This is a genomic window from Comamonas suwonensis (genome assembly GCF_012844455.2).
Taxonomy (GTDB): domain Bacteria; phylum Pseudomonadota; class Gammaproteobacteria; order Burkholderiales; family Burkholderiaceae_C; genus Comamonas; species Comamonas suwonensis.
The window spans coordinates 56,870-172,212 of the sequence record NZ_JABBCQ020000006.1; the positions used below are offsets into that span (position 1 = coordinate 56,870).

Annotated in this window: 94 protein-coding genes and 7 tRNA genes (2 of these 101 running past the window's edge); 40 read left to right on the plus strand and 61 right to left on the minus strand. The window is 58.7% G+C overall.

Annotated elements, in window-relative coordinates; translation table 11 throughout:
* Positions 1 to 34, plus strand: the end of a protein-coding gene (locus HF327_RS08410) for a ChbG/HpnK family deacetylase (RefSeq protein ID WP_169107820.1). Its footprint begins 797 nt before the window's first position; only the last 34 of its 831 coding nucleotides appear in the window; the start codon falls outside the window, past its left edge; it ends in the stop codon at positions 32 to 34.
* A 7-nt stretch (positions 35 to 41) separates the two neighbouring features.
* Here HF327_RS08410 and HF327_RS08415 read toward each other — a convergent pair whose 3' ends face one another.
* Positions 42 to 1,508 (minus strand): aminotransferase-like domain-containing protein, encoded by a 1,467-nt coding sequence (locus HF327_RS08415; RefSeq protein WP_169107821.1) that lies wholly within the window; start codon positions 1,506 to 1,508, stop codon positions 42 to 44.
* Positions 1,509 to 1,865: 357 nt separating this feature from the next.
* On the opposite strand from HF327_RS08415, the gene HF327_RS08420 reads away from it, so the two are divergent.
* On the plus strand, positions 1,866 to 3,044 hold the full coding sequence (locus HF327_RS08420; protein ID WP_169107822.1) for an aminotransferase-like domain-containing protein: 1,179 nt from the start codon (positions 1,866 to 1,868) through the stop codon (positions 3,042 to 3,044).
* Between the two features lie 87 nt (positions 3,045 to 3,131).
* On the opposite strand, the gene HF327_RS08425 is transcribed toward HF327_RS08420, so the two are convergent.
* On the minus strand, positions 3,132 to 4,274 hold the full coding sequence (locus tag HF327_RS08425) for a hypothetical protein (RefSeq protein WP_169107823.1): 1,143 nt from the start codon (positions 4,272 to 4,274) through the stop codon (positions 3,132 to 3,134).
* 40 nt (positions 4,275 to 4,314) lie between these two features.
* On the opposite strand from HF327_RS08425, the gene HF327_RS08430 reads away from it, so the two are divergent.
* Positions 4,315 to 5,241, plus strand: coding sequence for a PhzF family phenazine biosynthesis protein (locus HF327_RS08430; protein WP_198460450.1), 927 nt, complete (start codon positions 4,315 to 4,317; stop codon positions 5,239 to 5,241).
* A 70-nt stretch (positions 5,242 to 5,311) separates the two neighbouring features.
* Here HF327_RS08430 and HF327_RS08435 read toward each other — a convergent pair whose 3' ends face one another.
* From HF327_RS08435 to HF327_RS08450, 4 genes are all read right to left on the minus strand, one after another.
* Positions 5,312 to 6,412: a branched-chain amino acid aminotransferase gene (locus tag HF327_RS08435; protein WP_328701766.1), complete on the minus strand. Its 1,101-nt coding sequence runs from the start codon at positions 6,410 to 6,412 to the stop codon at positions 5,312 to 5,314.
* A 217-nt stretch (positions 6,413 to 6,629) separates the two neighbouring features.
* Positions 6,630 to 7,292, minus strand: coding sequence for an ABC transporter ATP-binding protein (locus HF327_RS08440; RefSeq protein ID WP_169107826.1), 663 nt, complete (start codon positions 7,290 to 7,292; stop codon positions 6,630 to 6,632).
* A gap of 68 nt (positions 7,293 to 7,360) precedes the next feature.
* Positions 7,361 to 9,013 carry an ABC transporter permease gene (locus HF327_RS08445; protein WP_169107827.1) on the minus strand — a complete coding sequence of 551 codons (1,653 nt, stop codon included), beginning with the start codon at positions 9,011 to 9,013 and terminating at the stop codon, positions 7,361 to 7,363.
* A gap of 149 nt (positions 9,014 to 9,162) precedes the next feature.
* On the minus strand, positions 9,163 to 10,191 hold the full coding sequence (locus tag HF327_RS08450) for an extracellular solute-binding protein (protein ID WP_169107828.1): 1,029 nt from the start codon (positions 10,189 to 10,191) through the stop codon (positions 9,163 to 9,165).
* A 300-nt stretch (positions 10,192 to 10,491) separates the two neighbouring features.
* Here HF327_RS08450 and HF327_RS08455 point away from each other — a divergent pair, with 300 nt between their 5' ends.
* The 3 genes from HF327_RS08455 (at position 10,492) to HF327_RS08465 (ending at position 12,752) form a co-directional block, all read left to right on the plus strand.
* Positions 10,492 to 11,166: a histidine phosphatase family protein gene (locus HF327_RS08455; protein WP_169107829.1), complete on the plus strand. Its 675-nt coding sequence runs from the start codon at positions 10,492 to 10,494 to the stop codon at positions 11,164 to 11,166.
* A 48-nt stretch (positions 11,167 to 11,214) separates the two neighbouring features.
* Positions 11,215 to 11,676, plus strand: coding sequence for a hypothetical protein (locus HF327_RS08460; protein ID WP_169107830.1), 462 nt, complete (start codon positions 11,215 to 11,217; stop codon positions 11,674 to 11,676).
* An 89-nt stretch (positions 11,677 to 11,765) separates the two neighbouring features.
* Positions 11,766 to 12,752: a Bug family tripartite tricarboxylate transporter substrate binding protein gene (locus HF327_RS08465; protein WP_169107831.1), complete on the plus strand. Its 987-nt coding sequence runs from the start codon at positions 11,766 to 11,768 to the stop codon at positions 12,750 to 12,752.
* 105 nt (positions 12,753 to 12,857) lie between these two features.
* Here the strand turns inward: HF327_RS08465 and HF327_RS08470 are convergent, their stop codons facing one another.
* Positions 12,858 to 13,721 carry a creatininase family protein gene (locus tag HF327_RS08470; RefSeq protein WP_169107832.1) on the minus strand — a complete coding sequence of 288 codons (864 nt, stop codon included), beginning with the start codon at positions 13,719 to 13,721 and terminating at the stop codon, positions 12,858 to 12,860.
* 88 nt (positions 13,722 to 13,809) lie between these two features.
* On the opposite strand from HF327_RS08470, the gene HF327_RS08475 reads away from it, so the two are divergent.
* Together HF327_RS08475 and HF327_RS08480 are read left to right on the plus strand one after the other, a co-directional pair.
* Complete coding sequence (locus HF327_RS08475; RefSeq protein WP_169107833.1) at positions 13,810 to 15,405, plus strand: MATE family efflux transporter; 1,596 nt, start codon at positions 13,810 to 13,812, stop codon at positions 15,403 to 15,405.
* Positions 15,406 to 15,600: 195 nt separating this feature from the next.
* The gene (locus HF327_RS08480) at positions 15,601 to 17,907 is read left to right on the plus strand and encodes a protein-disulfide reductase DsbD family protein (RefSeq protein WP_169107834.1); all 2,307 of its coding nucleotides are present in this window, start codon (positions 15,601 to 15,603) and stop codon (positions 17,905 to 17,907) included.
* Positions 17,908 to 17,920: 13 nt separating this feature from the next.
* Here HF327_RS08480 and HF327_RS08485 read toward each other — a convergent pair whose 3' ends face one another.
* Complete coding sequence (locus HF327_RS08485) at positions 17,921 to 18,307, minus strand: VOC family protein (RefSeq protein ID WP_169107835.1); 387 nt, start codon at positions 18,305 to 18,307, stop codon at positions 17,921 to 17,923.
* Positions 18,308 to 18,610: 303 nt separating this feature from the next.
* Here HF327_RS08485 and HF327_RS08490 point away from each other — a divergent pair, with 303 nt between their 5' ends.
* Positions 18,611 to 19,126 (plus strand): hypothetical protein, encoded by a 516-nt coding sequence (locus tag HF327_RS08490; protein ID WP_169107836.1) that lies wholly within the window; start codon positions 18,611 to 18,613, stop codon positions 19,124 to 19,126.
* A 66-nt stretch (positions 19,127 to 19,192) separates the two neighbouring features.
* Here HF327_RS08490 and HF327_RS08495 read toward each other — a convergent pair whose 3' ends face one another.
* Positions 19,193 to 20,047 carry a GNAT family N-acetyltransferase gene (locus tag HF327_RS08495; RefSeq protein ID WP_169107837.1) on the minus strand — a complete coding sequence of 285 codons (855 nt, stop codon included), beginning with the start codon at positions 20,045 to 20,047 and terminating at the stop codon, positions 19,193 to 19,195.
* 297 nt (positions 20,048 to 20,344) lie between these two features.
* Between HF327_RS08495 and hemE the strand changes: the two genes are divergently transcribed.
* The 3 genes from hemE (at position 20,345) to HF327_RS08510 (ending at position 25,646) form a co-directional block, all read left to right on the plus strand.
* Positions 20,345 to 21,460 carry a uroporphyrinogen decarboxylase gene (hemE, locus tag HF327_RS08500; protein ID WP_169107838.1) on the plus strand — a complete coding sequence of 372 codons (1,116 nt, stop codon included), beginning with the start codon at positions 20,345 to 20,347 and terminating at the stop codon, positions 21,458 to 21,460.
* A gap of 692 nt (positions 21,461 to 22,152) precedes the next feature.
* Positions 22,153 to 24,330, plus strand: a complete 2,178-nt coding sequence (priA, locus tag HF327_RS08505; RefSeq protein ID WP_169107839.1) for a replication restart helicase PriA — start codon at positions 22,153 to 22,155, stop codon at positions 24,328 to 24,330.
* 194 nt (positions 24,331 to 24,524) lie between these two features.
* On the plus strand, positions 24,525 to 25,646 hold the full coding sequence (locus HF327_RS08510; RefSeq protein WP_169107840.1) for a type II asparaginase: 1,122 nt from the start codon (positions 24,525 to 24,527) through the stop codon (positions 25,644 to 25,646).
* Between the two features lie 167 nt (positions 25,647 to 25,813).
* On the opposite strand, the gene HF327_RS08515 is transcribed toward HF327_RS08510, so the two are convergent.
* The 5 genes from HF327_RS08515 to HF327_RS08535 form a co-directional block, all read right to left on the minus strand.
* Positions 25,814 to 26,764, minus strand: a complete 951-nt coding sequence (locus HF327_RS08515; protein ID WP_169107841.1) for an AEC family transporter — start codon at positions 26,762 to 26,764, stop codon at positions 25,814 to 25,816.
* Positions 26,765 to 26,890: 126 nt separating this feature from the next.
* Positions 26,891 to 27,250, minus strand: a complete 360-nt coding sequence (locus HF327_RS08520; RefSeq protein ID WP_099739966.1) for a hypothetical protein — start codon at positions 27,248 to 27,250, stop codon at positions 26,891 to 26,893.
* Between the two features lie 85 nt (positions 27,251 to 27,335).
* A complete protein-coding gene (locus HF327_RS08525; protein ID WP_169107842.1) occupies positions 27,336 to 27,734 on the minus strand; it encodes a roadblock/LC7 domain-containing protein in 399 nt (132 codons plus the stop codon).
* Positions 27,731 to 28,294, minus strand: a complete 564-nt coding sequence (locus HF327_RS08530; protein ID WP_169107843.1) for a GTP-binding protein — start codon at positions 28,292 to 28,294, stop codon at positions 27,731 to 27,733. Before HF327_RS08530 ends, HF327_RS08525 begins: the two co-directional genes overlap by 4 nt.
* Entirely contained in the window at positions 28,291 to 29,028 is a 738-nt protein-coding gene (locus HF327_RS08535) for a hypothetical protein (RefSeq protein WP_169107844.1), read from the minus strand. The genes HF327_RS08530 and HF327_RS08535 overlap by 4 nt, the downstream gene beginning before the upstream one ends.
* 282 nt (positions 29,029 to 29,310) lie before the next feature.
* Between HF327_RS08535 and HF327_RS08540 the strand changes: the two genes are divergently transcribed.
* From HF327_RS08540 to HF327_RS08550, 3 genes are all read left to right on the plus strand, one after another.
* Complete coding sequence (locus HF327_RS08540; protein WP_169107845.1) at positions 29,311 to 31,383, plus strand: ATP-dependent helicase; 2,073 nt, start codon at positions 29,311 to 29,313, stop codon at positions 31,381 to 31,383.
* A 113-nt stretch (positions 31,384 to 31,496) separates the two neighbouring features.
* Positions 31,497 to 31,820: a hypothetical protein gene (locus HF327_RS08545; protein WP_236024103.1), complete on the plus strand. Its 324-nt coding sequence runs from the start codon at positions 31,497 to 31,499 to the stop codon at positions 31,818 to 31,820.
* A 50-nt stretch (positions 31,821 to 31,870) separates the two neighbouring features.
* Positions 31,871 to 33,055, plus strand: a complete 1,185-nt coding sequence (locus HF327_RS08550) for a phospholipase A (protein WP_169107847.1) — start codon at positions 31,871 to 31,873, stop codon at positions 33,053 to 33,055.
* Between the two features lie 16 nt (positions 33,056 to 33,071).
* On the opposite strand, the gene HF327_RS08555 is transcribed toward HF327_RS08550, so the two are convergent.
* From HF327_RS08555 to HF327_RS08590, 8 genes are all read right to left on the minus strand, one after another.
* Complete coding sequence (locus HF327_RS08555) at positions 33,072 to 33,743, minus strand: GDSL-type esterase/lipase family protein (protein WP_169107848.1); 672 nt, start codon at positions 33,741 to 33,743, stop codon at positions 33,072 to 33,074.
* A 177-nt stretch (positions 33,744 to 33,920) separates the two neighbouring features.
* Positions 33,921 to 34,313 (minus strand): RidA family protein, encoded by a 393-nt coding sequence (locus HF327_RS08560; RefSeq protein ID WP_169107849.1) that lies wholly within the window; start codon positions 34,311 to 34,313, stop codon positions 33,921 to 33,923.
* Between the two features lie 2 nt (positions 34,314 to 34,315).
* On the minus strand, positions 34,316 to 34,777 hold the full coding sequence (locus tag HF327_RS08565) for an acyl-CoA thioesterase (protein ID WP_169107850.1): 462 nt from the start codon (positions 34,775 to 34,777) through the stop codon (positions 34,316 to 34,318).
* Positions 34,778 to 34,853: 76 nt separating this feature from the next.
* Entirely contained in the window at positions 34,854 to 36,476 is a 1,623-nt protein-coding gene (locus HF327_RS08570) for a benzoate-CoA ligase family protein (protein ID WP_206764377.1), read from the minus strand.
* A gap of 53 nt (positions 36,477 to 36,529) precedes the next feature.
* Complete coding sequence (locus HF327_RS08575) at positions 36,530 to 37,693, minus strand: acyl-CoA dehydrogenase family protein (protein ID WP_169107851.1); 1,164 nt, start codon at positions 37,691 to 37,693, stop codon at positions 36,530 to 36,532.
* Position 37,694: 1 nt separating this feature from the next.
* Positions 37,695 to 38,549 carry an enoyl-CoA hydratase family protein gene (locus HF327_RS08580; RefSeq protein WP_169107852.1) on the minus strand — a complete coding sequence of 285 codons (855 nt, stop codon included), beginning with the start codon at positions 38,547 to 38,549 and terminating at the stop codon, positions 37,695 to 37,697.
* Between the two features lie 141 nt (positions 38,550 to 38,690).
* Positions 38,691 to 39,461: an SDR family NAD(P)-dependent oxidoreductase gene (locus tag HF327_RS08585; RefSeq protein WP_169107853.1), complete on the minus strand. Its 771-nt coding sequence runs from the start codon at positions 39,459 to 39,461 to the stop codon at positions 38,691 to 38,693.
* Positions 39,458 to 41,770 carry a bifunctional salicylyl-CoA 5-hydroxylase/oxidoreductase gene (locus tag HF327_RS08590; RefSeq protein ID WP_169107854.1) on the minus strand — a complete coding sequence of 771 codons (2,313 nt, stop codon included), beginning with the start codon at positions 41,768 to 41,770 and terminating at the stop codon, positions 39,458 to 39,460. The genes HF327_RS08585 and HF327_RS08590 overlap by 4 nt, the downstream gene beginning before the upstream one ends.
* Positions 41,771 to 41,878: 108 nt before the next feature.
* Between HF327_RS08590 and HF327_RS08595 the strand changes: the two genes are divergently transcribed.
* Together HF327_RS08595 and HF327_RS08600 are read left to right on the plus strand one after the other, a co-directional pair.
* The gene (locus HF327_RS08595; protein ID WP_169107855.1) at positions 41,879 to 42,412 is read left to right on the plus strand and encodes a MarR family winged helix-turn-helix transcriptional regulator; all 534 of its coding nucleotides are present in this window, start codon (positions 41,879 to 41,881) and stop codon (positions 42,410 to 42,412) included.
* 105 nt (positions 42,413 to 42,517) lie between these two features.
* The gene (locus HF327_RS08600; RefSeq protein ID WP_236024112.1) at positions 42,518 to 42,940 is read left to right on the plus strand and encodes a hypothetical protein; all 423 of its coding nucleotides are present in this window, start codon (positions 42,518 to 42,520) and stop codon (positions 42,938 to 42,940) included.
* Positions 42,941 to 43,003: 63 nt separating this feature from the next.
* On the opposite strand, the gene HF327_RS08605 is transcribed toward HF327_RS08600, so the two are convergent.
* Positions 43,004 to 43,468: a universal stress protein gene (locus HF327_RS08605; protein WP_169107857.1), complete on the minus strand. Its 465-nt coding sequence runs from the start codon at positions 43,466 to 43,468 to the stop codon at positions 43,004 to 43,006.
* 121 nt (positions 43,469 to 43,589) lie between these two features.
* On the opposite strand from HF327_RS08605, the gene tgt reads away from it, so the two are divergent.
* Both tgt and HF327_RS22340 read left to right on the plus strand, forming a co-directional pair.
* Entirely contained in the window at positions 43,590 to 44,762 is a 1,173-nt protein-coding gene (gene tgt / locus HF327_RS08610; RefSeq protein ID WP_169107858.1) for a tRNA guanosine(34) transglycosylase Tgt, read from the plus strand.
* A gap of 355 nt (positions 44,763 to 45,117) precedes the next feature.
* The gene (locus tag HF327_RS22340) at positions 45,118 to 46,479 is read left to right on the plus strand and encodes a GGDEF domain-containing protein (RefSeq protein WP_328701767.1); all 1,362 of its coding nucleotides are present in this window, start codon (positions 45,118 to 45,120) and stop codon (positions 46,477 to 46,479) included.
* Positions 46,480 to 46,500: 21 nt separating this feature from the next.
* Here HF327_RS22340 and HF327_RS08620 read toward each other — a convergent pair whose 3' ends face one another.
* The 3 genes from HF327_RS08620 to HF327_RS08630 all read right to left on the minus strand — a co-directional run bounded on the left by HF327_RS08620 (position 46,501) and on the right by HF327_RS08630 (position 49,042).
* Complete coding sequence (locus HF327_RS08620; RefSeq protein WP_236024104.1) at positions 46,501 to 47,625, minus strand: zinc ribbon domain-containing protein; 1,125 nt, start codon at positions 47,623 to 47,625, stop codon at positions 46,501 to 46,503.
* A 72-nt stretch (positions 47,626 to 47,697) separates the two neighbouring features.
* On the minus strand, positions 47,698 to 48,513 hold the full coding sequence (locus HF327_RS08625; RefSeq protein WP_407927032.1) for a DUF2145 domain-containing protein: 816 nt from the start codon (positions 48,511 to 48,513) through the stop codon (positions 47,698 to 47,700).
* A gap of 64 nt (positions 48,514 to 48,577) precedes the next feature.
* Positions 48,578 to 49,042, minus strand: a complete 465-nt coding sequence (locus tag HF327_RS08630) for a hypothetical protein (RefSeq protein WP_169107860.1) — start codon at positions 49,040 to 49,042, stop codon at positions 48,578 to 48,580.
* Positions 49,043 to 49,271: 229 nt separating this feature from the next.
* Between HF327_RS08630 and HF327_RS08635 the strand changes: the two genes are divergently transcribed.
* A complete protein-coding gene (locus HF327_RS08635) occupies positions 49,272 to 50,042 on the plus strand; it encodes a DUF3047 domain-containing protein (RefSeq protein ID WP_169107861.1) in 771 nt (256 codons plus the stop codon).
* Positions 50,043 to 50,054: 12 nt separating this feature from the next.
* On the opposite strand, the gene HF327_RS08640 is transcribed toward HF327_RS08635, so the two are convergent.
* Positions 50,055 to 52,022: an MFS transporter gene (locus tag HF327_RS08640; RefSeq protein ID WP_169107862.1), complete on the minus strand. Its 1,968-nt coding sequence runs from the start codon at positions 52,020 to 52,022 to the stop codon at positions 50,055 to 50,057.
* Between the two features lie 113 nt (positions 52,023 to 52,135).
* Positions 52,136 to 52,942 (minus strand): hypothetical protein, encoded by an 807-nt coding sequence (locus HF327_RS08645; RefSeq protein ID WP_169107863.1) that lies wholly within the window; start codon positions 52,940 to 52,942, stop codon positions 52,136 to 52,138.
* 117 nt (positions 52,943 to 53,059) lie between these two features.
* Here HF327_RS08645 and HF327_RS08650 point away from each other — a divergent pair, with 117 nt between their 5' ends.
* From HF327_RS08650 to HF327_RS08670, 5 genes are all read left to right on the plus strand, one after another.
* The gene (locus HF327_RS08650) at positions 53,060 to 53,791 is read left to right on the plus strand and encodes a helix-turn-helix domain-containing protein (RefSeq protein WP_169107864.1); all 732 of its coding nucleotides are present in this window, start codon (positions 53,060 to 53,062) and stop codon (positions 53,789 to 53,791) included.
* 206 nt (positions 53,792 to 53,997) lie between these two features.
* A complete protein-coding gene (locus HF327_RS08655) occupies positions 53,998 to 54,402 on the plus strand; it encodes a YXWGXW repeat-containing protein (protein WP_169107865.1) in 405 nt (134 codons plus the stop codon).
* Between the two features lie 198 nt (positions 54,403 to 54,600).
* Complete coding sequence (locus HF327_RS08660; RefSeq protein ID WP_169107866.1) at positions 54,601 to 55,617, plus strand: Bug family tripartite tricarboxylate transporter substrate binding protein; 1,017 nt, start codon at positions 54,601 to 54,603, stop codon at positions 55,615 to 55,617.
* A gap of 201 nt (positions 55,618 to 55,818) precedes the next feature.
* Complete coding sequence (locus HF327_RS08665) at positions 55,819 to 57,282, plus strand: NAD(P)-binding domain-containing protein (protein ID WP_169107867.1); 1,464 nt, start codon at positions 55,819 to 55,821, stop codon at positions 57,280 to 57,282.
* Between the two features lie 14 nt (positions 57,283 to 57,296).
* On the plus strand, positions 57,297 to 58,463 hold the full coding sequence (locus HF327_RS08670; protein ID WP_169107868.1) for a CMD domain-containing protein: 1,167 nt from the start codon (positions 57,297 to 57,299) through the stop codon (positions 58,461 to 58,463).
* Positions 58,464 to 58,684: 221 nt separating this feature from the next.
* Here HF327_RS08670 and HF327_RS08675 read toward each other — a convergent pair whose 3' ends face one another.
* From HF327_RS08675 to HF327_RS08690, 4 genes are all read right to left on the minus strand, one after another.
* Complete coding sequence (locus HF327_RS08675; protein ID WP_169107869.1) at positions 58,685 to 59,953, minus strand: FIST signal transduction protein; 1,269 nt, start codon at positions 59,951 to 59,953, stop codon at positions 58,685 to 58,687.
* 70 nt (positions 59,954 to 60,023) lie between these two features.
* Positions 60,024 to 60,956 carry a PhaM family polyhydroxyalkanoate granule multifunctional regulatory protein gene (locus HF327_RS08680; RefSeq protein WP_169107870.1) on the minus strand — a complete coding sequence of 311 codons (933 nt, stop codon included), beginning with the start codon at positions 60,954 to 60,956 and terminating at the stop codon, positions 60,024 to 60,026.
* A 125-nt stretch (positions 60,957 to 61,081) separates the two neighbouring features.
* On the minus strand, positions 61,082 to 61,591 hold the full coding sequence (locus HF327_RS08685) for a copper chaperone PCu(A)C (RefSeq protein ID WP_169107871.1): 510 nt from the start codon (positions 61,589 to 61,591) through the stop codon (positions 61,082 to 61,084).
* 51 nt (positions 61,592 to 61,642) lie between these two features.
* The gene (locus HF327_RS08690) at positions 61,643 to 62,047 is read right to left on the minus strand and encodes a hypothetical protein (protein ID WP_236024105.1); all 405 of its coding nucleotides are present in this window, start codon (positions 62,045 to 62,047) and stop codon (positions 61,643 to 61,645) included.
* A gap of 102 nt (positions 62,048 to 62,149) precedes the next feature.
* Between HF327_RS08690 and HF327_RS08695 the strand changes: the two genes are divergently transcribed.
* The 3 genes from HF327_RS08695 to HF327_RS08705 are packed head-to-tail and all read left to right on the plus strand — an operon-like array spanning position 62,150 to position 63,542.
* The gene (locus tag HF327_RS08695) at positions 62,150 to 62,809 is read left to right on the plus strand and encodes a glutathione S-transferase (protein ID WP_169107872.1); all 660 of its coding nucleotides are present in this window, start codon (positions 62,150 to 62,152) and stop codon (positions 62,807 to 62,809) included.
* Positions 62,810 to 62,852: 43 nt separating this feature from the next.
* On the plus strand, positions 62,853 to 63,266 hold the full coding sequence (locus HF327_RS08700; protein WP_169107873.1) for a VOC family protein: 414 nt from the start codon (positions 62,853 to 62,855) through the stop codon (positions 63,264 to 63,266).
* 42 nt (positions 63,267 to 63,308) lie between these two features.
* Positions 63,309 to 63,542 (plus strand): ATP-binding protein, encoded by a 234-nt coding sequence (locus HF327_RS08705; RefSeq protein ID WP_169107874.1) that lies wholly within the window; start codon positions 63,309 to 63,311, stop codon positions 63,540 to 63,542.
* Positions 63,543 to 63,582: 40 nt separating this feature from the next.
* Here the strand turns inward: HF327_RS08705 and recD are convergent, their stop codons facing one another.
* Genes recD through recC form a run of 3 tightly spaced genes read right to left on the minus strand, consistent with a single transcriptional unit; the run spans position 63,583 to position 73,021 of the window.
* Positions 63,583 to 65,679 carry an exodeoxyribonuclease V subunit alpha gene (gene recD / locus HF327_RS08710; protein WP_169107875.1) on the minus strand — a complete coding sequence of 699 codons (2,097 nt, stop codon included), beginning with the start codon at positions 65,677 to 65,679 and terminating at the stop codon, positions 63,583 to 63,585.
* Complete coding sequence (gene recB, locus HF327_RS08715; protein ID WP_169107876.1) at positions 65,676 to 69,461, minus strand: exodeoxyribonuclease V subunit beta; 3,786 nt, start codon at positions 69,459 to 69,461, stop codon at positions 65,676 to 65,678. Before recB ends, recD begins: the two co-directional genes overlap by 4 nt.
* The gene (gene recC, locus HF327_RS08720; protein ID WP_169107877.1) at positions 69,458 to 73,021 is read right to left on the minus strand and encodes an exodeoxyribonuclease V subunit gamma; all 3,564 of its coding nucleotides are present in this window, start codon (positions 73,019 to 73,021) and stop codon (positions 69,458 to 69,460) included. The genes recB and recC overlap by 4 nt, the downstream gene beginning before the upstream one ends.
* A 989-nt stretch (positions 73,022 to 74,010) precedes the next feature.
* On the opposite strand from recC, the gene HF327_RS08725 reads away from it, so the two are divergent.
* From HF327_RS08725 to HF327_RS08750, 6 genes are all read left to right on the plus strand, one after another.
* Positions 74,011 to 74,730 carry a hypothetical protein gene (locus HF327_RS08725; protein ID WP_144445482.1) on the plus strand — a complete coding sequence of 240 codons (720 nt, stop codon included), beginning with the start codon at positions 74,011 to 74,013 and terminating at the stop codon, positions 74,728 to 74,730.
* Positions 74,731 to 76,062, plus strand: a complete 1,332-nt coding sequence (locus tag HF327_RS08730; RefSeq protein WP_169107878.1) for a caspase family protein — start codon at positions 74,731 to 74,733, stop codon at positions 76,060 to 76,062.
* Between the two features lie 14 nt (positions 76,063 to 76,076).
* Positions 76,077 to 77,033 carry a DUF4384 domain-containing protein gene (locus HF327_RS08735; RefSeq protein WP_099739931.1) on the plus strand — a complete coding sequence of 319 codons (957 nt, stop codon included), beginning with the start codon at positions 76,077 to 76,079 and terminating at the stop codon, positions 77,031 to 77,033.
* A 66-nt stretch (positions 77,034 to 77,099) separates the two neighbouring features.
* Positions 77,100 to 80,114 (plus strand): tubulin-like doman-containing protein, encoded by a 3,015-nt coding sequence (locus HF327_RS08740; RefSeq protein WP_099739930.1) that lies wholly within the window; start codon positions 77,100 to 77,102, stop codon positions 80,112 to 80,114.
* Positions 80,115 to 80,343: 229 nt separating this feature from the next.
* Complete coding sequence (locus tag HF327_RS22345) at positions 80,344 to 80,883, plus strand: tetratricopeptide repeat protein (RefSeq protein ID WP_158235250.1); 540 nt, start codon at positions 80,344 to 80,346, stop codon at positions 80,881 to 80,883.
* Positions 80,883 to 81,602: a hypothetical protein gene (locus HF327_RS08750; RefSeq protein ID WP_099739928.1), complete on the plus strand. Its 720-nt coding sequence runs from the start codon at positions 80,883 to 80,885 to the stop codon at positions 81,600 to 81,602. The genes HF327_RS22345 and HF327_RS08750 overlap by 1 nt, the downstream gene beginning before the upstream one ends.
* Before the next feature lie 198 nt (positions 81,603 to 81,800).
* On the opposite strand, the gene HF327_RS08755 is transcribed toward HF327_RS08750, so the two are convergent.
* The 5 genes from HF327_RS08755 to HF327_RS08775 form a co-directional block, all read right to left on the minus strand.
* Entirely contained in the window at positions 81,801 to 82,187 is a 387-nt protein-coding gene (locus HF327_RS08755; RefSeq protein ID WP_169107879.1) for a hypothetical protein, read from the minus strand.
* A gap of 1 nt (position 82,188) precedes the next feature.
* Positions 82,189 to 83,430: a DNA polymerase gene (locus HF327_RS08760; protein ID WP_169107880.1), complete on the minus strand. Its 1,242-nt coding sequence runs from the start codon at positions 83,428 to 83,430 to the stop codon at positions 82,189 to 82,191.
* Complete coding sequence (locus tag HF327_RS08765) at positions 83,421 to 83,945, minus strand: hypothetical protein (RefSeq protein ID WP_169107881.1); 525 nt, start codon at positions 83,943 to 83,945, stop codon at positions 83,421 to 83,423. Before HF327_RS08765 ends, HF327_RS08760 begins: the two co-directional genes overlap by 10 nt.
* A 1-nt stretch (position 83,946) precedes the next feature.
* Complete coding sequence (locus HF327_RS08770) at positions 83,947 to 84,633, minus strand: hypothetical protein (RefSeq protein WP_169107882.1); 687 nt, start codon at positions 84,631 to 84,633, stop codon at positions 83,947 to 83,949.
* A 111-nt stretch (positions 84,634 to 84,744) separates the two neighbouring features.
* Positions 84,745 to 85,662 carry a hypothetical protein gene (locus HF327_RS08775; RefSeq protein WP_169107883.1) on the minus strand — a complete coding sequence of 306 codons (918 nt, stop codon included), beginning with the start codon at positions 85,660 to 85,662 and terminating at the stop codon, positions 84,745 to 84,747.
* Positions 85,663 to 86,106: 444 nt separating this feature from the next.
* On the opposite strand from HF327_RS08775, the gene HF327_RS08780 reads away from it, so the two are divergent.
* The 4 genes from HF327_RS08780 (at position 86,107) to HF327_RS08795 (ending at position 89,120) form a co-directional block, all read left to right on the plus strand.
* Positions 86,107 to 86,724, plus strand: a complete 618-nt coding sequence (locus HF327_RS08780; RefSeq protein ID WP_169107884.1) for a hypothetical protein — start codon at positions 86,107 to 86,109, stop codon at positions 86,722 to 86,724.
* A complete protein-coding gene (locus HF327_RS08785) occupies positions 86,708 to 87,082 on the plus strand; it encodes a hypothetical protein (protein ID WP_198460448.1) in 375 nt (124 codons plus the stop codon). Before HF327_RS08780 ends, HF327_RS08785 begins: the two co-directional genes overlap by 17 nt.
* A 259-nt stretch (positions 87,083 to 87,341) precedes the next feature.
* A complete protein-coding gene (locus HF327_RS08790) occupies positions 87,342 to 87,500 on the plus strand; it encodes a hypothetical protein (protein WP_198460449.1) in 159 nt (52 codons plus the stop codon).
* Between the two features lie 426 nt (positions 87,501 to 87,926).
* Positions 87,927 to 89,120, plus strand: a complete 1,194-nt coding sequence (locus HF327_RS08795; RefSeq protein WP_169107886.1) for a tyrosine-type recombinase/integrase — start codon at positions 87,927 to 87,929, stop codon at positions 89,118 to 89,120.
* A gap of 274 nt (positions 89,121 to 89,394) precedes the next feature.
* Here HF327_RS08795 and HF327_RS08800 read toward each other — a convergent pair whose 3' ends face one another.
* Positions 89,395 to 92,394: a KAP family NTPase gene (locus tag HF327_RS08800; RefSeq protein ID WP_169107887.1), complete on the minus strand. Its 3,000-nt coding sequence runs from the start codon at positions 92,392 to 92,394 to the stop codon at positions 89,395 to 89,397.
* 468 nt (positions 92,395 to 92,862) lie between these two features.
* Here HF327_RS08800 and HF327_RS08805 point away from each other — a divergent pair, with 468 nt between their 5' ends.
* Together HF327_RS08805 and HF327_RS08810 are read left to right on the plus strand one after the other, a co-directional pair.
* A complete protein-coding gene (locus tag HF327_RS08805) occupies positions 92,863 to 94,821 on the plus strand; it encodes an ATP-binding protein (RefSeq protein ID WP_169107888.1) in 1,959 nt (652 codons plus the stop codon).
* Positions 94,818 to 95,567 (plus strand): hypothetical protein, encoded by a 750-nt coding sequence (locus HF327_RS08810; protein ID WP_169107889.1) that lies wholly within the window; start codon positions 94,818 to 94,820, stop codon positions 95,565 to 95,567. The genes HF327_RS08805 and HF327_RS08810 overlap by 4 nt, the downstream gene beginning before the upstream one ends.
* A 196-nt stretch (positions 95,568 to 95,763) precedes the next feature.
* Here HF327_RS08810 and HF327_RS08815 read toward each other — a convergent pair.
* The 20 genes from HF327_RS08815 to HF327_RS08910 form a co-directional block, all read right to left on the minus strand.
* Positions 95,764 to 95,839: transfer RNA gene (locus HF327_RS08815), tRNA-Phe, on the minus strand.
* Positions 95,840 to 96,005: 166 nt separating this feature from the next.
* Positions 96,006 to 96,081, minus strand: a tRNA-Phe gene (locus HF327_RS08820).
* Positions 96,082 to 96,165: 84 nt separating this feature from the next.
* A complete protein-coding gene (locus HF327_RS08825; RefSeq protein WP_169107890.1) occupies positions 96,166 to 96,831 on the minus strand; it encodes a response regulator in 666 nt (221 codons plus the stop codon).
* 40 nt (positions 96,832 to 96,871) lie between these two features.
* The gene (locus HF327_RS08830; protein WP_169107891.1) at positions 96,872 to 99,196 is read right to left on the minus strand and encodes a sensor histidine kinase; all 2,325 of its coding nucleotides are present in this window, start codon (positions 99,194 to 99,196) and stop codon (positions 96,872 to 96,874) included.
* Entirely contained in the window at positions 99,196 to 99,780 is a 585-nt protein-coding gene (locus tag HF327_RS08835) for a DUF4390 domain-containing protein (protein ID WP_169107892.1), read from the minus strand. The genes HF327_RS08830 and HF327_RS08835 overlap by 1 nt, the downstream gene beginning before the upstream one ends.
* A 25-nt stretch (positions 99,781 to 99,805) precedes the next feature.
* Complete coding sequence (gene rsmB, locus HF327_RS08840) at positions 99,806 to 101,191, minus strand: 16S rRNA (cytosine(967)-C(5))-methyltransferase RsmB (RefSeq protein ID WP_169107893.1); 1,386 nt, start codon at positions 101,189 to 101,191, stop codon at positions 99,806 to 99,808.
* 121 nt (positions 101,192 to 101,312) lie between these two features.
* Entirely contained in the window at positions 101,313 to 105,539 is a 4,227-nt protein-coding gene (rpoC, locus tag HF327_RS08845; RefSeq protein WP_169107894.1) for a DNA-directed RNA polymerase subunit beta', read from the minus strand.
* Between the two features lie 122 nt (positions 105,540 to 105,661).
* The gene (rpoB, locus tag HF327_RS08850; RefSeq protein WP_169107895.1) at positions 105,662 to 109,774 is read right to left on the minus strand and encodes a DNA-directed RNA polymerase subunit beta; all 4,113 of its coding nucleotides are present in this window, start codon (positions 109,772 to 109,774) and stop codon (positions 105,662 to 105,664) included.
* Positions 109,775 to 110,050: 276 nt separating this feature from the next.
* Positions 110,051 to 110,428, minus strand: coding sequence for a 50S ribosomal protein L7/L12 (gene rplL / locus HF327_RS08855; protein WP_099739923.1), 378 nt, complete (start codon positions 110,426 to 110,428; stop codon positions 110,051 to 110,053).
* A gap of 38 nt (positions 110,429 to 110,466) precedes the next feature.
* A complete protein-coding gene (rplJ, locus tag HF327_RS08860) occupies positions 110,467 to 110,991 on the minus strand; it encodes a 50S ribosomal protein L10 (RefSeq protein WP_099739922.1) in 525 nt (174 codons plus the stop codon).
* A 226-nt stretch (positions 110,992 to 111,217) separates the two neighbouring features.
* Complete coding sequence (gene rplA / locus HF327_RS08865; protein ID WP_099739921.1) at positions 111,218 to 111,913, minus strand: 50S ribosomal protein L1; 696 nt, start codon at positions 111,911 to 111,913, stop codon at positions 111,218 to 111,220.
* Positions 111,914 to 112,345, minus strand: a complete 432-nt coding sequence (gene rplK / locus HF327_RS08870) for a 50S ribosomal protein L11 (protein WP_012202438.1) — start codon at positions 112,343 to 112,345, stop codon at positions 111,914 to 111,916.
* A gap of 125 nt (positions 112,346 to 112,470) precedes the next feature.
* Positions 112,471 to 113,058 (minus strand): transcription termination/antitermination protein NusG, encoded by a 588-nt coding sequence (gene nusG, locus HF327_RS08875; protein ID WP_099739920.1) that lies wholly within the window; start codon positions 113,056 to 113,058, stop codon positions 112,471 to 112,473.
* The gene (gene secE / locus HF327_RS08880; protein WP_099739919.1) at positions 113,058 to 113,441 is read right to left on the minus strand and encodes a preprotein translocase subunit SecE; all 384 of its coding nucleotides are present in this window, start codon (positions 113,439 to 113,441) and stop codon (positions 113,058 to 113,060) included. Before secE ends, nusG begins: the two co-directional genes overlap by 1 nt.
* A gap of 88 nt (positions 113,442 to 113,529) precedes the next feature.
* Positions 113,530 to 113,605: transfer RNA gene (locus HF327_RS08885), tRNA-Trp, on the minus strand.
* Between the two features lie 9 nt (positions 113,606 to 113,614).
* Positions 113,615 to 114,805, minus strand: a complete 1,191-nt coding sequence (gene tuf / locus HF327_RS08890) for an elongation factor Tu (protein WP_169107896.1) — start codon at positions 114,803 to 114,805, stop codon at positions 113,615 to 113,617.
* Between the two features lie 75 nt (positions 114,806 to 114,880).
* Positions 114,881 to 114,955: transfer RNA gene (locus HF327_RS08895), tRNA-Thr, on the minus strand.
* A gap of 44 nt (positions 114,956 to 114,999) precedes the next feature.
* A tRNA-Gly gene (locus HF327_RS08900) sits at positions 115,000 to 115,073 on the minus strand.
* A gap of 58 nt (positions 115,074 to 115,131) precedes the next feature.
* Positions 115,132 to 115,217: transfer RNA gene (locus tag HF327_RS08905), tRNA-Tyr, on the minus strand.
* Positions 115,218 to 115,295: 78 nt separating this feature from the next.
* Positions 115,296 to 115,343, minus strand: a tRNA-Arg gene (locus HF327_RS08910) (it continues 28 nt past the right edge of the window).

The window sequence follows — 115,343 nt, forward strand, 5'->3', positions numbered from 1 at the left end:
CCGTATTCACCAAGGTCCAATGAAAGCGCTTTAAAAGCGTTTTACGCCTGCATGCGCATCCTTGCCACCACTCTCTCAAACACCCGCCAGAAGGCGGCGTCCTGCGTGGTCGCAAAATTGATGCGCATGCAGGTGCTTGACCGTCGGCTGGCATGGAACATGGCGCCCGGCGCAATCATGTATCCCTCATCCAGCAGGTGCTGGGTCAGCACTTCCGTGTCCACACCGGTATCGACCCAGCCAAACATGCCAGCGGGCTCGGCCACAAAGCGGCAGCCTGCGGCTTGGGCCAGCGCTACGCTGCGGGTGCGGGCCTTGGCCAGATGCTGGCGCAGCCGCTCGGCATGGCGGCGCAGCTGGCCTTGCTCCATGCACAGGGCCAGTGCTTGCTCCATGGGGGTAGGAGTCGATAAGGTGGAGAGCAGCTTGGTATCCAGCAACCGCTCCACCAGATCAGGCGGCGCAGCCAGATAGCCCAGACGCCAGTTGGGAACCAGCACCTTGGCAAAACCGCTGATGTAGATGCTGCGCTGCAGGCGGTCCAGCACCGTCACACGCGGGGCGTGATCTGGGGCAATGTGGCAGTAGCTATCGTCTTCCACCACATAAAAACCGTAGCGCTGGGCCATCTGCAGCACCTCATGGGCGCTGGCAGCGCTCAGGCTGTAGCCCGTGGGGTTGTGCAGCACGCTGACGCTGACATAGAGCTTGGGGGCCATGGTTTCGCAATAACGCTGCATCACCGCCATATCCGGCCCCTCCGGGCCACGCGGCACGGGAAGCACGCGCATGCCCATGGCCGCCAGTCGCGCATATTCCACCGCCCAACCGGGTTCTTCCACCATCACCGGGTCGCCCGGCTGCAGCAGGGCACGGCTGACAATATCAAGCGCCTGGGTCGCCCCCATGGTGGTGATGATCTGACTGGGCACCGCCGCAATGCCGATGCGCTGCAGGCGGCGCGCCAGCGCTTCGCGCAGACTGCTGTCACCCATAGGCTCACCGTAGCGCACCAGCGATTCGCGCAGCGCTTGTCCGCTGGTGACTTTGCGCATGGCGGCCACCAGAAAGCCCGCGTCCAGCCATTCGGCCGGCAGCACGCCTGCACCGGGCTGGGGTTTGCCGGCCACGCTTTCCACAAACATGCCGCGTATCAGCATGGATGCATTGATGCGCGAGCCCGGTGCCAGCCCCTGCGGCGCCTCTTGCGTACTATCAACTTTGATAGCTGCTTGCGCTTTCTTTTCCTGCGCTGGAAGCGGATTCTGCACAAAATCACGCACAAAGAATCCACGCTGCGGCCTAGCCTCCACCAGCCCTTGCGCCTGCAGCAGGTCATAAGCCGCAACCACGGTATAGGGGCTCACACCCTGCTGGCGCGCGCACTCGCGCACCGATGGCAGGCGGGCACCCGCAGGCAGCAGCCGGGTGTGTATGCGCTCGGCCAGACGCTCGGCCAGTTGCTGGGTCAGCGTCAGTGCCGCTTGGCGGGACAGGGAAATGGACATGGTTTTTGAGGCAGCAGACTGTATTGATGCAGACACCAATACAGAAGCCAAAATTGTAAGACTGTCTGTATAGGCTCTGTAATGGTCTCAGGCGTATATTGATTTCATCCCTCCTTGCTTGGCCACCCACCACACAGGGCCATGGCCAGCTTGTCGCAATTGCCCGCCACGCCCACACAGGCAAACGAAGCGCGACACAATAAGACCATCTGCTGGAGCGCAGTGACCGTGCTATCCGCACCGCCGCTGTTGCGCAAAAAGCAATGCACTTTTGCCAGCGCATGCCCTACAACGGCGTGAGACCGCACATTGGCCAGCCCCGTCGGGACTGGCGACGTAGAGATCGAGACCTGTTTTATGACAACCTGGAAACTGGCAGAGCGTGCTGCCAAGATGAATTCCTCCGCCATCCGCGAAATCCTCAAGCTGACCGACCGCCCCGGCATCATCAGCATGGCTGGCGGACTGCCCTCCCCCAAGGCTTTCCCTCTGGATGCATTCAGCGAAGCCTGCCAGACCGTGATGCAGCGTGACGGAGCTGCGGCTTTGCAGTACTCCACCACCGAAGGCTTTGCCCCGCTGCGTCAGGCGATTGCCGACTTCCTGCCCTGGAATGTGGACCCCGAGCAAGTACTGATCACCACTGGCAGCCAGCAGGCGCTGGACCTGATCGGCAAGGTTTTTCTGGACAAGGGCAGCCGTCTGCTGGTCGAAAAGCCCACCTATCTGGGCGCGCTGCAGGCCTTCACCCCCATGGAACCCGTGGCCGTGGGCGTGGACAGCGACGACGAAGGCATGCTGATTGCCGATTTCGAAAAGCAAGTGGGCACCGGCGCCGACAAGGCCCGCCTGGCCTATGTGCTGCCCAACTTCCAGAACCCCACCGGCCGAACCATGAGCGATGCGCGCCGCCAGGCCCTGGTGGAAACGGCCAGGGAGCTGGACATTCCGCTGATCGAGGACAACCCCTACGGCGACCTCTGGTACGAGCAAGAGCCGCACCTGCCGCTGGCGGCGCGCAACCCCGAGGGCGTGATCTATATGGGCTCGTTCTCCAAGGTGCTGGCACCCGGCCTGCGCATTGGTTTCATCGTGGCTCCCAAGTCGGTGTACGGCAAGCTGACCCAGGCCAAGCAGGCCGCCGATCTGCACACTCCCAGCTTCAACCAACGCGTGGTGGCCGAAGTCATCAAGGACGGCTTCCTGGACCGCCATGTTCCCACCATTCGCGCCATGTACAAGGTTCAGCGCGATGTGATGCTGATGGCGCTGGAGCGCGAGATGGCCGGTCTGGATGTGCAATGGACGCGCCCCGTCGGCGGTATGTTCCTGTGGGTCAAGCTGCCCGAGGGCATGGACGCCCAGGCCCTGCTAGCCAAGGCCGTGGAGCGCAATATGGCGTTTGTGCCCGGCGCACCTTTCTATGCGGGCGAACCACAGAACAATACGCTGCGCCTGTCGTATGTGACCGTGTCTGCCGAACAGATCAATATTGGCATTGCGGCTCTGGCTGACGCCATCAAGGCCAGCCTGTAATCAACCCGGAGGCGCTGATGCGCCTCCCTTCTATGCCGGGCGCAGCAGTCATAGAAAAATTCACACCCCTGGCTGACCCAAGAGTGCTCAGGGTCGCCCCCAATCGATGCCTTCGATTTCGAGTTTCTTTTCTTCGACGTGATTGAAGATAAAAGTAATTGCCTCCGAAATATCGTCGCTTTGCACAGCGATATAGATATGGGCACAACCGTCAACGACGTATGGAGCCATCGCATACGCAGTCTCCATGGGGGTTTCTGAATATGAAGTCATCTCTTCATACTCCGCTTTCATGTCCTGCAATGACAAGTCTGATTTGAATGAAGCGCCAAAGCGTTTCCTGGCTTCTTCGTAATGGCCATCCACGATCAGATACGCAGTCTCCACGCCGAACTGGGCAATCTTCAATTGCTGATCCAGAGGCAGAAATGGGCCTGCCTCTACGACCTCATCATCGACAGCCTCTTCGAAACGCTCCTGCAACAGGTCATTGGCACGAGCCATGGTTTGAAGCTCTTCATCACTGATGTCCATGCCGGTGATCGCCTTGACGCTGGCACGGATGGAATTGAGCAAAGCATCGGCGTCCTGCCCAGATTCATTCTTGCTCGTACTGGGCTGCGCCGCGCTCAAGGACTGCATCTGAAACACCTGATAGATGTCTTTGCCACCGGAGATTTCACTCGCTTTGCCAAATGAATCCGCTGCAGCCTGATGATCGCCAAGCTCATTCAAGAGAAGGCCACGCCAGTGCATCCAGGTCTGGTTCTCGTTGATGTCATTGGCATACTCAAATAGCCGTGCCGCCAAGACCAGGCCATTGCGATAGTCCGGATCAGCACCACCAAGACCGCGATAGTGATCCTGGTAAATCTCAGCTTTAGACGCGATGGCATCCGCCATATGACTCTTGCAAAGTGGTGTCAGATCAGCAAACGCGGTTTCGGGATGAATAGAAAGCCTTTCATTGACGATGCCGAGTCCTGCCACCAACTCGTCAAGCTTTGCTTTTTTATCTGCTGACACGCCCCTTTTTTGCCGCTCAGTGTGAAGCAGTAACAGGTTCTGGATCGTGCCCGCAGCAACTGCAGCAGCAGAAATATGAGATTCAGGTTTTGTCATTGAAACGCAATCAAAACAAAGGGGCAGAGTTGATGCCATTTTGAAGATTGTCAGCTCGATCAACCAGCTCTGCGCCGGTTTTTCTTTTTGCCGACAATCGCTGTCCATGTCTGCCACTGCTTCCCACACCGCTTATTCCTGTCCCTATATGACTGTGGACGTGTTCACGCAAACCGCGCTGCTCGGCAACCCTGTGGCCGTGGTGCTGAATGCCGATGGACTGAGCGATGCGCAGATGCAGGCTTTTGCACGCTGGACCAACCTGTCGGAAACCACATTTGTCATGCAGCCCAGTGCCGAGGGCGAGGCCGCAGGTGCCGACTATCTGCTGCGCATCTTCACGCCAGCGGGAGAACTAGCCTTTGCTGGCCACCCCACGCTGGGCAGCTGCCACGCCTGGCTGGCCCAGGGCGGGCAGCCACACAACCCAGACCAAGTGCTGCAGGAATGCAAAAAAGGCCTTGTACCGATTACTGCAAAAGGACATGGCTCTCTGTTTTTTGAAGCACCGTCACTGGAATCAAACGAAGTCTCTGAAGCCGAGATTGCACCCGTGCTGCAAGCGCTAGGCCTTGAGCGCGAGCAGTTGCTGATGATCCGCAGCCTCTATAACGGCTCACCCTGGCTGGGTCTGCTGCTAGACCACCCTGATACGGTGCTGGGCGCGGAGCCTGACTTTGCCGCGCTCAAAAAACTGGGGGCCAAAGCCGGTCTGGCCGCGATCTACGAAGCGGAAGACGATGCTCCGCTGATTGGCCGCTCCAGCCGCGAAGCCCGCGCCTTTGCCAAGCAGGCCGAAGAAGCTACTCAAGAGAAAGTAACTTCTACGCAGCCACGTCTTGAAGTGCGTGCCCTGGTCGGCGAAACCAGCAGTGAAGATCCTGTCACTGGCAGCTTGAACGCCGCGCTGGCCCAGTGGCTCACGGGCGAAGGCCTGCTGCAAGCGCCCTATATCGCCGCCCAGGGCGTGTGCGTGGGGCGCGATGGGCAAGTTCATATACAGACCGGCAGCAACGGCAAGCTCTGGGTGGGCGGCCACACCGTCACCGTGGTCAGCGGCTCGGTGCTGCTCTGAGATCAGCACTCGTCAAAGAAAAAGGCCAGACACCTATTCGGGTGCCTGGCCTTTTTGAATCCGAACCCTATCAGGCGTCCAGGCGCACCAGCCAGCCGTGGCGGTCTGCGGCGCGGCCGTACTGGATGTCGGTCAGTTCCTTGCGCAGCGCCAGGGTGACTTCGCCAGCAGGCGCATTCAGGTCACCCACGGAGAAATCCTTGCCCTTGAGCTGGCCGATGGGAGTGATGACGGCAGCCGTGCCGCAGGCAAACACTTCGGTGATGTCGCCGCTGGCCACGCCTTGCTTCCACTCATCGGCAGACACCTTGCGCTCTTCCACAGTCATGCCACGGTCGCGTGCCAGTTGCAGGATGGAGTCACGTGTGATGCCCTCCAGAATGCTGCCCGACAGCGCGGGGGTCACCAGCTTGTTTTCCTTGCCGTAGACCAGGAACACATTCATGCCGCCCAGCTCTTCCAGGTACTTGCCTTCGGCAGGATCCAGGAACAGCACCTGCGAGCAGCCGTTTTCATAGGCTTGCTCCTGGGGCAGCAAGGAAGCGGCATAGTTGCCACCGCACTTGGCTGCGCCTGTGCCGCCCTTGGCAGCACGGGCAAAGTCGGTCGACAACCAGATCGCCACGGGAGCCACGCCCTTGGCAAAGTAGGGACCTGCAGGGCTGGCGATCACGTAGTAGCTGGCCTTGTGCGCGCTGCGTACGCCCAGAAAGACTTCGTCGCCAATAATGAAGGGGCGCAGGTACAGGCTGGCTTCTTCACCGCCGGGCACCCAGTCCTTATCCACCGCAATGATTTGCTTGAGCGATTCCACAAAGATGTCAACCGGCAGCTCGGGCAAGGCCAGGCGCTTGGCAGAGCGCTGCATGCGCTGGGCATTGGCCGTGGGGCGGAAGGTCCAGATCGAGCCGTCGGAGTGGCGGTATGCCTTGATGCCTTCAAAAATTTCCTGGCCGTAGTGCAGCACGGCAGCGGCGGGGTCCAGCGAGATGGGGCCATAGGGCATCACTTCGGCGTCATGCCAGCCGGCTTCCTTTTCCCATCGCACCGCAACCATGTGGTCGGTAAAGTGCAGGCCAAAACCCGGCTTCTCAAGAATCTTGTCGCGCGCTTCGGCGCTGCGTGGGTGGCTCGAAGCAGTCAGCTTGAACTTGGTGGCAGAGGTAGACACGGGACGATTCCTTCCAGAAGGCATGAGGGCAATGCACCGGCACCGGCAGGGCGCCATGGCAGTTTGTAAGGGCACCGCACAGCGAAGCCGCGCAGCAAGGCCGACAGCGTAGCATGGCATTTTTTGGTTCTTTACAGAATCGCGTGGATACCGGAGCAAGTGTGGCGAACTTTCCCCCAGTGCAGCCCAGTACGTGTCCACTCAGCAGAAGTATTTGCTAACTTTTCGCAAACGGCGTCATGTGACAAATCTGATCGGCCATGGTTTCGGCCTCTTGCGCGTTGTGCGTGACCAGAATGGCGGTCTGGCCTGCGGCACGCAGAATGTCGCGCACTTCCAGCGTCAGACGCTCGCGCGTGGCGGCATCCAGATTGGAGAACGGCTCATCGAGCAGCAGCAAGGCGGGGGACGGAGCCAGCGCCCGCGCCAGCGCAATGCGCTGCTGCTGCCCGCCGGACAACTCATGCGGGAACTTGGCCCCGGCATCGCCCAGCCCCACCACGGCCAGAAGCTCATTCACACGCTTTTCGCGCTCGGCCTTGCTGCTGTGGCGCAGGCCAAAACCCACGTTCTGCACGGCGCTCAAGTGAGGGAACAGGCCGTACTCCTGAAACATCATGCCCACATGGCGCTGCTCGGGCGGCAGATGGGTTCCGGGGCCTGACAGCAGCCGCTCGCCCAAATGGATGCTGCCCGCACGCACGGGTTCAAACCCCGCAATGGCGCGTAGAACCGATGTCTTGCCACAGCCCGAGGGGCCAAGCAGGCTGGCAATATGGCCGGCAGGCACCTGCAGGTCAAAGCCCTGCAGCACGGTGTGCAGACCCTTAGGGGCGGCATAGCCCAGATGCAGCTGTGCAATATGTAGTGAGGCGGTCATGCTGTTACTTCAATTTCAATAGCTGTTTGCACAATACCAATAAGCGCTTGACGCCAATTTCATGCAAATCATTGCTGAGCATTCGACAGTTGCGAGCGGGCCAGCAGCATGACGGGGATCAGCCCCGCCACCACGATACACAGCGCAGCAATCGCACCCTCTTCATAGGTGCCGCGTGCGGCCTCGGCATACAGCCAGGTGGCCAGGGTGTCAAAGTCCGCCGGGCGCAGCAGCAATGTGGCGGGCAGCTCTTTCATGGCATCGACAAACACCAGCATGGCGCTGGTGGCCACGGCCGGGCGCAGCAGCGGCAGGTGGACGCGGCGCAGTGTGGCCAGCCGCCCTTCGCCCAGCAGGCGCGAGGCTTGCTCCAGCGTGGGCGGTATGCGGGCCAGCCCGGCCTCAATGCCGCCTACCGGCATGACCAGAAAGCGAATCACGCAGGCCACCACCAGCACCACGCCCAGCCCCATCAGAGGCAGGCCTTCTGCACCAAACAGACTGGCCAGCCCTGCATCCAGCGCCAGCGCGGGCGTCAGCAGGCCAATGGCCAGCACGGTGCCCGGCACGGCATAGCCCAGAGCCGCCACCTGCGCCGGCCAGCGCGATGGCGCCCGGGTGCTGATGCCGGTGCGTGTGGACCATGCCACCACCAGGCCCGCAGCCACGGCAATCACGGTCACGCCCGCTGCCAGCCCCAGCGTATTGAACAGGCTTGACACCAGCCCCTCAGAAATACCGGTGCCCTGCGCAAAGCGCTTGCCGCTTTCCCATGCCAGATAGGCGGCAGGGGCGACAAAGCCAATCAGCACAGGCGCGCTGCAAAGCAGCGTGGCCAGCCATGCGCTGTAGCCGGGCAGGCGATGCGATTCAATGCCGCGCATGCGCTGGGCAGAGCCAAAGCGCTGGCGGCTGCGGCCTCTGCGCTCCAGCCAGACCAGGGCCACCACGGCCAGCAGCATGGAGCAGGCAATCTGCGCTGCGCCGGCCAGGTCCGAGCGCGTAATCCAGGTCGTATACACCGACACGGTCAGCGTGTGCACGCCCAGAAATTCCGATGCGCCAATGTCGTTCAGCGTCTCCAGCAGCGCCAGACTCAGGCCCACGGCCAGCGCCGGCCGCGCCATGGGCAGGGCTACGCGCCAGAAAGCGCCCCAGCGCGTTTCACCCAGCGAACGCGCGGCTTCCATCAAATGCGCGGGCTGGGTCATGAACATGGCCCGCGCCGTCATATACACATAGGGGTAGAGCGTGAAACCCAGCACAAAGATCGCGCCACCCATGGAGCGCAGATCCGGCAAACGCCACTGGCGCGGGCTGTCATACCCCAGCACCCAGCGCAGCGCGCCCTGCACCGGACCAATGGGATGTAGCAAATCAAGATACGAAAAAGCGACGATATAAGCCGGCATCGCCAGCGGCAGCAGCAGTGCCCAGTGCAGCCAGCGCCGCCCCGGAAAATCATAGGCCGTCACCAGCCATGCGCAGCCCGTTCCCACCAGCAGCACCAGCAGGCCCACCCCCGTCAGCAGCAAGGCCGTGTTGATGGCGGCATCGGGCAGCACATAACGCAGCAGGTTCTGCCAGTGCGCAAAATCGGCCCCCAGTGCCAGCCACGCCAGCGAAGCAATGGGCGCGAACACCCCCAGCGCAATCAACCAGCTTGCGCCCTGCCACACCGGCCCGACGGGCCGCAGCCCTGAACGAAGAAAAGAAAACATCAAAAAATTAGAAATGGAAACGGCCCTTGAACAGGCATGCTCCATCAAAGGAACACCGAGCAAGAGCCGCCTCGCAGCGAAGGTGTTGCCTCCTCCCGCATTGCGAAGCAAGAGCGAGAGAGGGGAAGCGGCAAGCCGCTCAGGGGTGCTTATTTGTCAAAGCCGACCTTGTCGACCAGCAAGCTAGCCGCCTTGCGGTGCTTGGCAATCTCAGCCAGTGGCAGCGGGTCAATCTTGATTTCGCCAATGTTCTGGGCCACGACGGGGTCCAGCGCCACGCCCTTGCGCACGGGGTGCTCGTAGTTAGCCTGTGCGTACATGTTCTGGGCCGGTTCGGACACCAGGAACTCCAGCAGCTTCACCGCATTGGCGCGGTTAGGCGCGTGCTTGGCCACCGATGCACCGCTGATATTAATGTGCGTGCCGCTCTTGGGGTCGTTGAAAGTAGGCTTGATGACCTTGATGGAATCGCCCCACTTGCGTGCATCCGAACCTTCCTTCGCCGCCTTCATATGGCCAACGTAGTAGGTGTTGCCCAGACCTACATCACAGATGCCGCCCAGAATGTCACGGGCAATGTCGCGGTCCCCGCCGGTGGCCTTGCGGGCCAGGTTGGCCTTGACGCCCTTGAGCCACTGCTCGGTCTGTGCTTCGCCATCATGGGCAATCATGGCCGCAATCAGCGCCGTGCTGTAGGGGTGCTGACCAGCGCGCGAGCAGACCTTGCCCTTGAACTGAGGCTTGGCCAGGTCTTCATAGCGGAAGCTGCCGATCTTCATGTCTTTATCGGCATACAGCACGCGGGCACGCATGGACAGCGCAAACCACTGATTGCCCGCATCGCGCAACTGAGCGGGAATGGCCGACTCCAGCGCCGCCGACTTGACGGGCTGGGTCACGCCGCCATCGACCAGATCCAGCAGATTGCCAATGTCCACTGTCATCAACACATCGGCGGGCGAACGCTCGCCTTCGGCCTTGACGCGCTCCAGCAAGCCATCTTTGATGAAAACAGTCTTCACGCCCACCTTGGTCTGGGTTGTGAAGGCAGCCAGCAGCGGCTGAATCAGCGCGGGCTCGCGCGTGGTGTAGAGGGTGATGTCCTCAGCGTGAGCGGACAGCGCAGGAGCGCACAAGCTGGCAACGGCGGCCAGTGCAAACAGGGGACGTCGAAACATGGAAGGCTCCAGAGGGTGAAAGCAGCAGACACAAAAAAACACGCTCCGCTTCAGAACCCCAAAGGCCTCCTTCCAGCTAAGTGCAAGAGGGCCATGAGTTAGTACCGAAAGCGGAGCGTGTTTTTATGCTTTTGAGAATCGCTCGCATCCATCTTAACCGAACGATGGGGTCCCCCTTGGCACCCAACCCGGATGGCGGATACGGTAATGCGAACCAGTCCACATGCACGCTGTCACCCAAGCGCCAGCAGGTCGCAGGCATGACAGCGCCGCCAGCGGCAAAGGCCCAACATCCGCCCCATGGGAACCCTCTACCTTGTGCGCCACGGCCAGGCCTCGTTTGGCGCGGATGATTACGACCAGCTCAGCCCACGCGGCCAGGACCAGTCCGTGCGCCTGGGCGCGTACTGGCGCGAACGGGGTCTAACGTTTGACGCCGTCTATGCCGGCACGCTCAAGCGCCACCAGCAAACGCTGGCCGGCATTGTTCAAGGCCTGGAAGGATCCATGCCGGCGACACAGAGCAGACCCGGCCTCAATGAATACGACAGCGAGGCACTGCTGCGCGCCATTCACCCCGCACCGCTGCCAAAGCCCGATACCCCCGAGCTGTACCGCCATCACTTTCGACTGCTGTGCGACGCACTGGCGCAGTGGATGGGCGGCACCATCAGCCCCGAAAGCATGCCGGACTGGAACGGCTTTTCAGACGGAGTGCATCAGGTGCTGGAAGAAATACGCCACGAGCACAGCGGCCAGAACGTGCTGCTGATCAGCAGCGGCGGCCCCATCTCTACGGCCGTGGGTCAGGTGCTTGGCACATCGCCCGAGGTGACGATTGCCCTCAATATGCGGCTGCGCAATATTGCGGTGACGGAGTTCACCATCAGCCCCAAGCGCCTGATGCTCCAAGCCTTCAACACGCTCAATCACCTGGACAGCCAGGAGCACCGCGCCTGGATTACCAACGCCTGATCGCCCTCAAGCCTAGAGCAGACAAGCGCAAAGTGCTACAAGTCCTGCATGGACTCCCTCTTTCTCACACTCGGTGATACGGCGCTGACCCTGGGTATCGGTTCTCGGCAACACCCTCTACCCATAGGCATTGCCACCTTGGTCAAGGCCTTCCGTCAGCGCATGCCCAGCGCGCTGGCACTGGAAAATGCGATCGCCGATGTGGAGGATGCCGTGATGCCTGCAGGACAATGGCTGCCCGCTGGCGCCAGCCTTCTGCAAACAGCAGATCCGTTGCTGCTTCAACTCATCCACAGTGCTACTGGCAACCCTCAAGCCACACAGGCATCGCGCGAGGCGATCGAGAATCTGTTTGAGGTGCTGGCCCGCCAGTCCCTGCAACCCGGCCATGTCGATGCGCAGTTGCCGCAAAGTCCGGAATTTGCCGCCGCCCTGCTGATACTGCGTGAAGCCATGCATCACTGGGGAATGAGCACCCTGCAAGCACGCAGTAACCAGCCATTCCCTTGAGGCATAGCAGTCAGAACGCTTTACGGCTGCCTCGCGGCATTTTTCGGCGGCACACTGTCTGCATAAAAGTTTCAGACAGAAGGACAAGCATGAAACGCCGCAGTTTTACCCATTCCCTGATCAGTGCCGCAGCGGGGGCTGCCCTGCTGACCGGGTTTGTCACCAGCGCGCAGGCCGAAGGCCTCTCCAACCGCCCCATTCGCATCGTCGTGCCTTTTGGCGCAGGCGGTGTGGCCGATGTGACGGCTCGCGTGGTCGCGCAGCAGCTCTCTACGCAGCTGGGCCAGCCCGTGGTGATTGACAACAAGCCCAGCGCGGGCGGCATTGTGGCCGCGGATACCGTGGCCAAGTCCGCGCCAGACGGCCACACCCTGTTCCTCATGTCCAACGGCAGCGCCGTGACGGTCAATCTGTTCAACAACTTGCCCTTCGACATGGTCAAGGACTTTACGCCCGTGTCCACACTGGGCTACTTTGACATTGGTGTGATTACCGATGCCAAGTCGCCCTTCAAAAACCTGGGCGAGCTGGTGAGCTACGCCAAGGCCAACCCCGGCAAGCTGAACCTGGGCAGCATCAATGTGGGCAGCACCCAGCACCTGGCGGCCGAGCTGTTCAAAACCACCGCCGGTATCGACGCGCAGATCGTGCCCTTCAACGGCACACCCGCCGTGGTGACCGCCCTGCGCGGCAAGCAGGTGGATGCGGCGGTGGAAATTCTTACGCCCATCATGGGCCAGATCAACGCCAAGGCCGTGAACCTGCTGGCGGTGACAGGCGAGAAGCGCTCGCCCCTGCTCCCCGCTGTGCCTACAGCGCAAGAATCTGGCGTCAAAGGCTTTGTGGCTTCTTCATGGAATGCGCTGGCCGCGCCATCCAAGACTCCAGCCGCTGTGATTGCGCGCCTGAACAAAGAAATCACCGCCGCGATGAACAGCCCCGAAGTGACCAAAAAGCTGCGCGAGCTGAATGTGCAGGCGCAGGCCAGCACGCCCGAGCAGACCGCCAAACTGCTGCAATCCGAAATCAAACGCTGGGGCGATGTCATCACCACAGCCAAGATTCCAAAGCAGTGATGCCAACCACTATGCTTTTTGTAGCGTGTAGCGCTTGAAAAAATTGAACTTCAATACAAAACAGCCTGCAAATGCAGGCTGTTATTGCGTGAGCCACTCCTGAATTCAAAGCGGCTGGGGTTTTTTCTCCACTGTGCTCAAGGGCAGATCGTGAATCTCGCCCAGCAACTTGACCAATCCCTCAGCCGATGACTGCACCATGGCCGCGCCGCGCTCTACCGTTGCGGCAATAGCGTTGCCTGCGGCACCGGCGGGGTTGTAATCCTCCATCGCCCAGCCCAGCTTGGCGCTGCGGCCATTGCCGATCAAGTGATATTTGCCGGCCCGCACTTCAGAGGTGGATGCGAAATTCTGCGCCCTCTCCATGTGCACGGTCTCGGGCGCGAGGTGCAGCATCATCGAGGTCTCCACCTCGCCGCCATGCACGCCAAAACGGTGCTCATGCGCGCAGAACTGCTGGTTGGCGGCATCGTCCACCAGCCCGAACCAGCTGGCGCTGTAGACCAGCAGGCCGTGCTTAATGCGCAGCTCGCGTGCCACCACATCCATCACGCTGACCTGACCGCCATGGCCGTTGAGCAGCAACAGCTTTCTGACCCCGGCACGTGCCACGCAAGCGCCTAGCTCCGTCCACAGCGCAATCAGCGTGGTGGGCTGCAAAGTCAAAGTGCCTGCGTAATTGGTGTGTTCGACGGAAAAACCTATGTTCTGCGGCGGCAAGAACAGCACGGGCAAGTCTGCAGGCAACAACGGAAGTGCTTGGGCAATCACGCCATCAATCAGGCTGGCATCCACCGACAGCGGCAGGTGCGGGCCATGCTGCTCCACCGCGCCCACGGGCAGCACGGCCACCGTGTCTGCGGCCAGCCCGCTGGTCTGTGCCTGGGCAAAGTCGTAGGCAGAGGCCTGCGCCCAAAAGCGCGAGGGCCAGCGTGCAGAAGAAGACGGGATATTGCTCATACCCCGCATCGTAGCTGCGCCAGCCGCTCACGGCGAGGTCAGGGCTCAGGCATCAGTCCGGCAAGCACGGCGGCGCGACCTCCTTCACAATCATCCGATGCCTGAAGCCACAACCAGCGCGCAGCGCCAGAACACATCCACAGACACATCCCGGGCAGCGGCCAGGCCGCAAACCCGTGATCTAACCCAGGGTCCCATTGCCAGCACCTTGCTGGTCTTTGCCCTGCCCATACTCGCGGGCAATGTGCTGCAGTCGCTCAATGGCTCGGTCAATGCCATCTGGGTCGGCGGCCACCTGGGCGAAGCCGCCCTGACGGCCACCGCCAATGCCAACAATGTGATGTTCGCGCTGATCGGTGCGGTGTTCGGCATCAGCATGGCGACCAACATCCTGATCGCCCAGAGCATGGGAGCCCACAACATCGGCCAGGCCAAGCGCGTGCTGGGCACCAGCGCCACGTTTTTTGGCGTGGTTTCGCTGCTGATCGCCTTATTGGGCTGGCCGCTATCGCGCCATCTCATGCAGTGGATGAGCACGCCCGAGGCCGCCCTGCCGCTGGCCGAGGCCTATCTGCAGGTCATCTTTCTGGCGATTCCCCTGCTGTTCATGTTCAGCTTTGTGACGGCCGCCTTGCGCGGTGCCGGGGACACCAGGACGCCGTTCTGGTTTTTGCTCATCGTCGTGGCGCTGGACATGGCGCTCAACCCCTTGCTGATCTTTGGCTGGGGGCCCGTTCCGCGCATGGGCATCCAGGGCTCGGCGGTGGCCACGCTGATTGCCAACGGGGTGAGCTTTTTTGCCCTGCTGGGCTGGCTGCGCTTTCGCCGTCACCCGCTGTGGATAGGCCGCCGACAGCTGGGCCTGTTCAAGCCCGATCTGACCATCGTGCGCACCCTGGTCGTCAAGGGCCTGCCCATGGGCGTGCAGATTGTGATGATCTCGCTGGCCATGATCGCCATGATTTCCATGGTCAACGAGCATGGCGTGCAGACGGCATCGGCCTACAGCGCCGCGTTGCAGCTGTGGACCTATGTGCAAATGCCGGCCATGGCCATTGGTGCCGCCTGCTCCTCCATGGCCGCGCAGAACGTGGGTGCGGGCCTGTGGAAGCGCGTGGATGCCACGGCCCGCGCAGGCATGCTGACCAATATTCTGCTGACGGGCGGGCTCATCGTCCTTATCGTGCTGCTGGATCGCTATGTACTGGGCTGGTTTCTGCCCACCGGCAGCGCATCGCTGGAGGTGGCTCGCCACCTCAACCACATTGCGATTGGCTCCTTCCTGTTCTTTGGCGTGACCTTTGTGCTGTCTGGCGTGGTGCGTGCCACGGGTGCGGTGCTGGCCCCCATGCTGATTCTGGGCATCGCCATGTGGGGCATTCGCGTGCCAGCGGCCCGGTTTCTGCAGCCAGTGCTGGGTGTGGACGCCCTATGGTGGAGCTTCCCCATCAGCTCGGCCGCTTCGGTGGTCATGATTCTGGCCTATTACCGCTGGGGCAACTGGCGCAAGGCCGAGATGCTGCCCCGTGCGGCAACGGTGGCCACGGAACCCCCAACCACTCAACCAGATGCAACCCATTCTTTGAACTGCGATGCGCTGCTGGCGCAGTCTCCCGCCAGCGACAGCGTGGCCATTCCTGCCGAGGTAGCTGGCCAGCCGCCCGGGCCGGTGGCCAATCAGGCGAAGTCTTAGAGCGACTAACACTACCCAGGGTTGCATTTGAGACGAGGCGCGAAGCCGCAGGCGGTACAGAAGTACAACAAGGCGAAGCAACGGCTGATCAAGGGTTGTGTTCGCCGCTCTTAATCTGCTCATACAGCCTTCACCTTGGCGGCGCATACTGCCTGACTGGAACCAAATAGCGCAACCCAGCTCCAAACACAGGTCATGCCGTCTCTTCCAATCCTCCCTCGCCTCAATCTCAGCCCCAGACTCAGCCCGTTCGTTCTGTGGTTTTTTGCATTGATTTTGATAGCTACCAGCGCTTTACCTATAAGCGCCAGAGCACAAATCAACCTGGGTTTATCCAGCAGCAAAACCAGCACCTCGGCCGCCGTGGTGCAGACACCACGCGTGCGCGCCGAATTGGTGGCGCAAGCGCCCGATGGGATTGCCGCAGGCCAGACCTTCTGGCTGGGCCTCAAGCTGGCCCATGAGCCCGACTGGCACACCTACTGGAAGAACGCCGGCGACTCCGGCTTGCCCACCGAACTGCAGTGGCAGCTTCCCGCCGGTCTGAGCGCTGGAGCCATTGACTGGCCCACGCCCCACGCCCTGCGCGTAGGCCCGCTGGTCAATTACGGCTACGAAAACACCGTGCTGCTGCCCATTCCGGTCAAGGTTGCCAGCGACTTCAAGGCGCCTGAATCCGGCATGGTGGAGGTACGCCTGTCGGCCAGCTGGCTGATCTGCCGCGTGGAATGCATTCCCGAAAGCGGAGAGTTCGCGCTGCAGATTCCCGTGGGCGGCAGCACCGCCACCCATAGCGAAGACTTCTTCAAGGCGCAAGCCCAGCTGCCTGCAGCGCTGAGCGATAACGGCAAGGCCAGCATTCAAGCCGATGCCAATGCAGCCAAGGGCACGGTGCTGGATGACCGCATCAGCCTGCGCGTCACAGGCCTGCCAGCCGCCCTTCAGGGCAAGACGCTGGAGTTCTACCCCGAAAACGCCGAAACCTTCAGGCATGCCGCCGAGTCCGGCAAGGACTGGCAGCAGCGCTGGGAGGGCAATGTGTGGGTGGCTGAGGGCATCCCGCTGTCTGACATGCGTGGCGAAACGCCCAAGCAACTGGCCATCGTCATCGCGCTCGCCAACAAGGACCGCATCGCAGCGATGGGCAAGGGCGAGCCCATTGCCTGGCGCAGCACGCTGGATGTATCGGGGCAATGGACGCCTGCCATGATGGCCAGCGTCTCCCCCGCTCTGGCCGCTGCGCTTGAAGCCAACAAAAATACGGCGGCTGCACCGGCCCCCACCAGCGCCAGCAACACCGGTATCTGGGCCGCACTGCTGGGCGGATTGATTGGCGGGCTGATTCTCAACCTCATGCCCTGCGTGTTTCCCGTGCTGGCCATCAAGGTGCTGGGCTTTGCGGGTCATGGCCAGAATCGTCGTGCTCAAAAAATAAGCGGTCTGGCCTATACCGCTGGTGTGGTGCTGTCATTTGTAGCGCTGGGCGCGCTGCTGCTGGGCCTGCGCGCTGCGGGCCAGCAGCTGGGCTGGGGCTTTCAGCTGCAGTCACCCATTGTCGTGTCACTGCTGGCGACGCTGTTCACCGTGCTGGGGCTGAATCTGGCAGGGCTGTTTGAGTTTGGCAGCCTGCTGCCCAGCCATATCGCCAGTGCACAGGCGCGCAACCCGGTGCTGGACTCCTTCCTCTCCGGCGTGCTGGCCGTGGCCATTGCATCGCCCTGCACGGCCCCGTTCATGGGCGCCTCTCTGGGTTTTGCGATTGACATGCCCTCCGCACAGGCGCTGACGGTGTTTGCCGCCCTGGGCGTTGGCATGGTTCTGCCTTATCTGCTGGCCAGTTTTGTGCCCGCCGTAGTCAGCTGGCTGCCCCGCCCCGGCGCGTGGATGGAGACCTTCCGCCGCGCCATGGCCTTCCCCATGTTTGCGACCGTGGTCTGGCTGGTGTGGGTGCTGGGCCACCAGAGCGGCATGGACGCAGCAGCTGCCCTGCTGGCCCTGCTGCTGGTACTGGCCGCGCTGATCTGGGCACTGGGCCTGAGCGGCAAAAGCCGTCTGGCACTCAGCGCCATCGCTGTGCTGCTGGTGGCGGGTGTAGGCTATTACGCCGCCCCTCTGATCACCGCGCCGCCGGCAGAGCCGGCACAGGCGCAGAACGGCGAAGGCCAACTATGGCAGCCGTGGACGGCTGACAAGGTTCAGTCTCTGCAAGCGGCCAATCAGCCCGTGTTTGTGGACTTTACCGCCGCATGGTGCGTGACCTGTCAGGTCAACAAGCGCACCACGCTCAGCCATGCGGATGTACTGGCCGCTTTTGAGCAGCACAAAGTGCAACTGCTGCGCGCCGACTGGACAAGGCAGGATCCGGCCATTACCCAGGCCCTGCATGCGCTGGGCCGTAGCGGCGTACCGGTCTATGTGCTGTATGTGCCAGGCAAACCGCCCGTGGTGATGAGCGAGCTTCTGTCCAAGAGCGAGGTACTGGACGCACTGCAGAAAATTTAGCTAGCCGGCCTTCTCAGACCTGCGCCAGTTCCTCGTGCAGGCAGAGATAGTTGCCCTCCGTGTCCTTGAACCAGGCGGCCTTTTCGGAACCCAGCACACAGACATGGTTGACGGTCTTGAAGTCCGGGAAGTCGTAGTCCTCAAACACCACGCCCCGGCTTTTCAGCGCCTCAATGCTCGCCACGATATCGGGCACTTGGAAGCTGATGGCCGTGTGCTCGGCCTTGGTCCCGCCCGGCTTAGGGAACAAGGCCAGAGCACTGCCGCCAACCTGGTAGACAAACTTCCCGTCGGGTCGCAGCGCCCCCGGTTGCAGCCCCAGACACTCTTCGTAAAAAGCGCGGGCACGCACCATATCGATGACCGGCAGCATCGTCGTCACAGCGGAATGGCTCAGCATAGAAGCTCCTTTGCTCGGCGCTGCGGGAGCATGGCCCTGAGTCGAGCAAGCCAAGCTTAGCCCCGGCTTTGCGCAGGAGCCAGAGCGATACCGGCGAATGAACTGGGTGCAATCAACTTTACGACTGTGCACATCGGCCGCATGCGGCAGGCAGCATCAGGCGCAGCAGCCCTATGGCACAAACAGGGTAAACGTTCTAGACTGGAGTTGCCCACAAGCCAGGCTCCACCGCAGTTTCCAGCCTCTGCCAGCCATGCATGCTCTGTCCACTGCGGCCCGCCTGAACAGCACAGGAGGTCAGCCATGCATATCAGTCTGCTCCATTCGTCGCCCCATCAACGCCATTGCCTGCTGCGTGCGCTGGCACTGGCCAGTCTGGCCATTGCAGGCATCGCCTTGCCGTTTGTCTGGGACTTTCTTGCCGCGATCAACAGCATGCCCAAGATGCACTGGCTGCAGCAAATGCTGGAGCAAATGCCTGCCGCCAGCTGGCTGATGATGTTTGTCTGGGGCGGAGCCATTCCTCTGGTCTTGCTACACAGCCTGCAGCAGACGCCTAGCCACAAGCTGCGCACTGTAGTGCTGATGATGGTACTGATGTGGATTGCCGTCACCTGGTACGTACACATGCCCGCCAGCAACCAGTGCACCATGCTGTACGAGTCATGGGAATGGGCCTGCTCCGTTCTGCAATGGGGCTTCAGCATGAGCCTGCTGCTGGCGATTGCGGCCTATGCCTTCCTGATGCTGGGACTGGTGATCAGCTCACTGGGCCAGCTGTCAGAAGGCATGGAGGATGAAAAAAGCCACGCAGCCTGAAATCCGCTGCGCCTGAACCCACAAGCCTGCGGTGATTGCCGCAGGCTTTTTTGATTCAAACTGCACTCAGTTCTTGATACGGCCAAACAGGCGGCGATAGCGCGATGGCAAATCCTGCATTCGCATCATGATGGGCAGGTCTGCCGTGTTGAAGTCGCAATCCCAGGCCGGAGCCCCCAGCACCTTGGCGCCAGCGCGCAGATAGCCCTGAATCAGCGCGGGCGGCTCAACTTGCAAAGCATCGACCGACACATCACTGATGTGCGCCAACTCTTCAGGCAGGGCCACACGCGGGCGAACCTGCAGCCCAGCCTCGGCCAGGTGGGTTTGGCGCAGTTGCTGCCAGATGCGCGCCGGGCCTTCACCATGGGCCAGACCTGGATACTGCATGGGAATACTGGCACAGCCCACCATGGCTTCGAGCTGGTTACGCTGCATGAACTCTGCCAGAGCGCCCCACAGCGCCAGAATCACGCCGCCCTGACGGTGCTCTGCATGTACGCAGCTACGGCCCAGCTCCACCATTTGGTCACGCCAGCCGTTGATGGGGGTCAGATCGAATTCCTGATCACTGTACAGACCTCCGGCACGACGGGCCTGTGCGGGCGTCAGCAGCCGGTAAGTGCCAATCACCTTGTTCTGCACTTCATCGCAGATCATCAGATGCTCGCAAAAGTCGTCGAAAAAGTCGATATCGTGGCCGGCCACAGGCGTCTGCAGCACAGCGCCCATTTCCTCGGCAAAGACCTGGTAGCGCAGGCGCTGAGCCTGCCTCACTTCATCCAGATGTCTAGCCCAGCGCACCTGCAAGCGCAAAGCGGGCGCTGCCGCATGCGCGGGACTAGGGAGAGAAGCAAGCGGCGATCTCGATGCCGAAGCCTGGGATGTGGTAATCGCCTCAAGTATCTCGGGATGCCTCATGCCTGCTTACCTCTCGATGTTGGACGCAGTCGGCGGCCTGCCTGTGCCACACAGTATGTCTGCGTGCCCTCATTGTGAAAAATGCAAATGAAGCCTGCATGGCAGTTGCATGACGTTTGCGTGACGCCCCTCCCTGAAAGCCGCGAAGCCGCAAACAGTGCGAAAGTACTGGCAAGCGACACAACGACATATCAAGGCTTGTATTCGCGGGTCTAAAAAAGCCACATCACCCAGAGGTGTGGATTGCTGCTCGGGAATGTGGTGAATAGAAAAGCCAGAGTGGGCGACAATCAAGCCATGAGCTTCGCCCCCCTGACCAATGACACCTTCCTGCGCGCATGCCGTCGCCAGGCTACTGACTACACGCCCCTGTGGCTGATGCGCCAGGCGGGACGTTACCTGCCTGAATACAAAGCTACCCGCGCCAAGGCAGGGAGCTTCATGGGCCTGGCCACCAATGTGGACTACGCCACCGAAGTGACGCTGCAGCCGCTGGAGCGCTTCCCGCTTGATGCAGCCATTCTGTTCAGCGACATCCTCACCGTGCCTGACGCCATGGGCCTGGGCCTGACGTTTGCCGAAGGCGAAGGTCCACGCTTTGCCAATGTCGTACGCGACGAGGCCGCAGTGGCTGCGCTGGCTGTGCCCGATATGGACAAGCTGCGCTATGTGTTTGATGCCGTCACCAGCATCCGCAAGGCGCTGAATGGCCGCGTGCCACTGATCGGTTTTTCGGGCAGCCCCTGGACGCTGGCCTGCTACATGACCGAAGGCAAAGGCAGCGACGACTACCGCACTGTCAAGTCCATGATGTACTCGCGCCCCGACCTGATGCACCGTATTCTGGAAGTCAACGCCGACAGCGTGGCCCAGTACCTGAATGCCCAGATCGACGCAGGTGCTCAGGCCGTGATGATTTTTGACAGCTGGGGGGGCGTGCTGGCCGACGGTGCTTTCCAGGAATTCAGCCTGACCTATACCAAGCGCGTGCTGGCCCAGCTCAAGCGCACCGGTGTGGACGGCACCGATGTGCCCCGTCTGGTCTTCACCAAGGGCGGCGGCATCTGGCTGGATGACATGAAGGATCTGGACTGCGAAGTGCTGGGTCTGGACTGGACTGCCAATCTGGGCAAGGCTCGCGCCATTGTCGGCGGCCAGGTCGGTGGTCCCGGCAAGGCACTGCAAGGCAATATCGATCCCAACGTGCTGTTTGCAGCCCCAGAGCAAGTCGCCGCACAGGCCCGCGCCGTGCTGGATAGCTTTGGCAAGCCCCACACAGACCGCAGTACCACCGGCCCCACCCACATCTTCAATCTGGGTCACGGCATCAGCCAGTTCACCCCGCCTGAGCATGTGGCCGCGCTGGTCGAGGCGGTGCACAGCCACTCGCGCCTGCTGCGCACACAGGGCTAAACCGAACCAGCAACAAGTGCCTACGCGCATCGCGAAATGGCACTTGCTGCTCACTTTCTGAGCTTTGAGCCCGGTTTCCCCGGGCTAACGACTCAGTCAGCCAAAAGGTTATTGCGCGACAATCGCTTGCTCCTAGCGCAACAAAATCAAAGCAAGCCTTTGATTTAAAAGAATTAAATTTCAGACCCCGAGAAATGAAGCGCCAACGAGGTTTGGCGCTTTTTTATTTTTTCTTGTGGCTCTCGCTTGATAGATAAAAGTTATCCACACGCATCGCTTTAAAAGCCGCACAGTCCCTTGCAAGTGCTTGGATTAATGCTATTTATTAAGGAGTTGCAGACTTTGCGCAGGAGTTTGCACGCATTTAGGTTTAGGGAGCTTCTCGGTTGACAGCAGCGCCCCGCCTGATTTATGCACAGATGTGGCAAAGCAGACTTCTTGTAAGCGCTTGACCTAGCAAAGTTTCCAAAGACACGGAAATCAAATATAAGTATTTGTTTTATATATATTTTTTAGTCCACCAGATCTGTTGCAGATTGACTAACTTCAGACTTAAAAGTTGAGAGCGTCACCTTCGGCCTATTTTTCCTCACAAAGTTATCCACAGACCGCAAAGCCTTTGCAGGCCTCAAAATCTGCTATAGCTCTGAGAACATCGGCCAGACCGATGACTCCAACCCTTCTTCCCGCACATGTCCCACATCGTTCACGTTGCCGTCCAGACCCCTGCCCACAGTGCCGTTGGCGATCTGCTCAGCTACCGCAGCGATGAGGAACTGGCACCGGGCACGCTGGTGCGTGTGCCGCTGGGCAAACGGGAGATGCTGGGCGTGGTCTGGGATCCGCCCGCTAGCGCAGAGCCCATTCCCGAAGGCATTGAGCTGCGCGGCATTGCCGGGGTACTGAAAGGCATTGCACCACTGAGCCAGGAGTGGCGGCGGCTGGTGGCCTTTGCGGCCCACTACTACCAGCGCAGCGTGGGCGAGATTGCCGTATCAGCCCTGCCGCCCCATTTGCGCGATATGACGCCCGAGCAGCTGGCGCGGCGCCTAGCCCCGCCCAAGGCCGCCAAACCCAAACGCCGCAGCAAAAAAGCACAGGCCGAAGCCATAGAAGAAACCGCCGAGCCCGTTGTCGAAGTCACCGCCACGCCGACCACTATCCCTTTGCTAGCACTTAGCGCAGAGCAGGCTTTGGTCTTTGAGCAAATTGAGCAGCAATCTGGCCCATTTTTGCTCTACGGCAGCACCGGCAGCGGCAAGACCGAGGTCTATCTGCGCGCCGTGCAGGCCGTGTTGGATGCCAACCCCGAAGCACAGGCGCTAGTGATGGTGCCCGAGATCAATCTCACGCCCCAGCTGGAAGAGCGCTTTGTCGCCCGCTTCACACCGCAATACGGCACGGATGCCGTGGTCAGCATGCACAGCGGCATGACCAACCCGCAGCGCCTGAGAAGCTGGCTGGCCGCCCACACCGGCCGCGCGCGCATTGTGCTGGGCACACGCATGGCAATTTTTGCCAGCGTACCGCAGCTGGCATTGATCGTCGTCGATGAAGAGCATGACGCCAGCTACAAGCAGCAAGAAGGCGCGCGTTACTCCGCGCGCGACTTGGCCCTATGGCGGGGGCGAGCCACACACTCCAAGGTCATTCTGGGCAGCGCCACGCCATCGCTGGAGAGCTGGCATGCCAGCACGCCCGCGGATAGTGGAGGCCCGGGCCGCTACCTGCGCCTGAACATGCCTAGCCGCATTGGCTCGGCCAGCCTGCCCAAGGTGCGCTTGGTGGATATGACCCAGCAGCCGCGCAAGGCCGTGTTTTCGCCGCCGCTGCTGGACGCGATTACCGAGCGCGTCCAGCGTGGCGAGCAAAGCCTGATTCTGCTCAACCGCCGTGGCTTTGCGCCCGTGCTGTTTTGCGCCGACTGCAGCTGGAAGAGCGACTGCCCGCATTGCAGCGCCCACCAGGTTTTTCACAAAGGCGACCGCACTTTGCGCTGCCACCACTGCGGCTTTACGCAGCGCGTACCCTTTGTCTGCCCCAGCTGCGGCAACCCAGACATCATGCCGCTGGGCAAGGGCACGGAACAGTTGCAGGAAGAGCTGGAGCGCCTGCTGCGCAATGTGCAGCGCCCCGACGGCAATCCGGCCCGTGTGGGCCGCATTGATGCCGACACGACCAAGGCCAAGGGCAGCCTGGAAGAGCAACTGGCCCAGGTACATGCAGGCGACGTCGATGTGCTGGTCGGCACGCAGATGGTGGCCAAGGGCCATGACTTCAGGCGCATCACACTGGTCGCCGCCGTACAGCCGGACAGCGCCCTGTACTCCAGCGACTACCGCGCGCCAGAGCGGCTGTTTTGCCTGCTCATGCAAGCGGCCGGCCGCGCCGGGCGCGATGCGCAATATGTGACGGCGCAGGACAGCCACCCCGAGATGTGGATTCAAAGCCACGACGCGCAAAACGCCGTCTACGCTGCGCTGCGCAGGCACGACTACCCGGCCTTTGCCAAGCAGCAGCTCCAAGAGCGGCTGGACGCAGGCATGCCACCCTACGCCTTTCAAGCCATCGTGCGTGCCGATGCCCGAACGCAGGAAGCTGCGCAGGCCTTTCTGCTGGCCGCCACGCAGGTGGCACGCGATGCCAACCTGCCCTATCTGGACGAAGTTTTCCTCTACCCCCCCATCCCCATGGCGGTGCAGCGCGTGGCCAATGTGGAGCGCGCCCAGATGTTGCTGGAAGCCACCAACCGCAGCGCCCTGCTGCGTTTTCTGAACGCATGGCAGCAATATCTGCACTGGCTGCGCGGACTGCCAGAGCACAGGCCGCTGGTGCGCTGGCTGGTGGATGTGGATCCGCTCAGCATTTGAGACCTCTGACTTCAAGACTTTTCAGCCTCTAGCGCTTGATAAACAAGCGCAGTGCGCTATGAAATTTAAAGAACCCCGTGATGCTTGGCAAATCCATCGGGATTTGCGCGAATGGGCATTCCGGCATGGCTATTGCATGGTGTGAGGCTCGGCTCCACAAGAGGCCGATCCATCACATCACGGAGCACTACTTCATGCAAAAGCAAGCCTTCCGCCAGACACTGCTGGCCGCCACCATTGCCGTTCTCGGCGTTCTGTCTGCACCCGGCGCAGCGCTGGCGCAGGATGCCTCTCCTGCAGCCATGCAGGCGGCCAAAGCCCAGACCGCCAAGCCCAATGTGGTGGTGCTGGCCACAGGCGGCACCATTGCCGGTACAGGTGCCTCCACCGTCAACAGCGCCACCTATACCGCTGCCAAGGTGCCTGTGGACAAGTTGCTGGCCGGACTGCCAGAGCTGGCGCAAGTGGCCAATGTGCGCGGTGAGCAGGTCTTCCAGATTGCCTCTGAAAGCTTTACCAACGACAACCTGCTGACACTGGCCAAGCGCGTCTCGCAGCTTTCCAAGCAGGCCGATGTAGACGGCATCGTCATCACCCACGGCACAGACACGCTGGCCGAGACCGCCTACTTCCTGAGCCTGACCGTGCACACCGACAAGCCCATCGCCGTGGTCGGCAGCATGCGCCCCGGCACGGCCTTGTCTGCCGATGGTGCGCTGAACCTGCTCAATGCCGTCAGCGTGGCGGGCTCCAAGGATGCCAAGGGCAAAGGCGTCTTCGTCACCATGAATGACGAGATCAATACCGCCCGCGATGTGAACAAGGACATCAACATTCAGACGGGTGCTTTCAAGAGCCAGTGGGGCCCGCTGGGCATGGTGGTCGAGGGCAAGAACTACTGGTTCCGCGCCCCCGTCAAGCGCCACACCAATAACTCCGAGTTCAACATCGACAACATCGACAAGCTGCCACAGGTGGACATCGTCTACGCCTACGGCAGCGTGCAGCCCACGGCCGTGAATGCGCTGGTGGCGGCCGGCTCCAAGGCCATCGTCCATGCCGGCACCGGCAATGGTTCGGTCGCCGACCGCATGGTCAAGCCGCTGCAGGATGCGCGCACCAAGGGCACGCTGATCGTGCGTTCATCGCGCGTGCCTTATGGCTTTGTGCTGCGCAACGCCGAGCAGCCTGATGACAAGTACGACTGGGTCGTCGCCCACGACATGCGCCCCGAAAAGGCCCGCCTGCTGACCATGCTGGCACTGACCAAGGGCGCGAGCACTGCAGAGCTGCAGCGCATGTTCTGGGAGTATTAAGCCCTCCTACTGAGCCGCTGATGCGGCTTCCCCTCAAGGGGACGGCAGCCTTTGCCGCGAGACGGCTCTTGCTGGCTGCCTCTTTGCGGGTCCATGCTTGATTTCAGCTTAGAGGTCAAAACAGCGGCTTGTGCAGGTGGTACTTGCACAAGCCGCTATTGTTTTTGCTAGACCATCAAAGCCACGGCAGCGGAAAAGGTCAGAAACGCCAAACTGGTCGAGACCAAGATGATGCGTGCCACACGGCCACTGTGAGCAGCGTAGCGGTCGGTCAGCAGCGAGACATTGCTGGCGGATGGCAGTGCAGCCAGCAGCACCAGCACAACCAGTGTTTCGTGGCTCAGCGAGAGGCCCATGGCCATGGCGCTCATACCCACAGCCCAGACCAGCAGCGGGTGAATGATGAGTTTGGCCAGTGCAATCGGCACATAGTCACGCGCGGCCACGCGCTCGTGGCTATTCATTTGAGAGCGGGCCAGCACCGCGCCAATGGTGAACAGCGCGACGGGAGAGGCGGCCCCGGCCAGCATGGCCACGGTTTTATCCACCGGGCCGGGCAGCACCCAGCCCATGGCCGATGCCAGACCGCCCAGCAAGATGGACCACGGCATGGGGTTGGCAGCCATGCCCTTGAGCGAGCTGCGCACCGCAGTCCAGACACCTTGCCCACCCGCCAGATCCAGCCTCGACAGCGCGATGCAGGCGGAGGTGGTGATGACCATGTCGATGGCCATGGTGACAATGATCGGCCCCGTACTTTGTGCTCCCAGCAGGGCTGCCAGCATGGGCACCCCCATGAAGCCGGTATTGGGAAAGGCGGCGACCAGTGCGCCAAAGGCTGCATCGTTCCAGCCCATGCGCCTGCGGGTCAGCAACACCGTGGCGCCCACCATCGCAGCGGCGCACAGCAGGTAGACCAGGGTGACGTTGATATCCAACAGCTGATGAATGGGCGTCTGCGCGCCAAAGCGATACAGCATGCAGGGCAGCGCAAAGAACAGCACAAAGGCGTTCAGGCCGGGAATCGCCGCCTGCGGCAGTACGCCGCGCCAGGTGGCAATAAATCCGCAGGCCACCAAGGCAAAGAAGGGGAAGGTGATAAGTAGTACGGACAGCACGCACAAATTGTGACAGCGCTCAGGTTTCGCTCTTACTCCTGCGCCATGAAAAAAATTCAGCCGGAGGCATACCCAAAAACAAAGCCTGCACAAGGCAGGCTTTTCCAGGCGGCAGAACTGAGCACCTCAGATCTTGAGCTCTTTCTCCACTTCAGCCACTTTGCGGCGAGCCAGAGCCAGGTTGGCACGGGACTTGTCCAGCACCAGATAAAAGAACACACCGTCGTTGGCAGACACGGGACGGATGATGTGGTACTGCTTTCCCAGCGTAATCAGGATGTCGTCGATCTGATCGTTCAGGTTCAGCATGCGCATGGTCTTGAGCTTGGCACGCACCACTTCGGTGTTACCAGCAGCGGCCAGCTCCATGTCCACTCCACCTCCGACGCTCCCCATCAGCATGCCGCTAGTACTGTCGACCAGTGCACCACAAATGGAGCCGTCAGATGTCATCAGAGCGTTCAGAGAATCTTGAATAGAGGGCATAAATCCACCTTATAAAAAAGCAAGACAAGGAACCCACGCAACCACTGCGCATACTTTCAAACACAGAACCCCGGTGCGCCTGTTTTCAGGGCAGGAACCCGGTTGAAACCTCACCCGCCGCCCAGAGTGCACGGCCTAGCAAGGCGTTCTGATCGACAACCAGACAGAGAACGGCCGGGAATGACCCGTTCACCGCCTGGAAAACCACCGTGCCCGACTCCGTCTCAAACGTCAGGCGCCGGCAATCCTTGTGACTGATTTCATTGGCCACGGCCTTGGCCATGGCCATCAGCGACCCGGCCATGGCGGACAGTCGCTCGGTAGGCAATTCACTGCGAATGCGCAACGCCGTAATCTCGAACCCGTCAGGGGTGCAGAGCAACGCAATGTGCACGCCAGATACAGGGGCCACCACACGCGACAGAATTTCTTGGCCGGCCTCAATGACATGAGTCGGGATCACAAAAGGAGTATGGTTTTTCATAGGGTCTGACTTTGCAGGGACAGCAGCGATGCCAGCACACCGAGGGCGTCCAGCATCTGCTGGCGATCACGGGGATCGGCTTCGACAATGGGCACAACGTCATGGCCCTTGGCCATCAGGGCCGCACTGAAAGCTTCCAGCTGCGCCCCGTTGGCGGTGCGGCAGCTGAGGAGAATCATCAAAGGCGCAGCGTCCAGCTCCGCCGCACCGGTCAGCATCTCGGAGGCGTATTCCACGGCATCCGCATCATTGACATCAACCATCAGCAGTGCGCCCACCGAGGCAGACAGCACCCAGCGTCGCACAAAGTCAAAACGGTCCTGACCAGGGCTGCCTACGAGCTGCAGACGTTCACCAGAGCCCAGATCAATTTCGCCAAACTCGGCACCAACAGTCGTGAACTCTTTGGCGTGTGCGCCTTTGTCCAGATTACGAACATCACTGCCCGCCATGAGTTCTCCGCAAAGACTGCGCAAAGCCGTGGTCTTGCCTATGCCCATAGGCCCTAAAAGGCTCACCCGCATCAGGCCTTGGCCAGGCTGGGGCATAAAAGGTGTCATGAACGTCCTCCGCGCGTAATCCAGCCCGTCAACTTGCTCACCCATTGGCGCGTGACCGACGTAGCTGGCTGCGTTTTTGTTGATATGGGCGCTGCAGACGTCTCCTGAGAGCTACGCAAACTGCAGCGCAATACGGCCTGAACCTGAGGTCGAGACAACAGGGTCAACAATTGAGACATTTCAATGCCCGAATGATCGCTGATGGACTTGGCATCAATCGGCCCGCGTGACAACAGCGCCAGCACCCGCATATTCTGTGCGGTGTTCGCACTGCCAGGCAATGCGACCCACGAGCGCAGCTGAAAGCGGTGCATGCAGTCAAAGCCTTGCTGCTGAAGATCATCCAGAGCCCGCTGCAAAGTCAGCGTGACGCTGACTTTTTGGCGAGCCCTCCAGTCCATGAGAAAGACTGCCGCACGATCGAGCATGTCAATCAGATCGGACAGCGTGAAGTCCACATCCAGGTGAGCGGCCCAACCTTGCGAAGAGCGACCCAGCGGCTGCATCGCTGCCTCTCCACCCACGTAAACCACACAGGGAGCCTTTGTCTCGTCTTTCGACACCTGAGGCGCAAAGCCTTCAAGTACCAGTACTTCTGCCGAATGCCTGGGCACCTGGCGCCAACCAGACAGTGACTTGCGTGCAGCCACAGCAAACAGAGACTCAAAGCGCTGCTGTACAGCAGGCGTCCAGAGCTCTGCAGCCAAGCTTACTTCACCAATGGTTCTCGCCATGCAGAGCACCCTAACTGTGATAGAAAAAATAAATAGCCCATATCAAACCATAGCAAATTCACTTGATACTCGGCATATTCAGTCAGACATTACACAATCTTTCACACTACAAAACTAACACCTTATTACAACTAATTATTAGAGCTACGCGCACTCACCAATGTAGGTAAAACGCTCACTGTGTCCCTTCTTTTTGTCAGTTGTGAGAAGCGCGATCAGAGCTGTTCTCAGTGAGGCGGTATGCTGCCAGTCCTTGTTTTTGATGATGGGTCACTCTGCGTCATGTCCGTTGGTCTCAATCTCGCTCAGCTTCAGGCCGTGCATTACACCGAAGGTCCCTGCCTTGTTCTGGCCGGTGCCGGCTCGGGCAAGACCCGTGTGATTACGCACAAGATCGGCCGCCTGATCGAGACCGGTCTGGCACCCCGCCGCATTGCGGCCATTACCTTTACCAACAAGGCTGCGGCTGAAATGCGCGAACGCGCTGCCGGGCTGATTGGCCGGCAGGCCAAGGAAGTGCTGATCTGCACCTTCCACTCACTGGGCGTGCGCATGGTACGCGAGGATGGCCATATCCTCGGCCTCAAGCCCAAGTTCAGCATTCTGGATACCGACGATGTGACCGGCATTCTGAAAGACTGCGCCGGGGTCACCACCGATGTGGCTACTGCTCGTCAGTGGCAGTGGACTATCAGCGGCTGGAAAAACAACGGCTGGGACAGCCGCAAGGCGCTGGCCATGGCCCAGGACGACAACGAGCGCAGCACCGCCCTCATCATGCAGCGCTACGAAGAGCGCCTGACCGCTTACCAGAGCGTGGACTTTGACGACCTGATCGGCATGCCCATGCGCCTGCTCAAAGGCCACCCAGAAGTACGTGAGAAATGGCAGCGTCTGCTGGGCCATGTGCTGGTCGATGAATATCAAGACACCAACGCCACGCAATACGATTTACTGAAGATGCTGGTGGGCGAGCGCGGCCACTTCACGGCCGTGGGTGACGATGACCAGAGCATCTACGGCTGGCGCGGTGCCACGCTGGACAATCTGAAGAAGCTGCCGGTCGATTTTCCGCAGCTCAAGATCATCAAGCTGGAGCAGAACTATCGCTCCACCAGTGCTATTTTGCGGGCAGCCAACAATGTGATCGGCCCCAACCCCAAGCTGTTTCCCAAGACGCTGTTCTCTGAACTGGGTGAGGGCGAGCCCGTGCGCATCGTCGACTGCGACACCGAAGAGCATGAAGCCGAGCGCGCAGTGGCCCGTATTCAGGGGCTGCGAGCCAGCATGAACCCGCAGCCGGCGTGGAAGGATTTCGCCATCCTCTACCGAGCCAACCACCAGGCCAAACCGTTTGAAAAGGCGCTGCGCAAGGCCAGCATTCCGTACAAGGTCTCAGGCGGCACCAGCTTCTTTGACCGGGCGGAAATCAAGGACCTGTGCGCCTGGTTCCGCCTCTGGATCAACAACGACGATGACCCGGCGTTTCTGCGCTCCATCGGCACACCCAAACGTGGCATTGGCCACACCACGTTAGGCAAGCTGGGCGAATTCTCAGGCGCACACAAACTGAGCATGTTTGGCGCGCTGTTCAACGCCATGCTGGAAGACGCCTTGCCCAAGAAGGCCTTCGAGAGCCTGCTGGAGTTTGGACGTTACATCAACGACCTGGAGTATCGCGCTCGCCATACCTTGGGAGTCGATGCTTCTCGTGCCTTTTTGATGGACTGGCTCAAGGAAATTGGCTACGAACAGTATCTGTACGACAGCGAAGACAGTGAGTCCGTAGCCGCTGCTCGCTGGAGCAATGTGCTGGAGTTCTGCGACTGGATGGCACAGCGCGCTGGCGGCAAGATTGAAGATGCCGCAGGCACGACCACAGAGACCGAAGTCAAGAGCCTGTTGGAGGTCTCACAGAACATCGCCTTGCTTTCGACTATCAGCGAACGGGAAAAAGAGCAGGACATGGTCGTGCTCTCCACCCTGCACGCCTCCAAAGGTCTGGAGTGGCCGCATGTCATGCAGGTCGGCGTAACCGAGGGAATGCTGCCTTTCAAGCTCGACGATGACAACGGCAAGCAGCAAAAGGTCAGCGATGAAACAGCGGCCCGCCTGCAGGAAGAGCGCCGCCTGATGTACGTGGGCATCACCCGCGCCCAGCGCACGCTGGCCGTCAGCTGGACCAAACGCCGTAAGAAGGGCCGCGAAATGGTGGCCTGCATGCCAAGCCGCTTTATCAAAGAGATGGGACTGGACGCGGCCACCGCCAAGGAAGACCCGCGCGAAAAGCTGCGCAAACTGCGCGAAGAATTTGCCGCACGCAAAAGCCCTGCCGTACCGGGCGCGGCCAACTGATACCGAACATGACTCTGAAAACTCTGCTTTTCATAGCTGCAAGCGCTTGTGCAACGGGCGCTTGGGCGCAATTTGATGCAAGTATCACCAGCGCTTGCCCGCAAGACTGGCAGATGTCCGACAAGCAACTGCAAGGCGAATGGCTAGGCTCAATCAAAGGCAGTGACGAAAGCATTCTTATCGTCCTGGGGCCGCACCCTGAGTGGGAGGGCAATGTCAAAGGCCGCATCAGCCGCCCCGGCAGCAACCACCCCATGGTGGGCGATGTGAACCAAGGCTCTGTTACGCTGGAAGAAAGCGCAGATGGCTCACGCATCACCGGCACCTGGCTCGGCGAGGTCACGGAAGGCAGCTGCGGCACAGAAATTCACGGCAGTTACCTAGAGGGAGAAGATGCTCCACCTCATGCGTTCATCATGCGCAAGGCCAAGCCTTGAACAGCTCCTGATGCAGTCCTTGGCAACCCGCCCGAAACCCCTTTGACCCCATGAGCCAACGTCCCCTCGCACTGCACCCATTGACCCTGAGCATCAGCCTGGCGCTGATGACCGGCCTGACTCCATCCATAGCCAGCAGCGCTGAAACACCGCCCCCAGAAAACTGGCAGCAATGCGCCGCCACCACCAGCAATACCGATCGCCTGGCCTGCTTTGATGCCTGGGCACTCAAGCAAAATCCGCAAATCCCCCCACCGGCAACCACCTGGGTCGCGCCTCTAGCCAGCGCACAGGAACCCGTTGCGCTGGCTCCCGTCAGCAATGCCGCACCCGTGATCGCCGTGACCGAAACCGGCCTGGCCCTGACGCCCACCAACGGCGGCTGCCGCGACCCGCGCTACAGCGAAATGTCGCGCTACTTTGAGCTGGAGCCTGGCTCTGACTGCGGCACTTTCAACTTCCGCGGCTACCGGCCCATGTCCGTCTCCGTGGTCGTCGGCGATGAGGTCAACCAACAGCCCTACTCGCCAAGCCGTGGCTTGGCCACTGAGCAGCCGTATCAGAAGCATGAAATGCGACTGCAGCTCTCGGCACGTACCAAGATTGCCTCTGGGCTGCTGACCGGTCCCACATCGCCCGGCAAGGACTCGCTGTGGTTTGGCTATTCTCAGCAGTCTTACTGGCAGCTGTTCAACAGCGACATCTCGCGCCCATTCCGCACCACGGACCATGAGCCCGAAGTCTTCTACGTCTACCCCACAGACGCCAAGTTGCCCTTTGGCTGGCGCTGGCGCTATTCCGGCATCGGACTCGTGCACCAGTCCAACGGCCAGAGCAACCCGCTCTCACGCAGCTGGAACCGCTGGTACCTGATGACAGGGGCAGAGCTGGACAACCGCTGGCAGGTCAACGCCAAGATCTGGAAGCGCATGAAAGAAAGCGCGCTGGAAGACGACAACCCCTACATTCAGGACTACATCGGCCGTGGCGAAATCAAGCTGGGCTGGAACGTCAACCAGCAAAACTACCTGAGTCTGACCGCACGCGGCTCGTTGGGCCAGGGCAAGGGCTCGGGTCGCGTTGAGTGGCTGCGCACACTGGGCGAAGGCTGGAACGGCGGCAAGAGCAATCTGCGCCTGCATGTGCAGCTGTTCAGCGGCTATGGCGACAGCCTGATTGACTACAACAAAAAACGTACAGTCTTGAGCGTAGGCCTGAGCCTGCTGGACTTTTAAACGCAGCAGTCGGGCTTCAGGTCAGAAAACCCGAAGCCTTGACCTGCGCCACCAGCAAATCCGTAAACCGGGCATAGCCAGCGGCATTGGCATGCACCTGATCAGCGCGCAACGCGCTATCGCTGAGTACATGGCTCCAGGCATCGGCCAGCAGCGGCACCTTCTTGTCTTCGGCCAGTGCTTTGTAGATAGCGTGATCTTTCATGCGCCCGGTCAGCGCGGCACTCAGGCTCAGCTCAGGTACGGCCACCAGCAGCACGGGAATGGCTTGGCTTTTGCACACCTGCAGCATGCCGTTGATATCGGCCTGCACCGCTTGCGCGCTCTTGCGCTGCAGCCAGTCATTGCCACCAGCACACAAGATCACCAAGGCTGGCTGATGCTCATCAATCAAACCGGGCAGTCGCGCTGCAATCTGGCTGCTGGTCTCGCCAGAGATACCGGCATTCACCACCTTCCAGCCCGTGCGCTCAGCCAGCACGCTGGGGTAGGCCGTGTCCGCACTGGCACCCACGCCTTGCGTCAAAGAATCGCCCAGCGCCAGCACCGTTGAACCTGCGGAAATGGCCGCGGCTTTAGGCACTTTTTTCCCGCAAGCCGTCAGCAACATGCTGCTGCCCGCCACGACTGCAGCGGCACGAAAACCTTGAAGAACATGGCGTCGGTACGGGTCAAATATCGGCTTCATGGCATCTCTCAAAACAGTGGAATGGCAGCGACGGGGAAAGCCCCTTTCTCTCCGAGGATAGCTCAGCCCCCGCGATCCAAACCATGCATTGCTGCACAACAGAAAAACAGCAAAGCAGCAGCCATAAAAAAGCCGCTGCAGCCAAAGCGCAGCGGCTATGCAAGATCAGGCGGGTAATCAGTCTGGGAGCACGGCCGTCACCTCAATTTCGACCTTGGCCCGGTCTTCAATCAGCGCGGCCACCTGCACCGCCGTCATGGCCACGCTGAAGGAGCCGATCAGCTCGCGGTAAGCCTTGCCAATCTCGACCTGCTGGGCCAGATAGTCCTTCTTGTCGGTGATATACCAGGTCATGCGCACAATGTGCTCTGGCTTGGCCCCACCTGCCGCCAGCACCTCCACAATGTTCTGCATGGCCTGCCGGGCCTGACCCGCCAGATCATCGGTGTGGAACTGTCCGTGTGCATCCCAGCCGATCATGCCGGCCACATAAATCTGGCGACCACTCACGGCCACGCCATTCGCATATCCCTTGGGCCGGGGCCAGCCCGGTGGCAGCAGTACTTGCATGTTCAGCTCCTGTTTTCTGATGGATTAGATGAACTCGACCAGCGCTCCATGGCCTGGCGTATATGAGAGGGAACATTGATGGCCTGATGCGTCTGCAGACTCGTGAAGACCAGCACCTTCTGCGCTGCGACACGCAACTGGCCATCCGGCCCGGTGCAGTCCAGCGCCAGCGTCAATGAACGGTTACCCAGCTTGCGGATGCTCAGGCCCATATTCACCCTCTCACCCATGCGGGTGATAGCGCGGAAATCGCACTCCAGATGAACAATGGGCAGGCCCACTTTGTCAGTCTGCAGCATGTGCGCATAGCTCACGCCCAGCGCTTGATCGAACCAGTCTTCCACCAGTCCGTTAAACAGCACCAGATACTGCGGAAAGAAGATGATGCCCGCCGGATCGCAGTGCGCAAATCGAATTGGCACCTGCACCGCAAAGCGCTTTGAATTCATCGTCACGTCATTCATACAAACCAGCTCTTTCAATCAAAACAGCCTGCAGCGCTCACCAGTCCTGCGTAGGCAGCTTTTAAAAACATAGCAATCAGGTTTCATGCAGGCGAAAGCGCTGCAGCTTTCCCGTGGCCGTACGCGGCAGCTGGGCTACAAACTGCACCGCGCGCGGATATTTGTAAGGGGCCACCGTGCTCTTCACAAAATCCTGCAGCTCCATGCCCAAGGCATCGCTTGCGGCATAGCCTGCGCGCAGCACCACAAAGGCTTTGACGATCTGGCCGCGCTCGCTGTCTGGCACGCCAATCACGGCGCATTCAGCCACTGCGGCGTGCTGCATCAGCGCCTCTTCCACCTCGGGTGCGGCGATGTTGTAACCCGCCGAAATAATCATGTCGTCCGTGCGCGCCTGGTAGATGAAGTAGCCGTCTTCGTCCATCAAATACGCATCGCCCGTCAGGTTCCAGCCCCGGCTTACATAATTGGTCTGGCGGCTGTCATTCAGGTAGCGGCAGCCCGTAGGTCCTTTTACCGCCAGCTTGCCCACGGTGCCTGCAGGAAGCTCATGACCATCGTTACCCACCACCTTGGCGTGGTAGCCGGGTACCGCCTTGCCGGTGGCACCGGGGCGCGCATCTTCTTCGCGGTGCGAGATGAAGATGTGCAGCATCTCCGTCGATCCAAGGCCGTCGATGATTTCAATGCCCGTGGCGGCCTTCCACAAGGCGCGTGTCGATGCTGTCAATGCCTCGCCGGCTGAAACGCATTTGCGCAACCTAGTTCTGCGCACGCGCTCGCTTTGCTGCGCCATGACGCGGTACGACGTGGGTGCGGTAAACATCACCGTGGCACCAAATTTTTCCAGCCCATCAACCAGTTGCATGGGTCCGGCTTTTTCGAGCAAGACCATGCTCGCGCCAATGGCCATGGGGAACAGCACTTGCCCGCCCAGACCAAAGGTAAACGCCAGCGGCGGACTGCCAATGAACACATCGTCGGCATTGGCGCGCAGCGTGCTCACCGGCCAGCAGGCGCACACCGCCATCACATCGCGGTGAAAGTGCATGGTGGCTTTGGGGATGCCCGTGGTGCCCGAGGTAAAGCCCAGCAAGCAAGTGTCTGTCGCAGCCGTATCGACGGCGTTGAACTGTGCCGATGCTGCCTGCATCAAGGGCTCCAGCGCATTGGCCGCATCATGGCTGTTGAAGAACAGCACATGCTGCAGAACCGCGCATTTGTCTTTGGCACCCAATACCTCGGTGCGCAAAGCCTCGTCGCACAGCGCATGGCTGATCTGCGCAATATCGACAATGGTGGACAGCTCCTTGGCCCGCAGCAGCGGCATGGCGGCCACTGCCACGCCGCCAGCTTTCATGACGCCAAACCAGCTGGCCACCATCATCGGGTTGTTGGGCGCGCACAGCAGCACGCGGTTGCCGGGCACCAGGCCTTGCTGCACCAGCACATTGGCAATGCGGTTGGCTTTTTCCTGCAGCTCGGAATAAGTCCAGCGCACGCCTTCGGCCTGAATGCAGAGACGCTCACCTCGCCCTTCGCGCACATGCTTGTCGAGCAATTCCACCGCACAGTTCAATCGCTCGGGGAATTGCAGCGCGGGCAACTCGAAGAGGAACTCGGGCTGCAGCTCGGGCGGCGGCAGATGGTCAGCCGCAAAGGTATCGATATGCGCGGTGTACGACACGGTGTTCGACATGACTCCGACCTTTCAGGCAAAAACAGGCTCTAGCGCTTTAGCTACGAGCGGTATCAGCTATGGTTTTTGATGACATCGCGCCCAATGATGAGCTGCTGCACCTCGGTCGCACCTTCGTAGATGCGCAGGGCGCGAATCTCGCGGTACAGGCGCTCTACCGGCTGCTCGCTGACCACGCCCAGCCCACCCCAGATTTGCACCGCCGCATCAATCACCTGCTGGGCGTTTTCCGTCGCCGTCATCTTGGCCATCGCCGCTTCGCGCGTCACGTTCTCGCCTTGGTCACGCATCCATGCCGCGCGATAGGTCAGCAGCGCGGCGCTGTCGATCTGCGTCGCCATCTGCGCAATCTTGGCCTGCGTCAGCTGAAAATCCGCCAGCACGCCATTGAACATCTTGCGCGTGGTAACCCGGTGCAAGGCCTCGTCCATCGCCCTGCGTGCAAAGCCCAGCGATGCGGCGGCCACTGAGGTGCGAAATACATCCAGCGTGCGCATGGCGACCTTGAATCCTTCACCCGCCGCGCCCACGCGCTGGCTCACAGGCACGCGACAGTTGGTGAACCGGAGCCGTGCCAGAGGGTGCGGTGCAATCACATGAATGCGCTCGGCAATTTCAAAGCCGGGCGTGCCGGCCTCCACAATCAGCGCGGATATGCCGCGTGCGCCCGGTGCCTCGCCCGTGCGGACAAAGACGACATAGATATCGGCAATGCCGCCGTTAGAGATCCAAGTCTTCTCGCCATTGATGACGTAGTGATCACCATCCAGCGTGGCCTCGCAAGCCATGGCAGCGACATCAGAGCCTGCATCAGGCTCTGACAACGCAAAGGCCGCAATCGCACCGCCTTTAGCGACGCGTGTCAGGTTGCGCTTTTTCTGCTCTGCTGTACCCGCCAGCGATATGGCGCCAGAACCCAGCCCTTGCATGGCAAACGCAAAATCGGCCAGTCCGCTGTGCCGCGCCAGCGTTTCACGAATCAGGCAAATGGCGCGCGTATCGATCTGCTCACCCGCGCCGCCATAGGCCTTACCCGCCACGGCATGCCTGAGCCAGCCCGCCTCGCCCAGCGCCTTGACCAGTTGCCTGCATTCGGCATCCACGTCGGAGCCATGTCCATGCTCTATGTTCTTCGTCGCCCAGGCATCCAGAGACTGCGCCAGACGGGCGTGGTGGGGCTCAAAAAAAGGCCATTTCAGATAGCTGCTGTCTGCCATGTCAATTCCCTTCGAACTGAGGCTTTTGCTTGGCCACAAAGGCGTGGTATGCCCGCGAGAAATCTTCGGTCAGCATGCAGATGGCCTGCGCCTGCGCCTCGGCCTCAATGGCTTGCTCAATCGTCATGGCCCATTCCTGGTGCAGCATGGTCTTGGTGATGCCATTGGCAAAGCTTGGGCCTGCAGCCAGATCGGCAGCCAGCTTCTGCGCCTCGGCCAGCACGGCTTCAGGCTCGCACAGGCGGTTAAAGAAGCCCCAGCGTTCGCCCTCTTCACCACCCAGACTGCGGCCGGTATAGAGCAACTCGCTGGCACGCCCTTGCCCAATGATGCGTGGCAAAAATGCACAAGCACCCATGTCGCAGCCCGCCAGCCCCACGCGATTGAACAGGAAGGCCGTCTTGCTGCGCGCCGTTGCCAAGCGCATGTCTGACGCCATGGCCATGATGGCACCCGCACCGGCACACACACCATCCACCGCAGCGATGATAGGCTGCGGGCAGGCGCGCATCATCTTGACCAGCTCGCCCGTCATGCGGGTGAACATCAGCAATTCAGGGGCCTTCAATGCCACCAGCGGGCCGATGATTTCATGCACATCGCCACCCGAACAGAAATTGCCACCCGAGCCCACCAGCACCACCGCTTTCACATCGGTGGCCCACTTCAGGTTGTGAAAAAGGTCGCGTAGCTCGGCGTATGACTCAAATGTCAGCGGGTTCTTTCGCTCAGGCCGATTTAGCGTGATCGTCGCCACGCCATCTGCCACCTGCCACTGAAAGTGCGTGGCCTGATAGCCAGCCAGCGGCTTGTGGTTGCCAGCGACCAGCGCCGGGTCGATTTGGTATTCACTCATAACAACCTTTCTGTTCATTTCGTCCGATTTCTCGAAATACCCACAGCCTCAGCCAGTGGCACCGAGCAAGAGCCGCCCCGCAGCAACGAAGGTGTCATCCCCTTGAGGGGAAGCCGCAAAGCGGCTAAGGGGCTCATTGATTCACATCACTTCGCCTCCGGCGACGGCTATGGACTGGCCCGTGATACTGGCCGCGCCTTTACCGCAAAGCCACAGCACCGCATCAGCCACTTCTTGCGGCTGCACCAGCCGACCTTGCGGGTTGCTTTTGACGAACTCGGCCAGTGCCTCATCGGCACTGCGGCCAGTTTTCTCCACCACGCGCTCGATGCTGGTTCTGACCATGTCCGTTTCGGTATAGCCGGGGCACACCGCGTTCACGGTGATTCCTTTTTTGGCGTACTCCAGCGCCAGCGCTCGCGTCAGACCCACCACACCATGCTTGGCCGCCACATACGCCGCCACATAGGCATAGCCCACCAGCCCTGCGGTGCTGGCCACGTTGACGATGCGGCCCCAGCCAGCAGCAGCCATGCCAGGCAGCACTTGTTGCATGCAAAGCATGGTGCCGGTGAGGTTGACGGCCAGCATCTGCTGCCAGTGCGCGGCGTCCATCTTCATGAACGGTGTGCTGCTGGCTTGGCCTGCGTTGTTGACCAGAATATTGATAGCACCTTGCGCTTTGATCGCCTGGGAAAACGCCGCTTTGACCTCTGATTCATTCGCTACATCGGCCAGCACTATCTGGCAGCGGCCGGGGTGCTCATCCGACATTGTCTGCAGTGGCTCGGCACGCCGCCCCAGCACCGTGACGCGTGCACCGCTGGCCAGAAGCTGGCGGGCGATGGCCGCGCCAATGCCTTGACCAGCACCGGTCACCAAAGCATGTTGATCGCTTAAATCACGCGTCATTTATTAGCCTTCTCACGTTCAAACAGGCTTTCCATCTGGCGCTTGCCCGCGTAGTACTGCTTGGGCCAGGCGATGGCGGTGTAGCCAATCTTGGCAGCCTCGGTCAACGTCCACGCCGGGTTGGCGAGATGCGGGCGCGCCACGGCGCACAAGTCGGCTCTGCCTGCGGCGATGATGCTGTTCGCGTGATCCGCCTCGCTGATCGCACCCACGGCCATGGTGGCAATACCGGCTTCTTGCCGGACGCGGTCGGCAAACGGGGTCTGGTACATACGGCCAAAAACGGGCCTTTCGAGCTTGCTGACTTGACCGGAGGAGCAGTCGATCAAGTCTGCGCCTGCAGCCTTGAAGGCCTTGGCAATCGCCACCGCATCTTCCGGCGTGGTGCCGCCTGGCACCCAGTCGTGGGCCGAGATACGCACGGACATGGGCTTGTCTTTCGGCCACACGGCACGTACAGCCCTGAACACCTCCAGCGGGTAGCGCAAGCGGTTTTCCAGACTGCCGCCGTATTCATCGCTTCGGTGATTGGTCAGTGGCGAGATAAAGCTCGACAGCAGATACCCGTGCGCGCAGTGCAGCTCCAGCCAGTCCACGCCAATGTCAGCCGCCATCTGCGCACCCTGCACAAACTGCTGCAGCACCTCGTCCATATCGGTACGGGTCATGGCTTTGGATATCTGGCTGACGCCTTGCAGGTATTGCTGCTCCGACGCGGCCATGATGGGCCAGTTGTCTTGCTCCAACGGTAGATCGGTACCATCCCACGCCAGCCGGGTCGATGCCTTGGCGCCGGCATGGCCGATTTGCATGGCGAACTTGGCATCGGTATGGGTATGAATCCAGTCGCTGATGCGCTTCCAGCCTTGCTTTTGTTCGTCGGAATAGGTCCCTGGGCAACCGGGGGTGATACGGCCCTCGGGGCTGACGCAGGCCATCTCGGCAAACACCAGACCGGCACCGCCCATGGCCCGTGCACCCAGGTGCATCAAGTGGTAATCGCCGGGCACGCCATCGACCGCGGAGTACTGCGCCATGGGCGAGACCACGATGCGGTTCTTGAGCGTGAGACTGCGCAGCCTGTAGGGCAAAAACATGGGCGGCGGCGCTTTGCCTTGCGTCTGCACACCATTCTTTGCGGCCAGCCATTGCTCGTAGCCGCCCAGCCACTCTGCATCGCGCAGACGGAGGTTCTCGTGGCTAATGCGCTGACTACGCGTCAGCATGGAGTACATGAACTGTTCAGGCTCCAGCTGGTCGCAATAGCGCTTGCCGCAGACCTCAAACCATTCCATCGCATTCCAGGCCGCATTCTGAATGCGCAACGTCTCCACACGCCGCGCCTCCTGGTAAGCAGTCAGCACCGCCGGGATTTGTGCCGGCACATCGCCCATCTGCTGGAACTGGCGGGCCAACTCAATGGCATCTTCAATCGCCAGCTTGGTGCCAGAGCCAATCGCAAAGTGCGCCGTGTGTACCGCATCGCCCATCAGCACCACATGGCTGCCCTTGGCATTACGCAGCCACCATTGATCGCACACCACGCGCTGAAAGTTGATCCACGCCGAGCCCCGCAGATGGCGGGCATTGGTCATCAGCTTTTCGCCTTGCAGATTGTCTGCAAACAGCTTTTCGCAGAAGGCGATGGACTGCTCCTGGTCCGCGGTATCCAGGCCGCTGGCTTTCCAGGTTTCTTCCGTGGTCTCGACAATGAAGGTCGACGTCTCGTCGTCAAACTTGTAGATATGCGCCTGAAACCAGCCGTGTTCGGTGCGAACAAAGTCAAACGTAAACGCCTCGTACACCTTCTTGGTTCCCAGCCAGATAAAGCGGTTGGGGCGGGTAACGATATCGGGCTTGAAAATATCGGCGTGCAGCGAGCGGATACGCGAGTTCACGCCATCGCTGGCGATGATGAGGTCGGCATCCGCATAGTCTTCATCGCTTTGTGCATCCGTCTCGAAGACGAGCTTGACGTCGAGCTGCTCACAGCGCGCTTGCAGAATGTTCAGCAGGTGCTTGCGTCCAATGCCCACAAAACCATGGCCGCCAGAGCGAATCTTGCGCCCCTTGAACAACAGCTCGATGTCGTCCCAGTGGTTGAACGCCTGCTCCACCTGCGCAGCGGTGACGGGGTCCCAGTCGCGCATATTGTCCATGGTGGCATCGGAGAACACCACACCCCAGCCAAAGGTGTCGTAGGGCTTGTTGCGCTCCACCACCGTCACATCATGGGCCGGGTTCATCTGCTTCATCAGCAGTGCGAAGTAAAGGCCAGCGGGGCCACCACCTATGCAGACAATTTTCATGACAGCCATCCGCTCCAGACACGTTGAAAAATTACTTTATGTCTAAATTATTGATGTTTGAAATTTTCACTAAAATCAGGCCAAACCCTGAATCACAAAAATCTCAGCATGAGCACCATGCCACCTATGGCCCAAAAAAACTTGGATACATCCATCCCCACGCCTGAAGCCTTGGGGCGCGAAGCCGGTCTGTCGCATGACGACCATCAGGCCGTGCGCCTGTGGCTGCGCCTGCTGACTTGCAGCACGCAGATCGAGCAACTGATTCGCACGCAGCTGCGCAATGAATTCGGCACCACCTTGCCGCGCTTTGACTATCTGGCCCAGCTCAGCCGCTTCCCCAAAGGGCTGCGCATGAAAACGCTGTCTGAGTACCTGATGGTGACTGGCGGCAATGTGACGGGATTGACCGACCAGCTGGTCGCCGAAGGCTGGGTGGAACGCGTGGCCGATGAAGAAGATCGCCGCTCCATGACGGTGCGGCTGACGCGGACAGGGAAAAAGCAATTCAAAACCATGGCTGCTGCGCATGAGCAATGGCTTGAGCAGTTGCTGGCCCCGCTGGGCGGCAAGAATACCCATGCGCTGTACGAGCAACTGGGGCGCCTAAGACAGGTGCTGAGCGTCCCGGAAAGCGACTGAAACTCGCGCCAAGGCCGAAAAACACCCTCTTTCAGGCGATTTCGTAGAGAATCCCTGCACGCAGTCTTGCGCGCCACAGGCTTGAGGGCATGCTTCATGGATTTACTGCATCTGATGTATCAGCTCAGATCGGGGCACTACTATCTCTACGACATGCGTGATGCGCCCAATGCCATCACGGGTGAGCGCCCTTACCGCCTCAAGACCGAGCTGGTCGCCATTGCTTTTGATCGCATCACAGGCCGCGTGCACCAGCACGGCCCCCCCACCCGCATACATTCATGGGCCATGGGTGCGCAGCGCCGCCTGCGCATGGCGGGCGACTGGGAAGCTGCAGACCGGCTGGTTGTGGTGTCAGGCCCGCTGCCTGAAGAAGAAATCAACAAATGCCTGCGCGTGCAGGGCTACTGCCGCTGGATGCTGATGCGCCTTGCCAGCATGCCGCATGGCAAGTTGAATGCCCGCCGCAACGCCGGCCACAGCAGCTGGCAAAGGCGCGAATCCAGCCAGCAGCGTCGAGCGGCATGATTAAGTAGCAAACAAGCCTCAAGCGCTTATTCATCAAGCGCAAGAAGCTATCAAATCAGGACTTTATTCTTCTCCGGGATCTTCCTCGGCATCCCGCTCTTCTGGCATTTTGACGATCATCACCGGCAAGCCGCTATGTCGCGCCACTTCGCGTGAGACCGAGCCAATCAGAATGCTGCCCAGCCCCCCCTTGCCCGTGGCACCGATAAGGATCATCTCGCACTCGGTACTCGTGGCAATATCGATCAGGGTGTTGGCCTCTTCACCCAGACTGATCTCGACTTCATAAGAGGCTCCAGCCGCTCTGAGCAGCTCCTGAGCGGGTGCTACTAGGTCCATGCCTGCATCGATGCTTGCATTGGCAATCAGGTCGGAGTCCGTCGTCGCCAGCTCCAGCAGCGTTGCCTCTTTTTGCACATGAGCTATGACAAAGTGAGCATCCAGCCCATTCTTCAACAGCTTGATGCCCTGGCGTACTGCCTCAATCGAAACATCCGACCCATCAACCGCAATCATAATTTTGAGCATGGCTTTCTCCTGTTCGAAGTGAGCCCCAGTGTAGGCGCAGGCAACAAAGACGGGTTGCGAATCTGGGGCAAGCAGCGGCTATTGCAGCAGCCCTCCCGGGCATCTGGGAAAATAGCAGGCTATGTTGCAGTTTGACCTCCTCAAGACCGACCCGAGCAGCCATGCGCGCCGCGGCACCCTCACCCTCAACCACGGCAAGGTGCAGACTCCCATCTTCATGCCCGTGGGCACTTATGGCACCGTCAAGGGCGTGATGCCGCGCAGCCTGGAAGAAATGGGCGCTCAGATCATTCTGGGCAACACCTTCCACCTATGGATGCGCCCCGGCCTCGACATCATGAAGAGCTTTGGCGGCCTGCATGGCTTTGAGAAGTGGGACAAGCCCATCCTGACCGATTCGGGCGGCTTCCAGGTCTGGTCCCTGGGCTCCATGCGCAAGATCACCGAAGAAGGTGTGCACTTTCAGAGCCCCGTCAACGGCGACAAGCTGTTTATGTCGCCCGAAGTCAGCATGCAGATTCAGACGATTCTGAATTCGGACATCGTCATGCAGCTGGACGAATGCACACCCTACGAAACCAACGGAAAAAAGACCACCGAGGCCGAAGCTCGCAAGTCCATGGAGATGAGTCGCCGCTGGGCCAAGCGCTCCAAAGAAGAGTTTCAGCGCCTTGAGAACCCCAACGCACTGTTCGGTATCGTGCAAGGCGGCATGTTCCTCAACCTGCGCGAAGAATCGCTGCAAGGCTTGCTGGAACTCGACTTTCCCGGCTATGCCGTCGGCGGTGTCTCCGTGGGTGAGCCCAAGGACGAGATGCTGGAGATCATGGCCCACACGCCGCACCTGTTGCCCGCCAACAAGCCCCGCTACCTGATGGGCGTAGGTACGCCAGAAGATCTGGTACAGGGCGTGGCCGATGGCGTGGACATGTTTGACTGCGTGATGCCAACCCGCAACGCGCGCAACGGCACCATCTTCACCCGCTACGGCGATCTGAAGATGCGCAACGCCCGCCACAAGACCGATCACCAGCCCATCGACACCACCTGCACCTGCCACGCCTGCGCGGGCACCAGCGGCGTGAGCTGGGACGATGGCGGCCGCGAAGGCTTCAGCCGCGCCTACCTGCACCACCTGGACCGCTGCGGCGAAATGCTCGGCCCCATGCTGACCACCATCCACAACCTGCACTACTACCTGAACCTGATGCAGGAAGTGCGCAATGCACTGGACGCAGGCACGTTTGCCCAGTTCCGCGTCCAATTCAAGGCAGACCGCGCGCGCGGGGTTTAACGGTTTATGGGCATCAGCCCACTATCTGCTGCAACACTCTCCCAAAAGCCAGAGCAAGTCTCTGGCTTTTTTCCGCCCTCAGGCTTCTACCCTCTTTGAGCGTCATTACTGGTGTCAATTGAAATCAATAGTCAATAAAACCTTTAAATGCCCCATCAAAGCCTGCAGGCCGACATGATTTTTATTGAAACAGGTCACACTCCGTCCAACTAAATCGCGCCATGGCCAGTCACAAGGCCCAAATGCAGACCTTGTCCATAGATTTCAGATAGCTCGCTCGCTGCATTTGTATGACTGACACCTCTTCATCTCCGCTGCAGACCATGACGTCGCCACAAGCCCCGAAAACAAGCACGTGGACTGCCGCCTTCGCTCTGGGTGGTATGGTTTTTGTGGCGGCCTGGCTGGGCATCTGGGGCCGCCCTATGGGCTTTCTCTCCGCCATCTGGCCGGCCAACGCCTGCTACTGGGGCTGCTGCTGCAAAAGCCCGACTGGGTGCGCCCGGGCGCTGCTGTAGGCGTCGCCATCGGTTACATATCTGCCGACCTGATCACAGGCAGCCGCCCTGAGGTTGCCGTGCTGCTCAGCCTCGCCAATATGGCCGGTGTCGGTGCGGCATGGATGTTGATGCACAAGCAGGCCTTTGCCACCTTGTTCATGCAGCGCCAGTCCTCGGCCCTGCTGCTGTTCATGGGCACGGGGCTGAGCGCGCTGACCTCTGCTGCCATTGGCGGGCCGGTATTGACCGTCTTCTTCAACACTCCGCCCCTGCAGGCGTTTTCGATGTGGTTTGGCGGCGAGTGGCTGAACTACATGATTTTTCTGCCCATGATTCTGGGCTGGCCGACCCGCAAGCTGGGCGGCCCTGACTCAGACAGGCGGCATCCGCTGCTGCGCGCCATGCCCGTGTTTGCGGTCATTGCGCTTGAACTCACCAGCTACGGGCTGGGCGGCCCGGGCGCTCTGGCCTTTTCTCTGCCCGCACTGCTGTGGTGCGCGTTGAGTTACCGAATCTTCACCCTGACGGTGATTACCGCCGCGCTATGCCTGAGCAAGATCGTGGCCATCTCGCTGGGCTCGTTTGACTTTACGCCTGCGCACTTTCTGGAGACGGTGTCGTTCCGCATGGGGCTGAGCATGCTGGTGCTGGGCCCACTGGCCGTAGCCGGCTCACACATGGCGCGCACCGAGCTGATGCGCCAGCTGCGCCATGCCGCCAATCACGACTCTCTGACGGATATGCTGGCGCGTGGTGCCTTCTTGAAGCAAGGCCAGCGTATTCTGGAGCGCTGCAAGCATGACCACCAGTCCGTCGCCATCCTCATGCTGGATCTTGATCACTTCAAGCAGATCAACGACAGCTACGGCCATGCCGGTGGCGACCAATTGCTGCGCAGCTTCAGCCACACACTGGCTCAGGTGCTGCGCGGGCAAGACATTGTGGGCCGCATGGGTGGAGAAGAATTTGCGGTGGTTCTGCCCCATGTGGACAGCAAGGCAGCACTGGAGATTGCCGAGCGCATCAATCAGGCCACCAGAACCCTGCGCGTGCCCGCTGGTGAGCAGACCATCTCCGCCACCGTCAGCATTGGGCTGGTGCATATCGCCAAGCCGGGAGAACACCAAGATCTGGACATGCTGCTGCAGCACGCCGATCAGGCTCTGTATGACGCCAAGGCCGCAGGCCGTGATCGCGTCGAGGCGCGGCTGTTGTAAGCCGCGCTCTCACTTTTTCTTTCAGCCAGCCCCTGAGGCTGCACTGTCTGGTTTGCGGTCAGCGTTCGTCTGAGCTTCCATGGCGGCCTGCGCGGTCAGATCGGTAAACACCTTGCTGGCAGAGCTGCCGCAGCTATGGCAAAAGCGGGCAAATGCGCTCTTGCGGGTATGGCAGTTGCCACAATGGTCAAACAGGCCAATGCCGCAATGGGGGCAGAAATCGATCTCGGTGTTCTTAAGATCCACGGGGCGCTCACAGCCGGGGCACACGCTCTTGGCCAGTCGCTCCAGCGCCACGTCGTAACTCAGCTCCTCGCGACGCTGCACTTCGGGCAAGGCTTCCTGCAGCTTTTGCTTTTCAAGATAGCGATTCAGCGCGACGATGGCATAGCGCCCCAGCAACACCGTGACCAGAATGCCCACGATGTAGCGCACATAGCCACCGTAGTCGGGCAGATAAGGCACCAGCTCGACAAAGAAAGCAAACAGCGCAAAAAAGATAAAGCCCCAGACAAACGGCCACCAGGTGCTCTTGCGCTTTTTGGCAAACAGCCAGCCCGCCAGCACCAGCAAGGGCAGGGTAATGGCCAAACGGAAGAGGAAAACACGCAGCTCGCTGGCGCGGGCGGCGGCCTGATATTGCGGATAGGCCTGATCACGCAAGCCGCTCATCTCAGACTCGGCAGCCGAGAGCGCCTGCGAAGCTTCCAGACTTTTCATCGACTCCTGCTCAAGCACCTGGCGAGCCTTGCTCTCGCTTTGCTTGAGCTCATCCAGTGCCTTGGTGCGTGCAATCAGTTCGGCATCTTGCTCGGGACGCTCCGTAGCACGCCGAGTGGCAATCCAGTTATCAAATGTCTCGCGCGCCGATTGATAGCGTGAGCGCTCTGCGTCGTATTTGAGCTGTGCCTTGTCCTGCGCTTTGGATGTCGCACTGGACAGCTTTTGCGCCTTGTCGATTTCCGCCTGCACCCGCTGCGCGTCGGCCTGCGCAATAAAGGACTCGACTTCCAGCGAATGATTGGGTTGCGGCAAATTGCCGACCACCAGTCCGCCAAGGCCGATCAGAAAAAAGGCAAACGCCAGCGCTACCAGCCACAGGCCGCGTCGAAACCATTTTTCGGGCAAGCGCAGAGATTTACTCATGACCAGTTACTCCTCAATCAATAGCGGCCAACGCAATACAAAAAAGGGCGGGAAGCCCGTTCGGCCTTGAATTTATTGCACCACACGCACCGCAGCGGCCATCTGCGTGCGCTGCAGCCACTGGGTGACGGAATCCACCGTGACCGTCTCGATCCGACTGGCATAGCGCTTGTCATTCGGATGATCATCAAACGCGATATTGGCGGCCGTCATGCGGCCACCCAGTCGCGAAAAAGCGCGGATGATGAGCGAGCTGGGCTCATAGCCCTTTGCCTGCAGCCATGCCTGCGCCTGTGCACGGTTTTGAATGACATGGGGATCCATAGCCGCAGCCAATGTCTCTGTCGCCCACTGGTTGGACTGCTGGTACTTCATACCCCATACATAACTGACCATGCTGTAGGGCTCAGTTTGCAAGCGCAGCACTGAAGGCGCCGTCAAAAAATTGAACAATGCTTGCTGCACCGCAGGCACAGGCACCTGAATGACGGCCTCATAGCGCCACATATCGTCGAGGAAGAACTCGCCCAGCCCCTGCCGGTACACATGCCCGCCCGCCGTGCCGCATTCGTTGAGCTTATGCGCTACACGCCATGGACCTGCGGGCGTTTTGTAGGCCCAGCCATAGTGTGAGTACTTGAGGTCGTACTTGCTCAAGTCCTGCCCCTGCCTGGCCAGAAGCACCACCTGTGTGCCGTTTTTCTGAAACTCGGCATCCAGCGCCTTGGATGTGCGCGCCGCCAGATTGAGGCCCTTGGCCATGACCTCGGGCGTCAGCGGACGATTTTCACAGCTGCGTCCAGCCTCTGCCGAACCTGCCCATGCGATGAGCGCCGCGCCCAGCGCCAGTACCAATGGGCGAGAAAAATGCGAGCGGGTGCGCAGCATGGGGGCCATGGCCTGCACGATGCAGGTGTTTTCTTCTGTCATACGAGTCTCCGGTCAGGCTGGGTTACAGACGCTCGTTGTGCATCAGCGACTTGCCGATTTCATTGGGGATAAAGGCCAGCACCTTGCCAGCGGCAGACAAAATCACGCCCGCAGCCGTGGCACTGGTCTGCACCACTGTGCCGACACCGACCGACAGCGCACCGGCAGCCTGTCCCGAGACCTTGACCACGGCTGAAGTGCCGTCGGCCACATTTTTGAGCACATAGGTCACGCCGGTGGCGCTGCTCTCTACCGCCTCGATCACCACGGATGCACCGGCTGCCGACAGAAACAGGGGAATAGCCACGACTTCCTCCGAAGCACCACCGGATACCGCTGCAACCACCGAGGCCACAGGCAAGGCCGACAGCACCAGAGAGGCTTCGCTCTGGGCGTGGGCCACGCCACCGCCCAACAGAGCAAAGGCGGCGCCCAGTGCGCAAAGACTGTTGCGAAGAGGACGGAGAAAGGTCAAGGCGTTGATCACAGAGGGCTCCCGGGTGTTGTTGCAATATGTCGCCGCTTTTTTGCCGCGACGAACGAATCATCTATGGGCCGACAGAATTCGCCGGCCAATTTGTCAAAATATGCGTGTTGCAGATCTGTCAGTACCGCCAATCGATACTTCTTACCGAATTCAGACCATGTCACCGAATCCGGCACTGCATCTTGCCCTGTTCCCGCGCCCACAACTTTTAAAAATCATCAGGCACATCATGCGAATGGACTCCGAACAATGCGCAGTGCGCAGTTATTGGCTCAAGCCAAGGTATCTGGCCGCACTTTGCTCGGCGGCGCTGACACTGCCGGGCATAGGCCATGCCCAGGGCGATGTCATCGCGGCTTTCTCGCAGACGCCCATTGGTCCTTTGGGCGCCCCTTGGCACTTTGCCACCCTCCCCAACAAAAGCCCCACGGAATACAGCGTGGTGGAAAAGGATGGAGAGCACGTGCTGCGCGTAAGCACCCATGATGCCTACGGCAATATGGTGCACACCTTGCACCAGACACCGACACCCAGTCTGCAGTTGCAATGGCGCTGGCGGGTCGATCAACTCATCGACAAAGCTGATATCAAAACCAGAGCGGGTGATGACTCTCCCATCAAGCTTTGCGTGTCTTTTGACTTTGATAAATCGCAGCTGAGTCTGGGCGAACGCACGAAACTGAGACTAGGCAAGATCAGCACGGGTGAGGACATTCCGGCCGAGACACTTTGCTATATCTGGGACAACAAGCTGCCGGTGGGCACAGCGCAGCACAACGCCTTTACCCACCGCATGCGCTACATCGTCTTGCAAAGCGGCAGCGCCAGCAAAGGCCAGTGGGTAAAGGAGCAACGCAATGTGGCTGCGGACTACCAACAGGTCTTTGGCGATGAATCGCAGACCATGCCCATGGTGATTGGATTGACCATTTCGGCGGACTCCGACAACACCCATGGCGAGGGGATCGCGTACATGGGCGATATCCATCTGCGTCCCTGATTTCGCTCCTACTCAGCCGCGCTGCAGCAAATCAGCCACGCGCTGCTGCAGCAAACCGGGGGTGACCCCGACGGCAGGCACCGGCTCACCCACCTCCAGCCCCACGCGGTTGAACAACCCACGACGCATGGGTTTGACCATGGCCACGTTTTTGCCACCGCGCAGCTCAATACGGCTGAAGTACGAACCCCAGAGATTGGTCAATGCCATGGGGACAATGGGCACATCCAGACCTTCAGCCTTGGCGTGTTCCAGAATCTTCATGACGCCTCCCTTGAAGGGCTGCAGCTCGCCATTGGAGGTGATGCCACCCTCTGGGAAGATGGCCAGCAAATCACCCTCGCGCAGCACCTCGGCAGCACGGGCAAACGCGGCTTCATAGGTCGCTGGGTCTTCCTTGTGCGGCGCAATAGGAATGGCCTTGGCCAGCTTGAACAACCAGCCCAGCACGGGTGCCTGAAAGATGCGGTGATCCATCACAAAGTGAATGGGTCGCGGGCTGGCCGCCATGAGCAAGATGGCATCGACAAAGCTCACATGGTTGCAGACCAGCAGGGCTGCCCCTTCGCGCGGAATATTCTGCTCGCCACGCACCTTGAAGCGATAGACAAAGTGCGTGATGACCCAGGCCACAAAACGCAGCAAATATTCGGGCACCAGCAAGAACACATAGAGCGCCACGATGGCATTGGCAATGCCAGTCATCAGGAACACCTGCGGAATGGTGCAGCCCGCTGCCAGCAGCGCACCTGCCAGCACAGCAGAGGCAATCATGAACAGCGCGTTCAGGATGTTGTTGGCCGCAATAATGCGTGCACGGTGCGTGGGCAGGCTGCGCATCTGAATCAGCGCATACATGGGCACGCTGTAAATGCCGGCAGACAGTGCCAGCATGCCCAGGTCCACCATCACGCGCCAGTTTTTATGCTGGGCAAAAAAGGCCCCCACCCCCATCAGCTCTGACGGCGGTAGCGCCCGGGTGGCAAAGTACAGATCTATGGCAAACACACTCATGCCAATGGCGCCCAGTGGCACCAGACCAATCTCGACCTGACGGCGGCTGAATACCTCGCACAGCAGCGAACCAATGCCAATGCCTACCGAGAAAATCACCAGCAGCAGCGATGCGACATGCTCGTCGCCATGCAGCACTTCTTTGGCAAAGCTGGGGAACTGCGAAAGAAACACCGCGCCAAAGAACCACATCCAGCTGATGCCCAGCAGCGATCGAAACACCACCACATTGCCATGCGCCAGCTTGAGATTGCGCCATGTCTCGGTAATGGGATTCCAGTTGATGACCAGACCAGGATCGGTGGCCGGTGCGTGGGGGATGAACTGCGCGCAGATGCGACCCACCACGGCCAAGGCCACGCAGGCTATGGCCACCTGCATATGCCCCACTTCAGGCACAGCAATCAGCAAGCCGCCAGCGACTTGCCCCAGCAAGATGGCGACGAAAGTGCCCATCTCCACCATGCCATTGCCGCCGGTCAGCTCACGGTCGTTCAGCACCTGCGGCAGATAGGCAAATTTGACGGGGCCAAACAGCGTGGAGTGCAGGCCCATGAGAAAGACACACAGCAGCAGGACGGGCACATTCGCTTCGACAAAACCCCAGGCCGCGATCAGCATGATGCCGATCTCCAGGTTCTTGACCAGGCGGAACATGCGCGTCTTGTCCCACTTGTCGGTCAACTGCCCCGAGGTGGCAGAAAACAGCAGGTACGGCAGCGTGAACAACGCACCAATCACCAACCCCGCCATGGAGGGAGGCAGCCAGGAGACACTGAGCTGGTACGTCACCATCACCGTGAAAGCGAACTTGAACAGATTGTCATTGCCCGCACCAGCAAACTGCGTCCAGAAAAACGGCGCAAAGCGGCGCTGGCCCAGCAAGGCAAACTGATTGGGGTGGGCCTGTGTCTCTGTGAGTAGATCTGCGGTGGCGGCCTGCTCGCCGGTCGGCGTGGAATTCATGTATCTCTCCCTTTTGCGCTGCAGGCATTGTGCCTATTTGCTCAGATCTTTTTGTAGGTTTTATGCCGCAAGCGCTTGATGAACATGCGAAAGCCGCTATGAAAATCATTGTTTCAATGAACGTTCTCACGCCACAGGTGTAAAGCACGCAGCACTGGCAGTGCCGCAGCCGCTGCCACCCAGTGCTTGAGGCTGTGGCCCGACACCCAATGCGCGGTGACATCAAACACATCGCTGTCCGACATCTCCAGCAGCTTGGCCACGGCATATAGCCCAATCACCCAGCCCAGCTCCACCGGCAGTGCATTGCGGCGCGGTGCCATAAAGGCCAGCCCAAAAATAATGAGCATGCCGCCTGCCTGCACCAGCACCCATGGCAAGAGATTACTGGTTTGCGCCCAGACTGCCACACTGATAGGTGCGGCCAGCAGCATCACCACCGCCGTTACGCGGGCACTGATATCGTCCACCCGGGTCTGCACTGCCAGGCCCAGCAAGCCGGCAAAGGCCACGCTCATGCCCAAACGGTCCCAGACCAGCGTCGCGTTCTGCGGTGCCCAGTGATAAAGGGCCGAGCCTGCGCTAGAGCACAGCAAGCCCGCAAAAAACAACGCACACAGGGCGCGAGCCGTGCCGTTCAGACGTTGATAGTCGGCACGCCACAGCAGGGAAAAACCGGCAAGCCCGGCCGCCAGAAAGCCCAGATTACTCAGCACATCCGCCGCATGGGGCAGGCCCGCCCAGCCGCGCTGATCGGCAAACGCGTGGTAGCTCTCTGACTGGGCCATGCCGGGCATGAGCAACGCCAGCGTGAGCAAAAAGGCCATGCCGCCAAACAGCGCAAAGCGCTGCTCCAGCGAGCCCGAGGCTTCAGAGGCGGTGATCTCCACCACGGCGGCGGTTGAGGGGGTCAGGCGCATGGCGCGGCTCCTTGTTCGTGTTGACTGCCACGCAGTATGAAAATTCGCCACTCAACCGGCATCAATCTTCTACACTTGCCCTACATCGCTGCACCAGCAGTACAACCAATCGATACCATGAGCACGACTGCCGACCTCGTTACCGCCATCAAGAAGGAACTCAAGGCCGCCCAGATGACCTATGCCGACCTGGCCAAGGCCATCGATATGGCGGAGTCCAGCGTCAAGCGCATGCTGGCCAAGGGCGATATGCCGCTGTCGCGGATTGATGAAATTTGCCGTGCCCTGCATCTGGACTTTGCCGATCTGGCGCGCAGCGTGGCCGACAGCCGCCCGCTGCTGCAGCAGATCACGCGCGAGCAGGAGATTGCCGTAGTGGCTGACCGCAAGCTGCTGCTTACCGCCATCTGCGTACTCAGCCAGTGGACGTTGGAGCAAATCGTCGCCACCTACCGCATCAGCGAACCCGAAGGCATTGGCTACCTGGCGCAATTGGACCGCATCGGCATCATCGAGCTGCGCCCCGGCAACCGCTACAAGCTGCGCCTGGCCAAGACCTTCCGCTGGCAGACCAATGGCCCGGTAATGGACTTCTTCCGCGAGAACGCCGTGCTCGATTACTTTGGCGGCACGTTTGCGGGCGAGGACGAAACCATGCTTCTGGTGCACGGCTCCATCACCCCCGGCAACGCCCCCGCCTTTGTGGAACGCATACAGCGCATCGGCCAGGACTTCTCTCAGCAGCATCTGCAAGACCAGCGCCTTGGACCCAACAAGCTGGACGGCTACACGCTGGTGCTGGGGATGCGCAAATGGGAGCTGCCCGCCTTTGCCACGCTGCGCCGTTAAGCCGCGGGCGCAAGAACTACTGAATTCATAGCTACCAGCGCTTACAAACAAAGCGCTTAAGGCCAATTACATACAAACTTCACCGAGCAGACACACAAGATTGCAAGACTTCGCAAAGCGGCAACCGGCGGTTGACGCTGGCCTTCCATCATTGAGACCAAGGGATGCCTGAACCGGCACCCCAACTACCCATGAAGGAGGCAAGCATGCTGTCAATTCGCACCACTGTTCAAACCATCGTCGGCGCAGGCGCAATGGCCCTGCTGGGTCTGGTTGGCACGGCTCAGGCCCAAAGCCCTCACTGGGCTCCAGCCAGCCAGGGCTCTTATGTCACCGTGCAATTCAATGCACCGCCCGCTCCCCGCTATGAAGCCGTTCCCGCACCCCGCCGTGGTCATGTCTGGGCTCCCGGTTACTGGGAACCGCGCGGCCACCGCCATGTATGGCGTGCAGGCCACTGGGTCCAGTCGCGCCCCGGCTATGTGTACCGTCAACCCACCTGGAAGCATCACGGCAACCGCTGGGATTACCAAGGCAGCCGCTGGGATCGTGATGGCGACGGCGTGCCCAACCGCCACGACCGCAATCCCAACAATCCTCACCGCCGCTAAATTGCCTCTACCCCTCCTCTGCTGACGCCCCTGGATTCGAGTCATCTGGTGTCAGCGGATTTCAGGCCTGTACCGCCTTGGTGCAGGCTTTTTTTCATTTACCCACACAGGCTTCATGCCGCATAAGCATATAAAAGCGAGGCATTAAACAACATTCACAATGAGCGCATTCCATCGTTCATCTGGTCATCAATCACCATGCGCTTGCTGCCTCGCTCTTTTACTGCTTCCCGCGTTCTTGCAACCGCTGCCGCATGCGCCCTGATTCCTCTGGTCAGCCAAGCGGCAGACCACGGCGCAGCAAACTATCCGCACCAGCCCATCACCATGATCATGGGCTTTAACGCCGGCTCGGGTGTGGACGTGATCGGCCGCGTGGCACAAGAGCCGCTGGGCAAGCTGCTGGGCCAGCCCATCATCATTGACTACAAGACCGGCGCGGCCGGCAATATCGGCAGTGAGTACGTGGCCCGCGCCAAGCCAGATGGCTACACCATCTACTTCGGCACCGCAGCCACCCACGGCAGCAATGCATCGCTTTACAAAAAGCTGCCCTTTGATGTGGAAACCGACTTTGTGCCCGTCGCACCGCTGGTGGATGTGGCCAATGTGCTGACCATCAATCCCAATGTCATCAACGTCAAGAACCTCAAAGAGTTTGTTGACGAGATCAAGGCCAACCCCGGAAAGTACAACTACGCCTCCACAGGTAACGGCGCAGGCACGCACATGGCGTTTGCCGAGTTCAACTCCCGTCTGGGCCTGAACATGGTGCACGTGCCCTACAAGGGCGGCCCCGAAGCCATCACCTCTGTGCTGCGCGGCGAGACCTGCTGCATCATGAATCAGGTGCAGACCGTTCTGAGCCACTACAAGGCTGGCAAGGTGCGCCTGCTGGGCGTGACCACGGCCAAGCCCGTGGAAGCCGTCAAGGAAGTGCCCACCATTGCCGCCAGCGGTCTTCCCGGCACCAAGGGCTTTAACAGCTCCATCTGGTTCGGCATCTTCGCTCCCAAGGGCACCGATCCGGTCATCATCAAAAAGATCAACACCGCTGTCAATGACGTTTTGAACCAGCCCGAAGTGCGCGAGCGCTTTGTCTCTCAGGGCAACACCATTCGCGAGGAATCGCCCGAGCAGTTCAAAAAGACTGTGCACGACGACCGCATCAAGTGGGCCAAGGTGGTGAAGGACGCCAAAATAACGATTGATTGAGTGAACACCCCTGAGGCGCTTTGCGCCTTCCGCCTCTTTCGCCGGGAGGGGGGGCGACCGCCTCGCTGCGAGACGGCTCTTGCTCGCTGTTCCTGATTGGGGCCGCGCCAGCTTCAGAGGTTGTGCACTTCAGTGTTAAGTTCTTAGGATTGTTTTGATGCGCCTGCCGCCCCAAGCCGCAGGCGCTTTTGGGTTTTAGCTATGTCAATTTCACCTTCTACGGCGGCCTCCGCTGCGGGACTTGCAGCGCTGGAAGAACGCCTGCGCGATGATCTAATCACGCTGGGCTGGCCTGCCAAGGCCTGGATTTCTCCCGCCACCCGCAATGACCGCCCCGTGCATGACGTGATCGTCATTGGCGCAGGGCAAGCCGGGCTGGCTCTCAGCATGGCGCTGCAGCAAGTCGGCATCAAGCCGGTGCTGCTGGACCAATCCCCGCTGGACTTTGAAGGCCCCTGGGCCACCACGGCGCGCATGGAAACGCTGCGCTCACCCAAGGAGCTGACCGGCCCGGCCATGGGCGTTCCATCGCTGTCCTTCCGAGCATGGTTCATCGCCCAGTTCGGCAGGGATGCATGGACGGCGCTGGACAAAATTCCCCGCCTGCAATGGATGGACTACCTGCGCTGGTACCGCCGCGTGACGAATGCCGATGTACGCAACGGCCACGAAGTCGTCGCCGTGCGCCCGCAAGCCGATGGCGTGGTGGAAGTCGATGTCAAGGCCAACAACGTCGTCGCCACCTGGCAGGCCCGTCGCCTGGTGCTGGCCACAGGCCGTGATGGTCTGGGCGGTGCCAGCATTCCCGCCTTTATGCAGGGTGTGGACAAAAAACTGTGGGCGCACTCATCCGACGAGATGGACTACGCCACGCTGGCCGGCAAGCATGTGGGCGTGGTGGGTGCCGGTGCATCGGCCATGGACAGTGCTGCGACGGCGCTTGAGAGCGGTGCCACCAGCGTTGACATGCTGATTCGCCGCAGCCAGCTGCCGCAGATCAACAAGTCCAAAGGCTCGGGCGTGCCCGGCCTGACCCACGGCCAGTACCTGCTGCCCGACGCGTGGAAATGGCGCATTCGCCATTACATCAATGCTCAGCAAGTGCCGCCGCCCCATGGCAGCACACTGCGCGTATCGCGCCACAGCAATGCCTTCTTCAACTTGGGCACAGCCGTGCAAGGCGTTGAGCAATTGGGCAGCAAGCTGCATGTGCAGACCAACAGCGGCGTGTTTGTGCTGGACTTTCTCATCATCTCCACCGGCTTTGCCGTGGACTGGAAGCTGCGTCCCGAGTTCTCCGACATCGCCCCGCATGTCAAGCTGTGGAATAGCCGCTTCACCCCCGAAGCAGGGGATGAGGACGCCGAGCTGTCGGCCTCACCCGATCTGGGTGCGCTGTTCGAGTTTCAGGGCGAGCTGCCCGGTCTCGACCACATTCACTGCTTCTGCTACCCCGCTGCGCTCTCCCACGGCACGGTGTCTGGCGATATTCCCGCCATCAGCGATGGGGCGCGCAAGCTGGCCCAGGGTTTAGCCTCCGTCATCTACCGCGACGATATTGAGCAGCACTTTGCCAAGCTGCAAGCCTATGCAGAGCCTGAGCTGGATGGCACCGAATGGACTGCCGCCGACAGCGCGGCACGCATTCGCCAACTTCAACAATAAGTAAGAGACCGCACATGACAGACACCACCACAGACACGATCGACCGTCTGGCTGGCCTTGCCCAAGGCGACCCCAGCTTCACCACCCGCCACGAACGCGAAAAAGTGGCTCTGGCCACGCAGGCCTGCGAAGACCTGCTGCTGGGCAGTCAGCTGGACAGCGCGCTGACCCAGGCCGAGCGTCTGGTGCTGGCTGCAGAGCAGGCCCGCGTCAGCGGCGTGGCCGCGCTGGAGGCCGACTATCGCGCCCGTGCCGAGGCACTGAGCGATGCCATCACCCCCGAGCTGCGCACCATTCTTGAGCAGCCCGACGCCCAAACCGGCAACGCCCGCATGGATGCCATGCTGCACTTTGTGCGCACGCTGGCCCTGAACCCCGCTAAGAGCGATCAGGCCGCGCTGCTGGCCATTCCTACGGCAGGCTTGTCACTCAACGACACCGTGTTGCTGGCCCAGCTGATTGGCTTTGTGGCATATCAGGCCCGTCTGCTGGTCGGCGTCAAGGCCATGAGCGACATGGGTGGCGTGGACTATGCCCCTGCAGCCGAACCCGCAGCCACAGCGCCCTTTGTGCACCCTGCCAATCTGCCGCCCCCCGGCGAGCCGCTGCGCCGCAACGGCTTTACCAGCGAAACGCTGGACTGGAAGGCCTGGCTGGAAGTGCTGAGCCCCGACACCGCCACGCCCGAACAGCAGCATGTGCTGGAGGTCAGCCACCCCAAGGCCAAGACCATGGACTTTTACCTGCTGCTGGCCCGCCAGCCACAGGTGCTGCTGGAACGCTCACAGGCCTTCAATGCCATCATGTATGCACCCGGCGGCCTGTCCCGCGCCGAGCGCGAAGTGGCGGCCACTGCCGTGTCGCGCTCCAACGGCTGCGTGTATTGCGCATCTGTCCACGCCCAGCGCTTTGAGCAGCTGGCCAAGCGCAATGATGTGATGGCCCAGATGTTTGACGACCCCGACACCGCCGGCACCAACGCCCGCGAGCGCGCCATCATTCAGTCGTCACTGGTGCTAACCCGTGCACCCGGCAGCTTTGGCGTGCAGAACGTGCAGCCGCTGCGCGATGCCGGTCTGAGCGATCTGGAGATCCTGGACATGCTGCACTCGGCAGCACTGTTTGGCTGGGCCAACCGCTTGATGCTGAACCTGGGCGTAGAGATTTACGTCTCCCCCTGAGCGGCTTTGCCGCTTCCCCTCTCTCTACGCGCCGTACGCTACGTTAGGGGGGATGATGCCATCGCCGCGAGGCGGCTCTTGCACGGCATCTCTGCTTTCGGGCCATGCCAGTTTCTGGCGTGGCTTTTCTTTTTTGATAGCTGCTAGCGCTTTTAAATCCTTGGATTGATGGCAAATATGCGCTGAAGCTCTCTGAAATCGAGCGCTAGAAGCTATTAAATTCAGAGCTGCTTTCCGGTAAATACCGTGAGCACTCCCGCCAGCTGATGCACGCGTGCGTCCATCAGCTGCGCCTCTGTCACCAGGCCGATCAGGGGCACAGGGCCTAGTGCGTGGCGCAGCAGCTTCAGCTCGGCATCGTCACTACCAAACAACTCGCTGCCCCGGCCTTTGCTGCTCATGTAAATCGCGCCGCGTATGTGCAGCGGCGCTTGCTGCTCGTTCACGGATTCGGGGCCTGCATCAGCAAAATCGGGTTGCAGCGCATCTTTCAGGGCCGCCCCCATCTGCATCAGTTCGTGGCGTGCTGCATGGCGCTGGCGCTGGCAGAAGATCACCGTGTTATCCGGCTCTATGGATGCAGACAGCGCCACCCCCTGGCGCACTGGGTCGAGCCCCACGATATGCAACACCTGCGCCTCATCGGTCAGCGCGCCGCGCTCCAGCCCTCGCCCCAGGGGGGCAATAGCGGCCAATGTCTTGCGCAGCTCAGACAACGCCGCTTGCCAGCCCCCGCCAGCGCTGGAGCGAGCTTCCACATCCAGCAATTGCAGCAAGCGCGGCAGAGCGGGCTCGCCCTCCAGCTCTAGCAGCATCGGGCCCCTGGCTTCTGTAATCTCGATTCCGGCACCCAGTGGCGCGCAGCCCTGCGCAATCCGCGAAAAACAGCCCACATCGCTATCAAAAGCCACGCCAGAGAAGCCTGCATGAAAGACGCCTGCCGCCGCTTCTGCGCGCAGGCGCGGCAGGTCTTCGGCGCGGCAGGCGAACTGCACACCATCCTCTGCACCCAATGCGCCAAACAGATTGCCAGAGGTCGTGCGCTCAGACAGCTCCAGCAGCAGCTCGGCCAGATCGGTCTGGTCGATGCTGGAATGCACCAGCGCCGAATGCGCCTCAAACCCCGCCTCTGCACCCAGCATGGCCAGCGGCGCAACGCCGGAGTAAACGCGGTAATGCGCGGCAGGTACATCCAGCAGCATGACAGCCAGCGATGAGTCCTCGTTGTATTCATGCTCCATGGCCAGCACCGCATGGCCCGAGCCGCCCGCCCAGTCCGTGACCTGCGGCAACTCGCGTGCCAGCAGCGCCAGCAACTGCTGGGCGTGGGGTGCCAGTTTTTGCGAAACATACGCCAACCCCAGACGGTAGGGCTGCTGCTTTTGCTGCGGCGACAGGCGCAGCAACTGGCCACGCAGCTGCTGCACGACTTGCTCTACGGCAGAGCGCCAGTTCGGGTCACTGGCATGACCGACGGGAAACAATGACATAAGCCCTCCTGTCCTTGCTGGCGTGGATGCGCTGGCACCACGATTTTCACCCCTCTTGGCCTTTAACGGGTCAAGACTTACGCGGTGATGCAGAGGCTTTTGCTGCCGGTTTTTTGGCTGCAGGGCTCTTGGATGCGGCGGTTTTGGTGGCGGTCTTTTTAGTCGCAGAGGTTGCAGCCGTTGTTTTACGCGCTGCGCTCTTGGGTGTAGGCTTTTTCGCCGCTGCCGCATCAGGCTTGGCGGTAGCCTCTGCGCCACCAGCTGAAGCTGTTGCAGCGCCCGCGCCAAACTGGCTGGCCTGCGCCATGACCTTTTCCATGGCGGTCTTGGCAAAGCCGCTGGCTGCCTCGGTCGCGCGCTGTGCGGCAGCTATGGTCTGTGGCGGCACAGGCTCGGCCATGGCCTTGGCGGCAATCTGCTGAAACTGCTGCGTCAGCGCCCCCCACCATTGCATGGCCTGACCCATTGCCGCCTGAGAGGCTTTTTCAGTCTGGCCACTGGCGGGCTCATCAGCGGCCTGTGCCTTTTGTTCATTTTGCGATGCGGCCTGAGGTTCAGGTTCGGGCTGCGGCTCAACCTTGGGGGCGGGCTCAGGTTCAGGCTCCGCCTTGGCACTACCGCCCCACATGGGCCAGCCGCCATGGCTGCTTGCACTGGCGGCCTTCGCAGCGTCAGCCGCCGCCGCGCCCGGGAAGGGAAAAGACTTGGCCAGCTCGCTCATGCTGACGTTCATGTCCTTCAGGGTTGAAAGCGTCATGCGCTGTACTTCCAGCGCCTGAATGGTGGCATTGAGAGCACGCCCGTTTTGCTCCAGCCAGAACTGCACGGCTTTCAGCTCGGCAATGCGTTTATCCACCTCTTCCACGCTCACGGTAGGAGCCACCCATTGCGGCACGCGGCCCATGGGACTGGATGCAGTGCCAGCGCTTTGCGCCAGCCCCTGCAGAAAATCAAAGCCCGGAATGAATTTGCCAAAACCAAATGCCGATGCGTCGCCGCTCATAGTGCTCTCCACTGCAGGGATGGGTACCAGTCTCCGTATCCAGACCGCTCTGGATACGGGACTAGCTTACTGCACAAGCACTGTTTGCTGCAAACAAAGGAGCAGGCCGCTCCCCAGTCCAGACATCAATGCTGATGGTCGCCATGCCCCGCGTGCGAATGCCCGCCGGCACCCGCGGCACCGGAGGGTGCGGCCATGCGCACCGGCACCTGCAGGCTCAGGCGCGAGACAGCGCCCTTGGCATCTTTGAACACCAGCGTGATGGGCACTTGCGTATCTTTGACCAGCGGTGCCTTCAGCTGCTGCAGCATCAGGTGATAGCCGCCAGGCTTGAGGTCCACCGCCACGCCCTTGGGCAATTCCAGGGCCTCAATGGCGCGCATGCGCATCACATCGCCGTCCATCTTCATCTCATGCACCTCGGCCACGGCGGCAGCAGACGTTTCCACGCCCACCAGCTTGAGCGGCTCTTGAGCCGTCAGGCGCATGAAAACACCCGAAGCCTGCTGCCCCTGCACGCTGGCGCGCGCCCAGACGTTGTCAGCCTTCACATGAGCGGCATCGGCATGGGCAAGAGCCGCCCCGGAAACCATCAACGAACCCAGAGCCAGCACGGTAAAACGACGCATATTCATGAAATCTTCTCCATTCAAATTCAAGACAAATCAGGCTGTAGCGCTTATCAATCAAGCACTTGCAGCTATGGTTTTGAGAGTTTCAAACGGCGGTGCACGCACAGGTGGCAAAAGGCGGACCAAGACCCGGCTGACGACGGACGCCCACTGGGGCGCAGCCAGGATCGCTCCGCCCCAGCTCAGACGCTGCTGGCGCGCAGGCGGCGGGGCCAGCAACGGCAGGCACAGCGCGCAATCGAGGCCATGCGGCAAGGCCGATGCCTCGTCGCTGGCAGGGCTGGGCACCCAATGCGTGGAACCTGTGGCGCTGCATAGCGCCTCCCAGCCCGCTGGCGGCGTGGCTCTGGCAAACGGTGCCGCCACGCTAGTCAGCAGCACGCACAACCAGGCCGCCAGCACCCAGCGGGTGAGCGGCACCGCAGCGTTCTGCGGATGATGGAAGGTGCGCCAATGCATGCAGCGATTGTAGAAGCCGCACCGGTATCCGCTTGGTGACGCAAGTCTGGCGGCACTTGCCTCTACCATGGGGGTTCCAACTACCTATTTCAGGAGACAAGCATGCTGACTCTCTGCGGCTTTTCGGCCAGCAACTACTACAACAAAGTCAAGCTGGCCTTGATGGAAAAGCAGATTCCCTTTGCCGAAGAGCTGGCCTGGCTGGGCAAGACCAACCCCGCTGAATCGCCGCTGGGGAAGGTGCCCTATCTGCGCACCCAGCATGGAGCCATCAGCGAATCCGAGGCCATCATTGAGTATGTGGAGACACTGTCCTCCAACGTGCCGCTGATACCCGCAGACCCCTTTGCCGCTGCCAAGGTGCGCGAGCTGTGCGTGTACCTGAACCTGCACCTGGAGCTGGTCGCCCGCAACCTCTACCCCCAGGCCTTCTTCGGCGGCAAGATCAGCGATGGCACGCGCGACAAAACACTGGAACAGCTGAAAAAAAACATTGCCGGCTTTGCCCAGCTGGCCCGCTTTGATACGCCCTTTATCGCTGGCGACACCTTCAGCATTGCCGACTGCAGCGCCATCGTTCACCTGCCCCTCATTAGCAACGCCAGCAAAATCATGGGCGGCACCGACCTGCTGGCCGAGCTGCCTGTCGCCGACTACCTGGCCCGCATGAGCGAACGCCCCACGGTGCAAAAAATCAACGCCGACCGCAAAGCCAACACGGTCGAGCTGATGGAGCGCGTCAAGGCCCAATCGGCACGCTGATTGCCGAGAATCTGAAGCAGGCAATGCTACGCTTGCAAGCACTATGCAAAGCCTGTTTCATCTCGCCTATCACGTCACCGACCTGGACGAGGCCCGCCGCTTCTACGGCGGCATCCTCGGCTGCCGCGAAGGCCGCAGCACCGACACCTGGGTCGACTTCGACTTCTTCGGTCACCAGATCTCCCTGCACCTGGGCCAGCCCTTCGCCGTGGCCAACACCGGCAAGGTCGGCAACCACATGGTGCCCATGCCCCACCTGGGCGTGATTCTGCTCAAGCCCGACTGGCTGGCACTGGCCGAGCGCCTGAAGGCCGCCAACACCGAGTTCATTCTGGCGCCACAGGTTCGCTTTGAGGGTGAGCCCGGCGAGCAATGGACCATGTTCTTTACCGACCCCAGCGGCAATCCGATTGAGGTCAAGGGCTTTGCAAACTGGGAAGCGGTGTACGAGCACTGAGGTCATGCGCAAGCACAAACCCTCACGCAAGCGCTGAAACCCATGGCCGCTCCCCGCAAGGCACTTCCAGACATTGATCCGCAGCGCTGCACGGGTTGCGGCTGGTGCATCGGCGTATGCCCACCGCATGTGCTGTCGCTGCAGACTCAAACGCCTACCGGCTTCGGCCCCAAGCGCTCCACTCTGCACGATGCGCCGGGCTGCACAGGTTGCGCGCTGTGTGCCGTGCGCTGCCCGTTTGATGCCATTCAGATGGTGAAAATCATCAAGCTGTAGCGGGCAGAAAATGCGAACGGAAGCTGATTCTGTCCTCGCATCAATGAGACGCAGTGCCCTCCAAAAACCCCAGCAAACCGCTGCTGCGCTGCGTAGGGCTGCCCATGGCCGAGCCCAGCAAGCCCGGCACTTCGGACCATAGCGAAAACGCCTTGCGCGCCCGTGTGATGCCGGTGTAGACCAGCTCGCGGCTGAGCACGCTACCGCCTTGCCTGGACAGCACCAGCGCCGTGTGTTCAAACTCCGAACCCTGGCTTTTGTGCACCGTCAGCGCAAACGCGGTTTCCACATGCGCTAGGCGTGCGGTGCTGACGTGGTGCAGCTGCTCGCCCTGCAAAAAGTACACGCGCAGCCGCGCCGGGTCGGCAAAGCTGGGCAGGGCCATGCCGATATCGCCGTTGAACACGCCCAGCTGGGCGTCGTTGCGCGTCACCATCACCGGCCGTCCCATGTACCACTCGCCATCTTTGCGAATGGCACCGCGTTGATCCAATTGCGCCTCTATGGCGCGGTTCAGGCCGGCCACGCCCCAGTCACCCTCGCGCACGGCGCACAGCAGGCGATAGCGGTCAAAGGCGGTTAGCACCGCCTTTACCCAATTCTGGTGTTCCACTTCCGCAGCAAAGCGCTGGCCCCGGCCCTGTGCCAGCACTTCGGTATACAGCGCATAGCTGGCAGTGTTGCCACGGCCTTGCACGGCGCTGCGCACCACCGCCTCCACCGCGCCGCCTTCGCGCGCCCATAGCTCGGCGTTCAGACCCGATTGGGTTTGCGCATTCAGCAACGCCGACGCACCGGGGGCATCGCCCGCATTCACGGCCAGTGCCAGCTGGCCGATGGGGCCGCCAAAGCGCCGGCTTTCACGCAGCATGACGGTGTGCTGGGCCAGCGGCAGCGCCGCTGCACGCGCCTTGAATGAATCGGGCAGGACTTGGCCCGCTACGCGTTCGGCATATGCCAGCGTGTCGGCGGTGTAGTGGCCTTGCTGCGCATCGCGGCACAGGTCACCCAGCACGGCACCGGCCTCGACCGAGGCGAGCTGGTCTTTGTCTCCCAGCAGAATCAACCGCGCCGTGGACGGCAGGGCTTGCAGCAGCGCGGCCATCATTTCGAGATGAATCATGGATGCCTCATCGACGATGAGCACGTCCACATCCAGCGGGTTGCCCGCATGGTGGGCAAAGCGCCGCGTATCGGGCCGCGCCCCCAGCAAAGAGTGCAGCGTGCGTGCCGCGCCCATGCGTTTGACCAGTGCTTCCAGATCCAGGTCTTGGCCCACCGCGCCCTTCAGCTCCAGCAGCGAGCTGTCGATGGATTGCTTGAGCCGCGCCGCCGCCTTTCCCGTGGGCGCGGCCAGCGCCACGCGCAGCTGACCCGCATCCGGGGCGGTAGCAAACAGCAGCGCCAGCAAGCGGGCGGCGGTATAAGTTTTTCCCGTGCCCGGCCCGCCGGTGATGACGGACAGCCGCCCGCGCAGCGCCAGCGCGCAGGCCAGCTTTTGCCAGTCCACCCCGTCAGCAGAAGCGTGAAAAAGACGGTTCAACCAGTTGCGCACCAGTGGCTCGTTCACGTCGGTGCCAGCTGTTGCCGTGCGCTGGGCGATGTGCGCTGCCACATGGCGCTCGTAGTCCCAGTAGCGGCGCATATAAAGCAGCGGCGCAGCACCATCGAGCAGCACCAGAGGCTGGCCTTGATCCTCGGACGGTTCGCCCGGCGTCACCACGCGCACCACCGGGCTGCGACGCAGGGCCTGCAACCAATCCCCCAGTCTGGAAGGCATCTGCTCCCACAGTGATAGCTGCACAGGCATAGCATCTTTGGGCCAGCCCAGGATTTCATTGGGATTGTGCGCCAGCGCCTGCAGCGGCAGGCAGCTGTGGCCCCGCCCTTCCATCTGCGCCAGCACGGCAGTGGCGATCAGCAGCGCAGGTTCGGCGTCTGCATCTTGCTCGGCCACAAAGGCGGCCAGGGCGCTGTCCAGCCGGCGCAGCAAGCCGGCATCGGCCAGGCGCTCCAGCGCTGCCAGCAGGTCGGCGGTCGTCAGGGTGATCGTGTCGCCGTCTTCGGTGGCGGCCGTTGATGCGGCGGTGGCAAACAGGTCCAGCGTTTGCAGATCGGCTTTGCGGCGGCCCTTCATGGCTGCACCTCCTCGGGGTGTAGGGTCTCGTCACTGAGCAACGCGTTCAAGCCATCGAGCAGCGCCAGCGGCGGTGCCAGCACATGCATGCCGGCGGCGTCGCCATCCAGCCCACGCATGAAATAGTAGAGCGCGCCGCCCAGCTGCTGGGCGGGGTCGTAGCAATCACCCAAACGGCTTTGCAGCAGGCGGTGCAGCGCCAGCAGGTAGAGTGCGGCCTGCACGTCGTAACGATGCTCCAGCATGGCGTGGGCCAGTGCGTCGGGCGTATAGGCCGCCGCTTCCGTGCCCAGATGGTTGGTTTTGTAATCCAGCACCCAGTAGCGCCCACCGTGGCTGAAAACCAGGTCGGCAAAGCCCATCAGCATGCCGTGCAGCTCACGCTCGGGCAGAGAAGGGCGAGGCTGGCCCGGCAAGATGTGCTGGCGGCACAGGGCATCGATGCGCTGGGCCGACAGGCGCTGCGCAGGCAGCCAGAATTCCATCTCGGGCAGCAAGGCTTCGCCCTGCCCCAGCTGAGCCAGCGATACGTCAATCGGTGCCAGCGGCTGGTGCACCGCAGCGCGCAGCCACTGCAAGGTGTCTGCCGCCTGCTCTTTGCGACCTGCGCGTTCACAGCGGCGCAGCAGGCGCGCGGCCAAGGGTTCGCTGGCCTCGGGGTCCTCCTCGGCTTGCAGTGCAAAGTCTTCGCCCGCCAGCCATTCCATCTGGTCATGCAGAAAATTCCCCACCACGGGGCCACGCATAAAACGGTGCCACACGGCTGCATCGCTGCGTGCACCCGCAGCCAAGGGCATGGCGGTGATGGCGCTCAAATCCAGCACGCCGTCGCCTGCGCTGTCGGCCTGCAAGGCGCGCTCATCTTCGGCCGGGTTTTGTGCGGCCACAGGCAGCACCGGCAAGCTGGGCGCGGCCATGGCGCGGGTCAGCGACGAGAAACTGCCGATGCCCCAGCGGCGGTCAAACTGCGCGTTGTACAAGGGGGCATCGATCAAGGCAGGCAATGCGCGCGCTGGCACATAGCGGGTGGGAACGGGCAGATCAGCTGGCAGATCGATCACCGCAATGTGCGGGCAGTTGTCGCTCAACTGCTGCACGCTGGCGCGCCAGCCTGCTACGGATTGTGAAGCGCCACCCGCAAGCAGGTAGCCCGCTGCACCCTGTTCATTCACACAACTCTTGCTGCTACCGCGCTTCATCGGAGCCAGCCCCATCCACAACGCATGGCGCGGGCGGGTCAATGCCACGTACAGCAGGCGCAGGTCTTCGCGCAGACGCTCCTTGTCGGCCTGCTCCAGCTGCGCATCGCTGTAATCCAGCACCAGCTCACGCGCCGGCGCGCCGTCCACCAGCACGGGCAGCGACAGGTAAGCCGCCTTGCCGTCCACCGGTCGAAAGCTGCCCCCGAACGGCAGGCAAACCACCGGATATTCCAGCCCCTTGCTCTTGTGCACGGTGACGACCTTGACCAGATCGGCGTCCGATTCGAGCCGCACAATTTGCGCATCGCCCGTCGCCCCCGGCGTTTCGATCTGCGTGGCCAGCCAGCGGATCAGCGCCTGCTCGCCCTCCAGCTGGGCGCTGGCGCTTTGCAGCAGTTCGGCCAGGTGCAGGTAGTTGGTCAGGCGACGCTCGCCCCCCATGTCAACCAGCCAGCGCGCGGGCAATTCAAAGCGGTACAGCGTCTGGCGCAACATAGCCAGCACGCCCAGCCGCAACCAGAGGCTGTGCAGCTCTTTCAACTGCTCGCTGCGCGCATCAAAGGCCTCATCGTCGCTGGCCAGCCAGGCCAGTTCGTCAAACGACAAGCCCATCATCTGTGTCGCCAAACCAGCGCGTGCGGCCAGCCCATCCAGCGGCGTGGCCACAGCGCGCAACCACAGCAGCAAGTCCTGCGCTTCGTCGCTGGCAAACACCGAGTCCTGGTCGGACAGATAGACCGATGCCACATTGCGTCTGGCCAGTGCGCGGCGCACGGCGGCAGCTTCTTTGCCGGTGCGCACCAGCACGGCGATATCGGCCGGGCGCATGGGCTGCAGCGGCTTACCGTCTTCTGCAAAGCCTGTGCCTTCGTCCATCAGCCACTGCACGATCTGGCTGGCGCAAAACTCCGCCCCACGGCGGCGGATGTCGTCGTTGCTGAGTGGTGCTCTGGGTTCATCGGCGCCTTCGTCCCACGCCACCGTCAGCGCGGCCATGGGCTGGCTGCCTTGCACCAGTATTTCACGGCGACCATTGGCTTTGACTGGGTCAAACGGCAGCGGACTCGATGCTCCTGCGCGGAACATGAAGGCGCCTTCTCCATCCCGCGTTTCGGCCTGCACAAACCACTGGTTGACGGCATCGACCAGCGCCTGTGTCGAGCGGAAGTTGGTGTCCAGCACATAGTGGCGGCCCTCGGTCGCCGTGCGGGCCTGCAGGTAGCTATAAATGTCCGCACCGCGAAAGCCGTAGATGGATTGCTTGGGGTCGCCAATCAACAGCAAGGCACTTTCCGGGCTGTTGTATGCCGTTTGATAAATCTGGTCAAACAAGCGGTATTGCAGCGGCGAGGTATCTTGAAACTCGTCAATCAATGCCACCGGATACTGGGCCAGGATGCTGGCGCGCAGGGCGGGGCCGTTGTCGCCTGCCAGCGCGGCGTCCAGCCGCTGCAGCATGTCGGCAAAGCCAAAAGTACCGGCCTGGCGCTTGAGCCACAGCAGGCGCTGCTGCACATGGACAGCGGCATGCAGGCGCAGCGCCACGCCAGGGGCAGGCAAGGCATCCAGTGCTTGCAGCAACTGCGCCAGCTCCGCAAATTCGGTGGGCAGCAGCAAGTCCATGGTCGAGCCCTTGAAGGCCTCGGCCATGCCTTCGGGGCACAGGCGCTTGCGGGCGGAATCGCTCAGCTCCAGCAGCTGGTTCAGCGGGTCTTGTGCCCACGCAGTAATGCGGGCGAACCAGTCTGTGTAGTAGCGCGCCTGCAGCTTGCGCTTGTCCCATAGCGCGCCGCGGCCATCCAGCTCGCCTTCCACCCAGTGCAGCAGTCGCTCGGCCTTGCCCACCCAGCCATCGGCTAAGCCTTGCAACGTCTGGATCCGCACTGCTTGCGCCTGCGCAATGCAATCGGCCAGCGATCCGGCACCTGCCGCAGCCGGTACGGTTTCGCGCAGCAGCGCCTGCATGTCTTTGACCAGCGCATGCACGTCGGGCCATACGTTCAGCGCAGCTTCCAGCACTTCGCCAGACAGTGGGTAGCACTGCTGGCGCCAGTAGTCCTGTGCGGCCTCGGTCTGGCGCTGGCTTTCATCGGCCTCCAGCGCTTCATCAAACAGGTTGCCGCTGTCAAAAGCATGTTCGCGCAGCATGCGCTGGCACCAGGCGTCAATGGTGTGGATGGCAGCATCATCCATGCACTGCGCAGCCATATCGAGCCGCCATGCGGCAGTGTTGCGCGCATTGCCTTCGGGGTAAGCATCGCGTAGGTCACGCAAAAAGGTATCGTGCGCAGCCGGTTCAGCCTCGCCACGAAAACACTGCACGGCCTCAATCAAACGGGCGCGAATACGGTCTGACAGCTCACGCGTAGCCGCACGGGTGAAGGTCATGACCAGAATATCGGGGGGCATCAGCGGTCGGGTAAAGCCTTCTGCATCGCCGTGGCCCAACACCAGCCTCAGGTAGAGCGCGGCAATGGTCCAGGTCTTGCCTGTGCCCGCACTCGCCTCGATCAGGCGCGATCCCCAGAGTGGGAAATGCAACGGCTGCAGCACATGGCCGCTCGATGGATGGGCGCTCATGCCTGCTCTCCTGCGTGTTCGTTCGTAGTGAAGGCAGGCAAGGTCTCGGTGTGCACCTGGCTGGCCAGCCAGTCATGCAGCGGGCCATAGACCGCCTTGGCCAGCCCATGAAAGCGCAAATCTGCCATCAGCGCTTCCCATCCCGGGTAGCAGCGCGCCCAGCTGGGGTCTTCGCGTTCACCCGCCACCATATAGCCGCCTTCATAGGCTTGCATGGCAGCCAGCAAGTCATCCTTGCCTGCCGCCATCGCGCTTTTCAAAGGCAGTGGCAGCGGGGCGCTCTGCCCCTCCAGCCACAAGGCCATCAGCGCCAGCAAGCGGGTGCGGGCCTCTTCGGCCTCCAGCGGCTGCACCCAGACAATGGTGTCACGTGCCACCACCCCCATCAGCGTGTCTTGGCCGGTAGCGGACAGAGCCAGACTGCGCACATACACGGGCAGCAGCTTGGCGGCCTGCAACTCCCCCTTGCGGTTGAGCAAAGTGCGTGGCTCCAGCGCCAGCCAGCAGCGGGCAAAGCTGTCGCACTGGCCGTCTCCCGCAGACTCGCCCCGCTCCTGCAGGCCATCAATCCAGTCATCCAGCAAAAGCCCGCCTAGCTCCATCCGCAAACGCTGGCGCGGTGCAGCCTGTGGCCACCGTTGCATCTGTTGCTGCCAGCCCAGCAGCGATGGCGTGGTCTGCGCCTGCAAGGCCTCGGCCTCACGCACACCCAGCCCCGCCAACGGCAGCGCGCCAGCGCGGGCCAGGCGCTGCACCTGGCTGTGCACTTGCGCGCTCACATCGACCTGCATGCTTTGGGCCAGCTGCGTGCGCACGCCTTGCTGCAGTTGCTGAATCAAGGCATATGCCGTCAGTCCATCGACGCTGAACAACTCGTCGTCTTCCACTAACTCGTCCTCTTGTTCAAAGCGCACCAGCAGGCGATTGCGCAAAAAGCTGCGGGCGGGGTTGCGCAAAAAGTCGGTCAGGCGCGCCAGTGTCAGCGGGACGTCGGGGTCGGGCTCGAACGCCGGTACGACGGGCACGGCCTGCGCTTCGCTCTGCGCGTAGGCCCCATACCATTCACGGGCGAAGGTCGAAAGGCCCGAGGCCTGTTCGAAATAACGGCGGCTGAAAGGCTGAAGCGGGTGCTGCTGCGTGCGCTGATCAAGCAAGCTGCCACCACCCTCCCCCTGCCAGCCTTGCGCCAGATAGTCACGCAGCTGCGAGACCAGCACCGAAGGTGGCTGCACGCTGTTGTCGCGCACATGGCGGCCAGCCCAGCTGATGTAGAGCCTGCGACGCGCGGAGAGCAGCGCATCCAGCATCAGTTGACGGTCATCGTCTCGGCGCGCGCGGTCGCCGGGGCGCTGCTGGCCCGGTTGCGCCATCAGGTCAAAGTCCACACGTGTGGCACGGCGCGGGTAGTCCCCGTCGTTCATGCCCAGCAAGCAAACCACCTCAAACGGAATGGCGCGCATGGGCATCAGCGTGCAAAAGGTCACCCCCCCGGCACGGAAACGCTGGTTGAGCGCTGGCTCGGACAGCGCTTGCAGCCAGGCTTCTTGCGCCACTTCCAGCGGAATAGCTGCATCAAACCCGGCTTGCTCGCAGGCGGTCTGCCAGCTGACCAAAGCAGCATCCAGTGCGGACACCAGCGCCTGGTCTTCATCGGTCTGAGCCACAAAGAAATCGTCCAGCAGCGCACGAAAGCGCTGTGCCCACACATCCGGTACCGCAGCAACGCCCGCTACTTGCCACCACTGCAGCATGCGCGCCAGCAGACTGGCCAGTGAACCCGCCAAATCGGCCGTCAGGCCACCCACTTCGTCGTACGGCTCCATGCCCGCAAAGGTCTGTACACCGACCTCGCCGTCGACGCCCACCGCCGGGCCGCTGGCGTAGCCCAGCAGCATGCGGCGCAGGCCAAACCAGGCGCTGTTCGGGTCGCCACAAGCGGCTAGACCCAGCTGCGCACGTTGACCATGGTTGAGCCCCCAGCGAATGCCCGCACCCGCCATCCAGTGCGTGAGCTGGGGCAAATCACGGGCATCCAGCCCTACACGCGCCGCCACGGCGGGCACATCCAGCAGGTCGCACAGCTCGCTCAAGCGGCAGCGCTGCTGCGGCAGCTTCAGCAGCCATTGCAGCGCCGTCACCAGCGGGCTGCTGGCGCGCGCGCCCACGTCGGCAATGTCGAACGGGATATGACGCGCATCATGACGGCCGTACTGGCCAAACACAGCACGGATGGCGGGTGCGGCCTCTTCAATGGAGGGCAGCATCACCACGACATCGCGCGGCGCCAGCGCGGTCTGGTCCTGCATGACTGGCTGGGCCAGCCAGTGCAGCAACTGGTCGTGCAGCACTTCCAGCTCACGCACCAAGCCATGGGTCTGGTGGAAGACGATGGACTGGTCGTCCGCCGGAATCGCCCATGGCGGATGTTCAGCCATGGGCACCAGGTCGCGAATGCGCTGCTGCACCTGCACCAGCAGCGGCGCGTCGGCCAGATCGTTGGCATCGGCCTCGTCATACACATCCACGCGCGGCCAGTTCCATTGCACAGCGGTATCGCTGGTGGTGTCGAAGGCATCCAGCTGGCGCACGTAATCGCGACTCTGGCGGCCCCAGGCGGCCAGCAGCGGGTGGGCATGGGCGTGCATGGCTTCGAGCGAAATCTGCGCCAGGTCCCGCCCACCTTTGTTGGCATGGCGTCGGCGCTGCTGGCGCAGCAGCTCACGACCGTCAATGGCATCGGCCCAGTGAAAGCGGCAGGGGTTGGGCACGGCAATCAGCACCTGACTGTGCTGGGCAATGCCACTCAAAAATTGCATCAGCGACAGCGGCATCTGGCTCATGCCAAACACCACCACGCGGCGCGCCAGCGGCGTCACCGGCGGCTGGCCGCTTTGCAGTGCGCCCAGAATGCGCGCCAACAAGGCGGGGCGGGTGGCTGCGCGCTCGGTGTCATTCAGCTCAGCCAGCACCTTGCGCCACAGCGAAGGCTGCCACAACTGGCCTTCTGGCACCGGCACATCAGGGCGGCCGGGGGTGCACAGTACGTTATCCCCTCGCTCCCAGGCGGCCAACCAGTCAGCGCGGTAAATCTGATACTGGTCGAACAAGTCGGCCAGCTTTTCGGCCAGCTGCAGCAAGCGCTGCGGCTCACCAGGGCGCAGAAAATTGGCGATGGGGGTGAATTCAGCCTCTTCCAGACACAGGGGCAGCAGTCGCATCAACCGCCAGATCATGGGCGTCTTGTCCAGCGGCGATTCGCGGGGCACCTCGTGCTTGCCCAGAATCTGCCGGTAGCTGCGCCACACAAAACGCGCGGGCAGCTCCACCTGCGCAGCTGCGCACACGCCCTGCTCTTCGGCCATGCGCATCTTGAACCACTCGGCCATGCCGTTACTTTGTACCAGCACGATTTCGGGCTCGAGCGCCTGCAGAGGGTGGGCGGCCAGCCAAGCCATGACCGTTTCAGCCAGCGCCTCGGTCTGGTTGCCGTGCAAGGCGATCAGGCCCGGCTGCCAGTGACTTGCCGATTGCGGCGCTATTGATTGCTGCTGTGCTGCCACACACGCTCCTGTGCTTGTCTGTGCCGATGAAGCTGCAAGCTTAACGGCTGAAGACTGACGGGGTGCAGTCACTGATTCGCTATCAAAAGAAAAGCTGCTCGCGCTTTTCAGCTCTTGAGTACAGAGCAAATATTTTCAAAATATGCCTACTCGTCCGCGATAAGTGCTCTGATTTTTGAATATTCTCGTACTCGAAGCGCGTTAGCGATTGATCGAGAACAAGTGCACTCGCCATGAGAAAAGCCCCAGACCATTGCTGATCTGGGGCTTTAAATTTGGTGGCCCGGGACGGAATCGAACCGCCGACACAAGGATTTTCAATTTTTTGAACCCCAGGGGGGAAGGATTCAGACCAGACATCTATCTGCCAAGTGTCATGGAAGACATACAAGAGTCACAACCCAAGGCCGCAAAAGAGTTCACCCCACACGAGCAATTGGCACCCATTTGGAACAGGAAAACAACCTCGTCTCCCAGCCAAAAACCGGACATTTTCCGGTCACATATCCTTTTTCTATTACTAGATAAGTGCTTGCTCGCACACATCACTCACCTGACCGATTTGAGCATCAAAAAACCTCCGGAAGAACACCGCAAGCATTCTTCTTGGCATAAGCGTCATTTCCCCTCGAGTGTTGATTTCCACGCAAACTGCCACGCGAATGTGACTATCGCCAGATGCTCGAGACTGAAACAAATTTTCAGCAAAAGTCAAAGCGAATAAGACATGCGTGGCCTGGAGAACACCACGATGAACCTCGTCATGCGACTCGAGACAGGTGAGACCTCGCACACTTGATGCCAAGTCAACTTCATGTGGCCATCCTCAACGAGCTCAGCGAAATAAGCCAACCCAGACGGCAGTCATTGCATAACGCCACGTGGACTTTGGCACGTTCGCTTTAATCCGGATATATGCCACAACATCGTCAGAAATAAAATGTATCATTTAGAAACTACTTGTTTTAATTTTAAGCTAGATTTCCAAAATGAAAAGACTCGCTAAGCAAGCGCTCACAATCTCTATTCTCCTTGGTGCGATATCGGTTCAAGCACAAGAAGCTGTGACTGCAGATTTGGATAGCTGCATCAGCTCCGAAAAAATGAGCTCCACTGCAAAAGGTGCTGCAATTGGTGCCGTGACAGGGTTTCTTGGTGCTCTTGCTTCAGGCAAGCAAGATAAGGCAGCTCAATTGGCTTTGGCTGGTGCAGCAGTCGGCGGCATTGCAGGCTATGCAAGTGCCTACTACAACGCAGTTGCAACTTGCATGAAGAAAAACCCAGCTTGGATACCAGAGTCCAACATCGAACGCAAAGGTAACTACAAAGCCATTGTTAAGGAGTTCAAATATAAGCCATCCCAAGGAGATATCTTTACCGTTCGCCCTCTGCAAATGCCTGCAACTATCTCGCAAGGCCAAAATCTTGAATTCCCAGCAAAATTTGTGGTCCTGACACCGGATGGCGGCGAAGCTCAGGCTCGAATCACTCGGAAGCTTTTTGTTGTTGAAGGCGACAAAGAAACCGAAGTCCCCTTCCCTGGTCACAGTACAACTGATCGCGTGCTCGAGAATGGTGAGCATGAAGAGTTGATACACATTCCCATGGGAGTTGATGTTCCTGCAGGTTCAAAATTCCGTTTTTCCTACAGTGTCTCTGTCAAGGGTCTGCCCGCTAATTCCGCCAGCGGCATTACGGTAGTCAAGTAAATGCTGAAGACCACTAAATTTTCTCTGATCGGTTTGGTGGTCGCCGCGTTGACCGGCTGCGCAAACCAGTCGATGCCAGGCTACCAGCAGGTCTATCAAAGCTACCAAATCCCAGATACCCTGATGCAAAGCGTGCAAGCCCGCTTCAAAGCAGAAGGACTTACCAGCGCAAAGGTTGCTCGAGATTCTGTTGGCCGCCTGCGCTTAGTCGGTAACTATCAGAATGATGACGAAGTAGAAAAAGCCTTCATCATCGCTCAATCGATTGTTGGCATTAAATCGACTTCTCCCTTCTACCCTGAAGGAGTTCAGAAATCCGCTTGGAATCGTGAATCAGCTACTGCTGTATCTAATTTTTTCAAAAATAAAAAATTACAAAAAGATTTACCACCTGGAAAGAAAAAAGCCATCGTTATTGGCATTAATAAATTTTTGGATAGCGCTCATTTGACCGATATTCAAGGTGAAGATGATGCCCGCCTGATGGGCATCATATTGGCCAATTATGGCTATGAAGTTATTTCTGTCTTGGGAGAGAAAGCAACCAAGACCAATATTGAGACACAGATTGCAAAGGTCAATGCTTCTTTGCAGCCAAATGACAGTCTTTTCATTTATGTCTCAAGTCACGGGAATCCCCCAACACCGACACCAGAAGGCAAGGATGATCGGAGAATGTCAATCGCGGCTTATGACTCCGGCAACACGCATCCAAGCCAGTCTGTTGGACAAGATAAAACTTCTTATTTGCTAAATCTGCAAAAGACGTCAGTCAAAGACTCACTTATTCAAAACTTGGCTCAAAAGCCAACCGCTGTAACGCGTGTGATTGTGGATACCTGCTATAGCGGAGAAATCCTCAAAAACACCCCCTCCATTGGTTCCAATTACCAGAACTTTATAAGCTCTGGAAAATTTGAAAAAGAGTCCGTTTCAATTGCTTCTTGGAGTGGAGAAAAATTTACAAGCAAAGGTATTTCTTTTATTGATGATTCAGAAAAACCAAAAGTTTCCTCAGCAAATACCGGCGATTTTTCTTCTCGCAAAAATTACACATTTATTACTGCAACCAGTGCGGGGGAACTTTCTTATGGCCCATCACCAAGTATTGGTACCTTTAATAGCCCACTGAATCAATCAGATGCGCTACGGGGCTCTTTTTTCACTCAATCGTTCATGGCTTACCTGAAAAATTACTCAGGGGATATTTCCAAGGCCTTTGAATCCTCTCGCCATTTCACTTCTTCCAAGGTCCTCACACAGAACCTCAAGCAAACACCTCAGCGCTTCAGCACTATCGCAGTCAATTTGGACAACATCGTTTCCAATTAACATCAGAGAAATTCATGTCTAAAAAATTCATTAAACAAGCGCTGGCCATTGCGACCATGGCGGCCTGCATGGGTGCACAAGCACAAGAGCCTGCATTTGCGGCCAAATCTTTGTTCTTTGGCGAAGATGGCAATGTCCAGGCTGTTGCAACCAGCAAGGTTGAAAGCGCACCCAATGCGGTTGCCTCGAAAGAGGGCAAAACCATGGTCGTTTCAACCACAGAGAAAAAGCAAGTTGAGCGGAAAAAAGTCGTTGCGAAAAATTCCACGAAAGCCCAGCCCATTGGAGCAGCTTACTTTGTGCGCCTGAAGCGCAATAACGCTGCGCCACAAGATGTCTTGGCAACGCACGCGTTCCAAACTGGTGACAAATTTCAAGTGGGTTTGAAGGTCAACCGGCCCAGCTTTGTTTACATTTTCAACGAAGCGCCCGATGGCCAGATCACCATGCTGCATCCGCGTCCCGGTAAAAGTGCCGCGATTGACGCCATGGGCACGGTTTTTCTGCCAGGCAACGGCAGCTTCCAATTTGATGGACCTCCCGGCACGGAAAAGCTGCTGGTTCTGATGTCTCCCGACGAGGTCTTCCAGCCCAATACGGTTTTGCAGAAAATGAAGCCCGACCTTGTCACCCGCACGGTGTTGCCTCCGCCCTCCCAGCCGTCACCTGCCCACGCCAATGCTTTGGCAATAAGAACGTCAGCGCCAGCACAGAACAACTGCAGCTACACCGTGGCAGATGCGGGCAACTTTGCCAGCAAAGCCATTGTGTTCACTGAAGAGCCCCATATCGCTGCTACAGCGAATGACTGCCAAGTGAATACCACGCCAGCATTTGCCTCAAAGGCCATTGTTTTTGCCGATGACCCACAACCGACGGCAGGCCAGCAAGTGGCCAGCTATGTGGTCAAGCCCGAAGGCACCAAGGGACAAGAGCCCCTGCTGCTGAAAATTCAGCTCGCTCACCACTGAGCAGCGCTAGATACCCCCATGCATTTAACGCCCCCTTCTGCTGTGGGGCACATTTGTTGAAATCACATGTCAAACAATCACCTCATCGTTGGCTTGGGCGGCACCGGCGGCAAAGTCGTTCGCGCACTACGCAAAATCGTCAAGACCCATACCGATGGAAATGGCGTCAGTCCCTCGGAAGCTAACTTTGAATACGTCTATTTAGACACCTCAGAAGGCCTGCTCCACGAAACCGATCAATGGACAGTGCTGGGGCAAGACTGCTCACTAGCGCGCGCTCAGATTGGCATCTATACCGCCAGCGGCGTACGCCCAATCTTGCAAGATCCAGACTCCTATCCCGGCATGAAGGAGTGGATTGAACCGCGCAAGGTTTTTGATTTCATTGATGCTGGCACAGCAGGGGCTGCACAAAAGCGCAAGCTTGGTCGCTTGGTGTTTGCCCAAAACGCCCGCATGATTTCGCAGCTGCTGGAAGAGCGCCTGCAATCCCTGGAAAGCAGCAGCAAAACTGCGCAAGCCACTATCCACATCATCTGCGGTTTGGCTGGCGGCACAGGAAGCGGCTTTGTGGCAGACACCGTCGCACAATTGCGTCGCCTGCGCCCCAATGATGCGGACTTCCGCATCCTTGTGTACGCACTGTTGCCTGACGAGGGCTCGACCTGGGTCAAATCCGTCTCGGGCTTTGGCACGTACTACGCCAATGGCTATGCAGCTATTTCCGAGCTCAACGCCATGGCTGCACGCCGCTACCACCCGATCAACGTACTGGACGGCTCACGCATGAGCGGGTCTAAGTACTTCAACGGCTGTTACTTGGTGAATAACATCAATGAAAACCGCGTTCGCTTTGGCGTACAAGATGATGTGCCTCACATCATTGCGGAGTTTCTGTACCAAAAAACGCTAAACAAGCGCTGGGAAGCCTTGGACCGCATCGAGAAGGGCGAAAACGACACCAATTTCATTGAAATGGATGACGGCCAAGCCGCGCGTGCCAAGCTGTTTATGAGCTTTGGTATCAAGCGCGTCGTAGTGCCCGAACATGAAATCAAGGAATATCTGGCGTACGGCTTTGCGGAGCAAGCAACCCGACAGTTGATGTTCAACAACTTCCGCCAAGGCGAAGGCTTTGCCGACGAGCCCATCTATAAAGACTGGGGCGCAGAAGTTCGCAAGCCTGAAACCCGCGAAAACTTGCTCATCAGTGATGCCCACCTCACGCTGGATCGCGGCATTTTGGAAGACGATGCCAAGGCAGGCTGGAAACTGATTGACGAGTACTGGCCTCAAGTAGCCGCTACTTTGGAAGAACAGATCAAAGCCGACAAGACCATCAAGGAAGCGGAGTGGATTCGCTCACTTCGCGTGCGCTTGTCGAGCGTGTATGACGAGACTTTTCGTCGCTTGGGCGGCGTGCGCAAGTTCTACGAAATCAAGTCTCAAGCACGCCTGGAGATGGCGCGTCACATCGCCAGACAAATTGAGCGTGACTTCTTCAGTCGCTGGAATATTGGCGAATTGTCTTTGCTGCAACTGCGCCAGTACGTCGATGCGATCTTGGATGATCTGACACAACGCAAGAAAGAGTTTGAAGACAAAGCCCAAACCAGCTTGGCGGCCATGCAACGCCTCGAAGAAGATTTGCAGCGCCTGGTCAAAGACTTCAACGACGTTGGCACGCTGGGGCGTCTCTTCACCGACAAACGCGATACACGCTTTGCAGAAGCGCGCGAAAAACTGCAACTGCTTTTCTCCAAGAACACCTGGCGCGAAGGCTATATGTTTGGGCATCGCCTCATCCCGCTTCTGCTCGATGAGCTGACAGTCTTGCGCGGCAAGATTGATCAAATTCATGTGCAACTGAGCGAAGCTACCGACAGCATTCATACCGAGCAAAACAGCCGCCTGCGCACCGACAAGGAAGAGGTCTGCCAGACCCGCATCTTTGAAATGAATGCCGTGCGCGATCTGCTGCGCCGCATGACGCTGGATGAGCGTGGCCAAATTGAACGCACACAACGCGTGCGCAAAGCCATCGTCGCGCTGGCGGGCGTTGAGGTTGATAGTTTCGAGAAACTGGCAGCTCGCCTGAACCTCAACAATCTGATTACGACCCTGTCACAGCAAGCCGGCGAGATCACCGACGCCGCGCACACAGAACTGGCACACAGCGCACCCGTGATGCACGTCAACATCATTGAGCGCCTCTCACGCCAATATGCAGTGGACTCTCAGCCGCTGAACCACTTTGTGGCCGACCTGTACCGCGAGGCAGGCAATATGGTGACATTCAACAAGGCCGAGATCGAACGCCGCGTTCCCGGCAATGAATCTGCCAGCGCCGGTCTGCAGCAAGCCATTTGCGTGATGCTGCCCGAGTGCGAAGATCAGCGCGAGTTCCGCCAGCACCTGCACAAGCTCTTTATTGACCAGAAGGATGCTGGGGCGTCTAACGTGTCCGTCATTGAAGGCCCGCTGAGCAACGAGATCGTCATCATCAAGGTCTCCTCACTCATGCCTGCTCGCTTTGTGGATGCCATGAGCTTCCTGAAGAGCCACTATGACGGCCTGTGCAAGATCCCTGACGAGCAAGTGCTACTGCACGGCGAAGGAAACGGCAGCAAGCTCCCTCCTCTGTTCGCCCCCACAGGCGTGCAATTGCAAGCACGCCGACAGCGCAAGCCATTTTTGATGCTGGCGCGCTTGATGGGTTTGCTCAAAAACCGCGAAAACCCCACTACAGGCATGCCAGAGTGGTTTATTCAAACCACGGACGCTGACGGCCTCATCTGCATCAACGTCTTAAGCGGCGGCAATTCTTGGGAAAAGGTCTGGGAAAGCGAACAAACGCTCGCCTTGCAGCAAAGCATTGAAACTGCCGTCAAAGCCGGCATTACCAGCGACTTCGTACACAAAGAGAAAAAAGATGAGCTCTACCAGCAGTTTGTGAAACACGTCAATGCGCGCCTGGAGCAGGCCAACCACAACGCAGAAGATGCCCAGTATCAAGAGCTGCGCGCCATGATTCCCCAAATCAAGGAGTTGGCCGGCATCCGTGCTGAAGCAACTGCCTAAGTCCATCACAAAAGAAATCATGTATCAATATAAATGCAAGTCCATTGGCGACTGCTCTGTGGCTAATAGCGGCGAGTACGTCAAAAGCGAAACCATGCTCAACGACCCTAAGTGCAGCGACTGCGGTTGTGCGCTAGAGCTTGTCGAAGGCAGCGGCAGCGGCGGGGGCAGCAAGAAAAGCGGGGCCTCCCCGAAGCTGGGGCCCATGATTGCGGCAGGCATTGCTGCCGTGGCCATCGCTGGCGGAGTTTCATGGTATTTGCTGGGCAGCAAGCCTGCCCAGAGCATCGCCATCATCCCCCCTTCCGCTGAAATAATGGTGGAAGAAAAAGTGGTCACACCCACTGCAGAAACAGCTTCAAGCGGCCTAGCTCCTTCTGAGACCGAAACCTCTTTGGCGCGACGCGATGCCGACGAAAAGCTACGCCAAGGCGAATTCAGCGAAGCTGAGCGAAAAGCGGCCCGCTCAGCAGCCCTCGAGATGATCAAAGCTGCTGTTGCCAAGATGGGACAAGGCGACCTCAACGGCGCAGAGAAAGAGCTTCAACAAGCAAAGGAGCGTGATGCCACTGAACCGTTGATTTACTACAACTTAGCTATCGTGCACCTGCGCCAAAACCAACCCGAAGAAGCACTGCGCCACATGGAAGCCTCTTTCATGGCTGGCTTCAAGCACTTTGAAGCCATGGACCAAGACACCGATATTGACCCTCTTCGCAAATCGCCCAAGTTTCAAGAACTGTTAAACATCTACCGCAAAAACGTGTGATGAAAAAAATCCTGCGGGCATTGCCATTTACCATCCTTTTGGCTCTGGCGGCCTGCGGGAAAAACCTTGAATCTCGCATAGTTGAAGGCCACTGGGTTGCAGAGAATTTCCGCTTTTACGGTCTCAAGCTACCTATTGGCCCCGATCTGCAAATTGACGCCAAAAGTCTAAGCTTGAGCACTGGCTTGGAGCCGATTCCTTTAAACGCTGTAGAGGTTGATGGCAACGAAGTCACTCTTCAAACGTCTTTAGGGGTCGGCCTCGTTTTCAATTTTGAAAACGAGAACAGGATGTACTTCACCATCCCGATCTTGGGTGACCGTATCTACTATCAGCGCCAGCTCACTCCGTCTGTTATGCAACGCGACGTCCAGCAGGAGTCCCCCACAAAGCGCCAACCAAGCCAGGCAGAAGTAGCGACTTCCAATCAAACGCCTCGTGCACTGAGTCGCCCAGAACCAACGCTTCATACCGAGCACACAGCCTCACTAGCCACCTCACCATACCTACCAGCAACTCAGCCACAACCCAGCTACTTCACGCACGCGCTTGATTTGGTGCAAAAAAATCGCGTCAACGAAGCCATCCGTGCGCTCTCGGCAGCCCTGCAAAACACAGAAATTCAATGGAAAGAAATTGAGGCTGAGCCAGCCTTTTCTCAGCTCATTGAAGACCCACGCCTTGAGGTTTTGAGACAGAGATGGCAATCCAAGCCCTGAGAAGCTCTCACTGGACATCTGTAACCAGTACCTCTGTCAAATTAAGAACTCAAGTTCTGGATACATAAGCGCCATCGCCTCTAGCAGGGCCTATGGTTCTTCACAAATTGATTCAGTATGGTGAGCGCGACCGGAGGCCATAAAATTTGGTTTGCTTGTTGTCATGGGTGTCTTGCTAACCGGTCACCCCACGCACGATTAGTGGATTTCAATGATGCGAATCTGTGGCCTTGCGCCTCGTCGACGCTCCGTTTCAATCAGCCCCGCCTTCTCCAACTCTACCAAGCCATGATCCAGGGCACTGCGACTACAACCAGCAAGATCAACTGCCTCCTGAGTCAGTTTGAAGTACATGGACTGCTTCACTCCTGCGAGGAACCACAGCGCTAGCGCAACCTGCGTAGTCTTTCCACCCAGACGATTGCACTTGTGCAGCCATGCAAATGGGATCGGCCTGACAAAGCGAGGTTTCCTCTCCTGCTTGATGAACACCCCAAGGTCTGCCTCAAACGTCAAGTGCTCTGCTGGGTTCGAGGCGATGGCGGCAACCTGTGCACTGGTCCGAGCCAGTTGAATGGCATTCATTTCATACCCCCACTTTTGCATCTTCACGCCCCAGCATTTCCACCACCAGGTTCCACATTGGCACACCTTTGCTTTCCAGCAATCGCTCGGGTGAACGGATGATCTTGGCCTCACTGCGAAGCTTAAAGCCCTCCAGGACAACCTCCCCTGCCCACTGCATCACTGCAGAAGTCTGTGCTGCGATGTGCTCGATTTCATCAATGGGCGCTTCCACCAAAAAGGCATCGTGAACAGGTGCGCAAACTCGAACGCCGAGTTCAACGAGCCTGATATGCGCAAGGCGCATCATCTCGGCACCATTGGCCTGCATAGGAAAGTTCTGGATGCTGCGCACCTTGGTCACCGAAGTGATGTGCAGCTTCCAACCGAACACGGTATGCAAAGGGTTCCCAAGCATTCCGTAGTCCGCAACGTTCTGGCTCCATCGCCAGAAATCAGGGAAGGCGCTTTTATGCGCATTCAGCAGTCTCTGGGCTTCAGTCTCGGGAATGTTCAGCCTTAATGCCATGCCCGGCGCACTCATACCAAACAGTACCCCCAGTGCACAAGTTTTGAAGCGTTCCCGCACGAGTGGATGGGTATGCTTAGTCGCCTCCGCTGGAACAGCACGAGCCATCTTTGCGAATGTCATGTAGAAGTCCTCAGACAGGTACGCTGCCTGCATCCGTTTATCGCCAGACAGCACTGCTGCGATGGCCAACTCTTGCTGACTGAAATCTACATAGGCAAGTGCCCAACCGGGTTTCGGCTGAATCAAGCCTCGCATCCATGCCGGTTGCCCGAAGATGAATTGACTGCTTCGCGGTTGATTTCTCCCCGTCAGAGAACTGAAAGGAAACAACGCCGTGCGATTGCGCCCATCAGCCCCCACTGCCAACTTCAACTCGTGCAGCGTAGCCAAGGTTTTTCGCAACTGTCGCAACGGCTCAATCGTAAGAATAGCCCGAGCCATGTCCTTGAATGAGTCGTCATCTAGGCGCAATTTGCCGCTGACAGAGCGCGGCCATTGAAGGCCTCGCTCAAGCAGATACTTCTCAAAGAGCGCAGCCCGGAAGCTACCCTGTTCATACACACCAAAGTCTCCATCGACTTGGCGGATCAGCTCCGCACGCAGGGTTCCTGTGCTTTGTCGAATGGCGTCGTAAAGCACCGAGTCAATGGGTGTGCCAAGCGTTTCGGTGGACGCCGCAGCCACTGCGTAGCGCCCGCGCAGCAATGCACGATCCAGATCGATCAACTCCATTGAGCGCCTCCCATCCTCAGGAACAGCGTCCTGAGTGCAATGACGTCGCTGGTGCAGTAAGCCAAGATCGCTCGCTTTTGCTCTTCACTCCATGGGCCACCTGCCAAGATAAGGTCCCTCATCTCGTCTTTTTCAGAAGCACCAATGGAGGCCTCCCCAAAGTACGCAAGTGCGCCTAGCAAGCCTTTGCCAGCTGGAAGGTTCTTACCGTTGGTCAGATTGCGAAACTCCGCGTAAAGGTCCACGATGGACTTAGGCTGCGACCAGCCTAGCGCGGCAAAGCAGGCCATTTCGGCAGACGCGTTGTAGGCCAAAAAGAGGGCAGATTCATCCGTCGGGAAAGGTGCAGATGACAAGAGCGCAAGCTCATCCTGCCACCAGCATTGCGTCCTGCCGGTCTCCATGTGGTGCATTGCCGCACAGACCACCTCCAGTGGGTTACCTTCCCGGCCACCGCGAGGGCGATACTCGAAGTCCACTGCAAAAGTGCCATTCGGAAATTGTGTGCGGACCATCTCACTCACCCCGCAGTTGAGCCAGCAGGGGATGCTCACGATTCAAGATGAGGCGATCGCGGAAAGCCAACTCCAGCAATTGATCGAAGCTCAGATCCGGCCACTTCGGCTCTTGCGTCTGACTGAGGGCACGGAACACATCGTAGGCACCACGCATTGTGTTCGCAGAAATACGAATCCAATCCGACTCCGCAAGCGTCACTGCTTGACCGAGGGAGACATGCCACACATTACGTCGTCCATCTGCCCCAGGCAGAGGAATTGGGACAAGATACGGTACGTCGAACGTGGTGACAGCCAACCTCAGTTGGTATGCACGAACGTGATCGGGAATTTCTGCTGCAATCTCTGGACTAATCGCATACATGCCATCTGCACCCAGCTTGCTTCCATCCAAAAGGACGAAAACAGCCTGATGAGCAGCGTCTGGGGATACCCGAAAAAAGTGTGCCTTCGGCGGTTTTCCCACCGTGACTGTTGTCAGTACGGGCGTCCCGCATAGAACCTCGGAGTAGGAGCTGCTTAAGCGCAAGCTCAAGACAGATTGCGAGATTTCAGAGCTTGGCTGCACTGCATGCGGGACGGTATCACTCAATCGCAAGTCAGACAAAGAGCCCTTCGCGGGGTTTGACGCATCCGCCTCTTGGAAGGCGCAAACTTGCATCGAGTCGAGAGAGGCATTCGTCATAAGGTGGCTCCTTTCGCCATCAATCAATGAAGCCTCTATGCTCTGCCTGTCTCCCATATTTTCCCGGACATAAGGACCTCTACATCCCCCCCTTACGTCTTGCGCCCTACCTCATGCCGTCATCCACGGCGGGGATGGGTTCCTGTCCACTGGAAGATCATTTGGAAGAGAGCGATCAGATGCATCATGCCCACCCGCAAGCTCTGCTTCCATAAACCCCTGCGAATACACATATTCATTTATTTTTTTATCCAAAGCCCTTTTCATTAGATTTTCCAAATCCCTAGGCTTTAGCTTTAATAGCCAATCAAATGCTTGTAATTTTTTCAAAATGGATGCATTGCATGTTCCATATATTCTAAAACAAGCATCTGCTGACCGACCGATCAACTCCCTAGTCTCCTCCGTAAAATCGATATCATTAGCCTTTCCATCTTCAAAAATTTTTCTACGTCTCTGAATAAAATATGACTCCGATCTCAGCTCCAAGTGCTTCAAAGCCGTCAGCACACCTTCAGTTTTTTTATGAAATTTATCTAGAATATCAAGCCTTTTATCACTAGCCACGGCTTCTCTAAAATTTCTATCCTTCAATAGATATCCTCCCTTGATATTAAACTCCTTCAAAGACTCGACCACAGCAGAAAGTCTATCTATTTGATCCTGCTGCAAATGAACTTTCAACTCATTACCTACTGGACCGAGGATCCACGCAAACCAAACAACAAACCGAGCCCTCCGCTCAAACTTCCTCTCCTCGCATGCACCATTAATCTCCTTCACTGGCTCCAAAAAACTATTTGGACGCCAAGTTTGATACGCCTCCTCCAATTCAATTAATGCAGATTCAAATTTTTTATTCAAAAGAAGGCCTTTAATATATTCAAGGCCAATTAAATCTTTATAAAAAATCTTCCATTCTTCATGAGAGGGCGAGCTCCACATGTCAATGAATTTTTTATTGCACAGAACAAATTCCGTAAAAATACAATGATTTTCTTTATTCATTAAGTACATCGAATTTTTCATAAAAATCCATCCTGACGGTTTTTCATGCAACTAGGTGCCTGCCATCCAAGCACCTGCCTTGTTATTTATAGTAATAGAATAACTATAGTAACGATTGATCAGCACATCAAATCCATCCGAATATCCCATCATCTTCAAACCAATATCATTAATCTGATCCTTACGGATCTCCATCAGCCCCAGGCGCCATCAAGCGCCTGGGGCTTTTTCTTTTTCTACCCCCCCCGGAGCTAAATGTGCACCCTCTGCCTCTGTTACCCACCGTTTTCGCTGCCCTACCTACAGGACCCGGAGCTGCATTGGCCTTGGTCACGGCCGCTGTGGCTTATGTACTGACCCAACGTGAGCTAGACGCGTCTATCCGCATTCGCTAACCCCTCTCATCCCCTTGATGCCCCCCGTAGTCATCCGGCTGCGGGGGTTTTCGTTTTTATGGAGATTGCAATGACAACATCCTTTGAAGCACCCCAAACTTTCCGCCTACTCAAGACCGATATTGCTGCCAAGTTGTCCACGCGCAGTGAAGGCGGTATCACCTATATCGTGATGGCCGACCTTGGTGATTGGCCTGATCTGCACCTTGCCGTCACAGCCAATGAAGGTGGTGGCCTGTGGAGCCGGGAAGCGGTCGCCCTCTCGACAATCGAGGCGATCATCGATGGCTTTGCCGCACAGCCTTTCCCTACGAAGGCCTTGAAGGAGGCAACGGTTGGACGCAGTGCCAATAACGCACCGTTTCTGCTTGCCGTGCTGAAGGATCTGGGATTGGCTCAATCCGCTCCTGAGAAGCACCACCACTATGTCAAGGCCGGTGATTGGTCGTCGTTTCGCAATGAGTTGCTGCTGCAAGATGGCCCCGAGATCACCTACCCAGAAGTCATCACGGGCACTTCTGATGAAGAGGAGGCTGAAGTGTCAGGCAATGCCGTGGATACCACTTCTGCCCCTGCTTCCGATGCATTGATCACAGCCAAGCCCAAGCGCAAGAAGAAGCCTGCCAAGGCCGAATCTGAGCAGGTAGATCAAGACGAAGAGGATGGTCACGATGCTTCGGCTCAGTGATGCCTCTGCGGTCAATGCCCTCGATGACTGCGCCATGCAAGCGGTGATTCAGCAAAGGCTCATTGAACTGTCTGAGTATCAGCAACCCTTGGATGAGTTAGTCGAGTTTTGGTTGCTGGATGGCTCCGATACAGGGGCTGCATTGGAAGTCCCAACAGGTAGACCAGTGATGACAGGTTGGTCCAGCCCTGGCGGTTCATTCCTTCCTAGCTGGGACTCTCTGGTATCGCATCCATCCTGCTTTGAGATGGTGTTTGTCCTGGACGATACCGGCTATGGAGCCGTGTTCTGGATACCGAAGTCCAGCGCCGATCCAGCCTTGCTTGAACTGTGCAGCAAGCACGCAGTTGAGGCATGACGCTATCGCTGCCAAGCCCCTCTTTCCCCAGTTTTCCCATCCCCATCGTGCCGACCGCCCTTTACCGGGTGGGTCGGCATTTTCTATTGAGGAGATCGCTATGGATCACAAATTTGAGTGTGGAGCGGTGGTTGCTACTCCCGCTTCCCTCGACCTTCTCCACCAACACGGCATCAACCCTTTACTCCTCCTGTCCCGTCATGCAACTGGCGATTGGGGCGATGTATGTTCCGACGATGCCGCAGCGAATGACGACGCTGTGCGCACAGGTACACGGCTGCTGTCCAGCTACCGCATTAACGCAACGTCGACCGTGTGGATCATCACGGAGGCCGTGTCTAACTGGGATGACCAAGGCAATGCACTGATTGTCCCCAAGCGGCTAGCCTCCACGATCTTGCTCCCTAGCGAGTATTGATCCAGTCACTCCAGACCAACGCCCGAAGAACGGCTATGGCGGCCTTGCTGCACTACCCGCTGACGCCGAGTTTTTCAGTGAGTTCGGCATAAGACCGGACGGTCCATCATCTGCATGGGCTGCTCTGCGTCAGATAGCACTAGGTCCATGCCAGCTCTAGCGCTATGCAGTCCCGCTTGCTTGGGGCTTTCGGGGAAACAGGGATTTGGTGTACGAGCAGCTCACTTGCTGCTTTCCCTTGTGAATCAACAACTCGCGCATCGCCCACTGTCCATCCAGCTCTCGCAGTCCCTTTTCCCTTTTTTAAAAAAGGACCGCTTCTGAACAAATAGATAGGACCTGCACCATTCCTTTCAGGACCTCCTGCGCCGCTCCGGAAATTTCCGGTAGCGGCATTTTTTTATTCCACTTCCAGCGAGGCAGATGATGGCCACAAGGACCAAATTTCAATTCACGAATCGCAACATTGCAGCGCTACCCGCTCACGAAGCAAACTCATCAGCCAAAGCCGCTGAATATTCCGATCTGGCCGTCGTTGGACTTAAAGTCATCGTGGGTACCAACGGTATCAAGCGATTCGCTTTCCGCTATCAAACACTTTCCGGTCGAAAGCGCTATGCAACTCTGGGAACGGTTGGCGCTCTCGATGTTGCGGAGGCACGCAAGCTAGCTCTGGAAATGCGGGCGATCGTTGAACGCGGAGGAGATCCGCTGGAGGATCGAGATCGCATCAAAACCATGCCGACGTTTTCAGAATTCGTACGCCAGGAATACCTTCCATACGCTTACCAGACCAAGCGCTCAGCCATCAACGACGAATCTAAATTTCGCCTGCATCTTGAGCCCAAGCTCGGGCATCTGCGACTGTGCGACATCACGCCACGGGATATCCAAATGCATCATGCATCCATCAAGGAGAGTCATTCTCCAGGCACTGCGAATCGCCACCTTGCCTTGCTCAGCGCAACATTCCGCAAGGCGTTGGAATGGGGTCGAGCTGACCGAAATCCTGTCGCGGGCATCAAGGCTTTTAAGGAAAACAACCAGAAGCAGCGATTCCTTTCTCCCGAAGAGATTGGACGCTTGTTTGTAGCGATGGAGTCCGAGAAGAATCAGGTGGCCGTCGCAGCCTTGAAGCTGTTGCTATTGACCGGCACACGGCGACAGGAGGCATTGTCCGCACGCTGGGAACACATCAACCTGGATCAAGGCCAATGGTGGCTCCCTCAGACCAAAAATGGCCGTGGTCGATACGTCACGCTGTCTGATGAAGTCAAAGCGCTCCTGATGGCATTACCAAGCCGTGAATCGGGTGGATGGGTGTTTCCTAGTCGCATCGAGGGCAAGGCCTTCCACAACCCACGCAAGGCGCTGGATCGCCTGCTTAAGGCCGCCGGCATCGAACACCTACGTATCCACGACCTGCGTCACTCGTTTGCCAGTCTGGCGGTCAACTCGGGGGCTACGTTGTATGAGGTCCAGGACCTTCTTGGGCACAGCACCTCACAGATGACCCAGCGCTATGCCCACCTTGCTGACACTGGCCGGATACGTGTGGTTGGCAAAGTCGCGGAGATGGTCAGGACTGCCGTGGTCAATAGCAGCAATGCCTTGCACTAGGGTACCTGGCCGCTGAAATCAGGAGCAATGGAAAAGGAAGCCGATGGCTTCCTTTTTTTCCGACACCGCCTTTTTCTTAGCTGCCCGCTTCAGGCTGCGGATTCAACCGGTCATTGAACACAGCCGGTCCTTGACGACCGCTTCACCCTCGAAACCGGCTGTTCTGCTCAACTTGCCGCATACCTGCTCGAACGGCCTGCTTCTGCGTGACGGGACAGGCTCATGCTGACCTCAAGCCGAAGTTCGCGCTTGTTGCTTTGATCACTGCTCTAGCTTAAGTTGACAACAAAGATGTTGGTGAGATCTCATCGGAGATCCCTAAAACCGGGTTTGCGTCGTCGGCCAATTCATTGAGCACAGCGAACACACCGTCGAGGTCGTCGCGATATGAAGCGATGTAATTTGACATGAAGACGCATCGCTGGCTGGTCTCCAATTTCCGACCAAGGATATGCTCGCGATGTTGTTTCCAGAAGCGTCCCATCGCCTTGGCATCTAATCCACCAGGAAGTTCAGCCTTGGTTGCGACATATCCATCCGTTTCGCTGCCCGAATAGAAGGAGTTGCTTAGATTGGAAAGGCAGTAGTCAAGGAACAAAAAAACGTTGTTCTCATCGACATCCGGACTAAAGCATGTATTGAAAACGTAGTCGTTCATCAACTTGGCTATACCTCCGCCATCCTCAACTCCATCCTGGTCATAGTGTCCACAACCCACACCTGAACCATTGGGGGGACGCGAGTTACTAAGCTGGTAGATCACAAAGGATTTAACAATAGAGCGCGCAGTAGCGACGCGCTGGGCAACGGTGATGTCACCATTGTTGGTCAAAGGGTCCTGTGCCGCATGTTCAAGCCGTGCGAAGGCTGTGCCAAGAAAGGCGCCAACTGGTGTTTCATTTGCTTCCGCAAAAAAGTTGCGCCTCGAATCGATGTAGGTTCGTTTGAACAGTGCAAAAACCCTTTGAGAAAGCTTCCTCATCCCCATCAATGCGAGCTTGCTGACTAGCCCAGACGTCGCAGCCGTCCTATCCTGATCAACGATGAGGGCTGTATGTAGGTTGTACAACTGCCCCTGGCGATCAGCAGAGCAATACAACCTGAATAACATGAGGTCGTTCCAACCTAGGACTCCGCGATCAGGGCTAACAAGCCAGTCTAGGATCCCCTTTCCTTTATGGGCATGCTCTCCGAATATCCGCCACGCGATCTCGATAACATTCTCGGTAGTGTTAGGCAGCCTCCTCCCCTGTGTACGCCCCCAGCCGGCTCGGTCCAATAGTCGCAACAGGGAGTAGGTCGATCTCTGGCGCAATCCTCGATCGTCGTTCTCGAATGCTGAGTATTGGGGTAGATACGCAACGAGCGTCTCTATGGCGTCATGGGCGAGGGCACTGGTGAAATCGTGAGACTGATTGACTAGCACTCTCCAAAATTGGTCATGCGAGTGCTCGCCTCGTTCCAATTCAAATTCCGCCGAGGTGAGCACTGAAGCAATGGAAGCACCCTTCCGAACTCGGTTTACGGCATCTTGGTACAGGACAAAAGTTTCCCGTGGTTCAGGCGTTGCGAAGCGCACGATAAGCTTGAGATAGCTCTCCAAGTTCCTGAGTTCTTGAAAATTGAAGCATGCGCGTGACCTTAGAACGGCTTCCTCGACATCGGAGCGTTCTTCAAGCCCCAACGCTCCAACGTCAAACAGCTGAGTCAACAGGAACCCCGCAGAATCTTGTTGGTCCGCCACCATTGCCGAGAATGTCTCGGAGTTCTTAAAGTCTCTTTCACCGGACTTGCGATACACGGAGAAGTGACCACTGCGCCCTTCCGTTTCTTCAGCGTAGATGCGCCTGAACAATCCGGGGTAGTTCAGATGCAGAAGCATGAGATTGATAAGGTCTCGCTTGTTGAAGTCGGTTCGACCCAGATTGGTCTTCTCGATCTGCATAAGAAGCATCGCGTTAACGAAACGCTTCAACTTACGCATGTCCCCAACAAGAGGCAGGTACTTTGCAGCTAAATCACCGTCCAGAATATCAGCCAATTCGCTGAGAACGGCACTAAGTTTGACCATAGTGTCAGAAGGTACCGAGCTCAGATGACTCTCAGCGCGCTCCCAATCGCGCCGTAAGAAGTCGCGAAGGCTGGAGCTGTCGACGAACAGGCTTAGCTTGACCGTCACAAATTTTTCTAGAAACTCGCGCGCTCTAGAACCTTCTTCCTTGCCACCTGCAAGGAGCTCGGTGTCATAACAGAGGACATAGGTAGCCTGCGAGAGCTTGAATGTGCGCCTCGTTGCGAACAAGACGTTGTTCGTGGTCTTTGCGTCCAAGCGATCCAGGTCATCGATGACGATGATTACACGGCGTCCGATACGCCGAAGCACCTCGTCAATATCATCGAGAAGTTCATCAACCGTCTCTTGCGAGGGCTCAAGTGAAAGCTTAAAGCCCAGGAACGAAACATCGGCCTTTCCCTTGATCAATCGGGAGTAGCGGGACGCCACCGGCTTGAATTCAGGGGCAAAGACTTTGTTTTGGATGGTGGCAGTCAGGTCACGAATCAGACGGTCTGCAAGGTCTGGTTCAGAGGCATAACGGAGTGGCTCGAATCGACATACGATGACCTGATCCTCCGCACTTTCCCAATAGCGCTCAGCAAGATTGATGAAGCTGGTCTTACCTACTCCCCACGGACCATCAACACCAAAGACGAGCCCTTGGTGAGCGTTGCTTGCCAGGACTGTATCTGCGAACGATTTTGCCTGGACCGCGCTCGCTAGCAGATCGTCCTTCCCGTCATCGATTTCTTCGTCCGCGATAAAGTACAGCTGCGAGGGCGCCGCCTTTGGCCTCGGCCATTGCTGCTGAAAGAGGGGGGACAACAGCACAACGCAGAGAAGGATGAGGACAACAGGCGCCCAGTGAGGATCCGCAGATAAAAGAGCTACATGGAGTTTCGATAACCACGGCAAAGCCAGTTCGTTGGACCAAACTCCGACGCCCATCGCTACAAGCAAGTCAAGTCGAAAACTGCGGCCCATTCGTGCAGCAACCTCGAAAGCTTTTCGTTTGACCATATAAGTCAGACAGAGTCCCAGTCCGGCCAGAATTCCAGCGACCTTCGCCCAGATAGCAACGTCATTAATCTCTTGAGCGAACCTGGCGCTGAGATAGAAGGTTGACCGGCAGGTCTCCGCAATAAGAAAGCCAACAACGAACAACCTGGCAAAAACCAGTAGCTCAGGCATCTTCATCGCCGGTTTGGTTTCGTTCATTGATCGTTCTCCCTTGCGCAGCGCGATCAATTCGCGCTTTTGTTCATAATGCTGGCGACGATATCACTCTATATGTGCGCGAAAGTCTGGATTCACACTCCAAACGTTGGTCTAGCCTGAAGCGGTCGTTTAGACGCGCGAAACGAAAAGCTGCTTATGGCCGTTAGTACCTATGTGCCTGCTGTACAGATAACCGCCATAGGCCAAGCCGATGTCGCGATCGGAATGGCTGCTACCTGGCTCCTTCGCGACCTCACTTCATCTGAGCAGACGTCCGCTGCACACCTCAAACAGGCAACTTGCTGCATCTAACGCGCCAGCCAATCTAAACAGCAACTCTCGTAAGCTGCGAATGGGTGGCATCGGCTTTTCCGTTGCGCGATGCGAGTGCGGTTGAACTAGAGGGGCTGAGCTGCTAGTTTGGCTACCGTTAGACTAGCTGGCAAATAGTCGAATTAGGAGGGCATCATGGATCAGGCGTCACTGTTAGAAGATCTCCCTTATCACTACGATGAGAGATTTCTGAACAAATATGCGGGGAGCATCATCACTGATCCATCAACGGCAATCGTAGAGCTGGTCGCGAATTGCTGGGATGCTTATGCCACTGATGTCCAGATAACCCTTTCCAACAGGAAACAGGGCACACATTTCAAGATCGTTGATAACGGCAAAGGTATGACTCGCGAAGAGTTTGCCTTCATTTGGCGAACTTGGGACTACAACAGAATCAGTGCGCAAGGGCCAAAAAGCGATCCCCCTCGCGAAGTAAAGGGGCCTCCAAGATCAGTCTTTGGCAAAAACGGCAAGGGCCGCTTTGCCAGCTTCTGCTTTGCCAGCGAGTACCTGATTACCTCCAGAAAGGATGGCCAAGAATTCACTTGCAAGGTCAGTAGAACATCAACACGGCCCCTTGTGCTTGAGGAGGTTTCCTTCACTGCTGAAGGTGTTGAGGGGCATGGGACGACCATCCACGCGACTGGGGAGATCCCATATCTCCAGCTCACTGAGGAGAAAGCCAGAGAGTTGCTTGGGAGCCGCTTCCTAGCCAACCCCGCATTTAAGGTGTTCATTGGAGGCCAAGCAATCACCTTCAACGACATCCCCAACTACCTCAGCAAGGCAGAGATTGAAGTTCAAGGTTTGGGAATTGTCACCATCTTGCAAATCGACACGAAGAAGGCTGATAAGACCACCAAGCAGCACGGCATTGCCTGGTGGGTTCAGGACAGAGCGGTAGGCCAGTGCAGCTGGAGCGCGAGCGACTACACCCGAATCCTTGATGGACGCACTACGGAAGCCAAGAGATACACCTTCATCGTGAAAGCTGACTTCTTGAACGAACACGATGCAGTCAAAGAAGACTGGAGCGGGTTCAAGGAAGACAGTGCGGTTTGGGTCAAAACCAGAGCAGCAGTCCAAGATCGCGTTTGCCAAATTATTGACAGTACCGGCAAGGAAGAGCGAGCCAAGACCAAGGCAGCAGTCAAGGAGAAGGTAGGCTACACCATCAACAAGCTCTCGCCTATCAGCAAGGAACGAGTGACCAACTTTCTCGATGAGGTTGTTGATACTTGCCCCAACTTCGGGGAAACAGAGATCGTCCAACTGACGACCATTCTTGCAAAGCTGGAGCAATCGAAATCCCGCTACGGTCTATTGGATATTCTTCACAAGTGCGGGCCTGACGACTACGACAACCTGCATGAAATTTTGACCGAGTGGAGCATTGGGATGGCAAAGCTGGTGCTGGACGAGATCCAGAACCGCTTGAGACTTATCAATGAACTTCGGATCAAGCTTCAGAAGGTTGGAATTGATGAAGTCCATGAACTTCAACCCCTCTTTGAGCGAGGGTTGTGGATGTTTGGTGCGCAGTTCGAATCTATCGACTTCACATCGAATGTGGGAATGACACAGGTCATCAAGTCAATCTTCAAAGACAAAGCAGGCAAAGGCACCCGCAACCGACCTGACTTCGTTGCTCTTCCCGATTCAAGCGTGGGCTTCTATGCCCGTCCCTCCTATGATGAGAACCATGATGAGGATGGCGTTGCACACCTCGTAATCATCGACCTTAAGACAACAGGCCTACCACTCGGACGCAACGAGAAGGGACAGGTTTGGAAATATGTCAAGGAGCTTCGTTCTCGAGGCTATCTGAAGCCTACAGCCAGGGTGGATGGATTCCTGCTCGGAGACAAGATCGAAAACGGGGAAGCTGAGCCTGAGGCTCAGGGTGACTCAGTCACCATCCATCCCATGCTCTATAACACCATCTTAGTTCGTGCCGAAAAAAGGCTTTTGAACCTTCACAAGAAGGTCAAAGATGCCCCATTCCTACTCGAACAACAAGAGTCGTTAAAGTCCTTCATGGAACCGATTCAGGTTGCTCAAATGGAGCTGGCAGAGAGCGATAACGCATGAGTCAATGCATCAACTGGATTAGGGCCTACAACCGGCTATGGCTCCTATTGGATCGAAACGGTACCCCGACCTACTACAGCGGGCCGAGCTTCCTCAGGATGGTGCAGCAGGTTGACCCAGGTTCACCCAGCTACGAGCAGTTGATTCCGCTCAGGCAGAGCCAAGGCAAGAGCACATCCCGAAAATCTTTCTACTGGGATGTCATCAATGGACTCCAAGAGCAGCAAAAGCTTCAGCTATTTCGTCTCTTCATTGATGAGTTTGAGCCCCACGCCAAAGACGATATCGAAGCCATCAGGGCCATTGTGTTTGGTGGAGGCAAAGCCGTTCCAACGACAATTGTTCCTTATGACCTTTGGAACTCAGAGAAGCTGAATAACCTTCTCAGGGACATCGACCATGCAATTGATGCCCAGCAGTTCAACAGGGCAACAACACTTGCCTATACATGCTTGGAAGGCCTCTACAAGGCATACGTCCAAAGGCATGTCCCAGACAAGGCGAACCTCACTGACCTTATCCAGCTTTGCAAAGCTGTGAAGGACGACATCACCGAGAAGCTGAAGGCGCGAGGCCCTTTCCCAGAGCAAATCGTCAATGCTATCCCGACTCTGACGAATGCTGTCGCTAACTCCCGGAACGGGTTCAGCGAGTCCCACTTTGCCGAAGACTCCCACCGCTGGCTTGCCAACTTCGCCAGAGATATGACCAACTCAATTGGCAGACTTCTCCTACACTTCATTTAGACCATGATGCGCTGCCCAGCTGGATCACGTAAAACGAGCCATTTTTTCCTATGACTGCAATGGCCCCCGCAGCATTCCCACCAATCCCGGCATAGCGGCTATGCCAAAAACCGGCATAGCACCGGGAACCAAGGACTCTTTTCCTCAAGCACAAACAGAAAAGCCCTAGATCATTTCTGATCTAGGGCTTCGTATTTGGTGGCCTGGGACGGAATCGAACCGCCGACACAAGGATTTTCAATCCTCTGCTCTACCGACTGAGCTACCGGGCCTTTTTTATCCAGCGCATGTGTTCGCTGAAGCCGTGATTATAGGCATATTTTCCGGACTCAATTCCGACGCGGGCAGGTGACCCAGCTCATCACGCAGCCTGGGCAGAGAAAGCTGGCCTGAGATGCAGAAAAGCCTCAGAACTTTGCAGTACTGAGGCTTTGAATCTGGTGGCCTGGGACGGAATCGAACCGCCGACACAAGGATTTTCAATCCTCTGCTCTACCGACTGAGCTACCGGGCCTTTTCTCAGCACCCTTGGATACTGAAGCCACGATTATAGGCATACTTTTCAGCCTCAAATCGAAACTCGCAATTTTTTTGAAAATTAACCGCGTCGGTTGCGACCAAGGTCCACGCCCAGCTGTCGCAGTTTGCGATAAAGGTGGGTACGCTCAAGACCGGTCTTCTCGGCCACGCGCGTCATGGAGCCGCCTTCGCGCGCCAGGTGAAATTCAAAGTAGGCCTTTTCAAAACCATCCCGTGCTTCGCGCAGCGGTCGGTCCAGATCAAAGCCTTGGTGAGAATTGGGCAAGTTGTCTTCTGCGGCCTGTGCGGTAATGCTTGCGGTGGCTGAAGGTGTTGCGCCGTTACTGCTTGAAGACACGGCATCAGTATTCTGGCTTGCCGTGCTGCGGGCCAGACCCTGCTCCACTGCTTTGAGCAGCTTTTGCATGGTGATGGGCTTTTCGAGGAAGGAAAGGGCGCCGATGCGCGTTGCCTCGACCGCCGTTTCAATGGTGGCGTGGCCACTCATCATGATGACGGGCATGGTGAGCTGGCCTGCGGTCGCCCACTCTTTAAGCAAGGTGACGCCATCCGTATCGGGCATCCAGATATCGAGCAGGACCAGGTCGTAGTTTTGGGTTGCTCTGGATACGCGTGCCTGCGTGGCGTTTTCTGCCACGTCCACACTATGACCTTCGTCGTTGAGGATTTCCGACAACAAATCCCGGATCCCCAGTTCGTCGTCGACCACCAGTATGTTTGCCATGTGTCTAAAGCCTATTGCTGTGCATTGTCCAGAGGCGCAATCAAGCGTCCGCCTCTGTGCGATCGTTGGGTACAAATGATAGCGACACTCGCGCGCCTTGAACTACCCCGTCTTCCTCTCGATTACCCAGGTCTACTCTTGCGCCGTGTTCATCTGCAATTTTCTTGACGACAGCTAAGCCAAGACCCGTTCCGCGAGTTTTGGTGGTGACATAGGGCTCGAAAGCTCTTTGCAAAATATTAGGAGCAAAACCCGTGCCACTGTCGCTGATGCTCAGGCGCACGCGCTGAGCCGCATCGTTCCAGCGGGTTTCGATTGTGACGGAGCCCGGAGTCTGCCCTGTTTCCTGGGCTCTCTGCGCAGTCGCATCTTGTGCATTTTGCAAAAGATTGTGGATGACCTGACGCAATTGCTGGCTGTCGCCTTGAATCAAAGGGCAGGTTTCGTCCAGCGATACGTCCACACGCACCGTCGCATTCTCTTCGCCATAGAGCTGTAAAACATCTGCAACCAGTGCATTCAGGTCCAGCGGCTGCAGATTGGCGGCGGGCAAACGCGCGTATTCGCGGAACTCGTCGACCAGCCGCTTCATGGCGGCAACCTGATCGACGATGGTTTTGACGGACTTGGCCAGCAGCGCTTGCTCTGTGGGCTGGAGCTTGTCCGTCAGCTTCATGGCCATACGCTCGGCAGACAGCTGTATCGGGGTCAGCGGATTCTTGATTTCATGGGCGACGCGGCGAGCCACTTCACCCCACGCCTGTGCACGCTGGGCCGAGACAATTTCGGAAATATCGTCAAACACTAGCAGGCGCTGATCTTCGGGTAGCTCTGCACCACGCATGACAAGGCTTGTGGTGTTGTGCACCACATCGCCATTGCCGCTGCCGCCATCCAGCTCATAAACCTGCTGCCAGCGGTCGCGGCCTTGCTCGCCAGAGACATCGCCGAGGAAGATGTCGAACTGCTCCTGCACCACACGGGCAAAGTCTTGCAAGCCCGAGACGTCGCCCAGGCGCTTGCCCTGAAACACCGCCATAGGCGCACGCAGAATGCGTGTGGCACCCGGATTGCTGAGCACAATGCGCCAGTTTCTATCGAGCACGATGACGCCCGATGTGAGGTTGTCCAGAATAGTCTGCAGATTGCTGCGAGCCGCATCGAGCTGGAGCAAGTTGCGGTTGGCGTCAGCGCGGGCATCGGCCAGTTGCTGCGTCATGACAGCGAAAGAGCGTGTCAGTCCGCCAATTTCATCCCCAGTTTGCAGCGCGGGTTTGGGCCGCAAATCACCACGCGCCACATCACGCATGCCCTGCGCCAGCAGCAGCAAAGGCTTGGCGAGCTGATTGCCCAGCACCACGGCCAGTACCACCGCACCAAACACCGCTAAAAACAGCGCCAGCGTCAGCGTGCCGATATACATGCGCTGCAATCCAGCGCGAGCAAGTGCCCGCTCCTGGTATTCGCGATTAGCCTCTTGCACAGCCAGTGCATTGATGACCAGTGTCTCTGGCAGCGGGATCATGGCCTGCAGATAGCGAGCTTCTTCCAACAGGTTGACCGTAGAGTTGGGGACCAGCGCCAGCGTGCGCACCTTGGCATTGATAGCGGTTTTTTCGACGGGCGCATCCCCTGCATCGTCCAGTCCTTCGATACTGGCAACTGCACGCTGGCCGCCTTGTTCACGCAAGTTGCGTAGCTGCTGTGGAGTGGGGCGATCGGGTGCCAAACTGAATTGCGATTGCCCGGCGCTGGCAATGGCTTTACCCGATGCATTCCAAAGCACCACATCCGTCGCACCAATCTGGTCCCGGATGCGCTCCAGCATCAAAGCTGCACCAGCATCCGAAACCTGGGACAACTGGATGCCCGCAGTGCGGGTGTTGTTGGCCATATCGTTGGCCACCGTATCCAGCGTAGAACTGGCCAGACTCACACCCGCAGACAACGCACCTTCAACCTTGACATCAAACCAGCTCTCAATGGAGCGCGAGACAAACTGGTAAGACACCACATAAATAAGCAAACCCGGCAGCAAGCCCACCAGCATGAAGATGCCTGCCAGCTTGAGCAGCAGCCGGCTGCCAAAGCGCCCGCGCTTGAGCCTCAGTGCCAGCCGCAGGCCGCCCCACAACAGCACCAGCAGCAGCAGACCTGCAGCCACCACATTGGCGGCAAACAGCCAGTTGTAATTGCGTTCGTAAGCCAGGCGGTTGTTGGTCGCCATGGTCAGCAAGAACAGCAGCAAAACGCCGACCACCACCATCAGGACCACACCCGTACCCACGGCCCAGCGCGTGGTGCGTGACCAGCGCCCTACAGTTGCCGTGCTGCCTTCCGCGTCCAGATGCTGAAAATCGGCCATCAGGGTGCAGCCTCCAGTGCCTGGGTGCGAGAGAGCTGCAAATTCCAGCCCGAGCGACCCAGAGCGCCGATCTGCAGGGGTCTGGGCAGCGAAGAGAGGTCGACTCGAAAGCGTAGTTGCACGGAAACGCCATAGGTTGAGCTGAGTTGCGCAGGCTCCAGAATCTTCCAGCGGTTAATGCGCTGAATGGCAGCCACAGCATCCTCCAGCTGTTCATAGGTCTGCCCCAGCGCCAGCCCCGTTCCGGAGCTGGTAAAGGCCGTATTGGAGATATGCAGGCGCCAGCGCCGTGTGAGCGGCTGGTGCGTAAGGCGGAAGTACCGCGTTGCCACACCCAGTTGCTGATCAGACCAGTACCAGCGCTCTCGCTGCACCTGTGCATCAGCAACGAAATACATGGGAATGCCCTGTCGCAGAGCATCTTCCACTTGACCGGGCAGCTCGAATTGCAGGTTGGCAGAGAGGAAGAGGCCTTCATCAGTGCGGGTGAGCTGCATGGAGCTGATGTCCGGGATCACGGTATCGGCGTGTGCCTGCGTCAGGCTGCACCACAGCAGCAGCGCTGTAACGCAGGCCCAGGCCATACGCAGCACCGCCCCCGCCGCAGCGTTAGCGCGATTTTTCCAGCAGAGCGTAAAAAAAGCCGTCGTGATCACCTAAGGGATTGTCAGACACAGAGCCGTCTTTTGCCGAATTACCGGGCAATAAATGCCCCGGAGCAGGCAAGCTGGTCACTGTAGTGTTGCGCATAAGAAACGCTTGCATCTGCACATCGCCTTCGGACTTGAAAACGGAGCAGGTGCAATAAACCATACGGCCCCCCGGCTGCAACAGCGGCCACAGGGTATCGAGCAACTTGGACTGGATAGTGGCGAGCTGGGCCACATCGCTTTCGCGGCGCAACCAGCGCACATCGGGCTGGCGGCGAACAATGCCCGAGGCCGTGCATGGTGCATCCAGCAAAATGGCATCAAAGGGCAGGCCACCGCATTCCGACTCAAACCAGTCTTGAGGCTTGGAGGCATCGGCCACCACCACCTTGGCTTGCAGACCCAGACGAGCCAGCGTCTCGCCAATGCGGCGCGCGCGCTCGGGGTCAATTTCCAGCGCTGTCACCTCAATGCTGCCGGGCGCGGCGTGCTCCAGCAGGTGTGCGGTCTTGCCGCCTGGGGCGGCACAGGCGTCCAGCACGCGCAGGGGGCGACCTTCAGGCAACACCATTCCGTCCAACAGCAAAGGCGCGGCGGCCTGCGCTGCACCGTCTTGTACCGAGGCCCAGCCTTCTTCAAAGTGCGGCAGTTCATGCACGGGAGCGGCATGCTCGAGTTGAAGGCCTGATTCAGCAACGGCTTTCGCATTCAAATTCATAGCTACCAGCGCTGACTGGTATTGCGCTGGTGTGCATTTTTGCGTATTCACACGCAAGGTCATGGGCGGCTGATCATTGTTGGCCGCCAGAATGGCCTGCCAATCCTGAGGATGGTCCTTTTTAAGGCGTGCTATCCACCAGCCGGGATGATTCCACACCGCGACCGGATCGCTTTCCGTGACCGAGACCAGTTCATCCCGCTCGCGCAAGAAACGGCGCAGGCAGCCGTTGATAAAGCCAGATTGCGCACGGGCAGCACCGTTCTTGGCGGCTTCAACGGCCTGATTGACCAGCGTGAACGGCGGATAAGGCGCATGGGCCTCATCCCATGCCAGTGCCAGAGCCGTGCTCAGCAAGGCGCTGACCTTGGGTGCAGGCGCACGCGATACCAGCTGTTTTTGCAGCGCCTGAGCACGGCCCAGATTGCGCAGCACCTGAAACAGCAAAGCCTGCACACCCGGACGCAACCGCTGCGGCACCTGTGCCAGCACGGTCTTGCTGGACTGGCCACCCAGAATGCCATGCAGAGCCTTGGCCACTGCATCCAGCTGTTGCCACAGGGCAGGCGCATTGGGCGTGGCAGCACCTTGGCTGGCGTTCTTGGGTTTGGACGGCGTGGAAGTCATGAAATGCAGGCCTGAAAATTTTGAATCAATGAAAAACGCTCCCGTCTGCACAAGGCAGAGCGGGAGCGCGGTGCATCAGCAGTGATCTGAAGCCGTTGCCCGCTTCAGATCAGGGCTTTGCTTACTCAGCCGATGCGTTGCCCGCAGGAGCAACTTCAGCGTCGTCGGACAGAACACCGGCCAGCTCAGCTTCTTCAGCCTCGGCAATGGCGCGGCGCTCGGCGTCGTCCATCTCGTCCTTGGCCTTGCGAGCCTGGTGATAAGCCAGACCGGTACCGGCAGGAATCAAACGACCCACGATCACGTTTTCCTTCAGGCCACGCAGTTCGTCGCGCTTGCCCATGATGGCAGCTTCGGTCAGCACACGTGTGGTTTCCTGGAAGGAAGCCGCAGAGATGAACGAGTCGGTCGACAGCGACGCCTTGGTAATACCCAGCAGCACGTTGGAGTACGTAGCGGGGATCTTGCCATCACGTTGCATGGCTTCGTTGGTGTTGAGCACCTCGGAACGCTCGACCTGTTCACCCTGGATGTAGGTGGTATCGCCAGAGTTCTCGATGATCACGCGACGCAGCATCTGGCGAACGATCACCTCGATGTGCTTGTCGTTAATCTTCACGCCCTGCAAGCGGTACACGTCCTGCACTTCGTCAACGATGTAACGAGCCAGTTCTTCGATACCCAGCAAACGCAGGATGTCTTGTGGGTCAGCTGGGCCGTCCACAATCGATTCACCCTTGTTCACCACCTGGCCTTCGTGGACCAGAATGTTGCGCTCCTTAGGCACCAGCTCTTCAGAGACCTTACCTTCCAGATCAGTGATCTGCAGGCGGATCTTGCCCTTGGTTTCCTTACCGAACGACACAGTACCGGTCATTTCTGCCAGAGTACCCTTGTCCTTGGGCGTACGCGCTTCGAACAGCTCGGCCACACGTGGCAGACCACCGGTAATGTCTCGGGTCTTCTGACCTTCAACAGGGATACGGGCCAGCACTTCGCCGGGGCCCACTTCCTGACCGTCACGCACTTGAATCAGCGCGCCAACCTGGAAGCCAATCGTCACCGAGTGATCGGTACCGGGGATCTTGACTTCCTGGTTGTTGGCGTCGATCAGTTTGACCTGAGGACGAACCACCTTGGCAGAGCCGCGACGCTTGGGATCGATCACCACCAGAGTGGACAGACCGGTCACTTCGTCGACCTGCTTGGCAACCGTCAGACCTTCTTCCACATTTTCAAAATTCACGCGACCGGCGTATTCCGTAATGATGGGTCGAGTCAGAGGATCCCAGTTCGCCAGGATCTTGCCAGCCTTGATGACTTCATCAGGCTTGATCGTCAGGATGGCGCCATAAGGCACTTTGTGACGCTCACGCTCACGGCCGTTTTCGCTGATCACGATTTCGCCAGAACGGGAAATCACCACCAGCTCGCCCTTGGTGTTGGACACATAGCGCATCGTGCTGTTGAAGCCGATGGAACCATTGGACTTGGCTTCCACGCTCGACGCGATAGCCGCACGCGAAGCTGCACCACCAATGTGGAACGTACGCATGGTGAGCTGGGTACCGGGTTCACCGATGGACTGGGCAGCGATCACACCCACGGCTTCGCCGAGGTTGATCATGCCGCCGCGACCCAAGTCACGACCGTAGCAGGTTGCGCACAGACCAAAGCGGGTTTCGCAGGTCAGTGCGGTACGCACCTTGATTTCGTCCACGCCATGGGTTTCCAGCTCTTCCAGCAGGTCTTCGTCCAGCAAGGTGCCGGCAGGCAGCAACACGGAACGATTTTCTGGGTGCAGCACTTCTTCGGCAGTGGTACGGCCCAGCACGCGGTCGCGCAGGGACTCGATCACTTCACCGCCTTCGACGATGGCGCGCATCAGGTAACCGTTGGAGGTACCGCAGTCTTGTTCGTTCACGACCAAGTCTTGCGTCACGTCCACCAGACGACGAGTCAGGTAACCCGAGTTCGCTGTCTTCAACGCCGTATCCGCCAGACCCTTACGAGCACCGTGGGTGGAGATGAAGTACTGCAGCACGTTGAGGCCTTCGCGGAAGTTCGCGGTAATAGGCGTCTCAATAATCGAGCCATCAGGCTTGGCCATCAGACCACGCATACCGGCCAGCTGACGAATCTGAGCTGCGGAGCCTCGGGCACCGGAGTCAGCCATCATGTAAATGGCGTTGAACGACTCCTGATCCACCACGTTGCCGTGACGGTCAGTGGTCTTTTCAACCTTCAGCTGGTCCATCATCACCTTGGACACGTCGTCACCGGCCTTGCCCCAGATGTCCACAACCTTGTTGTAGCGCTCACCGGAGGTCACCAGACCCGAAACGTACTGCTGCTCGATTTCCTTCACTTCGCCTTCGGCGCGTGCCAGGATGTCGGCCTTTTGTGGAGGCACCAGCATGTCATCGATGGAGATCGAGATACCTGCGTGGGTGGACAGACGGAAACCGTTTTGCAGCAGCTTGTCCGCAAACACGACCGTAGCCTTCAGACCGCACTTGCGGAACGAGGCATTGATCAGCTTGGAGATTTCCTTCTTCTTCAGCGCCTTGTTCATGTTGCTGAAAGCCAGGCCCTTGGGCAGGATTTCAGACATCAGAGCACGACCCACCGTGGTTTCCACGAGCGAGGTCACAGGCTCGAATTCACCCGATTCCTTGTTCTTGCTCCACTCGGTCAGGCGAACGCTGATCTTGGCGTGCAGTTCGGTCTCACCGGCGTCCAGAGCGCGTTGCAGCTCCATCAGGTCGGCAAACACCATGCCTTCGCCCTTGCCGTTGATCTTTTCACGCGTCGCGTGATACAGACCCAGCACCACGTCCTGAGAAGGAACGATGGAGGGTTCGCCCGAAGCGGGGAACAGCACGTTGTTCGAGGCCAGCATCAGCACGCGGGCTTCCATCTGTGCTTCCACAGACAAAGGCACGTGAACCGCCATCTGGTCACCGTCGAAGTCGGCGTTGAACGCAGCGCAAACCAGCGGGTGCAGTTGCAGGGCCTTGCCTTCGATCAGGATAGGCTCAAACGCCTGGATACCCAGACGGTGCAGCGTAGGCGCACGGTTGAGCATGATGGGGTGTTCCTTGATGACTTCTTCAAGGATGTCCCACACCACGGGCGTACCGGCTTCCACTTCCTTCTTGGCAGCCTTGATGGTCGTGGCAATGCCGCGCTGCTCGAGCTGCGCAAAGATGAAGGGCTTGAACAGCTCCAGAGCCATCAGCTTGGGCAGACCGCACTGGTGCAGCTTGAGGTAAGGACCCACGGTAATCACGGAACGACCGGAGTAGTCGACGCGCTTACCCAGCAAGTTCTGGCGGAAACGACCGCTCTTACCCTTGATCATGTCAGCCAGGGACTTCAGGGCACGCTTGTTGGCACCCGTCATGGCCTTGCCGCGACGACCGTTGTCCAGCAGCGAGTCAACCGCTTCTTGCAGCATGCGCTTTTCATTGCGGGCAATGATTTCCGGAGCCTTCAGCTCCAGCAGGCGGCGCAGACGCGAGTTACGGTTAATAACGCGGCGGTACAGGTCGTTCAGGTCGGAAGTCGCAAAGCGACCGCCGTCCAGAGGCACCAGAGGACGCAGATCGGGAGGCAGCACAGGCAGCACTTCCATCACCATCCAGCCGGGCTTGATGCCGGACTTCTTGAACGCTTCCAGCAGCTTCAGGCGCTTGGCATTCTTCTTGACCTTGACTTCGGAGCCGGTCAAGTCGTTGCGCAGGCGTTCGATTTCGATGTCGATATCGATGCCTTCCAGCAGGTCCTTGATGCCTTCAGCGCCCATCTTGGCGGTGAATTCGTCGTAGCCGTATTCGATCTGCTTAGCGTCGTAGTCGTCCTCGGTCATGATGCTGAACTTCTTCAGCGGGGTCATGCCGGGGTCGGTCACCACGTAGGCTTCAAAGTACAGCACGCGCTCGATGTCACGCAGCGTCATGTCCAGCACCAGGCCCAGGCGCGAAGGCAGGGACTTCAGGAACCAGATGTGAGCGCAAGGTGCAGCCAGGTCGATGTGACCCATGCGTTCGCGGCGAACCTTGGTCTGTGTGACTTCAACGCCGCACTTCTCGCAGATCACACCGCGGTGCTTCAGGCGCTTGTACTTGCCGCACAGGCATTCGTAGTCCTTGATTGGGCCAAAGATCTTGGCGCAAAACAGACCATCACGCTCAGGCTTGAAGGTACGGTAGTTAATCGTTTCAGGCTTCTTCACTTCGCCAAAAGACCACGAACGGATCTTTTCGGGCGAAGCCAAGCCAATCTTGATGGCATCAAAGTGCTCATCAGGCGTAAATTGCTTGAACAGGTCGAGTAGCGATTTCATGTAACTCTTTCCCTTTTCGTCAAAAATCATTGCAGCCACCGCTGGATTTGCCTTGGTTTGAGGAAAGAACCAAGCGCAAATCCTTTGTTTTCAAGCGGTTGCAGCTCTCTGTTTAATAGGCGTTAAGAACGCTCGAGCTCGATATCCAAGCCCAGAGAGCGGATTTCCTTGACCAGCACGTTGAACGATTCGGGCATGCCCGCTTCGATCGAGTGCTCGCCCTTGACAATGGATTCGTACACCTTGGTACGACCCACCACGTCATCGGACTTCACAGTCAACATTTCCTGCAGCACATATGCGGCGCCGTAAGCTTCCAGCGCCCACACTTCCATTTCACCGAAACGCTGGCCACCGAACTGCGCTTTACCGCCCAGAGGTTGCTGCGTAACCAGCGAGTAAGGACCGGTAGAGCGGGCATGCATCTTGTCGTCGACCAAGTGGTGCAGCTTCAGGTAGTGCATGTAGCCGATGGTAGTCGGACGCTCAAAGCGCTCGCCAGTACGGCCGTCATACAGGTAGGCCTGAGTGCGGGCTTCGGTCAGACCCTTGGCCTGCGCGACGTCCTCAGGGTAGGCCAGTTGCAGCATGTCCTTGATTTCGGCTTCAGAAGCACCATCAAACACAGGCGTTGCAAAAGGCACGCCAGTGGTCAATTCCTTGGCCATGGACATGACTTCGCCGTCGTCGAGGTGAGACAGCTCTTCCTTGCGACCGCTGCGGTTGTAGATCTCTTCCAGGAAGGCGCGCACTTCAGCAGCACGGGCTTCCTTTTGCAGCATGTCACCGATGCGCTGGCCCAGACCCTTACCGGCCCAGCCCAAGTGCACTTCCAGCACCTGACCGATGTTCATACGCGAAGGCACGCCCAGCGGGTTCAGCACGATGTCGGCGGTGGAGCCATCAGCCAGGAAAGGCATGTCTTCCACGGGAGTGATCTTGGAGACCACACCCTTGTTACCGTGACGACCGGCCATCTTGTCACCAGGCTGCAGACGACGCTTGACGGCCAGGTACACCTTGACCATTTTCAGCACGCCAGCGGGCAACTCGTCGCCTTGCGTGAGCTTCTTGCGCTTTTCTTCGAATGCCAGGTCAAACGTGTGACGCTGCTGCTCGATGGAGTTCTTGATGGACTCCAGCTGAGCGGCCACATCGTCTTCTGCAGGACGAATATCGAACCAGTGGAACTTCTCCACGCCGTCCAGATAAGCCTTGTCGATCTTGGCACCCTTGGACAGTTTCTGAGGACCGCCATTGGCCACGCGGCCAGTCAGCAGCTTCTCGATACGGTCAAAAGCGTCAGCTTCCACAATGCGCAGCTGGTCGTTCAGGTCCAGACGGAAGCGCTTCAGCTCGTCATCAATAATTTGCTGAGCACGCTTGTCGCGCTGGATGCCTTCACGCGTGAACACTTGCACGTCGATCACGGTGCCCGAAGAGCCCTGATCCACACGCAAAGAAGTGTCCTTCACGTCGGAAGCCTTCTCGCCGAAGATGGCGCGCAGCAGCTTCTCTTCAGGTGTCAGCGTGGTTTCACCCTTAGGAGTGACCTTGCCCACCAGCACATCGCCGGGTTGCACTTCTGCACCCACGTAGATGATGCCCGACTCGTCCATGCGGTTCAGTTGCTGCTCGGACAGGTTGGGAATATCGCGCGTGATTTCTTCGGCACCCAGCTTGGTGTCGCGAGCCATCACAACGAGTTCTTCGATGTGGATCGAGGTGTAGCGATCATCAGCCACGATGCGCTCGTTGATCATCACCGAGTCTTCGTAGTTGTAGCCGTTCCAGGGCATGAACGCGATCAGCATGTTCTGGCCGATAGCGATTTCACCCAGATCGGTCGAAGCGCCATCCGCCAGCACATCACCCTTGGCCAGCTTATCGCCACGGCTGACGATAGGACGCTGGTGAATGTTGGTGTTCTGGTTGGAACGCTGATACTTGATCAGGTTGTAGATGTCCACGCCAACTTCGCCGGCAACGGCTTCGTCGTCGTTCACACGGATCACGATACGGGTCGCGTCAACGTAGTCAACGATACCGCCACGCTTGGCCGTCACCACAGTGCCGGAGTCAACCGCAGCAACGCGCTCGATACCGGTACCGACCATGGGCTTTTCAGGACGCAGCACAGGCACGGCCTGACGCGACATGTTGGCGCCCATCAAAGCACGGTTCGCGTCATCGTGTTCCAGGAAAGGAATCAGCGAAGCAGCCACCGACACGATCTGCGCAGGCGACACGTCCATGTACTGAACGCGTTCGGCCGACACCAGAGTGGAGTCACCCTTTTCACGGGCCGACACCAGATCACCCACCAGATTACCAGCGGCATCCAGCTCGGCATTCGCCTGGGCGATCACGTACTTGCCTTCTTCGATGGCCGACAGGTAGTCGATGTCCATCGTGACCTTGCCATCCACCACGCGACGGTACGGGGTTTCAATGAAACCGTACTCGTTCAGGCGGGCATACAGAGCCAGCGAGTTGATCAGACCAATGTTGGGACCTTCAGGCGTTTCGATAGGGCAAACGCGACCGTAGTGGGTCACGTGCACGTCACGCACTTCAAAGCCTGCACGTTCGCGAGTCAGACCGCCTGGGCCCAAAGCGGAAACACGACGCTTGTGCGTGATTTCTGCCAGAGGGTTGGTCTGGTCCATGAACTGCGACAGCTGCGACGCACCGAAGAATTCCTTCAGCGCAGCCGAGATGGGCTTGGAGTTGATCAGGTCGTGAGGCATCAGGGGCTCTTGCTCAGCCTGACCCAGACGTTCCTTCACAGCCTTTTCGATACGAGCCAGACCGGTACGGTACTGGTTCTCGGCCAGTTCGCCCACGCAACGCACGCGGCGGTTGCCCAGGTGGTCGATATCATCGACTTCGCCGCGACCATTGCGCAGGTCCACCAGAATCTTGACCACGGCCAGGATGTCTTCGTTGGACAGCACCATGGGACCGGTGGCGCCTTCGCGGCCGATCTTGGCGTTGAACTTCATGCGGCCCACGCGCGACAGGTCGTACGTGTCAGCGTTGTAGAACAGGCGCTGGAACAGAGCCTGTACTGCATCTTCGGTTGGCGGCTCGCCGGGGCGCATCATGCGGTAGATGGCAACGCGGGCAGCGAACTCGTCCACGGTTTCATCGGTACGCAGAGTCTGCGAGATGTAAGCGCCCTGGTCCAGTTCGTTGGTGTAGATGCACTGAACATCTTGCACACCAGCGCTGCGCAGCTTCTTGAGCAGCGCTTCGGTCAACTCTTCATTGGCCTTGGCAATGATTTCGCCAGTGTCAGGGTCAACGATGTTCTTGGCCAGCACGCGACCCAGCAGGAAGTCTTCGGGCACGCTGACGAACTTGGTGCCAGATTGCTCCAGTTCGCGAGTGTGACGCGCAGTAATGCGCTTGTCTTTGGCGACGACGACCTTGCCAGCCTTGTCGGTGATGTCGAAACGAGCGACTTCGCCCTTCAGACGATCAGCCACAAACTCCATCTGCGCACCGCTGTCCATCAGGCGGAAGTTGTCGTTCACGAAGAACGTCGCTAGGATGGTTTCAGGTGTCAGGCCAATCGCCTTGAGCAGAATGGAGACAGGCATCTTGCGACGACGGTCAACACGGAAGTACAGCAAGTCCTTGGGGTCGAACTCGAAGTCCAACCAGGAGCCGCGGTAAGGGATGATGCGTGCCGAGAACAGCAGCTTGCCCGAGCTGTGGGTCTTGCCCTTGTCGTGTTCAAAGAACACGCCGGGCGAACGGTGCAGCTGAGACACGATCACGCGTTCAGTACCGTTGATGATGAACGAACCCTTTTCGGTCATCAGGGGCACTTCGCCCATGTAGACCTCTTGTTCCTTCACTTCCTTGACCACCTTGGACTGTGATGTCGAAGACTCACGGTCATAAATGATCAGCTGAACCTTGGCGCGCACAGCGGAAGCAAAGGTCAGACCACGGGTCTGACATTCACGAACGTCGAAAGCGGGTTTGGCGAGGTTGTACTCGACAAACTTCATCTCCACAAAACCATTGTGAGAGACGATAGGGAAAGCGGAATTGAAGGCCGCTTGCAGGCCATCAATGGTGCGTTTTTTGGGGGCTACATCTGCCTGCAGGAATGCTGTATAGGCATCTTTTTGCATCTGCAGCAGATAAGGCACTTCGAGCACGCTATCGCGGCTCCCGAAGCTTTTGCGGATTCGCTTGCGTTCGGTATAAGAATAGGCCATGAGATCTCCGGGCAAAGACATGAGTCCTGGGTCTGCGACGACTGCCCCACAGGGGTTTCCCCTGCGGGCTTGGCGGTTGGCCACTACCAACCATGGCTGACGGCGATGCGTTGCACACCGCCCGAACCAAGGCATCTTCTGCTGTCGGATTGTCAGAAGACACTAAAAAGCAGACTCCCAAAGAAACCTGCTTTCTGGTGTGTTCTTTCAGCGCGTTCCACAAGCGCCAAAGGCTGGAGACCCTTTTAAGAGTCTCCAGCCCTTGATTTTACTGAATTACTTCAGTTCAGCCTTAGCACCGGCTTCGATCAGCTTCTTCACAGCAGCTTCAGCATCGGCCTTGGCAACGGCTTCCTTGACAGCCTTAGGAGCGCCGTCAACCAGATCCTTAGCTTCCTTCAGACCCAGGCCAGTGATTTCACGCACAGCCTTAATCACGGAAACCTTGTTCGCGCCAGCTTCCAGCAGCATGACGTTGAACTCGGTCTTTTCTTCAGCAGCAGCAGCGCCACCAGCAGCGCCGCCAGCAGCGGGAGCAGCCATAGCAGCGGCGGACACGCCAAACTTCTCTTCAATAGCCTTGACCAGGTCGTTCAGTTCCAGAACAGTCATGCTGTCCAGGGCGGTCAAGAATGCGTCTTTATCGAATGCCATTTTGATTTCCTAAAATTTGTTGGTTACTTGCCGAGCGCTTAGGCTTCGGCTGTTTCGGCTGCCACTTCGGCAGAGCCTTCGCTCTTCTTTGCCGCCAGAGCGCCCAGCACAACGGCTGTACGCGACATGGGGGACATAAGCAAGCCGCACACTTGTGCCAGCAGAACTTCCTTGGAAGGAATGCTAGCCAGTTGCTTCACACCGTCCACGTCCAGGGCTTTGCCACCGAAAGCGCCACCGCGAATTACCAACTTGTCGTTGGTCTTCGCGAAGTCGGCCACCACTTTAGCGGCTGCCACTGCGTCTTCAGAGAAGCCATAGATCAGAGGACCAGTCATCTGGTCAGCCACCACGTCAAACGCGCTACCGGCGACAGCACGGCGGGCCAGGGTGTTCTTCAACACGCTCAGGCTCACACCCTTGCTGCGAGCATCAGCACGCAGTTTGGTCATGTCGGCGACCGTGATGCCACGGTATTCCGCGATCACAAGCGTTTGAGCTTTAGCGGCGAGGCTGGTCACTTCGTTGATGACCGCTTCTTTCTCACTGCGATTAAGACTCAAGGTCTACTCCTTAAATGCACACTCAGGACAAGTCCCTCATGCGCGCTCTTGTTGCAGCGACCAACTGTTTAGGAAAGAATTCCATCTGCAGCGGGATCGCCATCTGCGTTGGCCTTCGTGATTAAGTGATCCAATCACACCAACGGTCTTGGATGACCTGCAAGAGCAACAACTCCTGCAGCCCACCACACCAGATGAGCCAGGCTCATCTGACGATTTCTAGCAATTACGCCGAGATGGATTGTGTATCGACGCGAACGCCCACACCCATAGTCGACGACACTGCCACCTTGCGCAGGTACTGACCCTTGCTGGTAGCAGGCTTAGCCTTGTTCAGGGCATCGATCAGAGCAGCCAGGTTACCTTGCAGCTTGTCGGAGTCGAACGAGCGACGGCCGATAGTGCCGTGAATGATACCGGCCTTGTCCACGCGGAACTGCACTTGACCAGCCTTGGCGTTCTTCACAGCCGTAGCGACGTCAGGAGTCACAGTGCCAACCTTGGGGTTAGGCATCAGACCACGTGGGCCCAGGATCTGACCCAGCTGACCCACAACGCGCATCGCGTCAGGAGCAGCGATCACCACGTCAAAGGGCATGTCACCGGCCTTGACCATAGCGGCCAGGTCGTCCATACCGACCACGTCAGCACCAGCAGCCTTGGCTTCTTCAGCCTTGGCACCTTGAGCGAACACAGCCACGCGAGCAGTCTTACCAGTACCGTGAGGCAGCACAACAGCGCCGCGAACCACTTGGTCCGACTTCTTGGCATCCACGCCCAGTTGCACGGCCACGTCGATGGACTCATCAAACTTGGCAGTTGCAGCTTCCTTCACCAGCGCCACAGCATCAGCGAAAGCGTACAGCTTGTTGGAATCAACCTTGCCCTGGAGAGCTTTTTGCTTCTTGGTCAACTTGGCCATTTACACGCCCTCCACAATCACGCCCATCGAACGGGCAGAGCCAGCCAGCGTACGCACAGCAGCGTCGACGTCAGCGGCATTCATGTCCTTCAGCTTGGTGTTAGCAATTTCTTCCAGCTGAGCACGTGTGATCTTGCCGACCTTGTTCTTCAGAGGATTCGAAGAACCCTTGTCCAGCTTGATAGCCTTCTTGATCAGAACAGTTGCGGGAGGCGTCTTGATGATGAACGTGAAGCTCTTATCAGCAAAAGCCGTGATCACCACAGGCAAAGGCAGACCTGGCTCGACACCTTGGGTCTGGGCGTTGAACGCCTTGCAGAATTCCATGATGTTGAGGCCACGCTGACCCAGCGCAGGACCGATGGGAGGGGAAGGGTTGGCCTTACCAGCTGGCACTTGCAGCTTGATGAAGCCGACGATTTTTTTCGCCATGTTGAGCTCCTTACGGGTATAACGCCACCTGCAACCTGTGCAAACAGCTCCCCGAGGTTTCTGACTCTATAAAAAAGCTTCGCGTCGAGTCAAAAAACGCGAAGCCCTAGATTCTATTGCGAATCTCAAGTTTTCTCAACTTGAGAGAATTCCAATTCCACAGGAGTTGCTCGGCCAAAGATGGTGACCGATACGCGCAAACGATTCTTCTCGTAGTTGACTTCTTCAACCGAGCCATTGAAGTCTGCGAACGGACCTTCCTTGACGCGAATCAACTCACCCACCATGAACTCGACCTTGTGACGCGGCTTTTCAGTGCCTTCCTGCATCTGGTCGACGATCTTGCGGATTTCTTCTTCAGAGATGGGGGCCGGACGATTCTTAGCACCACCCACAAAGCCAGTGACTTTGCTAGTGTGCTTGACCAAGTGCCAAGTGTCATCTTCCATGACCATCTCGACAAAGACATAGCCCGGGAACAGGCGACGATCTGTAGTGCGGCGCACGCCATTGCGCATTTCCACCACTTCTTCAGAAGGCACCAGAATGCGGCCAAACTTGGACTGCATGCCCGAACGCGCAATGCGCTCGGTAATATTACGCTCGACAGCCTTCTCCATACCCGAATAGGCATGGACGATATACCAGCGAAGATCGGGATTGGCGGATGCCGCTGCCCCACCATTCACATCTGTTTCGACAGTATCAGCCATTACTTCCTCCAGCCCAAAATCAGGTCGTACAAGACCCATTCAAGCGTCTTATCGGTGAACCACAAGAACAAGGCCATCACCACTACAAAGGCAAAGACATACAAAGTCATTTGCATCGTTTCTTTGCGGGTTGGCCAGACGACCTTCTTCACTTCACGCCAAGCATCACGGGCGAAGCCGATGAAGCGCTTACCTGGCTCGGAGATCAGAAAAACGAATGCAGATAACACCAGACCAACGATCAAGGCCGACCATTGCACCAGTGCACCTTGCTTGCTCAGCAGATAAAAGCCAGCAATAGAAGCAACAACTAAAGCCGCAACCGCGGCAATTTTTGCTTTGTCAGCCATAGAACTGACTGTTTCAACCTGAGTAGTGGCCATATTTCGTTTCAAATGCACAAAAATTGTGCAAATTCAAGACACAAAAGCCCGCCAAAGGCGGGCTCTTGTTGATTCCACCATTAAGAGGTGGCAGGGGCAGTAGGAATCGAACCTACAACCTTCGGTTTTGGAGACCGACGCTCTGCCAATTGAGCTATACCCCTACAAATCTATTAAGCAATAATCTTGGCAACCACACCGGCACCAACAGTACGACCACCTTCGCGGATAGCGAAGCGCAGACCTTCTTCCATGGCGATAGGAGCGATCAGCTTGACAGTGATCGAAACGTTATCACCAGGCATCACCATTTCTTTGCCTTCTGGCAGTTCGATGGAGCCGGTCACGTCAGTTGTACGGAAGTAGAACTGAGGGCGGTAGTTGTTGAAGAAAGGAGTGTGGCGACCGCCTTCGTCCTTGGACAGCACGTACACTTCGGAAGTGAACTGTGTGTGGGGCTTGATGGAGCCGGGCTTGGCCAGAACTTGGCCGCGCTGGACATCTTCACGCTTGGTGCCGCGCAGCAGCAGGCCAACGTTATCGCCAGCTTGACCTTGGTCCAGCAGCTTGCGGAACATTTCCACGCCGGTGCAAATCGTCTTGGCAGTATCTGTGATACCGACGATTTCGATTTCTTCGCCGACCTTGATGATGCCGCGTTCGATACGGCCAGTCACCACAGTGCCGCGACCGGAGATCGAGAACACGTCTTCCACAGGCATCACGAAGGCGCCGTCGATAGCACGCTCGGGAGTGGGGATGTATGTATCCAGGGCTTCGGCCAGACGCAGGATAGCGGGTTCACCCTTGTCGGATTGGTCGCCTTCCAGAGCCAGCTTAGCGGAGCCGCGGATGATAGGAGTGTCATCACCGGGGAAGTCGTACTTGGACAGCAGCTCGCGCACTTCCATTTCGACCAGTTCCAGCAGTTCTTCGTCGTCCACCATGTCGGCCTTGTTCAGGAACACGATGATGTAAGGAACGCCCACTTGACGCGACAGCAGGATGTGCTCGCGAGTCTGGGGCATGGGGCCGTCAGCTGCGGAGCAAACCAGGATAGCGCCGTCCATCTGAGCAGCACCAGTGATCATGTTCTTCACATAGTCAGCGTGACCGGGGCAGTCAACGTGAGCGTAGTGACGAGCAGCAGTTTCGTATTCAACGTGCGAAGTGTTGATCGTGATACCACGAGCCTTTTCTTCGGGAGCGTTGTCGATCTGCGAGTAATCCTTGGCTTCGCCGCCGAAGTGCTTGGACAGCACAGTAGCGATAGCAGCAGTCAGAGTGGTCTTACCGTGGTCAACGTGACCGATGGTGCCCACGTTAACGTGGGGCTTTGTGCGCTCGAATTTTTCTTTTGCCATTTTTCCGACTCCGAAAAAACTAATTGACTACAAGATGATTTCGGCGCTACCCCATTAAATGAGCGCACCAGAAAATGGTGCCCATGGCGGGAATCGGACCCGCGACCTCTCCCTTACCAAGGGAGTGCTCTACCACTGAGCCACATGGGCAATGAAGCTGAAAACAACTTCAAAAGAATTTTTTGCTCGCAAACTGGAGCGGGAGACGGGAATCGAACCCGCGTCATTAGCTTGGAAGGCTAGGGTTCTACCATTGAACTACTCCCGCACAGATTCACAACTGCACGTGATTGCCACTTTCAGCAACCGCTCTTCTTCACCATCACTGGTGGAGGGGACAGGATTCGAACCTGTGTACGCGTTAGCGGGCAGATTTACAGTCTGCTGCCTTTAACCACTCGGCCACCCCTCCGAAGAGATTTGAATTATAGCATCGTTTTTTAACTCAAAAAGAAATCTGAAATTTCTTTTCGTTTATCTAACTTTAGCTTGGTGCGGCTGGCGGGGATCGAACCCACGACCCTTGGCTTCGGAGGCC

Coding starts and splice junctions, on each gene's coding strand:
- HF327_RS08415 (WP_169107821.1), bottom strand. CDS start 1,508: ATGTCCATTTCCCTGTCCCGCCAAGCGGCACTGACGCTGACCCAGCAA.
- HF327_RS08420 (WP_169107822.1), top strand. CDS start 1,866: ATGACAACCTGGAAACTGGCAGAGCGTGCTGCCAAGATGAATTCCTCC.
- HF327_RS08425 (WP_169107823.1), bottom strand. CDS start 4,274: ATGGACAGCGATTGTCGGCAAAAAGAAAAACCGGCGCAGAGCTGGTTG.
- HF327_RS08430 (WP_198460450.1), top strand. CDS start 4,315: ATGACTGTGGACGTGTTCACGCAAACCGCGCTGCTCGGCAACCCTGTG.
- HF327_RS08440 (WP_169107826.1), bottom strand. CDS start 7,292: ATGACCGCCTCACTACATATTGCACAGCTGCATCTGGGCTATGCCGCC.
- HF327_RS08445 (WP_169107827.1), bottom strand. CDS start 9,013: ATGTTTTCTTTTCTTCGTTCAGGGCTGCGGCCCGTCGGGCCGGTGTGG.
- HF327_RS08450 (WP_169107828.1), bottom strand. CDS start 10,191: ATGTTTCGACGTCCCCTGTTTGCACTGGCCGCCGTTGCCAGCTTGTGC.
- HF327_RS08455 (WP_169107829.1), top strand. CDS start 10,492: ATGGGAACCCTCTACCTTGTGCGCCACGGCCAGGCCTCGTTTGGCGCG.
- HF327_RS08460 (WP_169107830.1), top strand. CDS start 11,215: ATGGACTCCCTCTTTCTCACACTCGGTGATACGGCGCTGACCCTGGGT.
- HF327_RS08465 (WP_169107831.1), top strand. CDS start 11,766: ATGAAACGCCGCAGTTTTACCCATTCCCTGATCAGTGCCGCAGCGGGG.
- HF327_RS08470 (WP_169107832.1), bottom strand. CDS start 13,721: ATGCGGGGTATGAGCAATATCCCGTCTTCTTCTGCACGCTGGCCCTCG.
- HF327_RS08475 (WP_169107833.1), top strand. CDS start 13,810: ATGCCTGAAGCCACAACCAGCGCGCAGCGCCAGAACACATCCACAGAC.
- HF327_RS08480 (WP_169107834.1), top strand. CDS start 15,601: ATGCCGTCTCTTCCAATCCTCCCTCGCCTCAATCTCAGCCCCAGACTC.
- HF327_RS08485 (WP_169107835.1), bottom strand. CDS start 18,307: ATGCTGAGCCATTCCGCTGTGACGACGATGCTGCCGGTCATCGATATG.
- HF327_RS08490 (WP_169107836.1), top strand. CDS start 18,611: ATGCATATCAGTCTGCTCCATTCGTCGCCCCATCAACGCCATTGCCTG.
- HF327_RS08495 (WP_169107837.1), bottom strand. CDS start 20,047: ATGAGGCATCCCGAGATACTTGAGGCGATTACCACATCCCAGGCTTCG.
- hemE (WP_169107838.1), top strand. CDS start 20,345: ATGAGCTTCGCCCCCCTGACCAATGACACCTTCCTGCGCGCATGCCGT.
- priA (WP_169107839.1), top strand. CDS start 22,153: ATGTCCCACATCGTTCACGTTGCCGTCCAGACCCCTGCCCACAGTGCC.
- HF327_RS08510 (WP_169107840.1), top strand. CDS start 24,525: ATGCAAAAGCAAGCCTTCCGCCAGACACTGCTGGCCGCCACCATTGCC.
- HF327_RS08520 (WP_099739966.1), bottom strand. CDS start 27,250: ATGCCCTCTATTCAAGATTCTCTGAACGCTCTGATGACATCTGACGGC.
- HF327_RS08525 (WP_169107842.1), bottom strand. CDS start 27,734: ATGAAAAACCATACTCCTTTTGTGATCCCGACTCATGTCATTGAGGCC.
- HF327_RS08530 (WP_169107843.1), bottom strand. CDS start 28,294: ATGACACCTTTTATGCCCCAGCCTGGCCAAGGCCTGATGCGGGTGAGC.
- HF327_RS08535 (WP_169107844.1), bottom strand. CDS start 29,028: ATGGCGAGAACCATTGGTGAAGTAAGCTTGGCTGCAGAGCTCTGGACG.
- HF327_RS08540 (WP_169107845.1), top strand. CDS start 29,311: ATGTCCGTTGGTCTCAATCTCGCTCAGCTTCAGGCCGTGCATTACACC.
- HF327_RS08545 (WP_236024103.1), top strand. CDS start 31,497: ATGTCCGACAAGCAACTGCAAGGCGAATGGCTAGGCTCAATCAAAGGC.
- HF327_RS08550 (WP_169107847.1), top strand. CDS start 31,871: ATGAGCCAACGTCCCCTCGCACTGCACCCATTGACCCTGAGCATCAGC.
- HF327_RS08555 (WP_169107848.1), bottom strand. CDS start 33,743: ATGAAGCCGATATTTGACCCGTACCGACGCCATGTTCTTCAAGGTTTT.
- HF327_RS08560 (WP_169107849.1), bottom strand. CDS start 34,313: ATGCAAGTACTGCTGCCACCGGGCTGGCCCCGGCCCAAGGGATATGCG.
- HF327_RS08565 (WP_169107850.1), bottom strand. CDS start 34,777: ATGAATGACGTGACGATGAATTCAAAGCGCTTTGCGGTGCAGGTGCCA.
- HF327_RS08570 (WP_206764377.1), bottom strand. CDS start 36,476: ATGTCGAACACCGTGTCGTACACCGCGCATATCGATACCTTTGCGGCT.
- HF327_RS08575 (WP_169107851.1), bottom strand. CDS start 37,693: ATGGCAGACAGCAGCTATCTGAAATGGCCTTTTTTTGAGCCCCACCAC.
- HF327_RS08580 (WP_169107852.1), bottom strand. CDS start 38,549: ATGAGTGAATACCAAATCGACCCGGCGCTGGTCGCTGGCAACCACAAG.
- HF327_RS08585 (WP_169107853.1), bottom strand. CDS start 39,461: ATGACGCGTGATTTAAGCGATCAACATGCTTTGGTGACCGGTGCTGGT.
- HF327_RS08590 (WP_169107854.1), bottom strand. CDS start 41,770: ATGAAAATTGTCTGCATAGGTGGTGGCCCCGCTGGCCTTTACTTCGCA.
- HF327_RS08595 (WP_169107855.1), top strand. CDS start 41,879: ATGAGCACCATGCCACCTATGGCCCAAAAAAACTTGGATACATCCATC.
- HF327_RS08605 (WP_169107857.1), bottom strand. CDS start 43,468: ATGCTCAAAATTATGATTGCGGTTGATGGGTCGGATGTTTCGATTGAG.
- tgt (WP_169107858.1), top strand. CDS start 43,590: ATGTTGCAGTTTGACCTCCTCAAGACCGACCCGAGCAGCCATGCGCGC.
- HF327_RS08620 (WP_236024104.1), bottom strand. CDS start 47,625: ATGAGTAAATCTCTGCGCTTGCCCGAAAAATGGTTTCGACGCGGCCTG.
- HF327_RS08625 (WP_407927032.1), bottom strand. CDS start 48,513: ATGCTGCGCACCCGCTCGCATTTTTCTCGCCCATTGGTACTGGCGCTG.
- HF327_RS08635 (WP_169107861.1), top strand. CDS start 49,272: ATGCGAATGGACTCCGAACAATGCGCAGTGCGCAGTTATTGGCTCAAG.
- HF327_RS08640 (WP_169107862.1), bottom strand. CDS start 52,022: ATGAATTCCACGCCGACCGGCGAGCAGGCCGCCACCGCAGATCTACTC.
- HF327_RS08645 (WP_169107863.1), bottom strand. CDS start 52,942: ATGCGCCTGACCCCCTCAACCGCCGCCGTGGTGGAGATCACCGCCTCT.
- HF327_RS08650 (WP_169107864.1), top strand. CDS start 53,060: ATGAGCACGACTGCCGACCTCGTTACCGCCATCAAGAAGGAACTCAAG.
- HF327_RS08655 (WP_169107865.1), top strand. CDS start 53,998: ATGCTGTCAATTCGCACCACTGTTCAAACCATCGTCGGCGCAGGCGCA.
- HF327_RS08660 (WP_169107866.1), top strand. CDS start 54,601: ATGCGCTTGCTGCCTCGCTCTTTTACTGCTTCCCGCGTTCTTGCAACC.
- HF327_RS08665 (WP_169107867.1), top strand. CDS start 55,819: ATGTCAATTTCACCTTCTACGGCGGCCTCCGCTGCGGGACTTGCAGCG.
- HF327_RS08670 (WP_169107868.1), top strand. CDS start 57,297: ATGACAGACACCACCACAGACACGATCGACCGTCTGGCTGGCCTTGCC.
- HF327_RS08675 (WP_169107869.1), bottom strand. CDS start 59,953: ATGTCATTGTTTCCCGTCGGTCATGCCAGTGACCCGAACTGGCGCTCT.
- HF327_RS08680 (WP_169107870.1), bottom strand. CDS start 60,956: ATGAGCGGCGACGCATCGGCATTTGGTTTTGGCAAATTCATTCCGGGC.
- HF327_RS08685 (WP_169107871.1), bottom strand. CDS start 61,591: ATGAATATGCGTCGTTTTACCGTGCTGGCTCTGGGTTCGTTGATGGTT.
- HF327_RS08690 (WP_236024105.1), bottom strand. CDS start 62,047: ATGCATTGGCGCACCTTCCATCATCCGCAGAACGCTGCGGTGCCGCTC.
- HF327_RS08695 (WP_169107872.1), top strand. CDS start 62,150: ATGCTGACTCTCTGCGGCTTTTCGGCCAGCAACTACTACAACAAAGTC.
- HF327_RS08700 (WP_169107873.1), top strand. CDS start 62,853: ATGCAAAGCCTGTTTCATCTCGCCTATCACGTCACCGACCTGGACGAG.
- HF327_RS08705 (WP_169107874.1), top strand. CDS start 63,309: ATGGCCGCTCCCCGCAAGGCACTTCCAGACATTGATCCGCAGCGCTGC.
- recD (WP_169107875.1), bottom strand. CDS start 65,679: ATGAAGGGCCGCCGCAAAGCCGATCTGCAAACGCTGGACCTGTTTGCC.
- recB (WP_169107876.1), bottom strand. CDS start 69,461: ATGAGCGCCCATCCATCGAGCGGCCATGTGCTGCAGCCGTTGCATTTC.
- HF327_RS08725 (WP_144445482.1), top strand. CDS start 74,011: ATGAAAAGACTCGCTAAGCAAGCGCTCACAATCTCTATTCTCCTTGGT.
- HF327_RS08730 (WP_169107878.1), top strand. CDS start 74,731: ATGCTGAAGACCACTAAATTTTCTCTGATCGGTTTGGTGGTCGCCGCG.
- HF327_RS08735 (WP_099739931.1), top strand. CDS start 76,077: ATGTCTAAAAAATTCATTAAACAAGCGCTGGCCATTGCGACCATGGCG.
- HF327_RS08740 (WP_099739930.1), top strand. CDS start 77,100: ATGTCAAACAATCACCTCATCGTTGGCTTGGGCGGCACCGGCGGCAAA.
- HF327_RS08750 (WP_099739928.1), top strand. CDS start 80,883: ATGAAAAAAATCCTGCGGGCATTGCCATTTACCATCCTTTTGGCTCTG.
- HF327_RS08755 (WP_169107879.1), bottom strand. CDS start 82,187: ATGAATGCCATTCAACTGGCTCGGACCAGTGCACAGGTTGCCGCCATC.
- HF327_RS08760 (WP_169107880.1), bottom strand. CDS start 83,430: ATGGAGTTGATCGATCTGGATCGTGCATTGCTGCGCGGGCGCTACGCA.
- HF327_RS08765 (WP_169107881.1), bottom strand. CDS start 83,945: ATGGTCCGCACACAATTTCCGAATGGCACTTTTGCAGTGGACTTCGAG.
- HF327_RS08770 (WP_169107882.1), bottom strand. CDS start 84,633: ATGACGAATGCCTCTCTCGACTCGATGCAAGTTTGCGCCTTCCAAGAG.
- HF327_RS08775 (WP_169107883.1), bottom strand. CDS start 85,662: ATGAAAAATTCGATGTACTTAATGAATAAAGAAAATCATTGTATTTTT.
- HF327_RS08780 (WP_169107884.1), top strand. CDS start 86,107: ATGACAACATCCTTTGAAGCACCCCAAACTTTCCGCCTACTCAAGACC.
- HF327_RS08785 (WP_198460448.1), top strand. CDS start 86,708: ATGCTTCGGCTCAGTGATGCCTCTGCGGTCAATGCCCTCGATGACTGC.
- HF327_RS08795 (WP_169107886.1), top strand. CDS start 87,927: ATGGCCACAAGGACCAAATTTCAATTCACGAATCGCAACATTGCAGCG.
- HF327_RS08800 (WP_169107887.1), bottom strand. CDS start 92,394: ATGAACGAAACCAAACCGGCGATGAAGATGCCTGAGCTACTGGTTTTT.
- HF327_RS08805 (WP_169107888.1), top strand. CDS start 92,863: ATGGATCAGGCGTCACTGTTAGAAGATCTCCCTTATCACTACGATGAG.
- HF327_RS08810 (WP_169107889.1), top strand. CDS start 94,818: ATGAGTCAATGCATCAACTGGATTAGGGCCTACAACCGGCTATGGCTC.
- HF327_RS08825 (WP_169107890.1), bottom strand. CDS start 96,831: ATGGCAAACATACTGGTGGTCGACGACGAACTGGGGATCCGGGATTTG.
- HF327_RS08830 (WP_169107891.1), bottom strand. CDS start 99,196: ATGGCCGATTTTCAGCATCTGGACGCGGAAGGCAGCACGGCAACTGTA.
- HF327_RS08835 (WP_169107892.1), bottom strand. CDS start 99,780: ATGGCCTGGGCCTGCGTTACAGCGCTGCTGCTGTGGTGCAGCCTGACG.
- rsmB (WP_169107893.1), bottom strand. CDS start 101,191: ATGACTTCCACGCCGTCCAAACCCAAGAACGCCAGCCAAGGTGCTGCC.
- rpoC (WP_169107894.1), bottom strand. CDS start 105,539: ATGAAATCGCTACTCGACCTGTTCAAGCAATTTACGCCTGATGAGCAC.
- rpoB (WP_169107895.1), bottom strand. CDS start 109,774: ATGGCCTATTCTTATACCGAACGCAAGCGAATCCGCAAAAGCTTCGGG.
- rplL (WP_099739923.1), bottom strand. CDS start 110,428: ATGGCATTCGATAAAGACGCATTCTTGACCGCCCTGGACAGCATGACT.
- rplA (WP_099739921.1), bottom strand. CDS start 111,913: ATGGCCAAGTTGACCAAGAAGCAAAAAGCTCTCCAGGGCAAGGTTGAT.
- rplK (WP_012202438.1), bottom strand. CDS start 112,345: ATGGCGAAAAAAATCGTCGGCTTCATCAAGCTGCAAGTGCCAGCTGGT.
- nusG (WP_099739920.1), bottom strand. CDS start 113,058: ATGGCTGATACTGTCGAAACAGATGTGAATGGTGGGGCAGCGGCATCC.
- secE (WP_099739919.1), bottom strand. CDS start 113,441: ATGGCCACTACTCAGGTTGAAACAGTCAGTTCTATGGCTGACAAAGCA.
- tuf (WP_169107896.1), bottom strand. CDS start 114,805: ATGGCAAAAGAAAAATTCGAGCGCACAAAGCCCCACGTTAACGTGGGC.